At 71.8% G+C, this 115343-nt stretch carries 87 protein-coding genes, 4 pseudogenes and 2 riboswitches (1 of these 93 running past the window's edge); of the genes and pseudogenes, 50 read left to right on the top strand and 41 right to left on the bottom strand.

The features are described 5' to 3' along the window. The 4 genes from HC031_RS21685 to HC031_RS21670 all read left to right on the top strand — a co-directional run. Nucleotides 1–156, top strand: partial view of a carbohydrate ABC transporter permease gene (locus HC031_RS21685; protein WP_167927216.1) — the final stretch only. The gene continues 888 nt to the left of window position 1, outside the view; 156 of the gene's 1044 nt are visible here — the last part of the coding sequence; its start codon lies off the left edge, out of view; the stop codon is at nucleotides 154–156. A gap of 1 nt (nucleotide 157) precedes the next feature. Continuing rightward, entirely contained in the window at nucleotides 158–1033 is an 876-nt protein-coding gene (locus HC031_RS21680) for a carbohydrate ABC transporter permease (RefSeq protein WP_167927215.1), read from the top strand. Between the two features lie 5 nt (nucleotides 1034–1038). Then, the gene (locus HC031_RS21675) at nucleotides 1039–1227 is read left to right on the top strand and encodes a hypothetical protein (protein WP_167927214.1); all 189 of its coding nucleotides are present in this window, start codon (nucleotides 1039–1041) and stop codon (nucleotides 1225–1227) included. Nucleotides 1228–1360: 133 nt separating this feature from the next. Continuing rightward, nucleotides 1361–3469, top strand: a complete 2109-nt coding sequence (locus tag HC031_RS21670) for an MMPL family transporter (protein WP_167927213.1) — start codon at nucleotides 1361–1363, stop codon at nucleotides 3467–3469. Between the two features lie 61 nt (nucleotides 3470–3530). Here HC031_RS21670 and HC031_RS21665 read toward each other — a convergent pair whose 3' ends face one another. Continuing rightward, the gene (locus HC031_RS21665; protein WP_167927212.1) at nucleotides 3531–4412 is read right to left on the bottom strand and encodes a winged helix-turn-helix transcriptional regulator; all 882 of its coding nucleotides are present in this window, start codon (nucleotides 4410–4412) and stop codon (nucleotides 3531–3533) included. A gap of 88 nt (nucleotides 4413–4500) precedes the next feature. Between HC031_RS21665 and HC031_RS21660 the strand changes: the two genes are divergently transcribed. Next, complete coding sequence (locus tag HC031_RS21660) at nucleotides 4501–5832, top strand: MFS transporter (RefSeq protein WP_167927211.1); 1332 nt, start codon at nucleotides 4501–4503, stop codon at nucleotides 5830–5832. A 111-nt stretch (nucleotides 5833–5943) separates the two neighbouring features. Here HC031_RS21660 and HC031_RS21655 read toward each other — a convergent pair whose 3' ends face one another. Next, nucleotides 5944–6846, bottom strand: coding sequence for a manganese catalase family protein (locus HC031_RS21655; RefSeq protein WP_167927210.1), 903 nt, complete (start codon nucleotides 6844–6846; stop codon nucleotides 5944–5946). A gap of 289 nt (nucleotides 6847–7135) precedes the next feature. Here HC031_RS21655 and HC031_RS21650 point away from each other — a divergent pair, with 289 nt between their 5' ends. From HC031_RS21650 to HC031_RS21640, 3 genes are all read left to right on the top strand, one after another. Then, entirely contained in the window at nucleotides 7136–7648 is a 513-nt protein-coding gene (locus tag HC031_RS21650; protein WP_167927209.1) for a DUF421 domain-containing protein, read from the top strand. 121 nt (nucleotides 7649–7769) lie between these two features. After that, on the top strand, nucleotides 7770–8126 hold the full coding sequence (locus HC031_RS21645; RefSeq protein WP_167927208.1) for a hypothetical protein: 357 nt from the start codon (nucleotides 7770–7772) through the stop codon (nucleotides 8124–8126). 120 nt (nucleotides 8127–8246) lie between these two features. Continuing rightward, nucleotides 8247–8432, top strand: coding sequence for a hypothetical protein (locus HC031_RS21640; RefSeq protein ID WP_167927207.1), 186 nt, complete (start codon nucleotides 8247–8249; stop codon nucleotides 8430–8432). A gap of 336 nt (nucleotides 8433–8768) precedes the next feature. Here the strand turns inward: HC031_RS21640 and HC031_RS21635 are convergent, their stop codons facing one another. Continuing rightward, on the bottom strand, nucleotides 8769–10076 hold the full coding sequence (locus HC031_RS21635) for a hypothetical protein (protein ID WP_167927206.1): 1308 nt from the start codon (nucleotides 10074–10076) through the stop codon (nucleotides 8769–8771). Between the two features lie 595 nt (nucleotides 10077–10671). Here HC031_RS21635 and HC031_RS21630 point away from each other — a divergent pair. The 3 genes and pseudogenes from HC031_RS21630 to HC031_RS21620 form a co-directional block, all read left to right on the top strand. Then, complete coding sequence (locus HC031_RS21630) at nucleotides 10672–11289, top strand: hypothetical protein (protein ID WP_167927205.1); 618 nt, start codon at nucleotides 10672–10674, stop codon at nucleotides 11287–11289. A gap of 275 nt (nucleotides 11290–11564) precedes the next feature. Next, entirely contained in the window at nucleotides 11565–12713 is a 1149-nt protein-coding gene (locus HC031_RS21625; RefSeq protein ID WP_167927204.1) for an alcohol dehydrogenase catalytic domain-containing protein, read from the top strand. A 230-nt stretch (nucleotides 12714–12943) separates the two neighbouring features. Then, nucleotides 12944–13171 (top strand): annotated as a pseudogene (locus HC031_RS21620) (glycoside hydrolase family 15 protein); the annotation flags it as partial. An 8-nt stretch (nucleotides 13172–13179) separates the two neighbouring features. On the opposite strand, the gene HC031_RS21615 reads toward HC031_RS21620, so the two are convergent. Beyond that, nucleotides 13180–13551: a hypothetical protein gene (locus tag HC031_RS21615; protein WP_167927203.1), complete on the bottom strand. Its 372-nt coding sequence runs from the start codon at nucleotides 13549–13551 to the stop codon at nucleotides 13180–13182. Next, nucleotides 13548–14579 carry an SDR family oxidoreductase gene (locus HC031_RS21610; protein ID WP_167927202.1) on the bottom strand — a complete coding sequence of 344 codons (1032 nt, stop codon included), beginning with the start codon at nucleotides 14577–14579 and terminating at the stop codon, nucleotides 13548–13550. The genes HC031_RS21615 and HC031_RS21610 overlap by 4 nt, the downstream gene beginning before the upstream one ends. Before the next feature lie 238 nt (nucleotides 14580–14817). On the opposite strand from HC031_RS21610, the gene HC031_RS21605 reads away from it, so the two are divergent. Both HC031_RS21605 and HC031_RS21600 read left to right on the top strand, forming a co-directional pair. Next, the gene (locus tag HC031_RS21605; protein ID WP_167927201.1) at nucleotides 14818–15939 is read left to right on the top strand and encodes an enolase C-terminal domain-like protein; all 1122 of its coding nucleotides are present in this window, start codon (nucleotides 14818–14820) and stop codon (nucleotides 15937–15939) included. Between the two features lie 18 nt (nucleotides 15940–15957). Then, on the top strand, nucleotides 15958–17760 hold the full coding sequence (locus tag HC031_RS21600) for a thiamine pyrophosphate-requiring protein (RefSeq protein WP_167927200.1): 1803 nt from the start codon (nucleotides 15958–15960) through the stop codon (nucleotides 17758–17760). A gap of 227 nt (nucleotides 17761–17987) precedes the next feature. Here the strand turns inward: HC031_RS21600 and nrfD are convergent, their stop codons facing one another. From nrfD to HC031_RS21560, 7 genes and pseudogenes are all read right to left on the bottom strand, one after another. Beyond that, nucleotides 17988–18968, bottom strand: a complete 981-nt coding sequence (gene nrfD / locus HC031_RS21595; RefSeq protein WP_167927199.1) for an NrfD/PsrC family molybdoenzyme membrane anchor subunit — start codon at nucleotides 18966–18968, stop codon at nucleotides 17988–17990. Then, complete coding sequence (locus tag HC031_RS21590; protein WP_167927138.1) at nucleotides 18965–19894, bottom strand: 4Fe-4S dicluster domain-containing protein; 930 nt, start codon at nucleotides 19892–19894, stop codon at nucleotides 18965–18967. The genes nrfD and HC031_RS21590 overlap by 4 nt, the downstream gene beginning before the upstream one ends. Nucleotides 19895–19908: 14 nt before the next feature. After that, a pseudogene (fdh, locus tag HC031_RS21585) lies at nucleotides 19909–23202 on the bottom strand (formate dehydrogenase); the annotation flags it as partial. A gap of 158 nt (nucleotides 23203–23360) precedes the next feature. Continuing rightward, nucleotides 23361–23543 carry a hypothetical protein gene (locus HC031_RS21575; protein ID WP_167927197.1) on the bottom strand — a complete coding sequence of 61 codons (183 nt, stop codon included), beginning with the start codon at nucleotides 23541–23543 and terminating at the stop codon, nucleotides 23361–23363. A 2-nt stretch (nucleotides 23544–23545) separates the two neighbouring features. Continuing rightward, a complete protein-coding gene (locus HC031_RS21570; protein ID WP_167927196.1) occupies nucleotides 23546–23818 on the bottom strand; it encodes a PRC-barrel domain-containing protein in 273 nt (90 codons plus the stop codon). Nucleotides 23819–23829: 11 nt separating this feature from the next. Further along, the gene (locus HC031_RS21565; protein WP_167927195.1) at nucleotides 23830–24228 is read right to left on the bottom strand and encodes a hypothetical protein; all 399 of its coding nucleotides are present in this window, start codon (nucleotides 24226–24228) and stop codon (nucleotides 23830–23832) included. Continuing rightward, nucleotides 24225–25532, bottom strand: a complete 1308-nt coding sequence (locus tag HC031_RS21560) for an NRAMP family divalent metal transporter (RefSeq protein ID WP_167927194.1) — start codon at nucleotides 25530–25532, stop codon at nucleotides 24225–24227. Before HC031_RS21560 ends, HC031_RS21565 begins: the two co-directional genes overlap by 4 nt. A 172-nt stretch (nucleotides 25533–25704) precedes the next feature. On the opposite strand from HC031_RS21560, the gene HC031_RS21555 reads away from it, so the two are divergent. Together HC031_RS21555 and HC031_RS34000 are read left to right on the top strand one after the other, a co-directional pair. Then, a complete protein-coding gene (locus tag HC031_RS21555) occupies nucleotides 25705–26097 on the top strand; it encodes a hypothetical protein (protein WP_167927193.1) in 393 nt (130 codons plus the stop codon). A gap of 214 nt (nucleotides 26098–26311) precedes the next feature. Beyond that, nucleotides 26312–31354, top strand: coding sequence for a diguanylate cyclase domain-containing protein (locus tag HC031_RS34000; protein ID WP_205863054.1), 5043 nt, complete (start codon nucleotides 26312–26314; stop codon nucleotides 31352–31354). Between the two features lie 12 nt (nucleotides 31355–31366). Here the strand turns inward: HC031_RS34000 and HC031_RS34980 are convergent, their stop codons facing one another. Together HC031_RS34980 and HC031_RS21545 are read right to left on the bottom strand one after the other, a co-directional pair. Further along, entirely contained in the window at nucleotides 31367–31924 is a 558-nt protein-coding gene (locus HC031_RS34980; protein WP_476704274.1) for a copper chaperone PCu(A)C domain-containing protein, read from the bottom strand. Further along, nucleotides 31902–32498, bottom strand: coding sequence for a DUF2784 domain-containing protein (locus HC031_RS21545; protein ID WP_167927191.1), 597 nt, complete (start codon nucleotides 32496–32498; stop codon nucleotides 31902–31904). The genes HC031_RS34980 and HC031_RS21545 overlap by 23 nt, the downstream gene beginning before the upstream one ends. 90 nt (nucleotides 32499–32588) lie before the next feature. On the opposite strand from HC031_RS21545, the gene HC031_RS21540 reads away from it, so the two are divergent. Next, complete coding sequence (locus HC031_RS21540; RefSeq protein ID WP_167927190.1) at nucleotides 32589–33182, top strand: mycothiol-dependent nitroreductase Rv2466c family protein; 594 nt, start codon at nucleotides 32589–32591, stop codon at nucleotides 33180–33182. A gap of 18 nt (nucleotides 33183–33200) precedes the next feature. On the opposite strand, the gene HC031_RS21535 is transcribed toward HC031_RS21540, so the two are convergent. Genes HC031_RS21535 through HC031_RS21525 form a run of 3 tightly spaced genes read right to left on the bottom strand, consistent with a single transcriptional unit; the run spans nucleotide 33201 to nucleotide 36976 of the window. Continuing rightward, nucleotides 33201–34283: a hypothetical protein gene (locus HC031_RS21535; RefSeq protein ID WP_205863053.1), complete on the bottom strand. Its 1083-nt coding sequence runs from the start codon at nucleotides 34281–34283 to the stop codon at nucleotides 33201–33203. 50 nt (nucleotides 34284–34333) lie between these two features. Next, nucleotides 34334–36571 (bottom strand): N,N-dimethylformamidase beta subunit family domain-containing protein, encoded by a 2238-nt coding sequence (locus tag HC031_RS21530; RefSeq protein WP_167927189.1) that lies wholly within the window; start codon nucleotides 36569–36571, stop codon nucleotides 34334–34336. 45 nt (nucleotides 36572–36616) lie between these two features. Then, nucleotides 36617–36976, bottom strand: a complete 360-nt coding sequence (locus HC031_RS21525) for an adenylosuccinate synthetase (RefSeq protein WP_167927188.1) — start codon at nucleotides 36974–36976, stop codon at nucleotides 36617–36619. Between the two features lie 128 nt (nucleotides 36977–37104). After that, a riboswitch (SAM riboswitch) is annotated at nucleotides 37105–37222 on the top strand. An 86-nt stretch (nucleotides 37223–37308) separates the two neighbouring features. On the opposite strand from HC031_RS21525, the gene HC031_RS21520 reads away from it, so the two are divergent. After that, the gene (locus HC031_RS21520; protein WP_167927249.1) at nucleotides 37309–38520 is read left to right on the top strand and encodes an aminotransferase class V-fold PLP-dependent enzyme; all 1212 of its coding nucleotides are present in this window, start codon (nucleotides 37309–37311) and stop codon (nucleotides 38518–38520) included. Nucleotides 38521–38566: 46 nt separating this feature from the next. Here the strand turns inward: HC031_RS21520 and HC031_RS21515 are convergent, their stop codons facing one another. Genes HC031_RS21515 through HC031_RS21490 form a run of 6 tightly spaced genes read right to left on the bottom strand, consistent with a single transcriptional unit; the run spans nucleotide 38567 to nucleotide 43711 of the window. Then, the gene (locus tag HC031_RS21515) at nucleotides 38567–39142 is read right to left on the bottom strand and encodes an NADPH-dependent FMN reductase (protein WP_167927187.1); all 576 of its coding nucleotides are present in this window, start codon (nucleotides 39140–39142) and stop codon (nucleotides 38567–38569) included. After that, a complete protein-coding gene (locus HC031_RS21510) occupies nucleotides 39139–39678 on the bottom strand; it encodes a flavin reductase family protein (RefSeq protein WP_167927186.1) in 540 nt (179 codons plus the stop codon). Before HC031_RS21510 ends, HC031_RS21515 begins: the two co-directional genes overlap by 4 nt. Before the next feature lie 45 nt (nucleotides 39679–39723). Then, nucleotides 39724–41082: an LLM class flavin-dependent oxidoreductase gene (locus tag HC031_RS21505; protein WP_167927185.1), complete on the bottom strand. Its 1359-nt coding sequence runs from the start codon at nucleotides 41080–41082 to the stop codon at nucleotides 39724–39726. Further along, entirely contained in the window at nucleotides 41079–41825 is a 747-nt protein-coding gene (locus HC031_RS21500; protein ID WP_167927184.1) for an ABC transporter ATP-binding protein, read from the bottom strand. The genes HC031_RS21505 and HC031_RS21500 overlap by 4 nt, the downstream gene beginning before the upstream one ends. Next, entirely contained in the window at nucleotides 41801–42646 is an 846-nt protein-coding gene (locus HC031_RS21495; protein WP_240942785.1) for an ABC transporter permease, read from the bottom strand. The genes HC031_RS21500 and HC031_RS21495 overlap by 25 nt, the downstream gene beginning before the upstream one ends. 3 nt (nucleotides 42647–42649) lie before the next feature. Then, on the bottom strand, nucleotides 42650–43711 hold the full coding sequence (locus HC031_RS21490) for an ABC transporter substrate-binding protein (RefSeq protein WP_167927183.1): 1062 nt from the start codon (nucleotides 43709–43711) through the stop codon (nucleotides 42650–42652). Nucleotides 43712–44264: 553 nt separating this feature from the next. On the opposite strand from HC031_RS21490, the gene HC031_RS21485 reads away from it, so the two are divergent. The 5 genes and pseudogenes from HC031_RS21485 (at nucleotide 44265) to HC031_RS34850 (ending at nucleotide 49209) form a co-directional block, all read left to right on the top strand. Then, the gene (locus HC031_RS21485; RefSeq protein WP_167927182.1) at nucleotides 44265–45596 is read left to right on the top strand and encodes a helix-turn-helix domain-containing protein; all 1332 of its coding nucleotides are present in this window, start codon (nucleotides 44265–44267) and stop codon (nucleotides 45594–45596) included. Nucleotides 45597–45660: 64 nt separating this feature from the next. Beyond that, the gene (gene adh / locus HC031_RS21480) at nucleotides 45661–47184 is read left to right on the top strand and encodes an aldehyde dehydrogenase (RefSeq protein WP_167927181.1); all 1524 of its coding nucleotides are present in this window, start codon (nucleotides 45661–45663) and stop codon (nucleotides 47182–47184) included. A gap of 26 nt (nucleotides 47185–47210) precedes the next feature. Next, complete coding sequence (locus tag HC031_RS21475) at nucleotides 47211–47606, top strand: DUF779 domain-containing protein (RefSeq protein WP_167927180.1); 396 nt, start codon at nucleotides 47211–47213, stop codon at nucleotides 47604–47606. A 144-nt stretch (nucleotides 47607–47750) separates the two neighbouring features. After that, nucleotides 47751–48254, top strand: a pseudogene (locus tag HC031_RS34855) (DUF4158 domain-containing protein); the annotation flags it as partial. A gap of 265 nt (nucleotides 48255–48519) precedes the next feature. After that, nucleotides 48520–49209, top strand: a complete 690-nt coding sequence (locus tag HC031_RS34850; protein WP_420813661.1) for a Tn3 family transposase — start codon at nucleotides 48520–48522, stop codon at nucleotides 49207–49209. Between the two features lie 41 nt (nucleotides 49210–49250). On the opposite strand, the gene HC031_RS21465 is transcribed toward HC031_RS34850, so the two are convergent. Then, nucleotides 49251–49433 (bottom strand): hypothetical protein, encoded by a 183-nt coding sequence (locus HC031_RS21465; protein ID WP_167927179.1) that lies wholly within the window; start codon nucleotides 49431–49433, stop codon nucleotides 49251–49253. Between the two features lie 525 nt (nucleotides 49434–49958). Here HC031_RS21465 and HC031_RS21460 point away from each other — a divergent pair. From HC031_RS21460 to HC031_RS21440, 5 genes are all read left to right on the top strand, one after another. Continuing rightward, nucleotides 49959–50390, top strand: a complete 432-nt coding sequence (locus HC031_RS21460) for an Rrf2 family transcriptional regulator (protein ID WP_167927178.1) — start codon at nucleotides 49959–49961, stop codon at nucleotides 50388–50390. A gap of 93 nt (nucleotides 50391–50483) precedes the next feature. Beyond that, complete coding sequence (locus tag HC031_RS21455) at nucleotides 50484–51236, top strand: SDR family NAD(P)-dependent oxidoreductase (RefSeq protein WP_167927177.1); 753 nt, start codon at nucleotides 50484–50486, stop codon at nucleotides 51234–51236. Between the two features lie 105 nt (nucleotides 51237–51341). Continuing rightward, a complete protein-coding gene (locus tag HC031_RS21450) occupies nucleotides 51342–52340 on the top strand; it encodes an alcohol dehydrogenase catalytic domain-containing protein (RefSeq protein ID WP_167927176.1) in 999 nt (332 codons plus the stop codon). Between the two features lie 32 nt (nucleotides 52341–52372). Next, nucleotides 52373–52807: an NAD(P)-binding domain-containing protein gene (locus HC031_RS21445; protein WP_205863052.1), complete on the top strand. Its 435-nt coding sequence runs from the start codon at nucleotides 52373–52375 to the stop codon at nucleotides 52805–52807. A gap of 223 nt (nucleotides 52808–53030) precedes the next feature. Continuing rightward, nucleotides 53031–53447, top strand: a complete 417-nt coding sequence (locus HC031_RS21440; RefSeq protein WP_109383693.1) for a nuclear transport factor 2 family protein — start codon at nucleotides 53031–53033, stop codon at nucleotides 53445–53447. A 34-nt stretch (nucleotides 53448–53481) separates the two neighbouring features. On the opposite strand, the pseudogene HC031_RS34845 reads toward HC031_RS21440, so the two are convergent. Both HC031_RS34845 and HC031_RS34840 read right to left on the bottom strand, forming a co-directional pair. Further along, a pseudogene (locus HC031_RS34845) lies at nucleotides 53482–53637 on the bottom strand (IS982 family transposase); the annotation flags it as partial. After that, nucleotides 53625–54242, bottom strand: coding sequence for a site-specific integrase (locus HC031_RS34840; protein ID WP_205863064.1), 618 nt, complete (start codon nucleotides 54240–54242; stop codon nucleotides 53625–53627). The gene HC031_RS34840 and the pseudogene HC031_RS34845, both read right to left, overlap by 13 nt. Nucleotides 54243–54962: 720 nt before the next feature. Here HC031_RS34840 and HC031_RS21425 point away from each other — a divergent pair. The 3 genes from HC031_RS21425 to HC031_RS21415 are packed head-to-tail and all read left to right on the top strand — an operon-like array spanning nucleotide 54963 to nucleotide 58392. Next, entirely contained in the window at nucleotides 54963–55637 is a 675-nt protein-coding gene (locus HC031_RS21425; RefSeq protein WP_167927174.1) for an ATP-binding cassette domain-containing protein, read from the top strand. Next, nucleotides 55634–57784 carry a YhgE/Pip domain-containing protein gene (locus HC031_RS21420; protein WP_167927173.1) on the top strand — a complete coding sequence of 717 codons (2151 nt, stop codon included), beginning with the start codon at nucleotides 55634–55636 and terminating at the stop codon, nucleotides 57782–57784. Before HC031_RS21425 ends, HC031_RS21420 begins: the two co-directional genes overlap by 4 nt. Before the next feature lie 11 nt (nucleotides 57785–57795). After that, nucleotides 57796–58392: a TetR family transcriptional regulator gene (locus HC031_RS21415; protein WP_167927172.1), complete on the top strand. Its 597-nt coding sequence runs from the start codon at nucleotides 57796–57798 to the stop codon at nucleotides 58390–58392. Nucleotides 58393–58417: 25 nt separating this feature from the next. On the opposite strand, the gene HC031_RS21410 is transcribed toward HC031_RS21415, so the two are convergent. Both HC031_RS21410 and HC031_RS21405 read right to left on the bottom strand, forming a co-directional pair. Then, the gene (locus HC031_RS21410; protein WP_167927171.1) at nucleotides 58418–59833 is read right to left on the bottom strand and encodes an ATP-binding protein; all 1416 of its coding nucleotides are present in this window, start codon (nucleotides 59831–59833) and stop codon (nucleotides 58418–58420) included. Further along, the gene (locus tag HC031_RS21405) at nucleotides 59830–61488 is read right to left on the bottom strand and encodes an FAD-dependent oxidoreductase (protein ID WP_167927170.1); all 1659 of its coding nucleotides are present in this window, start codon (nucleotides 61486–61488) and stop codon (nucleotides 59830–59832) included. Before HC031_RS21405 ends, HC031_RS21410 begins: the two co-directional genes overlap by 4 nt. Before the next feature lie 248 nt (nucleotides 61489–61736). Here HC031_RS21405 and HC031_RS21400 point away from each other — a divergent pair, with 248 nt between their 5' ends. Beyond that, nucleotides 61737–62666 (top strand): NAD(P)H-binding protein, encoded by a 930-nt coding sequence (locus HC031_RS21400; protein WP_167927169.1) that lies wholly within the window; start codon nucleotides 61737–61739, stop codon nucleotides 62664–62666. Nucleotides 62667–62762: 96 nt separating this feature from the next. After that, on the top strand, nucleotides 62763–63620 hold the full coding sequence (locus HC031_RS21395) for an NAD-dependent epimerase/dehydratase family protein (protein ID WP_240942784.1): 858 nt from the start codon (nucleotides 62763–62765) through the stop codon (nucleotides 63618–63620). Nucleotides 63621–63632: 12 nt separating this feature from the next. On the opposite strand, the gene HC031_RS21390 is transcribed toward HC031_RS21395, so the two are convergent. Continuing rightward, nucleotides 63633–64832: an ROK family transcriptional regulator gene (locus HC031_RS21390; protein WP_167927167.1), complete on the bottom strand. Its 1200-nt coding sequence runs from the start codon at nucleotides 64830–64832 to the stop codon at nucleotides 63633–63635. Between the two features lie 259 nt (nucleotides 64833–65091). On the opposite strand from HC031_RS21390, the gene HC031_RS21385 reads away from it, so the two are divergent. The 5 genes from HC031_RS21385 to HC031_RS21365 all read left to right on the top strand — a co-directional run bounded on the left by HC031_RS21385 (nucleotide 65092) and on the right by HC031_RS21365 (nucleotide 71832). After that, nucleotides 65092–66402 carry a sugar ABC transporter substrate-binding protein gene (locus tag HC031_RS21385; protein ID WP_338090768.1) on the top strand — a complete coding sequence of 437 codons (1311 nt, stop codon included), beginning with the start codon at nucleotides 65092–65094 and terminating at the stop codon, nucleotides 66400–66402. Nucleotides 66403–66470: 68 nt separating this feature from the next. Next, nucleotides 66471–67463, top strand: coding sequence for a carbohydrate ABC transporter permease (locus HC031_RS21380; protein ID WP_167927165.1), 993 nt, complete (start codon nucleotides 66471–66473; stop codon nucleotides 67461–67463). Further along, a complete protein-coding gene (locus tag HC031_RS21375) occupies nucleotides 67456–68295 on the top strand; it encodes a carbohydrate ABC transporter permease (protein WP_167927164.1) in 840 nt (279 codons plus the stop codon). The genes HC031_RS21380 and HC031_RS21375 overlap by 8 nt, the downstream gene beginning before the upstream one ends. Nucleotides 68296–68322: 27 nt before the next feature. Further along, nucleotides 68323–69690, top strand: a complete 1368-nt coding sequence (locus HC031_RS21370) for a GH1 family beta-glucosidase (protein ID WP_167927163.1) — start codon at nucleotides 68323–68325, stop codon at nucleotides 69688–69690. 249 nt (nucleotides 69691–69939) lie between these two features. Further along, on the top strand, nucleotides 69940–71832 hold the full coding sequence (locus tag HC031_RS21365; protein ID WP_338090767.1) for a ricin-type beta-trefoil lectin domain protein: 1893 nt from the start codon (nucleotides 69940–69942) through the stop codon (nucleotides 71830–71832). A 47-nt stretch (nucleotides 71833–71879) separates the two neighbouring features. On the opposite strand, the gene HC031_RS21360 is transcribed toward HC031_RS21365, so the two are convergent. After that, complete coding sequence (locus tag HC031_RS21360; protein ID WP_167927162.1) at nucleotides 71880–73226, bottom strand: beta-1,3-glucanase family protein; 1347 nt, start codon at nucleotides 73224–73226, stop codon at nucleotides 71880–71882. A 619-nt stretch (nucleotides 73227–73845) separates the two neighbouring features. Between HC031_RS21360 and HC031_RS21355 the strand changes: the two genes are divergently transcribed. After that, nucleotides 73846–76017 carry a discoidin domain-containing protein gene (locus HC031_RS21355; protein ID WP_240942783.1) on the top strand — a complete coding sequence of 724 codons (2172 nt, stop codon included), beginning with the start codon at nucleotides 73846–73848 and terminating at the stop codon, nucleotides 76015–76017. Nucleotides 76018–76035: 18 nt separating this feature from the next. Further along, nucleotides 76036–79128 (top strand): discoidin domain-containing protein, encoded by a 3093-nt coding sequence (locus HC031_RS21350; protein ID WP_167927160.1) that lies wholly within the window; start codon nucleotides 76036–76038, stop codon nucleotides 79126–79128. Nucleotide 79129: 1 nt separating this feature from the next. On the opposite strand, the gene atzF is transcribed toward HC031_RS21350, so the two are convergent. The 8 genes from atzF to HC031_RS21310 form a co-directional block, all read right to left on the bottom strand. After that, a complete protein-coding gene (atzF, locus tag HC031_RS21345; protein ID WP_205863051.1) occupies nucleotides 79130–80779 on the bottom strand; it encodes an allophanate hydrolase in 1650 nt (549 codons plus the stop codon). Further along, entirely contained in the window at nucleotides 80776–82854 is a 2079-nt protein-coding gene (locus tag HC031_RS21340) for a 5-oxoprolinase/urea amidolyase family protein (protein ID WP_167927159.1), read from the bottom strand. The genes atzF and HC031_RS21340 overlap by 4 nt, the downstream gene beginning before the upstream one ends. Then, complete coding sequence (locus tag HC031_RS21335) at nucleotides 82851–83492, bottom strand: urea amidolyase associated protein UAAP2 (RefSeq protein WP_167927158.1); 642 nt, start codon at nucleotides 83490–83492, stop codon at nucleotides 82851–82853. The genes HC031_RS21340 and HC031_RS21335 overlap by 4 nt, the downstream gene beginning before the upstream one ends. Continuing rightward, nucleotides 83489–84181: a DUF1989 domain-containing protein gene (locus tag HC031_RS21330; RefSeq protein ID WP_167927157.1), complete on the bottom strand. Its 693-nt coding sequence runs from the start codon at nucleotides 84179–84181 to the stop codon at nucleotides 83489–83491. Before HC031_RS21330 ends, HC031_RS21335 begins: the two co-directional genes overlap by 4 nt. Next, nucleotides 84178–85710: an amino acid permease gene (locus HC031_RS21325; RefSeq protein ID WP_167927156.1), complete on the bottom strand. Its 1533-nt coding sequence runs from the start codon at nucleotides 85708–85710 to the stop codon at nucleotides 84178–84180. Before HC031_RS21325 ends, HC031_RS21330 begins: the two co-directional genes overlap by 4 nt. Before the next feature lie 52 nt (nucleotides 85711–85762). Next, nucleotides 85763–85879, bottom strand: a riboswitch (guanidine-I (ykkC/yxkD leader). A gap of 159 nt (nucleotides 85880–86038) precedes the next feature. Beyond that, nucleotides 86039–87754 (bottom strand): glycerol-3-phosphate dehydrogenase/oxidase, encoded by a 1716-nt coding sequence (locus HC031_RS21320; RefSeq protein WP_167927155.1) that lies wholly within the window; start codon nucleotides 87752–87754, stop codon nucleotides 86039–86041. A 79-nt stretch (nucleotides 87755–87833) separates the two neighbouring features. After that, the gene (glpK, locus tag HC031_RS21315; RefSeq protein WP_167927154.1) at nucleotides 87834–89351 is read right to left on the bottom strand and encodes a glycerol kinase GlpK; all 1518 of its coding nucleotides are present in this window, start codon (nucleotides 89349–89351) and stop codon (nucleotides 87834–87836) included. Nucleotides 89352–89413: 62 nt separating this feature from the next. After that, nucleotides 89414–90247, bottom strand: coding sequence for an MIP/aquaporin family protein (locus HC031_RS21310; protein ID WP_167927153.1), 834 nt, complete (start codon nucleotides 90245–90247; stop codon nucleotides 89414–89416). 130 nt (nucleotides 90248–90377) lie between these two features. Here HC031_RS21310 and HC031_RS21305 point away from each other — a divergent pair, with 130 nt between their 5' ends. Together HC031_RS21305 and glpK (HC031_RS21300) are read left to right on the top strand one after the other, a co-directional pair. Further along, entirely contained in the window at nucleotides 90378–91145 is a 768-nt protein-coding gene (locus HC031_RS21305) for an IclR family transcriptional regulator domain-containing protein (protein ID WP_167927152.1), read from the top strand. 33 nt (nucleotides 91146–91178) lie between these two features. Then, on the top strand, nucleotides 91179–92690 hold the full coding sequence (gene glpK, locus HC031_RS21300; RefSeq protein ID WP_167927151.1) for a glycerol kinase GlpK: 1512 nt from the start codon (nucleotides 91179–91181) through the stop codon (nucleotides 92688–92690). A gap of 86 nt (nucleotides 92691–92776) precedes the next feature. Here the strand turns inward: glpK (HC031_RS21300) and HC031_RS21295 are convergent, their stop codons facing one another. Further along, nucleotides 92777–94354, bottom strand: coding sequence for a glycosyltransferase family 2 protein (locus HC031_RS21295; protein ID WP_167927150.1), 1578 nt, complete (start codon nucleotides 94352–94354; stop codon nucleotides 92777–92779). Between the two features lie 608 nt (nucleotides 94355–94962). On the opposite strand from HC031_RS21295, the gene HC031_RS21290 reads away from it, so the two are divergent. The 3 genes from HC031_RS21290 (at nucleotide 94963) to HC031_RS21280 (ending at nucleotide 100832) form a co-directional block, all read left to right on the top strand. Next, nucleotides 94963–96078 carry a hypothetical protein gene (locus HC031_RS21290; RefSeq protein ID WP_167927149.1) on the top strand — a complete coding sequence of 372 codons (1116 nt, stop codon included), beginning with the start codon at nucleotides 94963–94965 and terminating at the stop codon, nucleotides 96076–96078. A 145-nt stretch (nucleotides 96079–96223) separates the two neighbouring features. Continuing rightward, nucleotides 96224–98527, top strand: coding sequence for a beta-glucosidase BglX (bglX, locus tag HC031_RS21285; RefSeq protein WP_167927148.1), 2304 nt, complete (start codon nucleotides 96224–96226; stop codon nucleotides 98525–98527). 16 nt (nucleotides 98528–98543) lie between these two features. Continuing rightward, entirely contained in the window at nucleotides 98544–100832 is a 2289-nt protein-coding gene (locus HC031_RS21280) for a glycoside hydrolase family 3 N-terminal domain-containing protein (RefSeq protein WP_167927147.1), read from the top strand. Between the two features lie 1474 nt (nucleotides 100833–102306). On the opposite strand, the gene HC031_RS21275 is transcribed toward HC031_RS21280, so the two are convergent. Beyond that, the gene (locus tag HC031_RS21275; protein WP_167927146.1) at nucleotides 102307–103794 is read right to left on the bottom strand and encodes a DHA2 family efflux MFS transporter permease subunit; all 1488 of its coding nucleotides are present in this window, start codon (nucleotides 103792–103794) and stop codon (nucleotides 102307–102309) included. Nucleotides 103795–103837: 43 nt separating this feature from the next. Continuing rightward, a complete protein-coding gene (locus tag HC031_RS21270; protein WP_167927145.1) occupies nucleotides 103838–105259 on the bottom strand; it encodes a dihydrolipoyl dehydrogenase family protein in 1422 nt (473 codons plus the stop codon). Between the two features lie 279 nt (nucleotides 105260–105538). Between HC031_RS21270 and HC031_RS21265 the strand changes: the two genes are divergently transcribed. The 6 genes from HC031_RS21265 to HC031_RS21240 all read left to right on the top strand — a co-directional run bounded on the left by HC031_RS21265 (nucleotide 105539) and on the right by HC031_RS21240 (nucleotide 115221). After that, nucleotides 105539–108682 carry an AfsR/SARP family transcriptional regulator gene (locus HC031_RS21265; RefSeq protein WP_167927144.1) on the top strand — a complete coding sequence of 1048 codons (3144 nt, stop codon included), beginning with the start codon at nucleotides 105539–105541 and terminating at the stop codon, nucleotides 108680–108682. Between the two features lie 122 nt (nucleotides 108683–108804). Beyond that, entirely contained in the window at nucleotides 108805–110220 is a 1416-nt protein-coding gene (locus HC031_RS21260) for a hypothetical protein (RefSeq protein ID WP_167927143.1), read from the top strand. A gap of 17 nt (nucleotides 110221–110237) precedes the next feature. Continuing rightward, nucleotides 110238–110774 carry a DUF3558 family protein gene (locus tag HC031_RS21255; RefSeq protein ID WP_167927142.1) on the top strand — a complete coding sequence of 179 codons (537 nt, stop codon included), beginning with the start codon at nucleotides 110238–110240 and terminating at the stop codon, nucleotides 110772–110774. A gap of 9 nt (nucleotides 110775–110783) precedes the next feature. Then, the gene (locus HC031_RS21250; protein ID WP_167927141.1) at nucleotides 110784–112625 is read left to right on the top strand and encodes a hypothetical protein; all 1842 of its coding nucleotides are present in this window, start codon (nucleotides 110784–110786) and stop codon (nucleotides 112623–112625) included. A 97-nt stretch (nucleotides 112626–112722) separates the two neighbouring features. Then, entirely contained in the window at nucleotides 112723–113292 is a 570-nt protein-coding gene (locus HC031_RS21245; RefSeq protein ID WP_338090766.1) for a LemA family protein, read from the top strand. 27 nt (nucleotides 113293–113319) lie between these two features. After that, a complete protein-coding gene (locus tag HC031_RS21240; protein ID WP_167927140.1) occupies nucleotides 113320–115221 on the top strand; it encodes a DUF2207 family protein in 1902 nt (633 codons plus the stop codon). Nucleotides 115222–115343: the final 122 nt, after the last annotated feature.

The raw sequence follows: 115343 nt of genomic DNA, 5'->3' as shown, positions 1-115343 counted from the left end.
CTCGTCGTCGACCAGATCCGGCAGGGCTTCAACCGGGCGGCTGCGCTGTCCACCTTGACCTTCCTTTTCATCTTCGCCGTCGCGTTCCTCTTCGTGAGGGTCCTTGGCGCCAACGCGGTGCGCACCCAGCAGCGGCAGCAGAAGGGGACGATCTGACATGGCCACGACCACTTCACTGCCGCGCCCGACCCGGCGCCGTCCCGTCCTGACGCGGTCGGCGGTGCGCGGGTACCTCGAGGTCGCCGCGATCGTCGTGTTCTGCCTCGCCCCCTTCTACTGGATGATCGTCACCGCCTTCCGCCAGGTCGGGTACACGTTCGACACCACGCCGTGGCCGACGCACGTCACGCTGGAGAACTTCCGGACGGCGTTCTCCACCAGCCTGGGCAACCACCTGGGCCGGGCGCTGGTCAACAGCATCATCATCGGCGTCTGCACGACGGTTCTGGCCGTCCTGGTCGGCACGTTCGCCGCGTACGCGCTGTCGCGGTTGAACTTCCGCGGCAAGGAGATCGTGCTGGGCGTGGTGCTGGGCGCCTCGATGTTCCCCGGCGTGGCGCTGCTGACCCCGCTGTTCCAGCTCTTCACGAACATCCACTGGATCGGCAGCTACCAGGCGCTGATCATCCCCGACATCTCGTTCGCGCTGCCGCTGACGGTCTACACCCTGAGCGCGTTCTTCTCCGAGATGCCGTGGGAGCTCGAGGACGCGGCGAAGGTGGACGGCTGCAGCCCGGGCCAGGCCTTCCGCCGGATCATCCTGCCGCTGGCGGCGCCGGGGCTGTTCACGACGGCCATCCTGGCGTTCATCTCGTCGTGGAACGAGTTCCTGCTGGCCAGTGAGCTGTCCAGTGACAAGACGCAGCCGATCACCGTCGCCATCGCGCAGTTCACCGGTAGCCAGCCGCATCAGGAGCCGTACACGGCGGTCATGGCGGCGGGCACCATCGTGACGGTGCCGCTGGTCATCCTGGTGCTCGTGCTGCAACGGCGGATCGTCGCGGGCCTGACGGCCGGTGGCGTGAAGGGCTGACGGGCGTGCCTCCGTCCACCCGGGTGCGTCGCCACCTCGACATCCTGGTCGGGATCCTCGGGTTCTTCACCGCTGTCGCGCTCGTCAACACGGTCGTGCTCGAGGTACGGGGCGAGCCCGCGCTGCGGGCGGCCCTGGTGCTGCTGGGCTTCGTCCTGGCGTTGGGGGCGGTCTGGCGCGTCCGTCGCCGCTGACGCAGCCAATCATGGGAACCCCCTAGGGGTCGGGGCACGAAGGCGGGTAGGTATCCCGGATGCTCAATTGGCGTACTGCCGTCACCATGGCGGTGCCCTAATTGATATTTCGTGTACCCGCTCGGGGGGAAGTATGGCGAAGGCGGCTGCCAGCCTCATCGCTCATCGCAGGTTGAAGTACGTCATCATCGTCTTCTGGTTGGTGGTCTTCGGCGTCGCCGGCGGACTGGCCGGCAAGTTGACCGGCGTGGAGAAGAACGACGCGCAGTCCTGGCTGCCCAGTGCGGCCGAGTCCACCAAGGTGCTGGCCATCCAGTCCAGCTTCACCTCGCCCGACACGGTCCCGGCCGTCGTGGTGTACGAGCGCCCGCAGGGCCTGACCGAGGCCGACCGGACCAAGATCGCCTCTGACGTCGCGTCGTTCGGCCGGTTGGGATCGCTCGACGGTACGGTCCGGCCGCTGCCGTCGGCCGACGGCAAGGCCGTGCAGGTGATCATCCCGCTCGACCTCGGCAAGGACGGCTGGGCCAAGGCCGGCGACATGGTGGCGTCCATCAAGAAGACCGCCGCCGGCGATCCCGGCCTGTCCGTGCACGTCACCGGCCCCGCCGGTAACGCGGCCGACTCCAGCAAGGCGTTCGCGGGTATCGACGGCACGTTGCTGTACGCCACGGTCGCCGTGGTCGTGGTGATCCTCCTGCTGACGTACCGCAGCCCGGTGCTGTGGCTGCTGCCGGTCATCTCCGCGGGCGTCGCGCTGACCACGGCCGAGGGCGTGGTCTACCTGCTGGCCAAGCACGCCGGGCTGACCGTGAACGCGCAGAGCGCCGGCATCCTCACCGTGCTCGTCTTCGGCGCCGGTACCGACTACGCGCTGCTGCTGGTCGCCCGGTACCGCGAGGAGCTGCGCAGGCACGCCGACCGGCACGAGGCGATGGCGGTGGCCCTGCACCGGGCCGGCCCGGCGATCATCGCGAGCGCCGCGACCGTCGTCATCGGCATGCTGTGCCTGCTCGTCGCGGAGACCAACTCCACCAAGGGGCTCGGACCGGTCGCCGCGGTCGGCATCCTGGTCGGACTCGGCGTGATGCTCACGCTGCTGCCCGCCCTGCTGGTGACGGTCGGCCGGTGGATCTTCTGGCCGGCCCGCCCGACGCTGGGCTCGCACGAGCCGACCGCCACGGGCGTGTGGGCCAAGGTCGGCGACCGCATCGCGCGCCGGCCGCGCTCCACCTGGATCACCACGACGCTCGTGCTGGCCGCGATGGCGCTGGGCCTGTCGCAGCTCGACGCGAACGGGCTGACCAACGCCGAGTCGTTCCGCGGTCATCCCGACTCGATCGTCGGCGAGCAGGTCCTGGCGCGGCATTTCCCGGCCGGGGCGGGCAGTCCGGTCGCGCTCGTCGCGGACGCCGGCGCGGCCGACGCGGTACGCGCCGCGTTCGCCTCCACCGGTGGCATCGACCCGTCGACCGTGACGCCGCCGGTGGTGAAGAACGGTCACGTGTACCTGCAGGGCACGCTCACCGCCGCGCCGGACAGCCAGGCCGCGTTCGACACGGTCGACCGGGTCCGCGCGAAGGTGCACGCGGTCGCGGGAGCGCACGCCCAGGTGGGCGGCAGCACCGCGATCAACCTGGACGTCCGCCGGGCCGCCACGCACGACCGCAACGTGATCATTCCGCTCGTGCTCGTGGTGGTGCTGGTGATCCTGGTGCTGCTCCTGCGCTCCCTCGTCGCGCCGCTGCTGCTGGTGGTCACCGTGGTGCTGTCGTTCGCGGCCGCACTGGGGGCCAGCGCGCTGGTGTTCCGGCACGGCTTCGGCTGGCAGAGCGCGGACACGTCGTTCCCGTTGTACGTGTTCGTGTTCCTGGTGGCGCTCGGGATCGACTACAACATCTTCCTGATGACCCGGGTACGTGAGGAGGCCCTGCGGCGTGACGCCCGCCGTGCCGCGCTGATCGGCCTGACCGCGACCGGCGGGGTGATCACGTCGGCGGGCGCGGTACTCGCGGGCACGTTCGCGGTGCTGGCCACGCTGCCGTTGACCGCCTTCGCCGAGATCGGCTTCGCGGTCGCGTTCGGCGTGCTGCTGGACACCATCGTGGTCCGTTCGGTGCTGGTCACCGCACTCAACATCGACACAGGCCGGTTCATGTGGTGGCCGAGCGCGCTGTACCGGCGTCGCGGCGCAGTGGCCGTCGAGCCGGCCGAACGGGAGGCCGATACGGTGACGACCTGACCGCCCTTGACGTGGCGACGGACGGCGCACGGGACATCTCCTGTGCGCCGTCCCGTTCGGCTCAGGCGGACGCCAGGCGGGTGAGGTGTCCGAGCATGTCGTCGACGGAGGCGGCGGGGTCGGTGACCGGGAACTGGACCGCGCGGATGACGGCGTCCGGGTCGACCAGCAGCGTCAGGCGTTTGAGCCGGTCGACGCCGGCGGCGCGGAACGTCGGTAGCCGTAGCCCGGCCGCGAGCTTGTTGTCCTGGTCGGACAGGAGCGGGAAGGGTAGCCGGACGTGCGCGACGAAGGCGGCGAGCTGGTCGGGGCGCTGTGTGCTGACACCGCGGACGTGGGCGCCGAGGGCGCGGAAGGCCGCATGGCGGGAGGCGTAGGTCATCGACTCCAGCGTGCACCCGGCGGCGCCGGGGATCTCGCTCCAACCGGGCGGGTAGCCCTGGGCGGCTGGCGCGTACGCCCCGGGAAAGCAGTACAGCACGGTCCAGGCCCCGAAACCGTCGAGCGCCGCCGGCTGCCCGTCGTGCTGCAGCACCGTGACCCGGGGCAGTCGCCGGCCGACGAGGCGGTGCACGCGTCGGGTCTCGGCTGAGGCATTGTCGGCGGTCGCCGTCAGGTGTCCGTCGCCCATCACGTGTCTGGTGCCCCAGTCCTGTAGGGCGATGAGCACCGGTAGGAGCCCCTCGCCCTTCGGCGTGAGCAGATAGTCGTACCGTGGCGGATGCTGCGAGTACGGCCGGCGCACGAGCACGCCGTGCTCGACGAGGTGGGTCAGACGTTCGGTGAGGGCGCGCCGGCTGATACCGAGTTGGCGCTGCAGCGCATCGAAGCGGGTGGTGCCGCCGGCGATGTCGCGCACGATCAGGAATGTCCACCCGTCGCCCAGCACGTCCAGCGCCTGTGTGATGCCGCAGTCGGCATCGACGAGGTCAGCGCGCTTCATGTTTAACCTTCTTCACCCTCCACCCCCTTACGACTATAGTCAGTTCCAATTTGGAACGTACTGCCGCCACGGGGGAGGAGCGGGCCACATGGGCGGTCCGGAGCGCGCCGATAGCCGCGCGCGAGGAAACACGGGAATCTTCTGGCGGTGGTGGTCGGCCGGCGCGACCAGTGGGGTGGGCTCGGCGGTCAGCGCGGTGGCGTTGCCGCTGACCGCGCTGACCGTGCTCCACGCCACCGCGTTCGAGATGGGGCTGATCGCCGCCGCGAGTTACGCCGCCTGGATCGTGATCGGCCTGCCGTCGGGCGTCCTCGTCCAGCGCCTGCCGCTGCGCGGCGTGCAGGTCGCCGCCGATCTGGCCCGCGCGGCGGCCCTCGGGTCGATCCCGCTGACCTGGTGGTGGGGCCACCTGACGGTCGCGCATCTCATCGCCGCCGCGCTCGTGGTCAGCTTCGCAAACGTGATCTTCGACGTCGCCAACTCCACCTTCCTGCCCGCCATCGTCGGCAAGGAACAGCTCGAGGCGCGTAACAGTCTTGCCTCGGCCACCCACGCCTGCACCCAGCTCGGCGGCCCACCACTCGGCGGGCTCTTCGTGCAGATTCTCGGCGCCGTGCCCACGATGCTCGTGGACACCGTCAGCTACCTCGTCTCGGCGCTGTTGCTGAGGTCCCTGCCCGCGCGCGGCGCCCAGGCGCCCGACCGCTGGCCACCGATGGGCGAGATGATCCGGCAGGGCTGGCGGTTCGTCACCCGCCACCCCCTCATGGGGCCGGGTATGTGGACCGCGACGGCGGTGAACTTCGTCTGCGGCGCACAGCTCGCGCTCTACCCGCTCTACCTGGTCCGCGACCTGCGCACCCCGGCCGGCCTGGTCGGCGTGCTGCTCGCCGCCGAAGGCGTCGGCTCGCTCGTCGGCGCGGCGCTGACCACCCGGATCACGGGCCGGCTCGGCTCCGCGCGCGCCCTGATCGTGGCGGGCTTCGCCGCTTTCGCCGGCGCCCTGCTCATCCCGTCGGGTACCGGCTGGCCGGCCTACGTGGCCTTCGCCGTCGGCAACATCGTCTTCGCCGGCGGCGTCGTGATTCTGAGCATCACGACCCGTACGTACCGGCAGCTCGCCAGCCCGCCCGAACTGCTGTCGCGGGTGATGGCGACGGTCCGGTTCGTCTCCTGGGGCGCGATCCCGTTCGGCGGCTTGACCGCCGGCGCCCTTGCCGGCGCGCTCGGAAGCCGGACCACCCTGGTGGTCTTCGCCGTCGTCACCGTCTGCGCGCCGCTCGCGCTCGTCGGATCGCCGATCCGTCACCTGCGCGACCTCACCGACTTCCCCGCCGACCGGAGTTCGTCGCCGGCACAGATCCGGACGGCGTCGGCGCGCGGCGCGGGTGAGGTGGCCGGACCGGGGAAGCGGAGGTGACCGGGCACGTCGAGCGGCACGACGCGGTTGGGGGCACCGGCGTGGAGCAGCCTGTCCTGGCGACCGCTGCGCGACGACCGGCGCTCCGGCCGCCGCGCAGGCGGCATCACCTCACCTGCGGGCGCCACCGGCAGGGACGTGGTCGGTGTGGACGAACGGCTTCGTACCCTGCACGGCGGGCTTGCCGCCGGGCGCCGTCTGCTGTCCCCGGTTGGCGTGTTCGGGTGACGGCAGCCACTGCTCGATCGGCCGCTCGACGTAGCGCCACTGCACCCCTTGCGGCCACGGCCCCTGCCCCTCGTTCCAGGGCCCGCGGAACGACTGGCCGTCGGACATGTTGAACGCGACGTTCTGGAACCGGTCGTCGCCGGGCAGCCGGCCCGGTGGGAAGTTCTCGGGCAGCTCGTTGAGCGCCGCTGTGAACTGCTGGAAGTGGGCGACCTCGCGGGTCATCAGGAACGTGAGCGTGTCCTGGATGCCGGGGTCGTCGGTGAACTGCTTGAGGTACTCGTAAACGATCTTCGCTCGGGATTCGGCCGCGAGGTTGCTGCGGAGGTCGACCGTCGGGTCGCCGTTGGCGTTGACGTAGGTGCCCATCCACGGCGTGCCGGCCGAGTTGACGACGTCCACGCAGCCGCCGGTTTCGGTGAGGAACAGCGGGTTCACGGCGACCTGATGGATCACCTGTTCACGGCCGTCCCGGGTGGTCACCAGCGGCATCCAGTTGCACAGCTCGTTGGCCTGCTTGAGGTCGTCGTTCAGCCCGTCGAGCAGCATTGTGATCATGGTGCCGACGATCTCGAGGTGCGTCAGCTCCTCGGTCGCGATGTCCATGAACAGGTCGTACAGCGCGGGGTTCTTCTTACGCAGCACGAAGGCCTGCGTGAAGTACTGCATCGCGGCCTTGAGCTCGCCGTTGGCGCCGCCGAACTGCTCCTGCAGCAGGGTGGCGAACCGGGGATCGGGCTTTTCGACGCGGACTTCGAACTGGAGATCCTTGACGTGGGTGAACAACTCGACTCCTCGCGGTGGGTATGGATCAGGAGCGGTCCGGTCCGGGTCAGGCCGGGCCGTGCCGCTACCCCCCGCGTGGGCGCCGAAACTGGCGCCGACCACCGGCGCGCGGTCTGTCCACGTTAGAAGATCTCAGGTCGGGGCCGGCGCAGCCCGGGTGAGATCGTCAGTCCTGCGGCCGGAGGGGACCCTTCGGTACGAGGGCCTCCGCGCGAGCCCTCTCGACGACGCCTCGAACGGGGGAGAACGCCGCATAAGGTGACCACGGGTCGGGTAACTCTCCGGCACCATGGACCTGCATAAGATTTTCGTACCGCAGACCCCGCCGCTCGAGGTCATGCTGCGCGGCAGCATCGTGTACCTTGCCCTGTACTTCCTGCTGCGGGTCGTCCTCAAACGCCAGAGCGGCACCACGGGCATCACCGACCTGCTCGTCATCGTGCTGATCGCTGACGCCGCACAGAACGCGATGTCCGCCCAGTACAACAGCGTCACCGATGGCCTGATCCTGGTCGCCACGATCATCGGCTGGTCGTTCCTGCTCGACCTGCTGGCCTACTGGTTCCCGCCGCTGCGCAACGTCATCCAGTCCCGGCCGCTATCGCTGGTGAAGGACGGGCAGATCGTCCGCCGCAACATGCGCCGCGAGCTCATCACCGAGGACGAACTCTGGTCGCAGCTGCGCCAGCAGGGCATCGAGGACCTGGCCAAGGTCCGGCGGGTGTACATGGAGCCGGACGGGCAGTTCAGCGTGGTGACCGGAAACCACCATCGGCCCACGTCGGAGAAGCAGGCCTTCTGATCGCCGCGGGGCGCCGTTTGGATCTGCTGTCGGCGGGTAGCGCCACCGGTTCGCAGAGGGGTCGTCCGGCCTTCGGCGGCCGGCCCGACGCCAGACCGCGACACGACGAGGAGCGTACGGGGTGACGACGACACAACGGCGGCGTACCGGGCGTGGCGAGCCGGCAGCGCAGGAGGACCGGGCGGCGCAGGCGGGCGGAGAGCGGCAACACGAGGCGGCCGGGGACGGCCGGCACCCGCGTTCGGCCGCGGAGCGTGCCGCGCGCCACAACAGCAGCCACGTGCGGCTGCCGGTGGTCGGTGAGATCGAGCTACCGCCCAAGGACGAGCTGGCCTTCATCGGCGGCCTGGCCGTGTTGGGGGTGTTGGGAACGGTCGAGTGGCCGGTGGTGGGGCTGCTCGCGATCGGCCACGCGCTCATCTCCAACCGGCGCAACAAAATCATGCGTGAGTTCGGCGAGGGGCTGGAACAAGCGTGACGCCCGTTCGGGCCCGCTGCCCGCGGCCTGCGTGGTTTCGAGGGTGGCGACCGGGGTACGCCGACGAGGACCCGCAACCCTGCGACGAGCACCGGTGACGGCGCCCCGGGTAGGTGAACCATGCCAGCGACCAAACAGCGGTTGATCTCCGTCGTCAGTGAGGTCGCCGGGGTGGCGGCCGACCCGAAGACCGGGCTCTCCAAAGCCAAGTCCAAGTTGATGTCCCCGCGGACGGCCCTCATCGGGATCTGCCTCCTGGCGGCCTACATCATCGGTCGGCGCGCGGCCAACCGCGACGAGGACTGACGCGGCCAACCGTGACGAGGACTGACGCGGTCGGTCGCGGCGAGGGCCGCCGCCACGCGGAGTTTCGTGGCTGACCCGGCGGGAAGCCGCGCTCACCGGATCGTTCCGGCGGTTGGGTCGCGCTGCTCGCCGGCTCCGCCTCCACCCAGCTTCGGAATCTGCCATGCGGGCAAAGTCGCGTCGCGGGACCCGAGGTACACCGTCGAGCCGCAGCGCGAACGGAGCCGGCTGTGAGCAAGAAGATCGTCGAGTACCTGCCTTTCGCCGGCATCATGCTGGCGACGTGTGTCGCCGCGTGGCTCGCGGGTCGTTCGGTCGACTGACCGGCAACACCGTCTACCGGTGCGGCTGCCCGCCCTGGTTCTGCTGTTGAGGCGGTTGTCCACCCTGTTGCGGTTGTCCACCCTGTTGCGGTTGGCCGCCGCCCTGTTGCGGTTGGCCGCCGCCCTGCTGCGGTGGCTGGCCTCCGGGGTTCGGTGGCTGGCCGCCCGGGTTCTGCGGCTGCGCCGGTCCGCCGGGTGGCGGTTGGGCTGGGCCGCCGGGTTGGCCAGGTTGCGGTTGGCCGGGTCCGCCGGGTTGGCCGGGCATGCCGGGTTGGCCAGGCTGTGGTTGGCCGGGGCCGGTGGGCATGCCGGGTGGTGGCTGGCCGGGTCCGCCGGGTCCGCCGGGTTGGCCGGGCATGCCGGGTTGGCCAGGCTGTGGTTGGCCGGGACCGGTGGGCATGCCGGGCGGTGGCTGGCCGGGGCCGGTGGGCATGGCGGGTGGTGTCTGGGCCGGTGTGCCTGGCGTGCCAGGTGTGCCGGGCGTGCCGGGCGTGCCGGGCGTGCCGGTTGTGCCCGGCGTGCTTGGCGTGCTCGGTGTACTGGGCGTACTCGGCACGCTCGGAGACCCGGGGGTCGTGGGTGCGCCTGGGCTGACGCTCCCGGACGGGCCAGCGGACGGCTGCTTCGAAACATTCGGCGTCCCCTGCGCTGCCGGTGGAAGGTTGTGCTGTATCCCCTGCACCGGGTCCAGGTCGTGCTTGTGCTGGTGCTTCTGTTGCTGTGGCGCGGGCGGTTTCGGCTGTTGCACCCATACGGTGATGTTCTTCTGAATGAGCTGCTGTTGCTGCACGGTGATGTTCTGGACCGGCGCGTTGTTGATGTTGACGCTCGGTGCGTTGACCGAAGTGGACGTTCCCTGTTGCCAGACGAATCCGAACTGCCCGCTCGGCGGTGGGGAGATTGGGTACACCGCGAAATCGCGGAAGTACCCGTACGCCGGAATGACGACCTGCCTGCCGGGGAACGTCGAGCAGTACGTCTCGGTCGGGTAGATGGTCTGTCCACTCAGCAGTCTGAGGTAGTCGACGCCGGTGCAGCTGAATGTCTGGGGAACGCCGGTCCGGTTCGTAATGACGACGAAGACGACGAACCTGTCGGCGGACACGACCCAGATCTGGTACAGCGTCACGATCCAGACGTCGCTGCGAAAGATCTCGTTGTTGATGGTGTAGATGCCGGGCGCGGCACCTTGAGCAGGCTGCTCGGGGACGGTCACGACGGACGCCGGGCGGAACGCGCCGGACAAGGCCGGCCGTGCCGCCGCCGCGGACATCGGGTGTCCGTGCCACGGCGGCCCGGACGCGGCGAGCGCGACGGCCATCGCGGTGACCGTTCCCGCCACCGCCGCCCGGAACTTGCGCGAGCGCGAGCAGCCGCGTGGCGCGGGCGGTTGTTGCGGGTTGGTGGTCGGCGACCGTGTCGGATGTCGCGACGACGATGGTTGAATTTTCATTGTCCTGTGCTTTCGACGCTAGCTGCCAGGACTGCGACACCAGCCACCGAGTGGGTGAACAAGCCGGTCGAACGGGGAGCTTGAAACCGACGCCCACCGGTCCGAGGACCGCCGCTACGTGCCGGGTATCGCAAGCGTCCTGGTAGGCGACCACCGACGTGCCGTCGTCGCGGTACGTCGTGATCTCTTCGGTTATCGTTCCACCCTTGTTGGCTCATCGGACGCTGGTTAGGGCCGAAGGTCCCGTCCCGGCAGCCGAGCTGACCCGGTGGCGTGGGGGATCCGGCCGCACGCGGTCGGGGCGGCCACCGTAGCGACCACCCGTAATGGCAGCGCCGGCACTTCCGCGCACACAGCACACAGCGCACCGGCCAGCATCGTGGCAGCCTGTGGTGGAGCGTCCGGGCCGCTGCGCACTGACGTGGAGGAGCAGCGGTCGTCGTGGGGACAGCCGCTTTCGGGGGTGTTACTGCCAACACGGGAGGAGCTGGTCGCTTCGGCGACCCGGGTGTTCCTGCGGCCGCTGGCCACGCCGTTGCCGCTGGGTTTCCTGGCCCTGATGTTGTCGACGACCACCTTCGCGGTGGTGGAGCTCGGCTGGGTCCCGGCCGCCCAGAACAAGGTGGCGGCGCTGGTCGCGGTGGTACTCACCGCGCCGCTGCAACTGCTGTCAGCGGTGCTGGGATTCCTGGCTCGGGACCCGGTTGCCGGGACCGGCGTGGCGGTCCTGAGCGGTACGTGGGCGGTGATCGGGGTGACGACGCTGCTGTCTCCGCCGGGGGCTCACAGCCCCGGGTTGGGTGTGCTGCTGGTGTGCGCCGGCGTGGCGCTGCTGGTGCCGGCTCGGTGGGGCTGCTGCTGGCCGTTGTCGCGCTGTATGCGGCGTTCGCGCTCGAGCTGGAGGGGCAGCGCCGTCGGACGGTCCTGCCGGTGGGCCGTACCCCCTCCACGGAGCGGGCGGTCCGCGGCGAGGGGGACATCCCGGTCTCCGAACTCGCCGCCGAACCGGGGGTTCGGCCCCGGCTGTGACCGGTCCTCGCCTGTCGGCCGGCTGTCCGTGCGTCTGCGCGTACCCGCGTAGCCGTACGGGGAGGTGGCTACCGGACCTGCGGGCGTCGCACCCGGCGTCTGGTGTGGTCGGTCACGTCCGTCGCATCGATTCATGGCACCCGGTGAGTTTGTCAGTCCCGTTTCGGGGCAATCGACCACTAATGACCGGTCGGACATGAAGGGATCGCGAGGCGGATCGCGAACGCGCTCGCGGTGGGGGCGTACGAGAGCGTCATGCGAACGCACGCGAGGCCGGATCGGGCCGCGCCCCCTGGCGCGGCCACTGCGAGACCAGAGGAGACAAACGTGAAAGCCGTCGTGTACCAGGGCCCGCGCCAGGTCAGCGTGGAGGAGGTGCCGGACCCGACGATCCAGGAGCCCACGGACGCCATCGTCCGGATCACCACCACGAACATCTGCGGATCGGACCTGCACATGTACGAGGGCCGCACCTCCGTGGAGCAGGGCAAGATCCTCGGGCACGAGAACATGGGCATCGTCGAGGCGGTCGGCGACGCGGTCACCCGGATCAAGGTCGGCGACCGGGTCTCGGTGCCGTTCAACATCGCCTGTGGCACCTGCCGCAACTGCGTGCACGGGTGGACCAGCTTCTGCCTGCGCACCAACCCGACGCCGGGGGTGGACGGAGCCGCGTACGGCTACGCCAACATGGGGCCGTACGCCGGCGGCCAGGCCGAGTATCTGCGGGTGCCCTTCGCGGACGTGAACCTGCTGGAGCTACCGCCGGGCACCGAGCACGAGAACGACTTCACCATGCTGTCGGACATCTTCCCGACCGGCTGGCACGGCACCGAGCTGGCCGGCATGCAGCCCGGCGATCGCGTCGCGATCTTCGGCGCCGGCCCGGTCGGCCTGATGGCCGCGCACAGTGCCATGATCCGCGGCGCTTCCGAGGTGTTCGTGGTCGACAAGGAGCCCGACCGGCTCCGCCTGGCCGGCAAGATCGGCGCCACCGCGATCGACTTCAGCCAGGGCGACCCGGTCGAGCAGATCCTCGACGCGACGGACGGGCGCGGCACGGACTGCGGCGTGGAGGCGGTCGGGTACCAGGCCCACGACCCGTCCGGCCAGGAGCATCCCGAGCTGGTCCTCGACAACCTCGTCAAGGTCGTACGCTCCACCGGCGGGATCGGCGTGGTCGGCGTCTACATGCCGCAGGACCCGGGCGCGGCCACCGAGGAGGCCAAGCAGGGCCGGGTCGGCTTCGAGTACGGCACCTTCTTCACCAAGGGTCAGCGGATGGGCACCGGCCAGTGCCCGGTGGCGCGCTACAACCGCCAACTGCGCGACCTCATCATCACCGGGCGGGCCACGCCGTCGTTCATCGTCTCCCACGAGCTGCCGCTGACCGAGGCGGGGGACGGGTACCGGCACTTCGACCAGCGCGACGACGGCTGGACCAAGGTCCTGCTGAGGTCGGGAGACGCCGCCTGACCGAACCCGCGACCGACCAGCGGCCCGCACCCGCCCGACGGGGCTGTCAGTCGGGCAGTTCGTGACGCGACAGCCGGCGCCGGACAGCAGCACGGCCGCGCCCAGAATCAGCACGAGATCCAGCGCCCCCACGGTGTTCTCCTCCGTACGTGTCCTGCGTACGGCTACCCCCAGGTGACACGGGTGAGACCGGTCGGGCCGGCCTGGCGGGCTGCTGTCACGGCTGGCCGTCGGAGGGGGCGTTCCTGCTGTGCGGGCTGCTCGCCGCGTTGTCGGCGCATCAGATGGGCGATCTGGTCAGCGCGCGGGTCTGGTTCGAACGCAATCGCGCCGCGTGTGGCCCGCCCGGGCTGTACGCCGAGGAGTACGACGTGCGGCAGCGCCAACTGCGCGGGAACCTGCCGCAGGCGTTCGTCCACGCGCTGTTCATGCAGGCCGGCGCGGCCCTGGCCGGCTGAGGAGCGGGTCAGTGCCGGGTGCCGCGGGTCCGGTTCCGCTCCCGTAGACCGAGCACCGCCCAGGTCGTCGCGGCCGTGGCGTCGGTTCGCGCCGCCCGCCGCCAGCGGCCGTCGGCGGCGGCCAGGGCGAGTGCCGTCGCCGCGTGCACCGCGTCGACCGCCGCGCCGAGGGCGAGCATCCGGTCGGTGGGACGCAGCCACGTGAGCGCCGCCTGGGCGAGATGCCGGGCGCCGAGCAGCCGGGTGATGCGACGGGCGGTGGCGTCCGGCCGGTCGCCGAGCGCGCGTAGCACGGGTGCCGGGGCCGTGGCCAGTGCCGCGCCCCAGGCGGCCCGCGCTGCGGCGACACGTCGGCGGCGCGCCACGTCAGGACCGGTCAACGCCGCTGTGACCAGATCACCCCGGCCGTCGCGGCGAGCCCCGCGCCGGCCGCGAGCCCCGCGCCGGCCGCAGCGAGCAGCCCGTGGTGGTGGGAGGCCCACAGCTGCCGGCTGTGGCCGTACGCCTTGCTGTCGAACGATCCGTGCGCGCCGAAATCCCGGCCGCTTCCGTCGTCGACCGGGTTCCACAGGTTGACCGGGTGGTCGGTGGCCGGCTCGCTGGTCATCTGCGACTGGTAGCCCTTGCGGGCCAGATACCGGTCGAGCAGGCCGGCGGCGAACTTGTTGGCGATCAGTGTGGCGACGGTCGAACCGCCCACCCAGTACTCACGGCGCTTCGGGTGGTCGGCCGCGTAGACCACCGCCCGCGCGGCGACCTCCGGCTGGTAGATCGGCGGCACCGGCTGGGGGTGGCGGGGCAGCCGGGACAGCGCCCAGTCGAACTGCGGGGTGTTCAGCGCCGGCATCTGGAGCATGGTCACGTGCACGTTGCTGCCCTGGTGCATCAGTTCGCAGCGGAGCGCTTCGTTGAAGCCCTGGATGGCGTGCTTGGCGCCGCTGTAGATGGTCTGCAGCGGGATGCCCCGGTACGCGATGGCCGAGCCGACCTGGACCACCGCGCCGCGGTCGCGGGGCAGCCTCCGGCGCAGCGCGGCCCGGGTGCCGTTGACGTAGCCGAGGTACACCACATCGGTGCCGCGCCGGTACTCCTCGGGCTTGATCTCCGTGAACGGCGCGAACACGGTGGCGAAGGCGGCGTTGACCCATACGTCGATCGGGCCGAGTTCGCGCTCGACCTCGTCGGCGGCCGACTCGAGCTCCTCGTGGTCGGCGACGTCGACCTCCCTCGTGAACGGCTGACCGCCGGCCTCCCGGACGTCGCTGGCCGCCGCCTGTAGTCCGGTGCCCCCGCGCGCGAGGATCGCGACCGCGTCGCCGCGCGTGGCGAACTCGCGCACGCAGGCCCGGCCCGCTCCGGCGCTGCCACCGGTGACCACGACGACCCTTCGCCCTTCTGCGGTTGCCATGAGGTCCCCTTCCTGCCGGTCGCTGCGGGTGGTTGCCGTGTCGATCGCGGTCTGCCCGGTGACAGGCGGCGGAAACGCGCGCTCCATCCGGGATCGGCGCGGTGCGACGGCCGTCGCGGGAGTTTCGCCGGTCCGGGGCCGGGTAAGCGCACCGGGAGCGTGACGTGCGGCCACCGCGGCCGGTGTCCGTGGAAGACGCGGTGGCGAGATCTGTACGCGCACCGCGAGGCGGTGACCGATGGGTGACCGACCAGTTGTCGAGAAGCTGGACGTGCACGCGTTCACCATCCCGACCGACGGCCCCAGCGGCGTCGCGCAGGACGCCACGGCGCAGTGGGAAGCCACGACGATGGTCCTGGCGCAGGCGCACGCGGATGGCGCCAGCGGGCTCGGCTACACCTACGGCGACGTCTCCGTCGCCACGTTCATCGAGTCCAAACTGGCGTCGACGGTCAGCGGCGCGGACGCGCTGGCGCCGCCCGCCGCCACGGAAGCGATGGGCGCGGCGATCCGCAACTCCGGGCGCCCGGGGGTCGGCGCGATGGCCGTGTCGGCCGTCGACGTGGCGCTGTGGGATCTGCGGGCACGGCTGGAGGGGCTGGCGTTGTTCCGCGCGCTGCCGTCGGTCCACGACCACGTGCCCGTCTACGGTAGCGGCGGGTTCACCAACTACCCGCTGGATCGGTTGGCCGGACAGCTGTCCGACTGGGTCGAGCAGGGGATCGGTCGGGTGAAGCTGAAGACCTCCCGGAACCCGGACCAGGACCCGCGGCGGCTGACGGCGGTCCGCGACGCGATCGGACCGGAACCGGCCCTGTTCACCGACGCCAACGGCGGTCTGACCGGGAAGCACGCGCTGGCCTGGGCGCACCGGTTACACGACGAGTGGGGAGTGTCCTGGCTGGAGGAACCGGTCAGCTCGGCCGACTTCACGGGACTGCGGATGGTGCGCGAGCAGGGGCCACCCGGATTGGACATCGCCGCCGGCGAGTACGGGTTCGTGCTGCGCGACTTCACCAACCTGCTCGCGCCGCAGGCGGTGGACTGCCTGCAGGCCGATGTCACGCGCTGCTGCGGGATCACCGGGGTGCTGCAGGTCGGCGGGCTCGCGGCCGGGCACAGCGTCGACCTGTCGGCGCACTGCGCTCCGGCCATCTCCGCCCACGCGTTCTGCGCAGTGGCGCGCCGGCGCCACCTCGAGTACTTCCACGACCACGTACGAATCGAGCACCTGGTCTTCGACGGCGCGCTGACGCCGCGCGACGGTGCGCTGTGGCCGGACCCGCAGCGGCCGGGGCTGGGGCTGGCGGTGCGGTGGGCCGATGCCGAGCGGTACCGCGTGTACGGGCGACGCCCCTGACAACGGATGGAGAGTCCGATGCAGAAGGTATCCGATTTCGTCCTCAGCCGTCTGCGGGAGTGGGGCGTGCACCGGGTGTTCGCCTACCCGGGTGACGGCATCAACGGCCTGCTGGGCGCGTTCGAGCGGGCCGGCAACAACCCGGAGTTCATCCAGCCCCGCCACGAGGAGATGGGCGCCTTCATGGCCTGCGCGCACGCCAAGTTCACCGGGCAGGTGGGCTGCTGCATGGCCACCTCCGGCCCGGGCGCGATCCATCTGCTCAACGGCCTGTACGACGCGAAGCTGGACCACCAGCCGGTGGTCGCGATCGTCGGACAGCAGAAGCGGATGTCGCTCGGCGTGCACTACCAGCAGGAGGTCGCGCTGGAGGTGCTGTTCGCCGACGTCTCGACGTACGTGCAGACCGTCATGATGCCGGCGCAGGCGCGCAGCGTGATCGACCGGGCGTTCAAGATGGCGCTGACCGAGCGCGGCGTGGCGACCGTCGTCATCCCCGAGGACGTGCAGGAGTCGCCGGCGGAGCCGACGCCGCCCAAGGAGCACGGCGCGGTCTTCAGCAGCGTGGGCTGGAGCAAGCCCCGGATCCTGCCCAACGAGGACGAACTGCGCAAGGCCGCCGGCATCCTCAACGAGGGGCAGCGGGTCGCCATGCTGATCGGCCAGGGTGCGGCGCGTGCCGGCGCCGAGGTCGTGGAGGCCGCGGAGCTGCTCGGCGCGGGCGTGGCCAAGGCGCTGCTGGGGCGCGACGCGCTGCCCGACACCCTGCCGTTCGTGACCGGGCCGATCGGGCTGCTGGGCTCCAAGGCCAGCGACGAGATGGTGATGAACTGCGACGTCCTTTTCATGATCGGCACGAGCTTCCCGTACGGGGAGTGGCTGCCCCCGGAGGGGCAGGCCAAGGGCGTCGAGATCAACATCGACGGCCGGTTGATCGGGATGCGCTATCCGATCCAGGCCAATCTGATCGGGGACTCGAAGGAGACGCTGCGGGCGCTGATTCCGATGTTGAAGCGCAAGTCCGACCGCAGCTGGCGGGAGAAGATCGAAAAGGACGTCCGGGAGTGGGACCGGATCCTCGCCGACCGGGCCAGCCAGCACTTCGACGGCCAGATCAACCCGCAGGCGGTCGCGCACGAACTGACGCCGCGGCTGCCCGACGGCTGCATCCTCACCGCCGACTCCGGCTCGTCGACGAACTGGTGGGCCCGCCACATCGCGCTGCGTGAGGGGATGCAGGCGTCGCTGTCCGGCACCCTCGCCACGATGGGTCCCGGCACGCCGTACGCCATCGCCGCCAAGTTCGCCTACCCGGACCGGCCGGTGATCGCGTTCGTCGGGGACGGCGCGTTCCAGATGAACGGCATGAACGAAATGATCACGTGCAAGCGGTACATCGACCGGCTCGGCGGCTCGCCGCCGCTGGTGTTCTGCGTCTTCAACAACCAGGACCTCAACCAGGTCACCTGGGAGCAGCGGGCGGAGGCCGGCGACCCCAGGTTCCCGCACTCGCAGTACATCCCGGACGTGCCGTACGCCCGCTACGCCGAACTGCTGGGCCTGCGCGGTATCTACTGCGACGAGCCGGGCAAGGTCGGGCAGTCCTGGGACGAGGCGCTGAACGGCCCCGGTCCGGTCGTACTGGAGTTCAAGGTGGACAGTGAGATTCCGCCGATCCCGCCGCACACCATGTACGACCAGGCGAAGAAGACCACCAAGGCGCTGTTGCAGGATCCGCAGCTGGCCGGCATCGCGGTGCGCGGGACCCGGCAGAAGCTCACCGAGTTCTACGAGGCGCTGCCCGGCCGCGGCCGGCGGTGACGCACGGCGCGCGAAGGCGCCGAGCGAGGGGGACACGATGGTGACGCTGACGCGCACGGACGTGCTGCAGGTACCGGTGAACACGGCCCCGCAGGTGGGCGGCCCGCCGCGCGGCCGGCGTCCGATCCCGGTGAACCGGCTCGAGCAGGCGCTCACCGCGGCCGTGCAGGGCGAGGCGTCCGCGGACTGCGGCATCGGAGCGACCCGGACGCACCGGGATCCAGGCGTCAGCCGGGGGCGTCGGTCGCGTCCCGGGCCCCGTTGTCCCGGGCCCCGTCATCCCGGGCGGCGCGCCGCGCGCGCTGCGGCACGATCACGTCGCGCGGGTCGGCCGCGGACGCGCGACCGGCCTCGAAGATCCCGAACCGGGTGGCCGCCGAGCCGGCCAGCAGGGCCAGGCCCGACACGGCCGCGAGAGTCCGGCTCCGGCGGCAGGTCAGCGCGCCGGCGATCCCGGCGGCGGACAGCAGCCGGGCCGCCCGCATCAAGCGCCCGGCCTTTCCCGTCTTGTACTTCTCGCCGGCGCCGCCCAGGCGCCGCTCCATGACCGTACTCGCGGCAAGCTCGACGGCGGCGCCGAGCGCACCGAGCCGGGCCGCCGGCCGGTTCTCGGCGACCGGGGCGCCGAGCAGGCCGAGCCCGCCGGCGGCCGCCGCGGAGCTACCGGCGAACACCACGGGCAGCTCCCGGTGGGCGTCGTGCCAGGCGGGTATCGCGGTGTCGGCGATCAGCGCGGCGGTGTACGTGGTCATGGGCCCGCCGAAGGCGGCCGCGCCGATCCCGGCCGCCCGACCGAGCACGGGGAGGACTCCGGTGACCTCCGAGGCGACGGCCGCGGTGGCGAGCCCGGAGAAGGGCGAGAGGATCCAGGTGCCCACCGACAGGGGAGAGGTCACCTTCACCACGCGCATCATGGTGAGAAACCGCGACGGCCGGCCCAGATCCTTGATGAGCAGCCCGACCCCGGCCAGGGCCCCGGCGGAGGCGCCGAACCGGGCCGCGCGCGCCAGCCCCGGCCGGCCGGTCGCGGCCGCGAACTCGGCCAGCAGCGCCGACGCCCCGGCGAGCCCGCCGCTGAAGAAGTACGTGGGGATCTCGGGGCTCTTCCAGGTCGGCTGCTTGAGGATCGGTCGGCCGTAGTAGGACTCGAAGTCCGGCGCGCTCCGCACCTCGGCGGACGGCACCATGGCCCGCTCGCGTCGGCTCATCGCCGCCCTCCTATCGCACAGGCCGCGACCGCGGCGACCAGTCCGGCCGCGGCGAACGCGGCCCGGCGCCAGATGCTCGGCAGATCCCGGGTGGTGACGACCGGGTCCGGGGGTAGCCCGTAGACCTCGGGCTCGTCCAGGAGCAGGAAGAAGGCGCCGTCCCCGCCGACGCCGTTGGCCGGGTCGGCGCCGTACAGCCGGGCCTCCGTCGCGCCCTGCGCGCGCAGCGCGTCGACCCGCGCGGCCGCCCGCTCGCGGAGCTCGTCGAGCGGGCCGAACTGGATCGACTTCGTCGGGCAGGCCTTGGCGCAGGCCGGCTCCTGGCCGGCGCCGAGCCGGTCGTAGCAGAGCGTGCACTTCCACGCCCGCCCGTCGCCGGGCCGGATGTCGATGACGCCGTACAGGCAGGCCGGCACGCAGTACCCGCAGCCGTTGCAGACGTCGGACTGCACCACCACGGTGCCGAACTCGGTGCGGAAAAGCGCACCGGTCGGGCACACGTCGAGGCAGGCGGCGTGGGTGCAGTGCTTGCACACGTCCGAGGACATCAGCCACCGCACCTCGCGGTCGTCCTCGTTCGCTGCCTGCGGCACCGACGGCGCCGGGCGGACCGTCGGCATGCCGAGGTCGACCGGCTTCGCCCGCCCGCCGTCGCGCGGCCTGACCTGCTCGACGAACGCCACGTGCCGCCACGTGGACGCGCCGAGCCCGCCGGTGTTGTCGTACGACATGCCGGTGAAGGTCAGCCCGTCTTCGGGTACGGCGTTCCACTCTTTGCACGCCACCTCGCAGGCCTTGCAGCCGATGCAGACCGAGGTGTCGGTGAAGAAGCCCATCCGCGCGGGGTGCGCGTCGTAGCCCGCTTCCCCGGCGACATCGTGCAGCGGGGCGGCCAGTCGTTCGCCGAGGGTGAACTCCTGGGTCACTTTTTCTTCCCTCCGGTGACGGCCTCGGTACCGGTCTCCGCGGTGATCCCGGCGCGCCGCTGGTAGTCGGCGACCAGCGGGGCGGCCGCCGGTGCGCGCGGTCGCCGGCCGGGCCGGATGTCGCATACGGACGCCTTGGTCGGCTGGATGTGCACGTTCGGGTCGAGCGCGATCGCCAGCAGTTCGTTCGCGGAATCGCCGGTGGACAGCCCGTTGCCGCCCCAGTGGTAGGGCAGGCCGATCTGGTGGAGGGTCCGCCCGCCCACGCGCAGCGGGCGCATCCGCTCGGTCACCAGTACCCGGGCCTCGATCACCGCGCGCGGATTGACGATCGTCGCCCAGCCCAGGTGCTCCAGGCCTCGCTCGGCCGCGAGCTGCGGCGACACCTCGCAGAAGAACTCGGGTTGCAGCTCCGACAGGTAGGGCAGCCACCGGCTCATCCCGCCCGCGGTGTGGTGCTCGGTGAGCCGGTAGGTGGTGAACACGTACGGGAACACCTCCGCCCCCGGGTCATCGCCGCTGGGCGCGTACCGGTTGAGCCGGTGCGGATACACCTGCCGCGCCGGGTTCTGCTGCTGGCCGTACAGCTGGTTGGGCACCGGCGACTCGTGCGGCTCGTAGTGCGCCGGCAGCGGCCCGTCAGCCAGTCCGGCCGGCACGTACAGCCAGCCGCGGCCGTCGGCCTGCATGATGAACGGCTCCGTGCCGGCGATGGCGTCCTCGCGCTCGGCGTCCTCCGGCGGGCGGTAGTCCGGCGACTTGTCCGGCTGGAAGTCCGGCACGTCGTGGCCGGTCCACTTCTTCTGCTCCGGGTCCCACCAGAGGTACGCCTTGCGCTCGCTCCACGGCCGGCCCTCCGGATCGGCCGACGCACGGTTGTACAGGATGCGGCGGTTGGCCGGCCACGCCCAGCCCCACTCCGGCGCGACCCAGGACTGCTCAGACCCCGGCTTGCGGCGGGCCGGCTCGTTGACGCCGTCTTTGAAGCATCCGCAGTAGATCCAGCATCCGCAGCGGGTGGATCCGTCGGCCTTGAGCTCGGTGTACGACGACAGCGGCTTTCCGTCCGGGCCGAAGCCGTTGATCTCGGCGAGCACCGCCTCGGCATCCGGGTCGCCCGCCTCGCCCTTGGTCGGGTAGTCCCAGGTCAGGTCGAGGATCGGCCGGTCCGCACGCGCGGTCGAGCCGGCGAGCTTCGCCCGGATGATCCGGCCGAGGTGGAAGTAGAACCACAGGTCGCTGCGCTGATCACCCGTGGGTTCGACGGCCTTGTGGTGCCACTGCAGCATCCGCTGCGTGTTGGTGAAGCTGCCGTCCTTCTCGGTGTGCGCGGCGGCCGGCAGGAAGAAGACCTCGGTGCCGATCTCCTCGGGCGCGAGCTCCCCGGTCTCGATCTCGGGGCCGTCCTTCCAGAACGTGGCCGACTCGATCAGCTGAAAGTCGCGGACGACCAGCCATTTCAGGTTGGCCAGGCCCAGGCGGTTCATCTTGCCGTTCGCCGTGCCGACCGCCGGGTTCTCGCCGATCAGGAAGTAGCCCTCGCTCTCGCCGGCGAGCTGCTTCATGACCGTGTCGTAGTTGGAGTGCTTGTCGGTCAGCCGGGGCAGGTAGTCGAAGCAGTAGTCGTTGTCGGCCGTGGCCGCGTCACCCCACCATGCCTTGAGCAGGCTGACGGCGTACGCGTCCATGTTGCCCCAGTAGCCCTTTGAACCCGCGTCGGCCGAGATGTAGGTCGCCAGGTCCTCGTGGTCGTGTGCGTGCGGCATCGGCAGGTAGCCGGGCAGGATGTTGAACAGGGTCGGGATGTCGGTGGAGCCCTGGATGGAGGCGTGGCCGCGCAGGGCCATGATGCCGCCGCCGGGCCGGCCGATGTTGCCGAGCAGCAGCTGCAGGATCGCCGCGGTGCGGATGTACTGGACGCCCACGGTGTGGTGGGTCCAGCCGACGGCATAGACGAACGCGCTGGTGCGTTCCCGGCCGGAGTTGGCGGTCAGGGCCTCGGCCACTCGCAGGAACTGCGCCTCGCTGACGCCGCAGATCTCGGCCACCTTCTCCGGCGTGTACCGGGAGAAGTGCCGCTTGAGCACCTGGAACACGCAGCGCGGGTGCTGGAGGGTGTCGTCGCGCTCGGGCCTGCCGTGGAACGTGCCGCCGCCGGCGCCGGAGGTCGAGACCCGGGCCGTCGCGGCGCCGCGCCGGGCGTGCTCGGACCGGCTGTCCGACGACGAGCCCTTCTCGTTGGACTCCATGTCCGACCACTGGTCACGCTGACCGGCCGCGGCTGCCACGTCGGCGCCCTCGTACTGCCACGTCGACGGGTCGTAGTGCCGGGTGTCTTCCTGGAAGCCGGAGAACAGGCCGTCGAGATCCTCGGTGTCGCGGAAGTCCTCGCGCAGGATCATCGGCGCGTTCGTGTAGGCCACCACGTACTCACGGAACCACTTGTCGTTTTCGAGCACGTACCGGATGAGGCCGCCGAGGAACGCGATGTCACTGCCGGCGCGCAGCGGGACGTGGATGTCGGCGACCGCGCTGGTCCGGGTGAACCGCGGATCGACGTGGATGATCGTCGCGCCGCGCTGCTTGGCCTCCATCACCCACTGGAACCCGACCGGATGGCACTCGGCCATGTTCGAGCCCTGGATGACGATGCAGTCGGAGTTCTGCAGGTCCTGCTGGAAGGTCGTGGCGCCGCCGCGGCCGAAGCTGGTTCCCAGACTGGGAACGGTGGAGGAGTGTCAAATGCGGGCCTGATTCTCGATCTCTACCGCGCCGAGGGCGGTGTAGAGCTTCTTCATCAGGTAGTTCTCTTCGTTGTCCAGGGTCGCGCCGCCGAGGCTCGCGAACCCGAGGGTCCGGCGCAGCGCCCGACCGTTGGAGTCAGTCTCCTGCCAGGTCCGCCGGCGGGTCTCGATGACCCGATCGGCGATCATGTCCATGGCGGTGGCCAGGTCGAGGTCTTCCCATTCGGTGCCGTACGGGCGCCGGTAGCGCACCTTCGTCTGCCGGGTCGACGAGGTGACCAGCTGCTTGCTCGCCGAGCCCTTCGGGCAGAGCCGTCCACGCGAGACGGGGGAGTCCGGGTCGCCCTCGATCTGCGTGACCTCGCCGTCGCGCACGTAGACCTGCTGGCCGCAGCCGACGGCACAGTACGGGCAGACGGACTTGACCACCTTGTCGGCAGTCTCGGTCCGGGCCAGCAGGTTCCGGCTCTGCCGAGACTTCGCGGCCGCACCCCGGCCCAGGGGATCGTGCGAGGTCAGCTGGCGATACACCGGCCACCCCTCGAGCCACGTCCGAACACCCATGGCGCGCTCCCGCCGTTACCTGGTACCTCGATCGTCCAGCGATCGACGTACCCACAACGATTGCGGTTACGCACGCGACATACGCCGAATTCGATCGACGCGCCTGCTACATCTCGGACCGGTCACCCGGACGCCAGAGACAATGTGAGCGGCGTCGGTCACGGCGGGGGTGGATCGGGCGGGTTCAGCTCCTGGACGTCGAGCGCCTTGCCGGTACGGCTGTAGACGGTGACCAGGGGGCGCCGGCCGACCGGAAGGCGGCGCAGGCTGACCAGCGCCCATACGAACGTGGCCAGGGTGGCGACGGTGAGTGCGGCGGCGAGGGCGCACAGCACGGCCATGGCTATCCTCGCCGGAGATCGTCGCGACGGGTACGCAGCCGGATGTGTTCGTCGTCGAGGTCGGCGACCTCGCTCCAGCCCACGACGACCGGGTGCAGGTTCCACCGGTCGCGGCCGATCCGTTGGATCAGCGCCCGCCGGCCGACGAGCAGCCCGGTGACCCGGATCGTGCGGTCGTCGGGCGACCGCGCGATCAGGTCGACGACCCGGCCGACCGGGCGGTTGTCGCGGTCGACGACGCGCCGGCCGACGATCTGGTGGTAGGTCAGGTGCATGGGCTCTCCGGTCAGGCTCCCGGTAGGTGGGCGAACAGGCGGTCCCGCACGGTGTCGGACACGGCGTTGACGTCGCACTCGGCGCGGCTGAGGTCGAGGCGGACCATGACGTCGACCTGCCGTACGCGGCTCCAGGGCACCTCGACCGGGTGCGGATCGCGGATCCCGAGCAGCCGGTAGATCCCGCGCGCCAGGGCGGTGCCCACCCGGCCGAGGGTGCGCGCGTACGCGAGCGGGCCGGTCACCAGGGCGACGAGCTCAGGCGGGCGGCCGGGGTCGGCGTCGGACAGGTCGAGGACGAGGTCGTCGACCTTGCCGCAGCGCAGGTCGTCGCGGTCGAGGAGGCTCTTGTCCACCAGATGCTTGCCCAGCTCGATCCGGCCGTACCGCTCAGGGCTGACGGCTTTCACGATTCACCCCCGGTGACGATCAGCAACGGGACGGCGGCGACAGCGACGACGATCAGCAGCGCGAGGATGATGCCGGCGACGGCGTTGATCGCTCGGGTGTTGGTCTGTTCGCCGACGTAGTCGCGGTCGTTGGCGACGATGAGCAGCGGGATGAACGTGAAGGGCAGCGCCACCGCGGCTAGGGCCATGGTCAGGATGGTCAGCGCGATGGGGTCGACTCCGGTCAGGGCGATCCCGGCCGCGAGGACGAACATGACCAGGTAGAGCAGGTGGAACAGCGGTACCTGGTGGGGGCGGGGTTGCTTGCCCCAGTCCCAGCCGAAGTACTGGCACACCGAGTAGGTGCCCGACAGCGCGGTCTCGAGGCCGGCGCCGGCGGACACCGCGAAGGTGCCCAGCCCGAACAGCACCAGGCCGACCTCGCCGAACGCGGTCGCGACCGGTTTCGCCGCGTCGGCCAGGCTCCGAACCTGCGCGTGCGCGGGGTGGAGCACCTGGGCGGCCGCGACCATCAGCCCGATCGTGATGACACCACCGAAGATCGTCCCGACGATCGCGCTGCTGCGGTTGGTGACGAGGTCGTCGCCGGTCCAGGACTGCTCGAGCGCGCCGGAGGAGTAGAACTCGAACTGGTAAGGCGTCATGTACGCGCCCAGCAGGGAGACCACGGAGAACAGGTACAGCCCGGCGGGGTGCGTCTCGCCGGGGGAGGGGTGGAACAGCGACCGGCCCACCTGCCCCCACTCGGGGTGCAGCCGGACCGCGGCCACCACGGTGATCAGGATGACCAGGCCGCACAGGGCGGCGGCGTTGTCCAGCGCCTCGAAGCCGGCCCGCCACAGCACGAGGACGAGGGCCAGGGCGGCCAGCGGTACCCACACCAGGTAGGACACCCGGGTCAGCAACTGCACGGCGAGGGCCATGCCGCAGATCTCCACCACCAGGGTCAGCACGTTGACCAGCGACAGGGCGGCCAGCGGGAGGAGCGACAGCCGGGCGCCCAGACGGTCGCGGATGAGGTCGAACGTGGCGCGCCCCGAGGCGATCACCACCCGCCCGGACATCTCCGCGTAGATCGCGAACCCGGCGATGCCGGGGATGACCGTCCAGAGCAGCGCGTACCGGAACTGCGCGCCGGCCTGGCTGGAGGTGATCACCCCGCCCATGTCGACGAACCCGCCCACCCCGGCCAGCACGCCGAGGGCCAGTCCGGCGAGTCGCCGCAGCCCGCGCCCACGTCCGGTCGGCTGGTCGTCGTGCCGGGTGGGGAGCGCCGTGGACGAGGTGCGGGCGGCGTCACTCATGTACGGGTTTCGCGGATCAACGAACGGGCTCGGCGGGTCGATGCCCCACCGATGGAGTGCTACCCCGATCAGGCGGCGTTCAAGCATGATCGACCCGTACCTGGCGTAGCGCCGACCGAGCTGGGTAGGCGCGACGTTTCGAGCCGCTGGTGCGTACAGGCGGGAGGCGGCCATGGTGATGCCACGCTCGGCGGAGCGGGGCCTGGTGGTCACGCTGTGGCGGGTGGAGATCGACCTTCCCCGTTCGCTCGGCTACTTCGGCGGTCTGTGGCTGGCGGTGACGCTCGGGCTGGTCGAGCCGCCGTTGGCGCTCTTCATCGCCGCCGTGCCGGTGCTGAGGATGCTCGGCAAGGCGAATCTGTCCCTGCCGTGGCGGTTCGTCTCCGGCGTGGTCAGCGGCGCGGCCCAGCCGATCGGTGGCGCCGAAGCGGAGCGGACCGTGCGGTTGCGCGACCCGGAAGAGGAGGCGGCCCGGGCCGTCGAGATGGCGCGGGCCACCGAACGGGGCCAGCGCATCAGGGCCGCGCGGTCGGCCGGCCGACCGCGCCCCGCGGGTACGTCGTGATGCCGGCACCCTCTTTGCGGCGCAGCGCGCCCCGTATTACGTATTTGCCGCTTTCTGTCCGCTCGGCTGACGACAGTCGGTCCGCTTGACCTTGATTGTGCGGCTTTTCCTTAGCTTCACTGACTGTTGGCCGAATAGGTCAGGGCGTGGGCGGCCAGGTGACCGTTCGGCTGCGCGTGGTGGACACCGATCGATACCGTACTGCCCCTGGCGCATGGAGCGAGGAGAGGTGGTGGCGATGGGTACGTCCTCCGGGGCGTGGTCCGGCTCGACGCTACCGACCTCCGCGGACGACCAGCCGGTTGTCCTCTACGAGAGCGACCGCACCCGGGTCAGCAGGGTGCGCCTTCCGCAGGGCGCCGGGACAGTCACGGCCATCCGCAAAGAGGCCCTCGGAGCGAGCGCGGCGGCGCGCACCCGGCACGAGATCGGGATCCTGGCGCGGCTCGCCGCGGTGCCCGGCGTGGTCCGGCCGGTGGCCGGGGCATCCGCAGACGGGCACTCGATCATGCTCGAGGACGTGGCCGGCCGGTCGCTGACCGAGATCCTGCGATCGGAGCGCCCGGATCCGGCCGGCCTGCCGCGGTTGGCGCTGGCGCTCGCTCGGATCCTCGCAGCCGTCCATCGGGCCGGCGTCGTGCACCGGGACGTGAACCCCGGCAACATCCTGCTGTCCGGTGCCGGGTCGACGCCGCGGCTCATCGACTTCGACCTGGCCACGACCTTCGCCGAGGTACGGCCGGGCTTCGCCCACCACCGGGAGATCGCCGGGAGGCTGCCCTACCTGGCGCCGGAGCAGACCGGCCGCACCGGCCTGCCGGTGGACCTGCGCGCGGACCTGTACGCGCTCGGCGCGACGCTGTACGAGGTCGCCGCCGGGCACCCGCCGTTCGGCGACGGTGATCCGCTCCAGTTGATGCGCGACATCCTCGCCCGGGAGCCGCAACCGCTGGCCCAGTTCGTACCCGGCATCCCGCAGGGTCTGTCGGACGTCGTCGCGCGGCTGCTGGAGAAGGAGCCCGAGCGCCGCTACCAGAGCGCCGAGGGGCTCGCGCACGACCTGTCCCTGCTGTGCGAGAACCCGGCGATGTCGTTGCGGCTGGGCGAGCGTGACTTCCCCACCCGGTTGTCGCCACCGTCCGGACTGGTCGGACGGCACACCGAGCTCGACACGATGCGCGCGGCCCTGGACAGCGCGCTGCACAGCCGGTCGCGAGGGTTACTGGTGACCGGCGCGCCCGGCGTGGGCAAGTCGGCGCTCATCACGCAGCTGCGGCCGACGGTGACGGCCCGCGGCGGCTGGTTCGTGGCGGGCAAGGCCGATCAGTACCGGCACGACACGGCGTCCGGGGTGGTCGTCCAGGCGCTGCGGGAGCTGGGTCGGCTGCTCCTGGCCGAGCCGGACGCGGCGCTGGCCCAGCAGCGCGACCGGATCCTGGACGCGCTCGGCGCCAACGCCGGACTCATCACCGCCGCGGCTCCCGAGTTCGTGACGCTGCTGGGCGCCGACCACCGGGTCACCGGCGGTGACCCGGTCGAGGTGGAGGCGCGGCTGCGGCAGGCGGCGCTGGACCTGCTCGGCGTGGTCGCCTCGCCGGACCGGCCGGTCGTGCTGTTCCTCGACGATCTGCAGTGGGCGAGCTCGTCCGCGATCGGGATCATGGACGCGATCCAGACCGACGAGGACCTGCGCGGCCTCCTGCTGGTCGGCGCGTACCGGGATCAGGACGTCGACGCCGCCCACCCGCTGACGGCCATCTTCGAGCGCTGGGAACGGCTGGGCGCCGCGCCGCAGGTGCTGCGGCTCGGCAACCTGGCCGCGGCGGACCTGGGCGTCCTCGTAGGACAGATGCTCCGCCTGCCCACCCCCGCGGCCGCGCCGCTCGCCGCCGTGCTGGGTGAGCGCACCGGGGGCAACCCGTACGACACCGTCGAACTCGTCAACGCGCTGCGCCGCGACGGCGCGCTCGTGCTCGGCGACGACGGCTGGCGCTGGGACGATGCGTCGATCCGCCGGTACGTCGGGCAGGGTGACGTCGTCGACCTGCTCAAGGACCGCATCGAGCGGCTGCCCGGCGAGGGTCGCGCGCTGCTGGAGATCATGGCGTGTCTCGGCGGCAAGGTACGCCTCGACCTGCTGGCCGCCGCGAGCGGTCGCTCCCCGGCGGCGGTGCCGGACCTGCTCGCCGCCGCGCTGGAGGACGGGCTGGTCGACATGGACGCCGCCGACGGTGCGGGCCCGGCCGCCGGGGCGGGCACCGTACGGTTCCGCCATGACCGGGTACAGCAGGCCGCCCGGGCCGGCCTCGACCCGGCCGCCAGGGGCGCGCTGCACCTGGCCATCGCCCGCCGGCTCGCCGCTGGTGCCGAGTTCCGGGCCGAGGCCGCGGAGCAGTACCTGGTCACGGTGGATGCGCTGAGCGACGGCGCCGAGCAGCGCATGGTGGCGGAGCTGTTCGCCGACGCCGCCGCGGGCGTGACCCGGGTCAGCAACCACGCGATCGCCGAGCGGTACCTGGCCGCGGCGGGTCGCCTGTGGCTGGCGGTCGGCGTCGGCCCCGACGACCCGTCGCTGATCGGCCTGGAGACCGCGTGGCATTCCGCGCTGTACAGCCTGGGCCGCCTCGACGAGGCCGACGAGGTGTACCGGTCGATCGAACGCCGGTGCGCCGACCCGATCGACCTGGTCGACGCGGCCAGCCTCCAGGTCTGCAGCCTGACCAACCGGCTGCGGCCGGCCGACGCGGTGACGTTCGGGTTCGCCCTGCTCGACCGGCTGGGCTTCGCGGTGCCCGGCGACAACGTCCAGGACGAGATCCGCAACCGCACCGCCGCCATGAACGAGTGGATCGAGCGCGTGACCGTCGCCGAGGACCTGCGCCGACCGGAGCTCACCGACCGCCGCGCGCTCGCCGCCAGCCGACTGATCTCGCGGATGAGCACGTCCGCGTTCTTCGCCTTCTTCGCCGACCAGACGGCCCTGCCGTGGCTCGTCACGGAGGCCCAGCGGCTGTGGGACGAGTACGGGCCGTGCGCCCCGCTGGTGAACACCGTCGCCACCGCGTGCTTCAGCACCATCATGGTCAGCGACGATCACGCCACCGGCGCCCGGGTCGCCCGGCACGCCATCGCCGTGGGCCAGGCGCGTGGCTTCGGGACCCCGGTGGCCGAGGCGCGCTACCTGTACGCCGTCAGCAGTTGCCACTGGTTCGAACCGGTCGAGGAGGCGATCCGGCAGGGCCGGGCGGCCAGGGAGGCGCTGCTGCGCGGCGGTGACCTGCAGTCGACGTGTCTGGCGTTCTGGCCGTCGATCTTCTCGCTGCTCGACTGCGGGCCGACCCTCGACGACCTGCGCAGCGAGGTCGACGCCGCCGTGGCGTTCGCCGAACGTACCGGCAACGACGCCGCCGCGGTGATCCAGCGCGGCACGTACCGGCAGTTCGTGCGGGCCATGTCCGGCGAGACCGTCGCGCCCGGCAGCTTCACCGACGACACGTTCGACGAGGACGCCGACGTCGAGACGAATCCGCGACTGGCGGCGCACTTCCACATCTACCGCGCGCTGTCGGCCGCGCTGTTCGGCGACGCCGAGGGGCTGGCCCGGCACACCGCGGCCGCGATGCGGCTGAACCCACTCGTCAAGAACCTGTACCCGAGCGCGGTGGCGCATCTGCTCCAGGCCCTCGCGTTGGCGCACCGGATCCGGACCGCCCCGGACACGCGCCCGGCCCTGCTCGCCGACCTCGACGGCTGCCGGGACTGGCTGGCGCGGCGCGCCCAGGACGCGCCCGAGAACTTCGGGCATCTGCTGCGGCTGATCGAGGCCGAGCGCGCCTGGGCGATCGACGAGTTCCGCGCGGCCGCCGTCGCGTTCGACGCCGGTCTGCGCGAGGCGGAGCTTCGGCAACGCCCCTGGCACCGGGCGCTGATCGCCGAACGGGCCGCGCTGTTCCACCTCGAGCACGGCCTCGAACGGACCGGACGTGAGCTGCTCGCCGAGGCCCGCCGGCGGTACGAGGAGTGGGGGGCGACCGGAAAGGTCCGTGAGCTGGACCGGACGTACCCCTTCCTGCGGCGGGCGGGTGCGACCGCGGAGGACACCCGGCCGCGCGCGGACCGGCTCGGCAGCAGCAGCGTCTCGTCAGACAACATCGACATGCTGGCCATCCTGCGGGCCTCGCAGGCGCTGAGCTCGGAGACGGGGCTGGACCGCCTGTACGCCAGCATCACCGAGCAGATGCGCACGATCACCGGCGCGACCGGCGTGCGGCTGCTTCTCTTCGACGAGGACGCCGGGGACTGGGTCATGCAGGTGCCCGGACCCGACGGTGACGGGCCGATCCCGGCGCAGGAAGCGGGCGCGCGCGGTCTGCTGCCGCTGACCGCGTTCCGGTACGCGGAGCGCACCCGGGAACCGTTGCTGGTCGAGAACGCCCTCCGCGACGACCGCTTCGCCCGCGACTCCTACTTCGTCGGGGTCGACCGTTGTTCGCTGCTCGTGGTTCCCATCCAGAAGCAGGGCGCCATGCGGGGCGTGCTCCTGCTGGAGAACCGGCTGAGCAGCGGCGCCTTCTCCGCCGACCGCCTCGACGCGGTGCTGCTCATCGCCGGTCAGCTCGCCGTCTCGCTCGACAACGCGCTGCTCTACCGGCGCCTGGAGGACAAGGTCGCCGAGCGCACCAGGGCGCTGCGCGCCGCCAACGAGCAGTTGGAAGCCCTCAGCCTGACCGATTCGCTCACCGGGCTGGCCAACCGGCGCCGGTTCGACGACGTGCTGCAGACCGCCTGGCACCGCGCTGCGGTCACGGGCGCGACGATCGGCATCGCCATGATCGATATTGACCACTTCAAGCGGTACAACGACGAGTACGGACATCCCGCGGGCGACGAGTGCCTGCGGGCGATCGCCGGCGCGCTGGCCGGCAGCGTCCGGCAGGAGACCGATCTCGTCTGCCGGTACGGCGGGGAAGAGTTCGCCATCATCTTCCCGGGTACCGATGCCGCTCGGGCGGCCGAGGTCGCGGAGCGCGCCCGGACCGCCGTGGCCGCGCTCGCGCGGCCGCATCCGAGCGCGGAGCTCGGTTTCGTCACTCTCAGCGCCGGGGTGGCGGCCATGACGGCCGACGTCGGGTACACCGCCGACGCGCTCGTCAAGGCCGCGGACACTGCCCTGTACCAGGCGAAACTGCGTGGCCGCAACCGGGTGTGGACGGCCGCCGATCCGGGCGACGGGGCGATCGGCCCGCATCCGGCGTAGCCGTCGGCGGAGTCAGAGCTGTCCCGCTGTCACGGACGGCACGGCCGACACCCGTGGGGCCGGCGACAGCGGGAGGCCGAACGGCACCGCAATCGTCAACGGCTGCTCGCCGTCGAAGCTGAACGTCACGTACGCCCTCGAACCCGGCCGGAGTGGCTGCGTCACCTGCATGATGGCGAGGTAGGCCCCGTGACCGGCGGCCAGCCGCGCGTGCCCGTTCGGCGGGATGGTGAGGCTGGCGGGCGCACCGGCCGCCGAGGGGCTCTCAGGTGCCTCGGCAGGGGCCGACTCCTCGGCCGGGACGGACGGCTCGGCGGGGCCGGTCCCGATGTCCGGTGCGCCGCCCAGGAGCACCACGGCGCCCAGGGGAGCGCCGGTCTTCGTACCGGCCGTGACGTCCCGCAGCACCAGCGGCTGCGCCTGGCTGTTGTTGGCGATGTACAGCGACAGCGGCACGGTCGCCCCCGCCGGGTAGCCCTCCGGGCTGTTGTACCTGATCTGAACGTTGCGCAGCGCCGCCTGGCCGTGAGGCCTCGAGTTGGCCTCGTTACCGGGGACCGCGGCGACCATCCCGGCGGTCTGCGCCTGCTGGCCGGCGCCACAGCCCGACAGCAGGCAGAGGGCCACCGCGGGCGCGGCGAGCAGGGCGGCGAGGCGCGACCTGCGGCACCGTCGCGGCGTACCGGCGGTCGAGCGCGCCATCGCGGACCTCCTCGGGAGCAACCCGACGTGCGAGCCACACGTCAGCCTGGCTGTCTCTCCGTACGGTCCCGGTCCAAACCACCCGGTGCGTCCGCCCGTGCCGGCGGAGCGCGGTGCCGGTCCAGGAGACTCCGACGGTGACGGCGGCGAGCAGCCGTACGAGGCCGGAGTACCGCTCGGGATACACGACTCCGGCCAGGTAGTGGTCGATGAAGCCGTTGGTCAGCCCCGGCTCGCCGGCCTGCCGGCGCGCCCGGTCCTCCAGGGCGGTCAGCGGGCAGTCGAGGTGCAGCGCCACGGTGGCCAGGCCCCAGCCGGCGAGGGCCAGGTGCGGCCAGATCGCCCGCGGCCGACGCCAGGCCAGGAACCCGCCGGTCACCACGTACGCGAGGTAGGCGAAGTGCGCCGTCATGGTCGCGTCGGCGAGGACGCGGTAGCCCATGAGTGCCAGTCTTGTCCCATCGCGGGCCAGGCGGTAGCGGCGGGGAATCCTCGAATCCGGTCGACCTCCGGCGCGTGGTTGACTCGTCACATGGACGAAGACGTCACCCTCTGGTTCGATCCCTCCTGCCCGTTCACCTGGCGTACCTCGCGCTGGCTGGTCGCCGTCACCCGGCCCCGCGGACACCGGATCGGCTGGCGGCTGATGAGCCTGGGCATCCTCAACGAGGGCAAAGAGATACCGGAGCAGTACCGCGAGACCGCCGCCCGCGCCGTGCGCGGCCGCCGGCTGCTGCAGGCCGCCGGCGACCGGTACGGGCAGGAGGCGCTCGCCCGGCTGTACACCGAGATCGGTGAGCGGGTGCACGAGCAGCACCGCCCGATGGACACCGACGTGTTCGTGGAGTCGATCGCGGCGGCCGGGCTGCCCGCGGAGTTGATCGAGGCGGTCGACGACGACTCGCTGGAGGCGGCGATCCGGGAGAGCCACGACGCCGGACAGGCCCGGGTCGGTACCCCGTCGGGCAGCCCGATCGTGGCGATCGGCGACAGGCCCGGGTTCTTCGGCCCGGTGGTGGTGCCGGTACCCGAGGGCGAGTCGGCGGAGAAGCTGTACGACGCGCTCCGGCTGCTCTCGGCGGTACCGGAGTTCAGCGAGGTGAAGCGGGCCCGCGCGGCGTTCTGACCGGGGCCGGCCGGTCCCTCACGGCCGGTCGGGGTGGCGGTGGGGCGGACGGTTCGGCGGCAGCTCGTCGGTGGTCCAGTCCCGCGGGCCGCTCCACCGTGCCGGTACCGCGTCGACGCGCCGGGCGAGCGCGTACGCGATCTGTTCGTAGTTCACCCGCCAGCCCCGGAAGTGCGGCCACGCCTCTTCCGGGGTGACCTCCGCCTGGAATCCGGCGTTCTCCGCCCACTTGACGCCTTCGAGGAACTGTTCGTATCGCAGCGTGATCGGTGCGTCGGGGCGCGGGTCGGGGTCGTACGGGATGCCGACGACGTCGGCGATGTCGCGCAGCGCGCTGAACCCGGCGCGGACCGCCAGCCTGGCCTCGGGCGGGGCGGTCTTCGGGGCCAGCGACAGGTGCAGCGCGGCCCCGTCCATCACCGCGAGCATCGCGATGAGCCAGTGCTGGTAGGGGCGCGGCGAGCGGAACGCGAGCAGGACGGGGTAGTTGGCGTGGCTCTCGCCGACGTCGGCCGACAGCCGTTCCCAGCTCTGGTACAGATGCGGCAGCTGACCGACCGTGTCCACCAGGCCCTGCCTCGCGAGCAGCTCAGGTCCCCACGAGGGTTCGCCGGCCCGGGTGCCCAGCAGCGTGACCTCGGTCTCGCGGCGGTTGTACGCCGCGTACAGCGTCGGCAGGTACGCGATCTGCAGGGCGATGACGATCGGGCCGGACGCGGCGGCGACGAAATCGATGAGCGACAGGTGCAGCCGCGCCGTCGACGCGTACCCGAGGGTGAACAGGCTGGAGCCGGCCTCGCGGACCGCGGCCCGCCACCCCAGTCCCGAGGTGGCCTTCAGAAGCAGCCCGTACCCGACCAGGAGGGTCGCCAGCCACAGGGCGAGCTGGCTGAGCAGCGTCAGCGGCGCCAGCCAGGCGAGGGTGCGGTCGCGCGTTTCATACCGGTCGGACCAGCGCACGGAGGTGCGCAGGAGCCCGCGCCAGACGCGCAAGAGCGAGGTGGCCAGCCGGGACCCGGTACCGCGGGGCAGGATCAGCGTGCGGACGATGTTGGCGAACGTCCCCACGAGGAGGATCGCCCCGAGCGCGCCCGCGATCACCCATTCAGCCTAGTGGGACCGCAGTCCCCGCGGTCGATCGCGGCGCGCGGTCAGGACGAGAGGAACCGGTTCAGGACGTTCGCCGTCACCCGCGAGACGTTGTTGTCGTAGTCGTTGTGCGAGAGGCTCCCGGACCAGGCGATGGACGAGGTCGAGAAGACCGCCCCGCCGCCGGGGGACTCGTAGTACGTCAGGTCGGCGCGGACGTCGCGGTGCTCGGTGCCGCCGAGACCCCGGTACATGAAGGCGATGTCCTCGACGACGAGCAGGTACGAGTCGTCGTGGCGCTCCGAGCTGGCCAGCAGGTACGTCCCGGGCGGGGTGCCGAGGCCGAGGTCGGCCCGGTCCAGCTCCTGTCCCGCCGCGCCGCCCCCGACCAGCCCGAAGTCGCCGATCAGCTCGTCCGCCCCGACCCCGTCGAAGATCCATGACACCCGGTCGTCGCGGCTGTCGGGCATCCGGCGGTAGGGGGAGGAGGCGTTGAAGCCCTCCGCGGTGAAGCCGGTGCCGACGAGCTTCTGCGGCGCCCGCCCCCGGTTGCGCCACAGGCCGCCCTTCTCGCCCGTCGTGCTGTGCAGCGTCTCGCCGGGGGCGGCCTGCCAGGCCCGGGAGCCCGCCTCGCCCTTGCGGACCTCCATGACGTACGGCAACTCCGCGTGGAAGGAGACCACCCAGTAGAACCCGTTGGCGCCCAGGTACATCACTCTGCCGCCGCGGCCGATGTAATCCTCGTAGGCGTCCAGCATCGGCTCGCTCGCGTACTCCGGATGGGTTCCCGTCAGCACCACCCGGTACGGACGCAGGGCGTCGTGACCGTGCTTGTGCACCTCCTCGTCGGTCAGCACGTCGTACCCGTAACCCATGTGCTCCAGCCAGTCCACGATGTACAGGTCGGCGGGAAGCTGCCAGGTCCCCAGATAGCTGAACCGGTGCCTGGGCCGCATGTTGAGGATCGGACGGCGCCGCGAGGTGAGTGCGACGCCGCTGCCATCGACGTGCAGGTCGTAGGTGGACCGCCCGAACTCGGGATGTTCCATCAGGAGCAGGTCCAGCGGCTGCAGCGTCAGCGTGTGGCCGCAGACGGCCTGCGCCACCGCCGATCCGGTGGCCAGGTGTTCGTTGGCGTACGCCAGGTAGCTCGCACTGGGCAGCACCAGGGCGATGTCGCTTTCCCGGCCGGGGACGGCGCGCACCGCGAACGGGACGTGGTCTTCGTATCCGCCGGCCCGCAGCCTGAGGGCGTACAGGCCGGAGCGGAGGTCGGGCGGCACCGTGAGCGCGCAGGTCTCCGCCCACCCCGTGTCCTCCACGTCGTCGGCGTGGAAATGCACGGCGCCGTACAGCTCGGGGGTGTGCCGCCAGTTGTACGAGGATCCGTCCCAGTTGTGCGCGGTGACCGCGCGGACCGGCAGGTTGACCAGTCGACCCGGCGGGGCGTTGCCACCGCCCACCACCGCGGTGGTCTCGATGCCCTCGCTCAGATCCCACCACGCGCGAAGGCCCTCGGTCACCGACGGCGTGCTGGCGCTCGCCGCCAGCCGTTCGTGGTCGTGCTCGTCGAGCGCCCGGTCGTAGACGGCGGGCAACGAGATCTTGCCGTTGAAGGTGCCGCGGACCACGCGGCCGTCGCTCGCGTCGACGGCGCCGAGGAGCAGGTCGACGGTCGGCAGCGGCCCCCAGGGCGGCACGGCGCCCGCCGCGTGGGCCGACGGGGCCGCCACCAGCCGGCCGACCTGGCTGTTGTACGGGTTGACGACCGGGGTGGCGTCGACGCGGGCACGACCGGAGCCGGCGTCCCAGCCGGCGCTCAGGGCGTACCAGATGCCGGCGCGCAGCCGCTCCGCCTCGATTCGGTGGGTCGTGCCGGCGGCGGTGAGCCACAGCGCTGGGCGAAGCCCCGGCTCCAGCACGAGCGCGACGCCGGCATCGATGGCGGCGTCCCAGGCCGAGATGACCGGCGCGACACCGAGGTCGGCGGTGGGCTGAACGAACGCGAACAGGCCGAAGGAGGAGCCGGCCGCGGGCATGATGGCACCGGCGCCGGGCACCCGGGCGTGGGAACCGTGCTGTGCCGGCTGGTCGACCAGCGGATAGACGCCGTCGACGTCCGAGTCCACCTCGATCTCCCGGAAGCCCGGCCCACCGGGATGGGTGTCGCCATGGATGAGGCGGACCAGTTTCGCTTCCACCGTGTCGGCCCCGTGACCGCTGACGTGGAACGCCAGCCGCTCGCCGGGCGCCACGCTGAACTCGTCGGAGTAACCGAGGACCCACGTCGGGAAGCGCACGCTCTGCTCCATTTCGTCTCACCGCCGGCGCGGCCCACGAGGCGGTCAACCGGTCGCCACTCCGAAGATCTCGTGCAGGCGCTGGCGGAAGACCGCGTCGATCGCCGCCGCCTCGGTGGGGAAGGGGCCCGCCACGCGCGCGGCGCGCAGGCCTGCGTCGTCGACCAGCCGGCAGACGAACCAGTTCTCGTCGCCGCCGTACTCGCAGATCAGCTTGCCCGGGACGGGGAAGCGCCCGAGGTAGTTGAGAACCCGCTGCAGTGCGTCGCTGTGCTGCCCGAACGGTTGCCGCGCGTGTTCGGAGATCAGTTCCGGGGTCAACAGCGGGCGCAGCGATTCGCGCATCCGCTCGTGGTGGCGGGCGTCGACGACGTCATCGAGCGCTTCCGGCGAGAAGATCGGCATGAGGCCACTCCTCATGGTGCGGGTCGCGCCGGCCCGGGAGCGTACCGGGGCCGCGACGAACGTCACGCTACCCACATATGCCCCGGGTACGCGGTGCCGCCGCCCGTACGTTGTAAGATCACTTCACAGGTCACGAGCGCCAGCGTCAAGCCCCGGCTTGCTGGCCGGCAACCCTCGTAGTTCGCGGTGGGGTGCCCCGGGTGAGGACCAGGCCCGCGCGCGTCCGCGCCCGGGCAAGCGCGGACCCCCTGCGGGGTCCCTACCGGAGGGATTCCACGGTGACTGTCACATACGCATGCCCCGACGTACACGGAGCGCGGACCGTCCCGGTCGTGCTGGGCGACGCGTTGCCGGTCACGCTCGCCGACGGCCGTACCGTCGACCACGTCAACCTCGACTACGCCGCGACCGCGCCGTGCCTGGCGTCGGCGGCGGGCGCGGTCAACGAGCTGCTGCCGTGGTACGCCAGCGTGCACCGGGGCGCCGGCGCGGCCTCCCAGCGCTGCACCCTGGCCTACGAGCGGGCCCGCCAGACCATCGCCGACTTCGTCGGCGCCCGCGCGGACGACCACGTGGTATTCACCCGCAACACCACCGACGCGCTGAACCTGCTGGCCGGTTGCCTGCCGGCCGGCACCACCGTGGTCGGCTGGGCCGGCGAGCACCACGCCAACCTGCTGCCCTGGCCGCGCGCGGTCCGGCTGCCGGTACCGGACTCGCCGGGCGCCGCCATCCGGGCGCTGGCCGCGGCCCTCGGCCAGCTCGACGGGCCGGTCCTGGTGACGGTCACCGGGGCGTCGAACGTGACCGGCGAGGTGTGGCCGGTCGCGGAGCTGGCCGCGCTGGCGCACCGGTTCGGTGCCCGGATCGCGGTGGATGCCGCGCAGCTCGCCCCGCACCGGCCGGTGTCGCTCGCCGAGTCGGGTGTGGACTACCTGGCGCTGTCCGGGCACAAGCTGTACGCCCCGTTCGGCGCCGGGGTGCTCGTGGGGCGGGCCGACTGGCTCGACGCCGCGCCGCCGTACCTGGCCGGCGGCGGGGCGACCGCACGTGTCGGGGACGCCACGAATGACGTGGACTGGCACGTCGGGCCGGCCCGGCACGAGGCCGGCACCCCGAACCTGCTGGGAGCGGTCGCGCTCGCCGCGGTCTGCGCGGACCTCGCCGCCGCCGACCGCGACGCCCTCGCGGCGCACGAGAACGCGCTGCTGGCGCGGCTGCGCGCGGGGCTGGCCAGCCTGCCGCACGTCGCCGAGCTGCGGACCTTCGCCGCCGACCACGACCGGGTCGGCATCGTCAGCTTCGCCGTCGCCGACGTGGCCGCCGCCGACGTCTCGACCCATCTCGCCCGCAGGTACGGCATCGGCGTGCGCGACGGCCTGTTCTGCGCGCACCCGCTGACCCGCCGGCTGCTCGACGAGGCCTCGGCCCGGCTGGGCCGGCCGCTGACCGGCGGGGCGGTACGCGCGAGCATCGGCATCGGCAGCACCGCCGAGCACATCGACCGGCTGCTCGCAGGGCTGCGCGACCTGGCGGTGTCGTAGGGACGTCGGGCCGTGCCGGCGCATCTTCGGCGCGGCCCGACCTCCGTCAGATCGCGGCTGTGGCGCGTACCGTCTCGCGGCCCAGCAGCAGGTCGGTGACCTCACCGGCGTGCCAGGCGGCCCACTCGGCGGCCACCTCGGTGGGCGCGGTGAGCCGCGACTCCAGTACGGCCGGCGGATGGGCCGGCACGTCAGCACCCAGCTCGACCAGCAGGTCACGCAGGGCCGTCGTCACCGCCGCCAGGTGGGCGGGGGACGCGGCCACCGCGACCGGCACCGCCACCGCGCCGGCCAGGTCGCCCGGCCCGAACTGGTCCAGGAAGACCTTCAACAAGCCGGTGTACGAACCCTTGTACGTGGGCGTCGCGACGACCAGCAGTCGGGCCTCGCGTACCGGCGCGAACGGGTCGTCCAGCGGGGCGACGGCCCGGGCAGGTCGGGGCCCGAACGTGACCGCGGCGATCTCGGCCAGCTCCAGCACCCTGGGTCGGCCCGACGGGCTGCCGGCCCGCGCGAGGCGGCCCGTCAGCTCGGCGGTGACGGCGTCGGCGAACGCGCGGGTACGGGAGCCCGCGCGCGGGTTGCCGATCAGCTCGACGACCTCGACGGTCGGTGTGCTCATGGACGGTCCTTTCCGGAAACGGGGCGGGTGGCGGGTCCGGGGCGGCCCGCGGCGGGCAGCGCGGTCAGGTAGCGGCCCATGTGGTACAGCAGCGGCGCGCTGTCGTCGGTGAGGTGCTCGCCGTCGACCGGCTCGGCGAGCACGATCGCGTGGTCACCGGCCTCGATCCGCTCCACGACGCGGCAGACCAGTACGGCCAGCGCCCCGTCGAGGACCGGCAGGCCGTGCTGGCCGGTGCGCCACCGGGTCGGCGCGGCGAACCGGTCGATGCCGCTGGCGGCGAAGGTGCGGGCCACCTGCTCCTGGCCGTCGGTGAGGACATGGACGGCGACGTGGTCGGCGACCGACACCGCCGGCCAGCTGGACGACCCGCGGTGCAGGCAGAACGAGACCAGCGGCGGTTGCAGCGACACCGACGTGAACGACGTCGCGGTGAAGCCGACAGGGGTGTCTCCCGTCGTGGTGATCACGACGACACCGGCGGCGTGGCGGCGCAGCAGAGAGCGGAACAGGTCGGGTTGGATCGCCAGGGTCATCGGCACTCTCCTGGGCTCAGGGTCGGCGCGGCCGGCGCGGAACGGTCATCTGTCCGCTCCCGCCAGGACCGGGGCGTGGGCGACGGTCGCGTACCGGCTGGCCGGGCGCGCGAGCCCGTAGTGTTCGCGCAGCGTGCGACCGGAGTACTCGGTGCGGAACAGTCCGCGCCGCTGCAGGATCGGCACCACGTGGTCGACGAAGTCCTCCAGGCCGCGCGGCAGCACCGGCGGCATGATGTTGAAGCCGTCGGCCGCGCCCGAGCGGAACCACTGCTCGATCGCGTCGGCCACCTGCTCCGGCGTGCCGGCGAACGTGCGGTGTCCGCGCCCGCCGCCGAGGCGGCCGATGAGCTGGCGGACGGTGAGCCGCTCCCGTCGGGCGAGGGTCACGATCAGCGTGTACCGGCTCTTGGCGCCCTCGATCTCGTCCTCGTCCGGCAGGTCGGCGGGCAGCTCGCGGTCCAGGTCGAGGTCGTCGGGCGACAGCCGCAGCGTCTCGGCGAGCTGGCGCATGGCGTACTCGGGTCGGATCAGCCGGTCCAGCTCCGCTTCCAGGGCCAGCGCCTCGGCCTCGCTTGAGCCGATCGCCGGCACGATGCCGGGCAGGATCTTGATGGTGTCGGGGTCCCGGCCGGCGGCCGCGGTACGAGCCTTGAGGTCGGCGTAGAACGCCTGCGCGTCGGCGAGGGTCTGGTGGGCGGTGAACACCGCCTCGGCGTAGCGGGCGGCGAACTCCTTACCGTCCTCGCTGGACCCGGCCTGTACCAGCAGCGGCCGGCCCTGCGGTGAGCGGGACACGTCGAGCGCGCCGGCGACCCGGTAGAACTCGCCGGCATGCGCGGCGGGGTGGACGCGCGCGTCGTCGCCCCACACGCCGGCCTCCTTGTCGGCGACGATCGCGTCGTCGTCCCAGCTGTCCCACAGCTTGATCGCCACGTCCAGGAACTCCGCGGCGCGCGCGTACCGCTCCCGGTGCGCGGGCAGCTCGTTGAGGTTGAAGTTGCGCGCGGCGTCCAGGCCGGCGGTGGTGACGATGTTCCAGCCGGCCCGGCCGCCGCTGATGTGGTCGAGGGAGGCGAACCGGCGGGCCAGGTTGTACGGCTCGTTGTACGTCGTCGACGCGGTCGCGATCAGTCCGATGTGCTCGGTGACGCCGGCGAGCGCGGTGAGCAGTACGGTCGGCTCGAGGGTGGCCGCGGGCCGCCGGCCGATCCGCCCGTGCCACAGCACGGGGGAGTCGGCGAGGAACAGCGAGTCCAGCTTCCCGCGCTCGGCGACGCGGGCGAGGTGCTGGAAATGCGTGACGCTGGTGGCGGCGTACGGGTCGCTCTCCGGCAGTCGCCAGGCGGCCTCGTGGTGGCCGGTCTCCATCAGGAACGCGTTGAGGTGCAGTCTCCGGGTCATGCGGCGGTCTCCTCCTCCACCCCGAGGGCGGTCAAGAGTTGGAATCGGTACTCCAGGAAGCGCGGGTCCCGGTGGGACCTCGGCTGCGGCAGGTGGATCGGCTGGTCGACCGCGATGCGCCCGGCGTCGAGGACCAGCACCCGGTCGGCGAGGACGATCGCCTCGTCGACGTCGTGGGTCACCAGCAGCACGGCCGGCCCGTGCCGCCGGCACAGCTCGCGGAGCAGGCCGTGCATGCGGATGCGGGTGAGCGCGTCGAGCGCGCCGAAGGGCTCGTCGGCGAGCAGCAGTTCGGGCTCGCGGACCAGGGAACGGGCCAGCGCGGCCCGCTGCTGCTCGCCGCCGGACAGCTCGACCGGCCAGGCCCGTTCCCGCCCGGCCAGCCCGACCTCGGCCAGCGCGGCCCGGCCGCCCGCGACGACCTCGCGGCCGTCGAGGCCGAGCAGCACGTTGTCGAGTACGCGCCGCCAGGGAAGCAGCCGGGAGTCCTGGAACACCACCGAGACCCGGCCGGGGACCTCGATCGAGCCGGAGCCGGCCACGTCGTAGTCCAGCCCCGCGAGGGCGCGCAGCAGGGTGCTCTTGCCGGAGCCGCTGCGGCCCAGCAGCGCCACGAACTCGCCCGGCGCGATGGACAGGTCGAGATGGTCGAGGACCGTGCGGCCGGGGCGCTCCCCGAAGCGCCGCACCAGGCCGGAGACCCGTACCGCCGCCTCCGTCAGCCGCTCAGTGTCCGTCGCCACGACAGGACCCTCCTCTCGGCGAGGCGCAGGGCCGCGTCGGACAGGAAGCCGAACAGGCCGTAGATGATGAGGCCGACGACGATCACGTCGGTCTGGGCGTAGTTCTGGGCCTGGAACATGAGGTAGCCGATGCCGCTGGTGGCATTGATCTGTTCGAGGACGACCAGCGAGATCCAGGAGGAGGTGACGGCGAGGCGCAGGCCGATGAAGAGCCCGGGCAGCGCGCCGGGCAGCACCACCGCGCGGATGAAGCGCAGCCGGTTCAGACCGATGGTCTCGGCCAGTTCGACGTACCGGTTGTCGATCGAGGTCAGCCCGGCGTGCGTCTGGATGTAGAGCGTGATGGCGACGACGAGGGCGATGATGACGACCTTGAACGCCTCGCCGATGCCGAGCCAGAGGATCATCAGCGGAATCAGGCCGAGCGTCGGCACCGCGCGCTGTACCTGCATCCAGCCGTCGACGACCGCCTCACCGAGGCGGCTCAGCCCGGCGACGAGCGCCAGCGCGACGCCCACCACCGCGCCGATCGCGAAGCCGAGCGCGGCGCGGCGCAGCGACACGAGGAGGCTGTCCTGCAGCGTGCCGGCCTCGATGAGGCGGCGGACGGTGCCCACGACCGTCCATGGCGCCGGCAGTACGCGGGGATCCAGCAGGCCGGCGGCGGACGCGGCGGACCACGCGGCGAGGAGCACGACCGGGCCGAGCACCCGGCCGTACGGGATCGGCCGGCCGAGGCCCAGGCGGCGGCGCCGGCCCGGCGCGGCGGTGGCGGGCGTCCGGCGTAACGTCGGCGGCGCGATCATCTGTACCGTGGCCATGGCCTACTCCCGGTAGCTCGCGGGGGCGGCGTCGGCGGCCACCGTCTCAAAGCGACGGTCGAACAGGTCGGCCGCCTTCACTTTGGGGATGAAGCCGCCCGCGGCGAGCAGGTCGGCGGTCTCCTGCTCCCAGGCGATGGCCTTGTCCCAGCTGCGCGGGTCGGTCGGCCGAGGCGTGCTCGCGGCTGCCCGCTGCGCGTCGGCCGGGCTGAGCTGCTGGTCCTTGACGAAGTACAGGTCGGTCCAGGCGGCCCGGTTCTCCCAGGCCCACACGGTGCCCCGCACCCAGAACGGGATGAACGCCCGTACCGCCGCAGCCTTGGCCGGGTCGCGCAGCACCTCGACCGGTGACCAGAGGATGGTCAGGTAGTCCACCGCGTGCATGGCGATCGCGCGCGCGCCGTCGCCGGCGAACTGGTTGAGGTACTTGGTGAGGTTCGGTTCCCACAGCGGTGCGGCGTCGACCTGCCGGCTCTGCAGCGCGGTGAAGAACTGGTTGCTGGTGAGGGGTACGAGCGTCACGTCATGGTTTTTCAGGCCGAGTTCGGCGAGCGTGCGCAGCACCACGACGCCCTGCGCCTGCCCCTGGGAGAAGGCGATCTTCTTGCCCTTCAGGTCGGACAGCGAGGAGATCGACGAACCGGGTGCCGTGGCGAACGTGTACGTGGGCGTCGGCACCGTCTGCACCGCGACGATCTTCGCGTCGTAGTTGATGGCGCGGGCCTGGATGGGTGGCACGCCGGCGTTGCTCGACAGGTCGATGGAGTGGGCCCGGAACCCCTGGATGATGTCGGGACCGGCGCTGAGGTTCGGCCAGTCTTTGACCCGGAACGGCAACTTGTCGAGCAGGCCGGCGCCTTCGAGCTGCTTCTGGCTGATGTGGATGGAGATGGACAACGCGGTGTTCGCGTCGACCCCGGTGGGCAGGGGAGCGGCGGCCGCGAGGCGGGTGGTCGGTTCGTCCCGGCTGCAGCCGCCGAGCCCGGCGGCGACAGCGGTGCCGGTCAGGGCGCCGAGGAATGTTCTTCGAGTGAGTACCGGGGTGGAGTGAAGCGGTAAGGGCACGACTGTCTCCTGTCGCGTCGAGTCGGGGCGCGCGGGTGCGCGATCCCGGCGTGGAGGAACCACGGACCGACGGTCACGGCGGTGGCGGGGCCGGCGACTGTTCACCGCCGCGCAGTGAACTGTCGCCGCGCAGTGGTCGGTGGTGGAGGAGAGTGTGGAGACACCGGCTCGAGCCGTGTCTGCGGTTGCGGGTCAGGGTCGGCTGATCGGCGATCGTCGACGTGTCCCGCGGGCGGTCGGGCGGTGGAGGCCCAGGATCCGCTCTGCGTCAACAGGCGCTGCTGCACACCCGCTGGTAGTCGACGAAGCGGCGCTGAATGAGGCGCTGGCTTCGATGCATGTCATCAATCTAGCCGCGTCATCGGGCCTGAGGTAGAGCCGTGTGGGCTCTGTCACCTATTATTCCTATAGGCTTAATGGGTTAATGGTCGGCCGTGATCTCCCCGGCCGGTTCGCCGGTCTCCCCGGCCGGTCCACTACGCCGTGCGGGCGATCGATCCTCGTCTCCCCAGCGCTCTTGCGTGGCCGGGTGGCCGCGGGCATGCTGCCACGTATGGCAGGTGCGGTGCCGCCGGCCTCGACCAATCCCTGGCTGGCGCTGCAGGCGGGCGTCGACCCGGCGGAACGCGTCGGGGTGGTGCGGCGCGCCCACGAGGCGTTCGTGCGGTCCGGCGCGGTGGGCGGGCCGGTCCGCGGCGTCGTCACCGAGTCCTGGCGGCGCTCGGCCCGGGCGGGGGTGGACCCGGACACCGTCGGGGCCCCGGTCGACCTGACGGACGCGGATCTGGAGGAGTACCGGGCGGCGCACCCGCTGTCGGCGGTCGTGCCCGTGCTGCGGGAGGTGCTCGGCGGCGCCTACGCCGCCGGTGACCAGATCATGGCGGTCAGCGACGCGGCCGGCCGACTGCTGTGGGTGGAGGGACACCTGGGCGCCCTGCGCCGCGCGGAGATGATGAACTTCGTCGCCGGCGCCTGGTGGGACGAGCCGCATATCGGCACGAACGCGCCCGGAACCGCGCTGGCGGTCGACCACGCCGTCCAGATCTTCGCCAGCGAACACTTCAGCCGGGCCGCGCAGGCGTGGACCTGCTCGGCCGCGCCGATCCACGACCCGGCGACCGGTCGGCTGCTCGGCGCGGTCGACATCACCGGCGGCGACCAGGTCGCAAACCCCCACAGCCTCGCGCTGGTCCGGGCGGCGGCGCGGCTGGCCGAGACGTACCTCGCCCAGTACCCGCCCGCCGCCGGGCCGGCCGTCAACCTCACGGCGCTCGGGCGTGACGAGGCGACCGTCACCGGGAACGGGCGGCGGTTGGTGCTCTCCCGCCGGCACAGCGAGATCGTCGCGCTGCTGGCCTGCCACCCCGACGGCCTCACGGGCGACCAGTTGGGCCTCGAACTGTACGGCGACGAGCTGAATCCGGTGACGCTGCGCGCCGAACTGTCGCGGCTGCGCGCCATCCTCGGGCCGCACGTCCTCGGGTCCCGACCGTACCGGCTGCGGGTGGCCGTCGACACCGACTTCGGCACCGTCAGCAGGCTGTTGGCGGCGGGCGCGCTCCGCGAGGCGCTGGCGGCCTACCGTGGTCCGCTCCTGCCGGGTTCCCAAGCGCCCGGCGTCGCCGCGGTCCGTTCCCGCCTGGAGCACGAGCTGCGCGCCAGCGTGCTCGCCGCCGGGGACGTGTCCATCCTGGACGCGTGGGCGCGTACGCCGTCCGGCAGTGACGACCTGGTGGTGTGGGAGGCCCTGGCCGACCGGCTGCCCGCCGGGTCGCCCCGCCGCGCCCTGGCGTCCGCGCGGGTGCGCGACCTCATGGTCGACTACGGACTCCTCGGCGGACCCGGTCACCTGCACGCAACGTCGTTGCAACGTCGCCGTCGCTAGCGTCCGGGCGTACAGCCGCCCCACCGCGCGGGTGGGGCCGCAACCCGTCCGGGAGGTAGCACCAATGGCCCGATACGCGGCGCCGGGAACAGACGGCGCGACGATGGCCTACGAGCCCCGCTACGACCACTGGATCGGCGGCGAGTACGTCAAGCCGCAGCGGGGGCAGTACTTCGAGAACCCGACCCCGGTGACCGGTCAGACCTTCACCGAGGTCGCCCGGGGCACGGCAGAGGACGTCGAGCGGGCGCTCGACGCCGCGCACGGCGCGGCACCGGCCTGGGGCCGTACGCCGGCCGCCGAGCGGGCGAACATCCTCAACCGGATCGCCGACCGGATGCAGGAGCACCTCGAGGAGCTTGCCGTCGCCGAGACCTGGGAGAACGGCAAGCCGATCCGGGAGACCCTGGCCGCCGACATCCCGCTGGCGATCGACCACTTCCGGTACTTCGCGGGCGTGATCCGGGCGCATGAGGGCGCACTGTCGGAGATCGATGACGATACCGTCGCGTACCACTTCCACGAGCCGCTCGGGGTCGTCGGGCAGATCATTCCGTGGAACTTCCCGATCCTGATGGCGACCTGGAAGTTGGCGCCCGCGCTGGCTGCGGGTAACGCCGTGGTGCTCAAGCCGGCCGAGCAGACACCCGCCTCGATCCACTTCTGGATGAGCCTGGTCGCCGACCTCCTCCCGCCGGGCGTGGTCAACATCGTCAACGGGTTCGGCGTCGAGGCCGGCAAGCCGCTCGCGTCCAGCCCCCGCGTCGCGAAGGTCGCCTTCACCGGCGAGACCACCACCGGGCGGCTGATCATGCAGTACGCCAGCGAGAACATCAAGCCGGTCACCCTCGAACTGGGCGGCAAGAGCCCGAACATCTTCTTCGCCGACGTCTCCGCCCACGACGACGACTTCTACGACAAGGCCCTCGAGGGCTTCACCATGTTCGCCCTCAACCAGGGTGAGGTGTGCACCTGCCCGTCCCGCGCGCTGATCCAGCAGGATCACTACCAGACCTTCCTGGAGGCGGCCGTCGATCGTACGAACAAGGTGGTCCAGGGTCACCCGCTCGACACCGACACGATGGTCGGCGCGCAGGCGTCCAACGACCAGCTGGAGAAGATCCTCTCCTACCTCGACATCGGGGTTGCCGAAGGTGCGAAGGTGCTGACCGGCGGGCGCCGGGCCGACCTGGGCGGCGAGCTGGCGGGCGGGTACTACGTGCAGCCGACCATCTTCGAGGGCGGCAACCACATGCGGATCTTCCAGGAGGAGATCTTCGGCCCGGTCGTGTCGGTCACGTCGTTCACCGACTTCGCCGACGCGATCAAGATTGCCAACGACACCCTGTACGGTCTGGGCGCCGGCGTCTGGACCCGCGACGTCAACACCGCCTACCGCGCGGGGCGGGCCATCCAGGCTGGTCGCGTGTGGACCAACTGCTACCACGCCTACCCGGCGCACGCCGCGTTCGGCGGGTACAAGCAGTCGGGGATCGGCCGCGAGAATCACCGCATGATGCTCGAGCACTACCAGCAGACCAAGAACCTGCTGGTGAGCTACTCGCCCAGGAAGCTCGGCTTCTTCTAGGCAGTGCCGGTCGAAGGAGAAGTGCCATGCCGGACGAGGTTTCGCGGGTGGACATCACCCCGGCCGCCGCCGAAATGGTGCGCTGGCTCTACCGCGCGCACGGTCCGCTGATGTTCCACCAGTCCGGCGGCTGCTGCGACGGCAGCTCGCCGATGTGCTATCCGGACGGCGAGTTCCGGACCGGCGCGTCGGACGTGTTGCTCGCGCGGCTGCGCGTGGACGGGGTCGACCGCCCGGTGCCGTTCTGGATGTCGGCCAGCCAGTACGAGCTGTGGCGGCACACCCATCTGACCGTCGACCTGGTTGCCGGCCGGGGGAGCGGCTTCTCGCTGGAGGCGCCGGAGGGCTTCCGCTTCCTGATCCGGTCCCGGCTGCTGACGGAGGAGGAGTCCGCCGCGCTGCCGGACGCGCCGGCCGGATGACGGCGCCGCCGGCCGGATGAGGGGGTTGAGGAACATCCATGCCAGATCGTGCGCTAAGGGCGGACCGGTCTCGGGAGGCCGTTGACCTGGGCTGATCACGGGCCCGAACCTTCGCGGGTCGATGTTTTCGATCTTCGGAGGCCCGTGGTGGCGGTCGAGTTTCTGACGGATGAGCAGGCAGCCCGGTACGGGGCGTTCTACGGGGCGCCCACGCAGATGGAGCTGGAGCGATTCTTCTTCCTGGACGACGCGGACCGGGAGAAGGTGCAGGCGAAGCGGCGGGCGCACAACCGGCTGGGCTTCGCGGTGCAGCTGACGACGGTGCGGTTCCTGGGCCGGTTCATGCCGGACCCTCGGCAGGTGCCGGCGGAGGTGTCGGAGTACCTGGCCGAGCAGCTGGGAATCGGGGACGCCGCGGTGCTGGCGGAGTACGGCGAGCGCGACGGGACGGCCCGCTCGCACGCCGGGGAAATCCAGCAGGACGGTGGCTGGCGGGACTTCGCCGAGGTCCGGGACGAGCTGGTGGGGTGGCTGGACGCGCGGGCCTGGACGACCGGGGACGGGCCGAAGGCATTGTTCGACGCGGCGGTGGGGTGGCTGTGCGAGCGGCGGGTGCTGCTGCCAGGGGTGAGCCGGTTCGCCCGGTTGGTGGCGTCGGTGCGGGAGGCGGCGAACCAGCGGCTGTGGGAGGCCCTGCACGGGTTGCTGAGCGCCGGTCAGCGGGCGGTGCTGGACGAGCTGCTGGCGGTGCCGTCCGGGGCGCGGGTGTCGGAGCTGGACCGGCTGCGGCGCGGGCCGGTGCGGGTGTCGGGGCCGCAGATGAAGTGGGCGCTGGAGCGGGCTCAGGAGATCGCCGGGCTGGGCATGGGCGAGCTAGACGTGTCCGGGGTCCCGCCGCGGAGGCTGGCGCGACATCGTGTTCGGCATGCTCACCCTGGCCGGGTTCACCTTCGCGCCGCAGCTGGCGGACCTGCCCGACCAGAAGATGTGGCGCATCGACCGCACCGCCGACTACGGCCCCTTCCAGGACGCGGCCCGCGGGCGGATCGACCTGGAGCGCATCGAGCGGAACTGGGAGGACGTGCTGCGGATCATCGGCTCGATCCACACCGGCGCCGTGCGGGCCTACGACGTGATCCGCATGCTCTCCCGGGACGGCCGCCCGACCGTGCTGGGCGACGCCATCGCGCACTACGGCCGGATCGCCAAGACCCTGCACATCCTGCGCCTGGCCGACGAGCCGTCCTACCGGCGCCAGATCAAGTCCCAGGCCAACCTGCAGGAGGGCCGCCACGCGCTCGCCCGGAAGATCTTCCACGGCCGCGCCGGACAGCTCTACCAGCACTACCAGGAAGGCATGGAGGACCAGATCGGCGCGCTCGGCCTGGTCCTCAACGCTCTGGTGCTGTTCAACACCCGCTACATGGACGCTGCCGTGGTCCAACTCCGCGCCGAGGGCTTCGATGTCCGCGAGCAGGACATCGCCCGCCTCTCCCCGTTCGTGCGCCACCACGTCAACATGCTCGGCCGGTACTCGTTTCTACTCCCCGAGATGCCCGGCGGCCTGCGTCCGCTGCGCGATCCGTACCGGGCCGAAACATGACCTGACCGTCACCCGACGCCCGGCCCGCGGTGGCGTGCAGGTCAGCCCAGATTGCCCTTCTTGAAGCTGAAGGCGGTCTCGTTGTCAGGGGCGTTGAGAACCATGCCGACCGTAATCTTGCACTGGGTTCCGGGCTTGTCGACAATCCACATCAGCCCACCGCCGGGGTGCTTGATGCGGTAGGTGTTCTCGGCCCCCTCCACGGGCTCCAGCACCCAGGACACCCGCTCCTCCTGTACGTGCTTCTGGAAAGCGGCCAGTTCCCCCCGTCGCGATGCCGCTCGGGTACCTTCCGGCCGACAGCTGGTAGCCCGGCCCCTCGGGGATGACCTGCCAGAGGAAGCCGTCGACGTCCGTCTTGGTGTAGATGCGCGGGATGTCCTCGAAGTCGTCCGGGTGCCCGCTCAAGGTGCCGACGACGTCATCACCATTCGTGATCTTGTACTCGCCGGGCTCCAGCGTCACTCCTGTGGTGTGGGGGTGAAGGTGCTGGCGGCCTGGCGTCAGGGGCCGGGAATGCGGCGGCCAGCAGCTCGCCGCCGCTGCGGGCGGCGCCCGCAGCGGCGTGCTCGACGGCATGGGGCAGGAATGCGGGCCGGGAGCCCGTCCCGCCGTGGGTGAAGAAGGCCAGGTACACGCGCCAGGCGGGCTGACGAGGCCGGTCCGGCCAGCCCCGCAGGCTTGCCGTATGCAGTTGTAACAACTATCGTTACGACTAGAACCGAGGGACGAGGGAGGTGGAGTCCGACGTGAGTGCCAACAGCAGACTGACCATCGCGGCGCACGCCCTGACATGGATCGGGCTGTATCAGCGGCGTGGCCACGAGGTCGCCACCTCCGAGCAGATCGCGACGAGCGTCAACACCAACCCGGTGGTGATCCGCCGCCTGCTGGCCAAGCTGAGCAAGGCCGGCCTGGCCGATTCACGGCGGGGGGCGGGGGCGGGCTGGATGCTCGCGCGGGACCTGGCGGCGATCACCCTGCTCGACGTCTACCAGGCGATCGAACCGGGACCGGTCTTCGCCCTGCATCCCGCGACACCGGACCCCGAGTGCGTCGTGGGCCACGGCATCGGGCCGGCAATGACCGCCGTGTACGACCAGGTGGAGGCCGCCCTGCGCAGGGAGCTGGCCAAGACCACGCTGGAGGACGTGCTGCGGGACGTCTTGAAAGCCGCCTGACCTCGGACCGTCGACTTCCCCTGATCGAGGGGGATCGCATCCCGCACTCACCGATGTAACCAAGATGGTTACATCAAGAAATTGGAGAGTCTCATGGGACAGCTGGACGACAAGACCGCCCTCGTCACCGGCGCCTCCAGCGGCATCGGCCTGGCGATCGCCCGCCGTTTCGCCGCCGAGGGCGCGACCGTCTACCTGACCGGCCGCCGCAAGGCCGCGCTGGACGCCGCCGTCGCGCAGGTCGGCGCCCGAGGCATCGCCATCCAGGGCGATGCCTCGGACCTCGGCGACCTCGACCGGCTCTTCGCCGAGATCGCGAACCGCAGCGGCCGCCTGGACATTGTGGTGGCCAACGCCGGGGTCGGGGACTACGGCCCGCTCGGCGCGATCACCGAGGAGGAGTACGACCGCACTACCTCGATCAATCTCAAGGGCACGGTCTTCACTGTCCAAAAGGCGCTGCCGCTGCTGACGGCCGGCTCCTCGGTGATGCTGCTTTCCTCCAGCTCGGCCCTGCGGGCCACCCCGGGCCTGGGCATCTACGCCGCCACCAAGGCCGCGATCCGCAGCCTCGCCCGCACCTGGGCCGCGGAACTGGCCGACCGCGGAATCCGCGTCAACACCCTCACCCCCGGCCCTGTCGAGACCCCGGGCCTGGACGAGCTCCTCGCCGCTTTCCCGCACGGCGATCGGCCCACCGCGGCCGAGCCCGCCCCACCGACCCCGCTCGGCCGCGCCGGCCATCCCGACGAGGTCGCCGCCACCGCCCTCTACCTGGCCGGCGACCAAAGCACTTTCACCACCGGCGCGGAACTGTTCGTCGACGGTGGCGCCACACAGCTCTAGGCGCCAAATCGGCGACGCGGGACGCATTCGACGCTCCAGGGCGTCTGAGCCGTGTACTTGCGACCGTCGTCAGGGCAACGGCTTCGACACAACAAGGAGTGAGTCATGAAGAGCGTGGTCCACTACCAGGCGGGCGATGCGGCAGCCGTCGCACACATCGAGGACCGACCGGAGGCGCCCGCCCCTCGGGCCGGCGAAATCCAAGTGCGTGTCAGCGTCTCCCCGGTCCACCGCGTCGATCTGGTCGCGACGGAGACCGGCCTGCCGGACGGATCCGCGGGGCGCAGGCTGGGCACCGAGGCGGCGGGCGTGGTGACTGCGGTGGGTCCATCGGTGTCGGCGCTCCATGCTGGCGATCGGGTAGCGGTCTTTCCGGCCCCGGGCGCATGGTCCGAGCACATCACCGTGCCGGCCGAGGCCGCCGTAGCCGTCCCGGACTCCCTCAGCGACGAAACGGCGAGCGTCCTGCTCGTCAACACCATCGCCTCTCGTGACGTGCTCCGTGCGGTCGATGAGCTGAGGGCTGCCGCGGCAGCGCCGAGCGATTCTCCACTCCTCGTGTCGGGGGCCGCGTCCGCGGTCGGCAAGCTCATCGTTCAGCAGGCCCGCGACCGTGGCTGGCCCGTTGTCGCCGTCGTCCGCAGTGACCGTTCTGCGTCAACGGTCCGCACAAACTGGCCGGACGTGCCCGTCGTGGTCTCCGGAAGCGGCGGCTGGCAGCGCGAGCTGGAGGGGGCGGTCGGCGGGAGGCCGGTGCCGGTTATCGCCGATGCGCACGGCGGTCCCTTCGTGCGGGAGATCCTGCCCTTTCTCGACGATGGCGGGACGCTGGTCGTCTGGGGCGATCTAGCCGCGCAGCCGTGGACGCTCTCGACGTTGGAGCTGCTCATGCGAGAACTGAAGGTCCGCGCGGTGAGCATCACGCGCTGGGCGACCCGCCCTGGGGATATCCGGGCCGCCGATCGGCGAGCCGCCCTCCAGATCGCCGCGCAGCATCCACACCTTCTCGCCGTTCATGCCGCCTACTCGCTCGCCGAGCTGCCGAGTGCCATCTCGGCGGCGCGGACCAGCGGCACCGGCACCGTATTGCTCAAGCTGAACTGACCAAACCTGGACCGCAGGGGAGCAGTGACCTCATGGAATTCAAGACCATCGGCACTATCGGTGCGGGAGCACCAGCACAAGCCGTGGCCGCCCACGCGGCACGCGCCGGGCACCCGGTGCTGGTCAGCAACAGCCGCGGCCCCAGCACACTCGGCGACGCCGTCGCCGCCATCGGGCCCGGCGCCTCGGCGGCCACGTTCGAAGAAGCGGCGGCGGCCGACCTGGTCCTGCTCGCCGTCCCGTTCGGCGCGGTCCCCGCGGTCGGGCGGCGGCTCGGGGACTGGACGGGCCGAGTGGTGGTCGACATGACCAACCAGTTCGCCCGGTCCGACCCCTACCGCGGCTTCGCCGACGTCTCGCCGCTGACCGGCAGCGAGTGGGTCGCCCAACAACTGCCCGGCGTCACGCTGATCAAGGCATTCAACGCCATGTTCGCCACCTATATGGCTCCCGATCCCCGGCACTAGGACGGCAACCAGGTCGTCTTCCTCGCCGGTGACGACGAGAGCGCCAAGGCCCCCTTCACACGGCTGCTGACCGAATTCGGGTACGCGCCGGTCGACCTTGGCGCGCTGCGCGAAGGCGGGGCGCTCATGCAGCTCGGCGGGCCGCTGAGCGGCAAGCACTTCCTGTTCCAGGGCTGAGGCCCGACCGACACCTCAAGAGACGAAGAGACAAAGGACAAGGACGATGGCAACAGATACTCAGACCTCGCGGACCGTGGCCGAGAAGTTCCTGGAGCGCCTCGGCAGGCAGGACCCCGACGGCATCCAGGAACTGTTCTCCGAGGAGATCGACTGGCACGTCCCCGGCAGTGACGCACTGCCCTGGACCGGGCGCCGTACCCGCCAGGAGGAGGTCGCGCCGTACTTCACCACCATGTGGCCGCACTTCGCGCACGGCCAGAGCAAGGTCGTGCTGGAGCGCTTCATCGTCGACGGTGGTGACGTGGTGCTGCTGGCGGTCTTCACGCACACCGCCGTGACCAGCGGCAAGGAGTTCACCACACCGGTGGCCATGCACCTGGCGGTCGAGGACGGCCGAATCGTTCGCATGCACCTGTACGAGGACACACTGACCGTCGCCGAGGCGTTCAACGTCGGCTGAGTGGAGAGTGCTCAGGGCCCCGTGGCCCGGGGCACATGGCGGCCAGGACCTCGCGTTCGCCGAGTTTCGGGCTGGCCAGCGCCCACAGGATCGGCATCCCGGAGGGGCAGACCAGATACAGAGCCCAGTGCCGTGCGGCACCGCCGTATCGGCGACGGACAGCACGGCCGGCGGAGTTCAGCGCCGGGCGTCACCAGGTGCGAGGAGGCTGGTCACCTCTGCGATGGCCTCCGGCGAGGGCTTGAAGTAGCGGCGGACGTTCTCGGCCTTCTTGTGCCGGGACTTGGCCATCAGCATCAGCTCGGAGGCACCCTGCTCGCCGAGGTGGGTGAGGCCGGAGTGCCGGTACTCGTGTAGGTCCCAGCCGGTCCCCGGGCCAGCGAGGGCGGTGTGCTGGTCGAGCAGGGCGCGGGCCTGGCCGTAGGAGAGGCGGGCCAGGCCGGTGTCCGGGCAGACGTCCCGGGCCGAGAGCATCTTGCCCGGGCCGGGGCGGCGGTGGGTGACGAACACCGGCCCGCGGGTGCGGCCCGTGAGCAAGCGGGGCAGCAGCCGGGCGGCGCCGGCGTCCCAGAAAACCGTCTCCAGCACGTAGTCGGCGCGGACGGCGCCGCGGCGGCGCACCTTCGGCTGGGCGCCCTTGGACTTCACCGGGCAGCGGCGGCCGGCCAGGTCCAGGTCCTCGATGTTGACGTCCAGGATCTCCTCGGAGCGGGCGCACGTCTCGTAGAGCATCCGCCACAGCGTCTTCTCCCGCAGGTGGACCTCTCGGCGGGCGATCAGCCGGTCGATCGCCATCTTCGAGCGCACCGGGGTGTCGGAATCCGGCGGCGGCAGCCGCTTTGCCCAGGCCGGGACCGCCGGCCCGTCGTACCCGCGCTCGGTGCACCAGCTCGTCCAGGACAGCACCGCGCCGCGGCGGGCGTTCCAGGTGTTCACCGCCGAGCTGCCCCACAGCAGCTCCAGAGCCTCGCCTATCTCGTCGTCCGCCACCGAGGCGAGCGGCCGGCCCTCGCCGACCCGGTCGGCGGTCTTCCCGACGGCGATGCCGTAGTTCCGGACGGTGTTCGGGTTGGCGAGCGAGTCGAGGAAGGCGTCGGCCGCCGTCCGGACCGTTAGCGCCTTCCCCGTCGGCAGCAGCAGGACCGCGGGCACCGTCTCTCCCTTGCCGCAGATAACAGGGCCGCTCCACGCAACGTGCGAAGAACGTTCGCGCAGGTCGCGCTCAGTGATGCCGCAGATAATAGGGCGCTATCTGTGGGAAGACTTCGAAGCTCGACCGGCGCCGTGCGTCCGCCGTCCGCTCACCAGGAGCGACGGAGGCTTAGCGCACGATCTGACACGGATGTTCCTCAACCCCCGATGACGGCGCCGCCGGCCGGTCACCTCGATGGTGGCCGGCCGGCAGTGGGGCGCGCTCCACCGTGACGTCGGGCACGTTCCATCGACCCGTATGGTTTTCCGGCGCGGGCCGCCGCTACTTTTTGAACTGACTGGTCAGTTCAAGGAGTAGGTGCCATGGTCGACGACGATACGATCACCGACCGTCGCGGATCGGCCGACGGCCGCCCGGCGGCGGTCGAGCAGGCGGCCCCCGTGGTCCGCGCCCGGGGGATCGGCGCGCGCAGCCGACGGGGCTGGGTCTTCCGCGACGTCGAACTCGACATCCACGCCGGCGAGCTGATCGCGCTGACCGGCCCGGCCGGGAGCGGACGCACCTCGCTGCTGCTCGCGCTGGCCGGACGGTTCGTCATCAACCACGGCGCCATCGAGCGCACCCAGCGCGCCGCGCTCGGCTACGTGCCCGGCGTGTCCGAACCGGAGCCGGGGCTCACCGTCGCCGAGCACGTCGAGGAGCGGCTGCTGCTGCTCGGCCGGGCGCGCTGGCGGCGCCGGTGGCGCCGGCAGCTCGTCGCCGCGGCGCTGACGAGCTACCCGGGCGACCCGGATCGGCTCGTCCGCACGCTGGACACGTACCACCTGCACCTGCTGGGGCTGGTGCTCGCCCGGGTGGAGCGACCGGGGCTGATCGTCGTCGACGATGCCGACGCCGACCTGTCCGCGACGGAGCGCGCCGAGCTGTGGGCCCGCCTGCGCGCCCTGAGCCGCGACGGAACCGCCGTCGTCGCAGCCTGCCGGGAGATCGATCCCGGTGTACCGGACCGCGTCGTCACTCTGGAGAGCCACCGATGAAACTCGCCCTGTTCGAGCTGCGCCGGTTCCGGCGAGCCCTGCTGTCGCGCGTCGCGCTGGTCGTGCTGACGCTCATCCCGCTGCTGTACGGGGCGCTCTACCTGTGGGCGTTCTGGGATCCGTACGGCAACCTCAAGCGGATCCCGGTCGCCCTGGTCAACGAGGATCGGCCGGCGAAGGCGCCGGACGGGTCGACCATCCACGCGGGGCAGGACCTCACCGACGAGCTGATCAACCGGAACGTTTTCGCGTGGCACGCCGCGTCCCTCAAGGACGCCGACAAGGGGCTGGCGAACGGCTCGTACCATCTGATCTTCCACATCCCGGCGGACTTCTCCTCGTCGCTGGCCAGCCCGCTGGACAAGGCCCGCGACCCGGAGCGGGGCAAGCTCGTCGTGGTCAACGACGACGCGACGAACTACCTGTCCGGCCTGCTCGCCCGCAGCGCGTTCACGGAGGTACGGGCGGCGGCGGCGAAGAGCACCGCCCAGCGGTACTTCAACAAGATGCTCATCGGGTTCACCGACCTGAAGGCGGAGACCGAGAAGGCGGCGAACGGCGCCGGCCAGCTGGCCGACGGTACGCAGCGGGCGCACGGCGGCGCGAACCAGGTGGCCGACGGGGCCGACCGGGCGGCGGGCGGGGCCGGACAGCTCGCCAGCGGCCTCGCGGCGGCGAACAAGGGCGCCAGCGACCTGGCGACCGGCCTGGCGGCGCTGGACGCCGGATCGGCCCAGCTCGCCGACGGCAGTGCCCAGGTCGCGGGCGGTACGCAGCTACTCGCGAGCAAGGTGGACGCGCTCGACGACCAGGCCGGGCCGATCCTGCGGCGCGACGCCCCGCTGATCCAGCGGGCGGCGCAGCTCATCGCCGCGGGCGCCAACACCGCCGCGGACAACGCCGACCAGCTTCCCGGACTGTCGGAGAAGGCGCTGCAGTCGGCCAAGGCCGCGCAAGCCATCGTCAACCAGTTCGTCAGCTCCCCGGCCGGTCAGCAACTGCCACCGGAGCAGCGGGACAAGCTCACCAACGGCGCCGCCCAGGCGGTCACCGACACGCAGACCCTCTACGACGCGGTCCACCGGGTGGACGTGCCGACGCTGCGCAACAACCTCAAGGAGCTGGCCGGCATCGCGCAGCAGATCGCGGACGCCGCGCCGCACCTGGCCGACGACCTGGGGGGCGCCCGTCGGCAGGTCGACCAGCTCAACGCCGGCGCGCAGGCGGTCGCGGTCGGGGCGGACCGCCTGCATCAGGGCGCCGCTCAGGCCTCCGGCGGTGCGAAGACGCTCAACGGCGGGCTGTACCGGCTGTCCACGGGCGCCCGGCAGCTCGACAGCGGCCTGGCCGCACTCTCCGACGGCACGCACCAGCTGGCGAACGGACTGTCCACCTTGGAGAGCGGCGCCGGCCAGCTGGCGGACGGCCTTGCCGGCGGGGCGCAGAAGATCCCCGGGTACGACCCGGACGAGCGGGTCAAGCGGTCCGGCGTGCTCGGCGATCCGGTGGAGCTCAACCGGCAGGCCCGGCACGCCGCCGCCACGTATGGAGTGGGCTTCGCGCCGTACTTCCTGGCGCTGGCGCTCTGGGTCGGCGCGATGATCACGTACATGCTGCTGCGGCCGGTGACCCGGCGGTATCTCGTGTCGGCCGCACCCGCGGTCCGGGTCGCCCTCGCCGGCTGGCTGCCGGCCGTGGTGATCGGCCTGGTTCAGGCGTCGGTGCTGCTGCTCGTCCTGTGGTCCGCGCTCGGTCTCACGCCGGTGCACCCGATCGGGACGCTCGGGTTCCTGTTCCTGGTCGCGGTCGCGTTCACCGCGATCCTGCAGTGGCTCGGCGCGCAGCTCGGCCCCGCCGGCCGGCTGGTCGCGCTCGCCCTGCTGATGCTGCAGCTCACCTCGTCGGGCGGCACCTACCCGGTCCAGACCACGCCGGCGTTCTTCCAGCACATCCACCCGTTCCTACCGATGACGTACGTGGTCGACAGCCTCCGCCATCTCATCGACGGCGGACCGGCCGGTACCGTGATCAAGGGCTCGCTCGTGCTCGCCGGATTCGCGGCCGCCGCGTTCGGTCTGACCACCCTCGCCGCGTGGCGGGGCCGGCGGCTGAGCCCCAGCAAGCTGCACCCGGACCTGGTCATGTGAGGAGCGACGTGGTGGCGGACGGTCGCAACCGGCGCCGGGCGAACACCCGGCAGCGGCTCTACGAGTCGGCGGTCGAGCTGATCGCCGAGCAGGGCTTCACCGCCACCACGGTCGACGACATCGCCGAGCGCGCCGGCGTGGCGAAGGGGACGGTCTACTACAACTTCCCGTCGAAGACGGCGCTCTTCGAGGAGCTTCTGCGGCACGGGGTCGGCCTGCTCACCGCCGACTTCCGCGCCGCCGTGGCCGGGCGCGCGCCGCGCGAGGCGGTCGCCGCGCTCGTCCGCGCGCAGCTGGAGTACATCCAGCGGTACCGGTCGTTCGCCCAGCTGCTGCTGTCGGAGATGTGGCGGACGAACCGCGAGTGGCAGCAGACGCTGCGGCTGTTGCGGGCAGAGGCGATCGACGTGATCGCCGCGGCGCTGCAGGCCGGCGTCGACAGCGGGGACTTCGCAGCCGACCTCGACGTGCGGCTCGCCGCGTCGGCGCTGTTCGGGGTCGGGCTCGTCGTCGCGCTGGACTGGCTGATGTTCCAACCCGACCGGGACATCGACGACGTGGAGCGGGCGCTGCTGACGATCGTCCGGGCGCGGGTCGCGATCGATTGACGCGGTAAGGCGGGCGCCGCCGCGGTCAGCGGGCGGCCGGTTCGCTCAGCGGGAGCCTCACCTGGAAGCGGGTGTCGCCGGGCTTCGAGTCCACGCTGATGTCGCCGCCGTGGCGGTTGACCACGATCCGGTACGCGATGTCGAGGCCCAACCCGGTGCCCTCGCCGACCGGCTTCGTGGTGAAGAACGGCTCGAAGACCCGTCGGCGCAGCTCCGGTGGGATACCGGGGCCGGTGTCGCCGACCTCGACGAGGACCCGGTCACCGTCCCGGCCGGTACGCACCGTGAGGGTGCCGGAGCCCTGCATGGCCTGTACCGCGTTGTCGACGAGGTTGGTCCACACCTGGTTCAGCTCGCCCGGATGGGCCGGGATCCGCGGCAGCGTACGGTCGAACTCCTTGACCACCCGGATCCCGTCACCGATCTTGTGGGTGAGCATGACGAGAGTGCTGGCCAGCCCGTCGTGGACGTCGATCCGCTGGTACGAGGCCCGGTCGAGCTGGGAGTACTGCTTCGCTGCGGCGACCAGCGAGGAGATCCGGTTGCCGGCGTCCTCGATGTCCGTCATGAGCTGCTCGGTCTCCAGGGCGTACCCGATCCAGCGCAGCGACTGGGCCAGCAGTTCCGGCGCCACACTGCGGGCGATCTCGTCCAGGCATTCGACGTCGAGGCCGCCCGCGGCCAGTACGGGCGCCAGGTCCCAGCCGGCCTCGACGCCCCGCGCGTCCATCCAGTCGCCGAGGGCGTCCTCGCGGTCGCCGGCCTCCAGCGGGCTCAGCTCGGGCGCCTTCGCGGCGTGCTCGATGATCGGCTCCACCAGCTGCGTCAACGCGCGCAGCTGTTCGGGCGGGATGCGGCCGTCGGCGAGCATGCCCAGCTTGTGCCGCATGCCCGCGACCCGATCGCGCAGCGCCGCGGTCGCCCGGACCGTCGCGGTCGCCGGGTTGTTGAGCTCGTGCATCAGCCCGGAGGTGAGCGAGCCGAGCGCGGCCAGCCGCTGGCGCGCGTCGATCGGGGCCTGGTTGGCGCGCATCCCGAAGAAGAGCCCTTCGAGCAGGTGCATCGCCATCGGGAACCACTCGCGGAGCATCGTCCCGAAGTCCTCGGCGGGCAGGAGGAAGAACTCGCAGTCGGTGACGGTCCGCATCGCGGCGGGGTAGGCGTCGCCTCCCGGCTGGTGGCGCAGGTACGGGCGCACCGCACCCATGTAGGCGCCGCGCTGGTCGGTGCGCACGGTCTCCACGTCGTCGGCCTGCACCCGCCGGTACAGGCTGAACGTGCCGGACAGCAGCACGAAGAAGTACTCGGCCGGCCCGCCCTCGGTGAACACCGTGACGCCTGCGGGGTAGGCGCGCTCGCTGCCGTGCGCGGCGAGCCAGTCGAGCTGCTCGTCGGTCAGGGCCTCGAACAGGAACAGCGTCTTCAGCTCGGCGGGGGTCATCGCGCCTCCAGGTACCTGTGCACCAGGGTCACCGCCATCGCGCCCTCGCCAACGGCCGACGCCACCCGCTTGACGGAGTTGGCCCGCACGTCGCCGGCGGCGAAGACGCCGGGCACACTGGACTCCAGGTAGAACGGGTCGCGGTCGCGGTCCCAGGTGGCCGGCCGTTCGCCGTCGACCAGCAGGTCCGGTCCGGTGCAGACGAAGCCCCGCCGGTCGCGGCGCACGGTGCCGTCGAGCCACTCGGTACGCGGCTCGGCGCCGATGAACACGAACAGGTGGCCACAGGGCAGGGTGGCGCTCGTGCCGTCCTTGCTGTCGCGAACCGTGATGGCCTCGAGGTGTTCGTCGCCGTGCGCCTCGATGACCTCGCAGCGGGCACGCACCGAGATGTTGTCCACGCCGGCGATCTGCTGCGACAGGTAGTACGACATCGACCGCTCCAGCGAGTCGCCGCGGACCAGCAGCGTGACGCTGCGGGCGTACCGGGAGAAGAAGATCGCCGCCTGACCGGCCGAGTTCGCCCCGCCCACGATGTACACGTCGGTGGCCGCGCACGACGGCCCTTCGGTGGCGGCGGAGCCGTAGTACACGCCGCGCCCGACCAGCGGGGCCACACCCGGTGCGGCGAGCGGCCGGTAGGACACCCCGGTCGCGAGGATCACGGTGTGCGCCGACACCTCGTCCCCGTCGCTGAAGCGCACCACCCGGGCCGAGCCACGGGCCGCCAGCCCGACCGCCTCGCGGGTGGTGAGCACCTCGGCGGCGAACCTGCCGGCCTGCAGGCGTGCCCGTTCGGTGAGCTGCGCGCCGGAGACGCCGTCGGGGAAGCCCAGGTAGTTTTCGATGCGGGAGCTCTGCCCGGCCTGCCCGCCGACGGCCCGGCGCTCCACCAGTACCGTGCGCAGGCCCTCCGAGGCGCCGTAGACCGCGGCGCCGAGCCCGGCCGGACCGCCGCCGACGATGACCAGATCGTAGAAGTCACGTACTGGCGCGGTCGGCAGCCCGACGACGGCAGCCACGTCGGTGGTGGTGGGTGCGGGCAGCGCCTGCCCGTCCGGGGTGACGACGAGCGGGATGGCCTCCGGGCCGGCCTCCGCGGCGTCGAGCAGTCGGCGCCCCTCGGGCTCGTCGGCGGTGAACCAGCGGTACGGGACCAGGTTGCTGGCCAGAAAGTCGCGGATCTTGTATGACGGCGCGCTCCAGCGATGTCCGACGACCTTGACCTCGTCGACCTCCCGGTCACCGGCCGCCTGCCACGCCTCCAGCAGGGCGTCCACCACCGGGTAGAGCTTCTCCTCGGGCGGGTCCCACGGCTTGAGCAGATAGTGGTCGACGTCGACGACGTTGATGGCCTGGATCGCCGCGTCGGTGTCGGCGTACGCGGTCAGCAGCGCCCGCCGGGCGTGCGGGAACAGGTCCATCGCCTGTTCCAGGAACTCGATGCCGTTCATCTGCGGCATCCGGTAGTCGGCGAGCATGGCCGCGACCCGCCCGCCGCGTAGTTTGAGCTCGCGGAGCGCGTCGAGGGCCTCGGCGCCCGAGGAGGCCCGGATGATCTGGTAGGTGGGCCCGTAGCGACGGCGCAGGTCACGGGCGACGGCCCGGGCCACCGCCTGGTCGTCGTCGACGGTGAGCAGCGCAGGACGGCTCACGCGATCACCTCGCTTCGCTCGGTTATGCGTTCGCCGGCACTGAGCCTCTGGTTCGCTCGCTCCGCTCGCTCACGCTATCGCCTCGCCTCGCGTATGCCGTACCAGCAATTATCCGCTCCGCTCCGGCGCCGGCCCAGCGCGCAGCCGCGATTGGCGCGGGGCGGGCGGGGAAGGGCCATGATGGAGTTCATCGGCGCACCCACCCTGGTCGCGGCCGGATAATCGCGCCGTCGCGTGAGGAGAAGTCGATGCCCGCCGCGCCGCTGATCCTGGTGACCGGCGCCGCCGGGAGCGTCGGCGCGGTCGGGCGTACCGTGGTCGATCTTCTGCGGCAGCACGACCTACCCGTGCGTGCGCTGGTCCGTCGCGAGGACGACCGGGCCGAGGCGCTGCGGGCGACCGGCGCCGAGGTCGTGGTCGGTGATCTCACGCGCGGCCCCGACGTCGTCCGAGCGCTTGCCGGCTGCCGCCGCGTGTACTTCGGCATGGGCGTGTCCGCGTCGTACCTGCAGGCGACGGCCACCGTGGCGGCCGCCGCGCGCGAGCGGGGAGACCTGGACGTGCTCGTCAACATCTCGCAGCTGACGGTCTCCCAGATGAGCTTGACGAGCACGACCGAGTCGGCGCAGCAGCGGCTGCACTGGCTCGCCGAACAGGTCCTCGACTGGTCCGGCCTACCCGTTGTGCAGGTGCGGCCGACCGTCTTCCTGGAGAACCCGCTCTTCATGGTGTTCGCCGTCGCCTCGATCGGGAAGAACGGCACGATCCGGCTGCCGTTCGGCTCGGGGCGTACCTCGCCGGTCGCGGCCCGCGACGTCGCCGACGTGATCGCGACGGTCCTCGCCGACCCTGCTCCGCACGTCGGGAAGGTCTACGAACTGACCGGGCCGCGCGCCGAGGACCTGACGGCCATGGCGGCGGAGTTCGCCGACGCGCTCGGCCGGCCCGTCACGTACGTCGATGTGCCGTATCGGCGATGGGTGGACCGGGAGCTGGGCGCGCTGGGCCTGCCCGACCACGTCTTCGAGCACCTCGCCACCATGGCGCGCCTGCACGCGGAGGGGCGCTACGACCGCGTGACGCGTGACGTCGAGAAGGTCACTGGGAGGCCGGCGTCGGGCGTACGGAATTTCGTCGCGGCCAACCCCGCGCTCTTCGACGCTGGAAGCGACTCCTAGCCGCGTGGAGTGGCTGTTCTCGTTGATCATCACGTCAGCCTGCGCGTATCGTCCACAGACAGGCGTCAGTGCGAGCCGGACACGCGGAGGATGAGGTTGGAGACGACGAGCGGGCAGGTGGCGGGGAATCCCGTACGCCGGCTACTCATCACCGGCGCGGCCGGAAACATGGGACGCCTTCTGCGTCCGCTCCTGCGCCGCGACGGCCGGGTGCTGCGGCTCGCCGACGTGGTCGAACTTGATCACCTGGTCAGCGGCGAGGAGCGCGTCGTCGCGGACGTGCGGGACCCGGTGGCCGTGGGCACGGCGTGCCAGGGCGTGGACGCGGTGCTGCACCTGGGCGGCCTCAGTTCGGATGCGCCGTTCGACGACATCCTGGCCGTCAACGTGGCCGGTACCCACAACGTGTTGCGGGCTGCCGTCGACGCCGGGGTGTCGCGGGTGATCCTCGCGTCCTCCAACCACGCGGTCGGGTTCTACCGCCGGTCGACCGACCTGCCACCGGGCGCCGGCGAGTTGCCGGACGGCCTGTCACCGCGGCCCGACACGTTCTACGGCTGGTCCAAGGCGGCTATGGAGTCGCTGGGGTCGCTGTACCACGACCGGTACGGGCTGGACGTGATCGCGCTGCGGATCGGGACCTGTTTCGCCGAGCCGGTCGGCTCGCGCGGCCTGGCCACGTGGCTGGCGCCGACGGACGCCGCGAACCTCATCGAGGCGTGCCTGGCGGCGCCGCGCCCCGGCTTCCGGGTGGTCTGGGCGGTCTCCGACAACACCCGCCGCTGGTGGTCGCTGGAGGCCGCCCGCGCGCTCGGGTACGTGTCGACCGACGACGCCGAGCGGTTCGCGGCCGCCCGGATCGCCGAGTTCGGCGAACCCGACCCGGCCGACCCGGTCCACGATCTGGTGGGGGGTTCGTTCTGCAGCGCACCGCTGGGCCAGCCGATCCGCTAGCTCAGGGCGTACCTACGCGGGGGAACGCACCCCGGGGTCGGTGAGCAGGTCTGCGACCGGCAGCGTGGCGGCGCCCAGGGCCACCGCGTCGGGACCGAGCCGGCACAGCTCGATCGAGGTCTGCTCGTACGGGTGGCGTAGCGCGCGCCGCGCCGTCTCCTCGCGCACACGCGGCAGCAGGCGGGCACCCAGGGTGAGACCGGCCCAGCCGCCGAGCACGATGCGCTCGGGGTTGAACAGGTTGACCAGGTTGGCGATCCCGGCTCCCAGGTAGCCGGCGGTCTCTTCGAGCACCCGGGCGGCCACCGGCGAGGAGTCGGCGGAGGCGACCAGTTCCGTGATAGCCGACTCCTCGTCGTCGCCGGGCGCGGGGCTTCCGGCGGCCTCCCGGTACCGGTCGAGCACCGCCTCGGCCCCCACGTACGCCTCGAGGCAGCCGGACGAGCCGCACCGGCAGGGGCGCCCGTCGTACACCAGCGTGGTGTGCCCCCACTCGCCGGCGCTGCTCGTGGCGCCCCGGTACGTGGAGCCGTTCGTGATGACCGCCGCGCCGACGCCGGAGCCGATCAGGGCGATCACCGCGTGCCTGGTGCCCCGCCCGGCGCCGAACCACATCTCGGCCTGCCCCAGCGTCTTCGCGCCGTTGTCGATGAACAGCGGCAGGTCAGTGCCCTCCCGCAGCATCCGTTCCAGCGGGACCGCGTCCCAGCCCAGCGTCTGGGCATGGACCCGGGCCGGCGGTCCCTGCTCGACGGTGCCCGAGACGCCGATGCCCACGCCGACGACGGGTCCCGTGCCGGCCTGTTCGGTGACCTCCCGCAGGCCGGCGAGGATCTGCGCCGCGACCGGCTCGGGGCGCGGCTGCGGGGAGTCGAGCGGGTAGTCGACGGTGGCGAGCGGGGCCATCGTCAGGTCGAAGCTCTCCACGCGGACCCGGGTCTCGCCCACGTCCACCCCGACCACCCGGCCGTACCCGGGGTTGACCCGCAACAGCACCCGTGGCCGGCCGCCGTCGGAGTCGACCGAGCCGGCCTCGACGACCAGCCCCTCGGCGATCAGTTCGCCCGCGACGTTGCTGACCGTGCCCGGGCTCAGTCCCGTCCGCTGGCTCAGCTCCTGTCGGCTGAGCGGCTCGTGGAAGTACAGCTCGGACAGGAGCACGGAGCGGTTGCGCCGCCGCACGTCACGTACCGTCGTCCGCCTTGCGTCCATGTGCTCCCACCGTTCCATTGGTCACCAAGAATGATCCATCGATGCCGGTCTTGACGTGGCCATCCTGTGCGCGTTAAATGCTATCAATATTTCAGAGCTTGAAAAAAGCAGTGACAGAAGAGTGGGTGGGCGGGCCCTCCGGAAGCCGGCGCCCACCGCGGCGCCGATGGGCGTCCATCCGTCGGCGCCGCGCTCCCGGCACCGGTTCGGCCGGCGCCGCCATTCCCGAGCACGCGTATCCCTTACGAGAGGGCAGAACGTGACCACACGCAGATTCGCCCTGTTCGCGGTCGCGTTGGCGCTGACGACGCCGACGGTGGCCGCCTGCGGTGACGACCAGGGCGGTTCCTCCGGCAGCGGCACCACCCTGACGTACTGGGCCAGCAACCAGGGCACCAGCCTCGACAACGACCGCCAGATCCTGCGGCCCGAACTGGACAAGTTCACCCGGCAGACCGGTATCAAGGTCAACCTGGAGGTGATCGGCTGGCCGGACCTGCTCAACCGGATCCTGGCCGCCACCACCTCCGGCAAGGGGCCGGACGTCCTCAACATCGGCAACACCTGGTCGGCGTCCCTGCAGGCGACCGGCGCGCTGCTGCCGTTCGACGGCACGACGATGAGCGCGATCGGTGGCAAGGACCGCTTCCTGGCCGGCAGCCTCGCCGCCACCGGCGCGCCGGGGAAGGACCCGGCCGCGGTGCCGCTGTACTCACTGGCCTACGGCCTGTACTACAACAAGAAGCTGTTCGCGGCGGCCGGCATCGCCGAGCCCCCGAAGACCTGGGACGAGCTGGTCGCCGACGGCAGGAAGCTGACCCACGACGGCCAGTGGGGCCTCGTGGTGGAGGGCGGCAACGTGAGCGAGAACGCCCACCACGCGTTCACGTTCGCCCAGCAGTACGGCGCCGACTTCTTCACCTCCGGCGGCAAGGCGCAGTTCGACTCGGCGGGCGCCGTCGCCGGCGTCAAGCGGTACATCGACTTCATGGCGACCGACAAGATCGTGAACCCGAGCGCGGCGGAGTACGCCAACAACCAGTCGCTGGCCGACTTCGCCAGCGGCAAGGCCGCCATGCTGCTGTGGCAGGCCGCCGACACCACGCTCAAGGCGCACGGCATGAGCCCGGACGACTACGGCGTGGCCCCGGTGCCGTTCGAGGCGCCGACCCCGCCCGGCGGCCGGCACGTCGACAGCATGGTCGCCGGGATCAACCTGGCGGTCTTCGGCAACACGAAGCACCGGGACGCCGCGCTGGCGTTCGTGAAGTTCATGACCGGCGACGACGAGCAGAAGGCGCTGAACTCCACGTACGGCTCGATGCCGACGGTCAAGGCCGCGTACGCCGACCCGGCGTTCCAGACGCCGCAGATCAAGGTGTTCCAGGACACTCTGGCCGGCAGCGCCGCGCCGCTGCCGGCCGTGCCGGAGGAGAGCCAGTTCGAGACCCTGGTCGGCACTGCCATGAAGAACCTCTTCGCCGACGCGGCCAGCGGCAAGCCGATCACCGACGACTACGTCAAGGGCAAGCTCACCGCCGCCAACCAGCAGGTCCACGCCGGCGGCTGAGCCCTGTCGCCGTGGCCGGGTCCCGCGCCGGGAAGTGCGCGGGACCCCGCCACGCAACCGGAGGAGACATGGCCACACTGACCACCCCGGCCGGCGGGGCGGCCACGACCGACCGGTCCGGCCGCTCCGCCGGCCGCCACGCCGGGCGCCGGCGGGCCCGGCTCGACCGGCGACGCCTTGTGCCGTACCTGATGCTGCTGCCGGCGCTCGCGCTGGAGCTGCTGGTCCACCTCGTGCCGATGCTCTACGGCTGCTGGATGAGCCTGCTGCGACTCACCCAGTTCTACATCCGCAACTGGTCGGCGGCGCCCTTCGCGGGGCTCGGCAACTACCGGGCGTCGATCGACGTCAACGGCGCCATCGGCGGAGACCTGCTGCACTCGTTCGGGGTGACGCTCGCGTTCACCGTGCTGTCGGTGGGCCTGTCCTGGCTGCTCGGGACGACCGCCGCGGTGCTCACCCAGCACCCGTTCCGCGGCCGCGGCGCGCTGCGGACGCTGTTTCTCACCCCGTACGCCCTGCCAGTCTACGCCGCGGTGATCACCTGGAGCTTCCTCCTCCAGCGCGACACCGGAATGGTCAACCATGTCCTGGTCGACCAGCTCCACCTCGCCGGGGACCGGCCGTTCTGGCTGATCGGCGGGAACAGCTTCGGCGCGCTGCTGGCCGTCTCGGTCTGGCGGTCGTGGCCGTTCGCGTTCCTGTGCCTGACAGCCGGGCTGCAGAACGTGCCGGGTGAGCTGTACGAGGCGGCGGCCGTCGACGGCGCCGGCTTCGGTCGCCAGCTGCGCGGCATCACGCTGCCCATGCTGCGCCCGGTCAACCAGGTGCTGGTGCTCGTGCTGTTCCTGTGGACGTTCAACGACTTCAACACGCCGTACGTGCTGTTCGGCAAGGCGGCCCCGCGCAGCGCCGACCTGATCTCCATCCACATCTACCAGAGCTCGTTCGTGACCTGGAACTTCGGCCTCGGCTCGGCGATGAGCGTGCTGCTGCTGCTGTTCCTGCTGGTGGTCACCGGGGCCTATCTGCTCGTGACGTCGAGGAGGGGCGATGCGTGAACCGGCCTGGCTGCCCTGGGCGCGCCGGATCGTGCTGAGCCTGCTGGCGCTGTTCACGCTGGCGCCGGTCTACGTGATGGTCACCTCGGCGCTCAAGCCGCTGAACGACGTGCAGGGGCCTTTCCACTGGATCCCGTCCCGGCTCACGGTCCGGCCGTTCGTGGACATCTGGCACACCGTCCCCCTTGGACGCTACTTCCTCAACAGCGTCGTGGTGGCGGGTACGGCGACGGTCTGCTCGGTCGTCGTGGCCGTCTTCGCCGCGTACGCGGTCAGCCGGTACCGCTTCGCCGGCCGGCGCGCCTTCACCGTGACCGTCCTGTCCACCCAGATGTTCCCCGGCATCCTGTTCCTGCTGCCGCTGTTCGTCATCTACGTCAACATCGGCAACCTCACCGGCGTCGAGCTGTACGCCAGCCGCACCGGACTGGTCATCACGTACCTGACCTTCTCGCTGCCGTTCTCGATCTGGATGCTCGTCGGCTACTTCGACGGCATCCCGCGCGGGCTCGACGAGTCGGCCGCCGTCGACGGCGCGGGCCCGCTGCGGACGCTGTTGCGGGTGGTGCTGCCGGCAGCGCTGCCGGGCGTGGTGGCGGTCGCCGTGTACGCGTTCATGACCGCCTGGGGAGAGGTGCTGTTCGCCTCGGTGATGACCGACGACACCAGCCGCACGCTGCCGATCGGCCTGCAGCAGTACTCGACCGAGCACGACGTGTACTGGAACCAGCTGATGGCGGCCTCGCTCGTCGTCAGCGTCCCGGTGGTCGCCGGGTTCCTCGCGCTCCAGCGGCACTTCGTCGCCGGGCTGACGGCCGGCGCCGTCAAGTGACATCCGTTCCGTACGTGGGGAGAGAGCATGGATCAGCTACGTGACCTCGGGCCGGACTTCGTGTGGGGGGTCGCGACGTCGGCGTACCAGATCGAGGGGGCGGTGGCCGAGGACGGCCGCGCCCCGTCCATCTGGGACACCTTCTGCCGGGTACCCGGCGCCGTGGACAACGGCGACACCGGTGACGTGGCGTGCGACCACTACCACCGCTGGCCCGAGGACGTCGCGCTGATGCGGACGCTGGGCGTGCCGGCGTACCGGTTCTCCATCGCCTGGCCGCGGGTGCTCCCCGACGGCGCGGGCCGGGTCAACGCCGCCGGCCTGGACTTCTACGACCGGCTGGTGGACGGCCTGCTGGCCGCGGGGATCCGGCCGTTCGCCACGCTCTACCACTGGGACCTGCCGCAGGTGCTGCAGGACCGGGGTGGCTGGCCGGCCCGCGCCACCGCCGAGGCGCTGGGTGAGCTGGGGGGTGTGGTGGCCGGCCGGCTCGGCGACCGGGTGGCCGACTGGTTCACGGTGAACGAGCCGCTGTGCTGCGCCTGGATCGGGCATCTGGAGGGCAGGATGGCGCCGGGGGAGCGCGACCTCGCCCGCGCCGTGTCCGCCTCGCATCACCTGCTGCTCGGGCACGGGCTCGCGGCGCACGCGCTGCGCGCCGCCGCGTCCGCGCCGGTACGGGTGGGCGCGGTGCTCAACCTCAGCCCCTGCGAGCCGGCGACCGCCGATCCCCGGGATCTGGCCGCGGCCCGGCGGGCCGACGGGCACACCAACCGCTGGTGGCTGGATCCGCTGCACGGCCGGGGCTACCCGGAGGACATGGTGGAGGTGTACAGGGTGCAACCGCCGGTGCGCGACGGCGACCTGGAGCTGATCGCCACCCCCACCGACCACCTCGGCGTCAACTACTACTTCCGCGAGGTCCTGGCCGACGACCCGGACGGGCCGGTGCCGCACGCCCGGGCGGTGCCGGTGTCCGGCGCCACCCGTACCGCGATGGGCTGGGAGGTGCACCCCGGCGGCTTGGAGCAGCTGCTGCGGCGGGTGCACCGCGAGTACGGCGCCGTGCGAGTGTACGTCACCGAGAACGGCTCGGCGTGGCCGGACGAGCGCGGTGACGACGGGCGCATCGAGGACACCGGCCGTATGTCCTATCTGGAGGATCATCTAGTGGCCGCGGCCCGGGCGGCGGCCTCCGGGGTGCCGCTGGCCGGGTACTTCGTCTGGTCGCTGCTGGACAACTTCGAGTGGGCGTACGGCTACGACAAGCGGTTCGGTCTGGTGCACGTCGACTACGCCACGCAGGCGCGCACCATCAAGGCCAGCGGCCACCGGTACGCCGAGATCATCCGGGCCCACCGGGCGGTCGCCGCGGTGCCCGATCACGCTGCCTGAGCACTGCTCCGGCAGCATCTATTGATAAGGATCAATAGTTTTGTGAGACTAAAAATTAAGTCCCGAATTTCGTAGCCGCCCACCCGACGAGGCGCATCGAGGCTCCGAAGCAGGGGGTGTGCGGCGACACCGCCGACGTCCGGTCGCGCGCCGAGCGCGACCGCGCACCGGCGGTCACCGGCGCGTCCGCGTGGTCGCGTGGTCGCGTCCGCAGACCACCACACCCCGCTGCCCGAACGGAGTCCGACCGTGTTCGCACGAAGATGTCCCGCCCGCCCCGGGTGGCACCGCCGCCGGGCCGTCCACCTCGCCGTCGCCGCCGTCGCCGCCGTCGTGGCGGCCGGTGGCGGGGTCGCGGTGGCGAAGGCCCCCGCCGCGCTCGCCGCCGGTGAGCCGGTCAGCATCTGGCTCACCACCACCGACGACAGCGGCGGCCGGCACGTGACCCGCGGCCTGCAACCGCAGGCGCCCGTCACCTTCGCCGGCAGTAGCGCCGCGGCCGACCAGACCGTCACCGTCGACGAGAACACCACGTACCAGCAGTTCGAAGGTGCCGGCGCGTCGTTCACCGACACCGCGGCCTGGCTGATGCACGGCAGCGGCGCGCTGTCGGCGAGTACCCAGAACGACGTCATGCGAAAGCTGTTCGACCCGGTCAACGGCATCGGACTGAGCTTCCTGCGTAACCCGATGGGCGCGTCCGACCTGGCCCGGTACAGCTACTCGTACGACGACACCTGCTGCGACCTCAGCGACTTCTCGCTCAGCCACGACAGCGACGTGATGGCGCTGACCGCGCAGGCGAAGACCCTTGATCCGGCGCTGACGGTGCTGGCGTCGCCGTGGAGCGCGCCGGCCTGGATGAAGGACAACAACAGCTTCGACCAGGGGTGGCTGCAGGCCCGGTACTACGCCATGTACGCCCAGTATTTCGTCAGGTACATCCAGGGGTACGCCGCGAACGGGGTGCACATCGACTACGTGACACCGCAGAACGAGCCCACCTGCTGCCCCGGGTACCCGTCGATGCAGTGGAACACGTCGGGGCTGGACTACTTCGTCGGCACCGACCTGCTGCCCGCGCTCCACAGTGCCGGCCTGACCACCAAGGTGCTCGTACACGACTGGAACTGGGACGGCTACGACACCTGGGCCGCGCCGCTGCTGAACGACCCCGCGATCCGCAACGACCCGAACTTCGGCGGCATCGCCTGGCACGGGTACAGCGGTGACGTCACCGAGCAGACGACGGTGCACAACGCCTTCCCGGGCGTCGGCGCCTACGACACCGAGCACTCCGGCGGCACCTGGATCGCCAACCAGCAGGACGAGGACATGCGTAACCTGATCGACTACACCCGCAACTGGGGGCGTAGCTGGACCAAGTGGAGCCTCGCCGTGGACCAGAGCATGGGCCCGCACAACGGCGGCTGCGGCACCTGTACGGGTCTGATCACCGTGCACAACGGCGACAGCCGCAGCGGCCAGGTCGACTACACCGTCGAGTACTACACGATGGGGCACCTGACGAAGTTCGTGCGGCCGGGCGCGGTACGCATCGCCTCCACCGCCAACGCCACGGCGCCGAACGTCGCGTGGAAGAACCCGGACGGCTCCAAGGCGCTCATCGCCTACAACGGCGGCGGCGGCAGCCGGTCGCTCAAGGTCAACTGGGGCGGGCAGTCGTTCACGTACACCTTGCCGGGCAAGACGTCGGCGACGTTCGCCTGGAGCGGCGCCCAGGGTGGCGGCGGCACCCACACCGGAGCGATCGTCGGGTACGGCGGCAAGTGCGTCGACGTCGCCGGGGCCAACCCGGCCAACGGCACCCAGGTCCAGCTCTACACCTGCAACGGCACCGGCGCCCAGAGCTGGACCGTCGGCAACTCCGACGGTGGCATCCGGGCCCTCGGCAAGTGCCTCGACGTGGTCGCCGCCGGCACGGCCGACGGGACGAAGGTCCAGCTGTACGACTGCAACGGCACCGGCGCCCAGCGGTGGACCGGCTCCAACGGCTCGCTGGTCAACACCGGTTCGGGCAAGTGCCTGGACGCCACCGGGGTCAGCTCAGCCGTCGGCACTCCGCTGCAGATCTGGACCTGCACCGGCGGCGCCAACCAGAAGTGGACGCTGCCGGGTTGACCGGTGACGCGTCGGGGCGGCCCGGTCACCGGGCCGCCCCACGGGTGTCACCAGCCAACGGCGACCAGCAGGTACCGCGGGTTCGCGTGGGAGATGAACGACGACTGGCCGGCCACGTCGTCGTACGGGAAGCCGTACGCGAGGTGGTTGATGGCGCGGTCGTGCCAGAACCGCGCGTAGTAGTTCGCCGGCGGCGCCAGGTAGAAGTTGCCTGGAGTCTGCTGCTGCGCGGTCGGTAGCTGCGCGGTGTGCCGGTTCAGGGCGGCGCAGAGGTTCGGGTTGCCGGCCAGCGAACCGGCGCAGCCGAAGATGTTGGAGGTCGACTCGTTGACCCCGACCGACGCGGCGTAGCTGGTGTAGTAGTTCTGGTTCACGCCGCCGGCCCGAAACGACGGGTCGCTGCCGGGTGCGATGATCCGGTACGGCGCCTGGGTCTGCGCGAGCACCTTGAACTCGGCCGGCACCTCAGTGACGAACCTCTGGAAGGTCACCGACCGGTCCTCGGCGAAGGTGGCCTGGTCCTCACCGACCTGCACGTCATACCCGTCGTGGGCGTGCAGCCGCATCGCGAGCTTCAGGCCGAACGCGTCGACCCGGGTGGTGTTGCCGTTGAACACCGAGGGTCCCACGGTGAACTCGATGAAGTCGTAGTACTGGCTGGTCGGCGAGCCCAGGTAGAAGTACATCCGGCCGGCCGAGTTGGCCGGCATGTCGAGGTACGGCTGCTCGGCGATCGAGTGGGTCTGCCCGTTGAAGCTCCAGTACACCTGGTTGTCGGGGTAGTGCCCGTTCGTGCGGTTCAGCACCTTGACCGTCAGCACGTTCTGCGCGGCCGGGATTTCGCTGGTGTCACCCCAGAACGAGCCGGGATCCGGTCCGGGTGCGGCGACGCCGTAGACCTGGAACTCCCAGAGCGAGTAACCGTACGGCGTTGCGCGGGCGGTGCCGTACATGCGCACGTAGCGGCCGGTGCCGGTGACGGCGAGGGTCTCGGTGCCGCCGGCCCCGGTGGTGGTGGAGTAGACCGTGGTCCAGGTGGTGGCGTCGGTGGAGGTCTGGATGGCGTACGCCCTGGCGTAGGCGGCCTCCCATCGGAGAACGACCCGGGAAACGGTGGCGGTCGCGCCCAGGTCGACCTGAATCCATTGTGGATCGGAGAACTGGCTCGACCAGCGGGTACCGGGGTCGCCGTCGACCGCCGCCGACGCCGGGGTCCCGGCATTCTCGGTGGACGAGGCGATGGCGGGCCGGCCCTGGGAGAGCGGGGTGTCGGCGGCGGTGGCGCCCGGGGTGGTCGCCGCGGCGTAGAGGGCGATGACGGTGACGATCAGTGTGACGGCGGCGACGGCGCGCCGGCGTGAAGCGGAGCGTGTGGCGAGGGTGGGGACGGCCATGGCTCCTCCTAGGGTGCCGGGACATCCGCAGCGGCCCGGCTGGCGGGGAGGTTTCCGACAGGTGTCGGAGAGCGCTTTCCAAGCAGGGTGAGGGCCGGCCAACCTTCTGTCAAGGCATTTACAAGTTTCTATCTACGTCCTCACTTTCGCAGGTGGCGTAATTTTTCTAAAGCATCGACTAAGACTTAAATTAAGAGTGAATGTCGCTTCTGTGGAATGGCGTACATGATCGCGCCCCGCACTGTGTGCTACCTCTGGCAACAAACTCCCTGGCCAGGGTGCATATCACCGGTTCCGGGCTGTTCCGGGAGATCTTCCGTCACCTCGCCGGTGATCCATTCGGGCCCTTGACAGTTGTGGCGGGCCGGGCGGACCTTTCTGAAACCCGCTCGTCATAACGATGAATCTCGATGTAAACCGCCGGGTTCCGCACGCCTCCTCGGGGGGCCGCCGTCTCGCCGCACCGGTTTGGCGCGTCCCGCCCGCCCACGCCCGCACCGCAGCCCACCCCACGCCCGCACCGCCGTCCCGCCCACGCACGCGCACGCTTGAGGGAGATCTCATGCAGGCTGTCACCCGTCACCGAGCCCGCCATGGCAGACCGGGTTACCTACTCGCAATGATCGTCACGGCGACGGCGCTGCTGGTCGCACTCGTCGTGGTCGTCGTGACCGTTCCGGCCCGCGCGGCCTCGACCCTGCTGTCGCCGGGTGCGGCGCCCGCTTCGGGTGGCTGCGGCGCGACCGACGCCGCCCTGAACCAACCGGCTACGGCGTCGTCGACCGAGTCCGGCGCGTTCCCGGCGTCGGCGGCGGTCGACGGCAACCCCGGCACCCGGTGGTCCAGCCAGTTCTCCGATCCGCAGTGGCTCCAGGTGGACCTGGGCCGCACCCAGCAGGTCTGCCAGGTCGTCCTCACCTGGGAGGCCGCGTACGCCACCGCGTTCCAGGTCCAGGTGTCGAGCGACGCCGTGACGTGGACACCGGTGTACTCGACCACCACCGGCACCGGCGGCACCCAGACCCTCGACGTCTCCGGCAGCGGCCGTTACCTGCGCGTGTACGGCACGGCGCGCGCCACCCCGTACGGATACTCGCTGTGGGAACTCGTGGTGCACACGACGGGCGGATCCACGCCGTTACCCGGCGGCGGCTCCCTGGGCCCCAACGTGATCGTCTTCGACCCGTCGATGTCCGGCACGGCCATCCAGGCCCAGCTCGACACCGTGTTCAGGCAGCAGGAGCGCAACCAGTTCGGCACGCAGCGGTACGCGCTGCTGTTCAAGCCCGGCACCTACAGCGGGATCAACGCCCAGATCGGCTTCTACACCTCCATCGCCGGCCTCGGCCGCAACCCCGACGACGTGCGGATCAACGGCGACGTGACCGTCGACGCGGGCTGGGCCGGCGGCAACGCCACCCAGAACTTCTGGCGGTCGGCGGAGAACCTGTCCGTCTACCCGTCCGCCGGATTCACCCGGTGGGCAGTGTCCCAGGCCGCGCCGTTCCGCCGGATGGACATCCACGGCGACCTGAACCTGGCGCCCGCCGGGTACGGCTGGGCCAGCGGCGGCTACATCGCCGACTCCCGGGTCAGCGGCACCGTCGGCCCGTACTCACAGCAGCAGTGGTTCACCCGTGACAGCCAGATCGGCGGGTGGCTCAACGGGGTCTGGAACATGACGTTCTCCGGCGTCCTCGGCGCGCCCGCGCAGAGCTTCCCCAACCCGCCCTACACGGTGCTCGCCCGCAGCCCCGTCACCCGGGAGAAGCCCTACCTGTACGTCGACGCAGCCGGCGCCTACCAGGTGTTCGTTCCAAGTCTGCGGACCGACTCCCAGGGCACCACGTGGGCGGGCGGCGCCACACCCGGCAGCGCGATCCCGCTCACCCGGTTCTACGTGGCCCGGCCCGGCGACTCCGCCGCCACCCTCAACGCCGCGCTCAGCCAGGGCCTGAACCTGCTGTTCACCCCCGGCATCTACCACCTCGACCAGACGGTGACCGTGACCCGCCCCGACACCGTCGTGCTCGGCCTCGGGTACCCGACGCTGGTGCCCGACAACGGCGTGACCGCGATGAGCGTCGCCGACGTCGACGGGGTCAAGCTCGCCGGGCTGCTGTTCGACGCCGGCCCGGTGAACTCCCCGGTCCTGTTGCGGATCGGCCCGAACGGCGCCGCGGCCGGCCACGCCGGCAACCCCACCTCCGTCCAGGACGTGTTCTTCCGCATCGGGGGCGCCGGTGCCGGATCCGCGACCACCAGTCTGGTCGTCAACAGCGCGAACACCATCATCGACCACATCTGGGCCTGGCGCGCCGACCACGGCAGCGGCGTCGGCTGGACCGTCAACACCGCCGACACGGGGCTCGTCGTCAACGGCCCCAACGTGACCGCGTACGCGCTGTTCGTCGAGCACTACCAGAAGGACGAAGTCATCTGGAACAGCAACGGCGGTCGGACCGTCTTCCTGCAGAACGAGATGCCCTACGACCCGCCCAGCCGGGCCGCCTGGCGCGCCGGCGCCAACGGGTACGCGGCCTACAAGGTCGCGGACACGGTCAGCAGCCATGAGGCCTGGGGGTTGGGCAGCTACTGCTACTTCAACGTCGATTCCGGCATCCACGCCGACCACGGCTTCGAAGCTCCCACCACGTCCGGCGTGCGGTTTCACGACCTGCTCACCGTCTCCCTCGGCGGCAACGGAACCATCGACCACGTCATCAACGACGCCGGTGCCGCGGCGACGGGCGCCGCCACCGTACCGGTGAACCTGGTCAGCTACCCGTGACCGGCCTGAGGAGATGACATGAGACTCCGGCTCAGCCCCACCCTCCGCCGACGCCGGCCCGTGGTCGCCGTCGCGGTCGCCGCCGCCCTCGTCACGGGCGTCGCCGTCGTCGTCCCGAAACCGGCGGCCGCCGTCGCTCCGCCGGTGACCGTGGCCGGCACGACGCTGCTATCCCGGAACAAGCCGGCGACCGCCTCGTCCACCGAGTCCGGGGCGTTCCCGGCCGCGGCCGCGGTGGACGGCGACCCCGGTACCCGCTGGTCGAGCCAGTTCTCCGATCCGCAGTGGCTACAGGTGGATCTGGGTGCGACCGCGGACGTCAGCCAGGTCGTGCTCGACTGGGAGACGGCGTACGCCGCCGCGTTCCAGGTCCAGGTGTCGGCCGACGCCACCACGTGGACCACCATCTACTCCACCACCGGCACGGGCGGGACCCAGACCCTCGACGTCACCGGCGCCGGCCGGTACGTGCGGATGTACGGCACGGCCCGCGCCACCGGCTACGGGTACTCCCTGTGGGAGTTCCAGGTCTACGGCACAAGCGGTGGCTCGGCGCCGGTCATCTCGCAGTTCCAGCCGGTCCAGGCGTCGTCGTACGTGGGCGGCAACGCGCCCGCGGCGGCGTTCGACGGCCGGACCACCACCCGGTGGGAGAGCGCAGCCGGCGATCCACAGTGGATATCCGTGGACCTGGGCGGTCCCGCCACGATCACCGGCGTGGTGCTCACCTGGGAGGCCGCCTACGCCACCGCCTACCACGTCGACGTCTCCGACGACGCGGCAACCTGGTCGACGGTCTACTCCACCACCACCGGGAAGGGCGGCACCGAGACACTGAACCTCACCGCCACCGGCCGGTACGTCCGCCTGTACGGCACGGCCCGGGCCACCGGCTACGGGTACTCGCTGTGGGAGTTCGAGGTCCATGGCAGCGTCGACACCTCGTCGGCCACCCCGCCGATGCTGTCCGGGCCCACCCGGCCACCGGCGACGACCGGGCAGTTCGCCCTCTCCGCACCCGCCGACGGTGCCATGGTCACCGACACCCGACGGCCCACCCTCGCCTGGACGGCCGTCGGCGGCGCCGCGCGCTACCAGGTCTGGATCAACATCAGCCGGACCGACTACGACTTCACCGCCTCCGGCAACCTGATCGACCTGTACACCAAGGTGGCCGAGCAGACCGGCACCAGCTACACGCCGACCTGGGACCTGCCCGACCGCTGGACGTACAAGTGGTACGTCGCGGCGGTGAGCGGGTCGGGCGCGACCACGACGTCGGCCATCCGCACGTTCAGCCTGTACCTGCCCACCGTCAGTACCGTCGCCGACGGGGTGCCGGTCATCAGCGGTATGCGGGACCTCAACAAGGACGGCGTCATCGAGCCGTACGAAGACTGGCGCCAGCCGATCGACACCCGCGTTAACGACCTGCTCGGCCGGATGACGGCGCAGGAGAAGGCCTACCAGATGTTCTACAACGCCCAGACGTACCCGCGGGCGGGTTGGCATTTCGGGCCGGCGCAGCCGCAGGATCTCAACGGCTACCTGCTCGCCGCCGCCGGCACCCGGCTGGGCATTCCGTTCATCTCGGCGGGCGACACCATCCACGGCTACCAGACCACCTACCCGACACAGAGCGCGCTGGCCGCCGGCAGGGACTACGCACTCGACTACAAGCTGGGCGACATGCAGCGCAAGGAGGAGTTGGAGGTCGGCACCCGCGGCGTGCTCGGGCCGCTCGCCGAGGTCGGCACCAAGGTGCTCTACCCCCGCATCCAGGAGGGCAACGGCGAGAACGCCGACGTCGCCGCCGCGCAGGTGCGCGCGCTGGTGTCCGGGCTGCAGGGCGGCCCGGAGCTGAATCCGCACTCGGTACTGGCGACCGTGAAGCACTGGCCGGGCGAGGGCGCCGGCGGCGAGGCCGGCATCACGTACGACGCGGTGACCATCAAGTACCACATGATCCCGTTCCGCGCCGCCATGGAGGCTGGCGCCGTCAACATCATGCCCGGCTACGCCGGCAGTTCGTACCTCGACCCGGGTGGCCCCGGCGCCGGCGACAGCGCCAAGATCCTCGCCTACCTGCGGCAGAACCTGGGCTACACCGGCCTCATCACCACCGACTGGCTGCCGTCCGGCCAGCCGTGGATCGACGCCGCGAACGCCGGCTCCGACGTGATGGGCGGGGCCGATCCGGGCGCGGCGGGCTTCTCACTGACCACGTTCCTCGCACACGTGCCGGCCAGCCGCATCGACGACGCGGTCCGCCGGGTGCTGCGGCTGAAGTTCGCCCTCGGCCTGTTCGAGAACCCGTACGGCGACCCGGTCAACGGCCCGTACCGGTGGCACCAGCCGTCGTATACCGCGCTGGCCAACCAGGCCGAGCGGGAGTCGCTGACGCTGCTGAAGAACGACGGCATCCTCCCGCTCAAGCTCACGGCCGGGGACAACATCGTGGTGGCCGGCCCGCGCGCCACCGACCCCAACTCGTGCTGCGTCTGGACCAGCTACTTCCACTCGGAGTACGGCTCCCTGGACCTCCTCGACGCGATCAGGGCGAGGGCGGCCACCGCCGGCGTGAACGTCTACTCCGGCTCCGGCCCGTCACCCAAGCTCGCCGTCGTGGCCGTGGGGGAGTCCTCCTACACCCACGCCACCAACTGGACCAAGGAACAGCCCTACCTGCCGCCCGATCAGCTCACGACCATCCAGAGCTTCAAGAACCAGGGGATTCCCGTGGTGGTGATCCTGGTCCTGCCGCGCCCGTACGTCATCACCGAGTGGAACGGCCTGGCCGACGCCGTCGTGGTCACCTACCGCGGCGGTGAGGAGATGGGGCCGGCGGCGGCCAGCCTGCTCTTCGGCGACTACGCCCCGCACGGCACGCTGCCCTGGCAACTGCCCCGCAGCCTGGACCAGATCCTCCGGCCGGGCGGCGCCGACGTGCCGGGCGACGCGGTCGAGCACTGGGACCTGCCGTACGACCTGGGCGCCAGCGACGTCGAGCGCGCCGACATCCGGGCGCACATCGACGCCGGCCAGCCGGTGCCGACGACATACGGAAACCCGCTGTACCCGTACGGTGCGGGTCTCCAGGGCTGGCCTTAGCTCAGCCGTACCGGCCGGGGTAGTGACGCCAGCCGCCGTACGCGGTGATGTCGGCGCCGGCGTCCACCCCGGTCGGGTCGGTGAGGAAACCGGGCACGACGCCGCCGTCGTCCAGGTCGACCGCGCCGAGCGCGAGCGGCGGGGCGACGGTGGCCAGCAGCTCACCGACGCCGGCGGCCGGCAGGTCCCAGATCTCGACCTCCAGGCCGGTCGCCGGCCCGCTGGCGGCGCGGACGAGGCCGGGGCGGGGGACCGGCCCCTCGACGCGGTACATCCGGTACCCGCCGGCGGTACGCGCGCGGGCATGCAGCCGACCGCCGAGCGCGACCAGCTGGTCGTTGAGCGGCTCGCCGGTGAGGTGGGCGCCGGCGACGGCGAGCAGGCTGCGCACGGCCGGCGGCCGCACCGGTTCGCCGAGCCAGCGGGCCGCCAGGTCGAGCAGCGGACCGTCGGCGAACGCGGGGGCGATCAGCTGGACACCGAACGGCAGGCCGTCGTCGCGGTGCCCGGCGGGGACCGCCACGGCGCAGAGGTCGAGGAGGTTGACCATGTTGGTGTACGTGCCGAGGCGGGCGTTCACCCCGATCGGATCCGCCGCGACCTCCGCCAGCGTCGGGTGGCCGGGGGTGACCGGCAGCATCAGCGCGTCCGCGCCCACGAACACCCGCAGCGCGGCGGCGCGCAGCTCGGCGAGCCGCTGCTGGCCACGGAAGACGTCCGCGCCGGTGACGGTGGCGGCCCCGTGGACGATGCGCCGTACGACCGCATCGAGATGCGGCCCGTCCGGTTCGAGCAGCCGCCCGAAGGCAGCGAGCCGCTCGGCGACGAACGGACCGTACAGCAGCCGCGCCGCCTCGAGGAACGCCGACACGTCGACGGGCACGAGCCGCGCGACGGACGCCGCGAACGCCTGGGCCGCCTGCCAGGCCGCGGCGTGCGGCGGGTCGAGGTCGAGCGGCCCGTCCGGTACGGCGATGACGCGCATCGTGCGGGCGACCCCCGGCGGTGGTAGCGCGGGCATCGCCCGGGACCAGGGGTCGTCCGCGTCCGGGCCGGCCAGCGCCGCGAACGCGGTGCGTGCCAGCGCGACGGTGCGGGTGAGCGTCGTGACGCAGTCCAGCGACGGGCAGGCCGGCAGCACGCCGCGGGTCGGTACCAGGCCGCGGGTCGGCTTCACACCCACCAGGCCGTTGAACGCGGCCGGTACCCGACCGCTGCCCGCGGTGTCGGTGCCGAGCGCCAGCGGGACGACGCCGGCGGCGACCGCCACCGCGCTGCCGGAGCTGCTGCCGCCGCTGACGTGGTCGGCGGAGAAGACGCTGGAGCAGGCGCCGTACGGGGACCGGGTGCCGACCAGGCCGGTGGCGAACTGGTCGAGGTTGGTCTTGCCGATCGGGGCGGCGCCGGCGTCGAGCAGGCGCCGCACGGCCGCCGATGAGCGCGCGGCCGGCGCGGTGAGGGCAGGGCACGCGGCTGTGGTCGGTACGCCGGCGACGTCGATGTTGTCCTTGACCGCGAACGGCACTCCCGCCAGCGGCCCGTCGGCGGCCGGCCGCAGCGCGTCGATCTCCTGTGGACTCAGGTGTCGGATGAAGGCGGGCTGGTGGAGATCGGCGGCGGCATCCAGCACCGCGGACAGATGGAGTTTCATCGGGTGCTCCAACGCGTGCGTTCGGCCTCGAAGGCGGCGCGGCGCCGGCTCCGGAGGGCGGCGATCTCGCCGGCGTTCGCGGCTTCCAGCGCGCGGATCTCGGCGAGGGAGAACGTGGCCGGTCGCACGTCGAGGTCGGCCGTGCCGGCTTTGATGGCGGCCCGCCGCTCGGCCAGCTCGTGCGCGGAGACCGGGACGAAGCGCAGCCGGTCGAACTGGCGCAGCAGCCACGGCGGCTCGGCCGACGCGGGGACGTGCCGCCAGACCGGTACGGTCCGTCCGACCAGTTGGTAGCCGCCGGGGCCTTCCATGCCGTAGACGCACAGGTACACGCCGCCGATGCCGACGGCGTTCTGTGGTGTCCAGGTCCGTGCGGGGTCGTACTTGGTGGTCACGAGGCGGTGGCGGGGATCGATGGGTACGGCGACCGGCGCGCCCAGGTACACGTCACCGAGGCCGACGACCAGGTAGGTCGCCGAGGTGACGATGTCGAACACCTCCTCCCGCCGGTCGAGGTCGTTGACGCGCCGGATGAACTCGACGTTGTCCGGGCACCACGGCGCGTCGGGGCGCACCGATCGGGCATAGCGGGCCATCGCCTCGTGCGTGGCGGGGTGGTCGAACGCGAGGGGGAGGGTCACCTCCCGGACGTCGAGGGTGACGCTCTCGGGGTCGGGAAGCCGCGTGGCCAGGCCGGCGAGGAGGCGGGCCAGCGTCGGCAGCGGCAGCGCGCGCTCGTCGACCTGGACCAGCATCGACCGGACCCCCTCGACCAGTTCACGCACCGCGGGTAGCCGCAGCGCGCGCAGGCGCTCGGCGAGCAGGTGCACCCACACCCGTACGCGCAGGTCGAGCTCGCACGCGCCGGCCTCGACGAGCACGTGGTGGTCGCCGGCCCGGCGGATGACCAGGCGCGGCCGCGGACCGTCGCCGGGCAGCTCGGCCAGCGCCGGGACCGCCGTCGCGCCTGGCGGCGGAGAAGAGCCGGGTGGCGCAGCGGCGGCGGGCGGCGGAGAAGAGCCGGGTGGCGCAGCGGCGGCCGGCGGTACGTCGCCCAGCGCGGCGGCGAACGCGCGGGCGACCGCGGTCGCGGGATCCGTGAGCAGCGCTGTCCGTTCGGCGTTCGCCCGGTCCGCCGTGTCGGGGCCGACGGGCCGCAGGCGGACGGTGTCACCCGGTCGCAGTTGGGCGAGCATCCACCGGTCGGCCCGGATCACGACGCCCGGGACGACGAACCCACCGAGGCTCGGCCCGTCCGGCCCGACGATGACCGGGGTGTCGCCGGAGAGCATGATGCCGCCGACCGGGTAGGCGCTGTCGTGGATGTTGGACGGGTGCAGGCCGGCCTCGCCGCCGTCGGTGCGCGCCCACTCGGGAGCGGGACCGACCAGCCGGATGCCGGTACGGTCGGCCCGGTGGTCGACCGTCCAGGCCGTGCCGAACAGCGCCGCCGCACCGTCCGCGGTGAGGTACTCGGGCTCGCCGTGCGGGCCGGGCAGGACCCGCAGCGTCCACGCCCGGGTCAGCGCCGGCAGCAGCGGCGCGACGTCCAGCGGCGCGTCGAGGTTCTCGATCCGGCCGAGCGGTAGCGTGTCGCCGGCGGTGAGCGCGCGGCCGTGCAGGCCGCCGAAGCCGCCGAGCAGGAACGTCGAACGGCTGCCGAGCACGGCGGGGACGGTGACGCCACCGGCGACGGCGAGGTACCCCCGCATCCCCGGCGCTCCGCAGGCGCCCATGTCGAGCACGCTGTCGGCCGGGGCGACGGTCACCACGCCGGCGCGGACCGGCCGGCCGTCGAGCGTCGCCGCGCCGACCGCGCCGGCCAGGCAGATCAGGGTCCGCCGGCCGAAGCGCAGCGCGGGGCCGGTCAGCACCGCTTCCAGCCCGGCGGCGTCGCGCGGGTTGCCGACGGCCCGGTTGGCCAGCGCGAAGGACAGGTCGTCCCAGGCCCCGGACGGCGGCACGCCGACGTCCCACCGGCCGCCGCGGCCCGCCAGGTCCTGGACGCTCGTCTGCAGGCCGGGGCTGAGGATCTCGACGGTACCGGTCCGGACGGCGCCATCGACCGCGCTCACGCCGACCACCAGCCCAGCAGCCGGACCGGGGTCGGGTCCCAGCCGTTGCACGGGTTGTTCACCTGTGGACAGTTGCTGATGAGGACGACGACGTCGCGCTCGGCGCGGACCTCCACGTACGCGCCGGGTGCCGACACCCCATTGGCGAAGGTGAGGCCGCCGTCGGGCGTGAGCGGGACGTTCATGAAGAAGTTGACGTTGTGGCCCAGGTCGCGGGCGCCGATGCCCACCTCGGCTCCGTACCGCAGGAACGTCTCCCGGCAGGCGTGCTGGTGTCGGGTGTGCATCCCGTACCGGACGACGTTCGACTCCTGCGCGCAGGCCCCGCCCAGCGTGTCGTGGCGGCCGCAGGTGTCGGCGGTGATCGTGACCAGGGGGTCGAGGTCGACCGAGAGCAGCCGGGACCCGGTGGTCAGGTAGGCCGAGCCCTGCTCCCGGATGGTGTCGAAAGCGCTGTACCGGTTGGCGAGGTTGCCCGCGTCGTAGAACAGCGTGTCGACGGCCTGGTTGCCGTGCAGGTCGACGATGCGCAGCGACCCGCCGGCGGGGATCCGCCCGACGTAGCCGTCCCCGGCTGCGACGGTGCGGTCGAGGACGGCGGCCGGTGGCCGCAGCGGGCTCTCGATGAGGACCGTCACGTCGTCACCGCCTTCGCCGCGGCGAGCGCGCGGGCGCTCTCGGGACGGAAGGTGACCGACGGATCGTCGGGTCCGTACCGCGTGCCGACGTGGACCTCGGCGCGGACCGCGCCGGGTGCCCAGGTCGGGCTCATCGGGTGCGGCGCCGTGGAGCAGACGAACAGGAGCTCCTGCTCGGCCCGTAGCGTGACCCAGTCACCGGCGGTCGCGTGCCGGGGGTCGTACGCGAGCCGCCCGTCGTCGCCGATCGCCACCTTTGCGAAGAAGTTGACGCAGCCGTGCAGGTCCGTCGGGCCGCGGCCGTGCTTGCGTAGTTCGCTCAGCAACCCGTACCGCGCAGACCGGCGCCAGTCGTTGCGGTCGGTCGCGTTCGACGATCGCCCGGCCGCCTCGGCGTGCCCGTCGAGCGAGTGGCCGGTGAGGCAGTCGTGCCAGTCGAGCGACGATCCGGTGACCGAGCACAGGGCGGTGCCCCGATCGGACATCAGGACCATCGGCGGCCGGATCCGCGCGCTCAGCTGCGCCTTGAGCGTGTCCGGGACGTTCAGGCGGTCCACCGGATCGGACGCGGCGAAGATCAGGGCCGAGCAGACGGCGCCGTCGTCGAGCGCGGTAAGGCGCAGCAGCCGTCCGGTACGCAGCCGCACCGACCAGTACGACGCGGCGGGGATGTCATGGCTGAGGATCACTCCGTCACCTCCACGGCAAGCGCGCCGAACGGAGCGCCCTGCCGCCCGGCGGCGCCCCCGCGTACCTCCGACCGCCGCGTCGCGTAGGCGACCGCGCCCACGCCCACCGCGCCGGCCAGGACGAGCTCCGGGAAGAACCGGAGGTACCAGTCGGCCCCGAACACCTTCGCCCGCGGCCAGGCGAGGTTGACCGCCATCCCGATTCCCCACACCACCGCCACCGCGTTGACCGGCAGCCCCCACCGGCCGAGGCAGAACAGGCCGTGGGTACGCGACCAGCGGCCCCGCAGGCGCGCGAGCAGCAGCGGCGCGGTCACCATGAGGTAGGCCAGGTAGAGCAGCATGATGCAGACGCTCGACAGCGCCAGGAAGACAGCGGCGTTGCCGACGTTGAGCACGAGCAGGCCGACGGCGAGCACGCCGACGACGACGGCCGGCAGGATCGGCGTCCGGGTCCGGGGGTTGACCCGGGACAGCGCCGTCGAGAACGGCAGCACCCGGTCCCGGGCCATCGAGAACATCATCCTGGTCGTGGCGGTCTGGATGGCCAGCGTGCAGACGGTGACCGCGATGGCGACGTCCACCAGGAAGACCCGGCCCAGCGTGCCGCCGAGCCGGCTGGTCAGCACGTACGGCAGACCGCGGGCCGGGTCGCCGAGCGCGCCGTCGGTCACGCTCGGGGCCGCCATCAGGGTGGCCAGGAGCATCAGCGCGCCGCCGATGCCGGAGACGACCAGCGCCCGCAGGATCGTACGCGGCGCCGTCCGCCGCGGGCTCTTCGTCTCCTCCGACAGCTCACCGGCGCTGTCGAAGCCGACCAGGACGTAAGCGGCCATCAGCCCGGAGATGGCGAACGACCAGAGGTAGGTGGTGCCGTGCCCGGCTCCGGGACCGGGATGCAGCACCACACCCGGGCCGCGCTCGGCGTGCCCGAACAGCGCGACGCAGAGCAGCACGACGCCGGCGAGCTCGCAGGTGACGCCGACGCTGTTTATCACCGACATGGTCCGCACGCCGACCGCGTTGATCAGCGTGGTGGCGATCAGCAGGGCGCTGCCGAGGAGGACGGCGTTCGCGGTGGGGTCGGCCACGAGCTGGAAACCGTCCCAGATGGACGGTAGGACGACCTGCATGGCGATCGCCGCGGCGGCGACGGTCACGACCTGGGCGACGAGCATCAGCCAGCCCGCCGTCCAGCCCCACAGGGCGCCGCCGAGCCGGGTGGACCACTGGTAGATGCAGCCGGAGATGGGCAGCTTCGCGGCCAGTTCGGCGAAGCACAGCGCGACGAGGAGCTGGCCGCCGAAGACCAGGGGCCAGGTCCAGAAGAACGCCGGCCCGCCGAACCCGAAACCGAAGCTGAAGAGCTGGAAGACCGTGGTCAGGATCGACACGAAGGAGAATCCGGCCGCGAACGACCCGTAGGTGCCGATGCTGCGCTGCAGTTGTGGCCGGTAGCCGAACCTCTGAAGGTCGCTGGCGTCAGCGACGTCCGGGGCGGTGTGGGGTGGATCCGCGAGCGCCGTCATGTCTGGCCCTTCCGTGCGGGGCCCGGACACCGCACGGCCCGGGCCGCTGTTGGCCTCCCGGGCTTTTCTCCCGCCGTGGGACGGGGACGGCCGACGACAGCCGGTCCCCGCCTGCGTCTCTCGGACCAGACCCGCCGAAACCGGCGGCGGAACCCTAGACGCGCCCCGCAGAACCTGCTGCGGGTCGTCTGAAAGTCAACGGCACCGGAGTGTCACGACGAGGTCGGTTCAATGACGAGCTTGTGTCCGCTCACCTGAGCGTGTTGCGTCGGGGTAACGCCAATGGATGTGCACCCGCGCCGACGGCGGGTGCACATCGGCGTATCGGCTACCCGCCCAGCGGTGCCAGCTCCGGGCCGGTCAGCCGGGCCGCGTCGGCGGCCTCGTCGTCGTCCTGCTCCTGCGAGGCCCGCTCGGCCCGCACCCGCTGCAGGTAGTGCTCGACCTCGTGGTCGATCCGGTCGTCTCCCCACCCGATGACAGCGGCCATGAGCTCCGCGGCGGGCCGGGCCGCGGCCGCGCCCCGGTCGGGCGTCTCGATGGAGATCCGGGTGCGCCGGGTGAGGACGTCCTCGAGGTGCCGGGCGTCCTCGTGCGACGCCGCGTACGCCACCTCCGCCCGGAGGTAGTCCTCGGCGCCGTCGAGCGGCTCGCCCATACCGGGCTCCTTACGGACGAGCGCGAGCACCTCCTCGGTGAGGGTGCCGTACCGGTGCAGCAGGTGCTCCACCCGCGCCACGTGCAGGCCGCTGTCGGCCGCGAGGGTGCGGCGCCGGTTCCACAGCGCGGTGAACCCCTCGGCGCCCAGCAGCGGTATGACGTCGGTGCACGAGGCCGGCACCGCCCGGTCGAGGCCCTTGGCGGCGGCGTCGACCGCGTCGCGCGCCATGACCCGGTACGTGGTGTACTTGCCGCCCGCGACCACCACCAGTCCCGGTGCCGGGCTGGCGACGGTGTGCTCGCGGGACAGCTTGGAGGTCAGCTCCGACTCACCGGACAGCAGCGGGCGCAGGCCGACGTACACGCCCTGCACGTCGTCCCGGGTCAACGGCGTGACGAGCACCTGGTTGACCTGCTCGAGCAGGTAGTCGATGTCGGTACTGGACGCGGCCGGATGCCGCTTGTCCAGCCGCCAGTCGGTGTCCGTGGTGCCGATGATCCAGTGCCGGTCCCACGGGATGACGAAGAGCACGCTGCTGGCGGTACGGGTGATCAGGCCCGTCGACGACTGGATGCGGTCCCGCGGTACCAGCAGGTGCACGCCCTTCGACGCGCGTACGTTGAACCGGCCCCGCTCGCCGAGCAGCGCCTGGGTGTCGTCGGTCCACACGCCGGTGGCGTTGATGACCTGGCGGGCCCGTACCTCGAACTCCCGGTCGTGTTCCAGGTCGTGGACCCGCACGCCGGTCACCCGGTCGCCCTCGCGGAGGAAGCCGACGACGGGGGTCCGGGACGCCGCGTGCGCGCCGTACGCCATCGCCGAGCGGACCAGGAAGGTGACGAAGCGGGCGTCGTCCACCTGGGCGTCGTAGTACTGCACGGCGCCGACCAGGGCGTCGCCGCGCAGTGCCGGGCAGGCCTCCAGCGCGCCCCGGCGGGTCAGGTGCCGGTGCCAGGGCAGACCGCGGGAGTGGCCGCTGGAGACGCCCATCGTGTCGTACAGGAGCACGCCGGCGCCGGCGTAGAGCCGTTCCCAGCCGCGGTGGCGCAGCGGGTACAGGAACGGCACCGGGTGTACCAGGTGCGGTGCGATGCGCTGCAGCAGCAGGCCCCGCTCCCGCAGGGCCTCCCGGACCAGCCCGAAGTCGAGCATCTCCAGGTACCGCAGCCCGCCGTGGATCAGCTTGCTGGAGCGGCTGGACGTGCCGCTCGCCCAGTCGGCGGCCTCGACCAGGCCGACGGAGAGTCCTCGGGTGGCGGCGTCGAGCGCGGCGCCCGCGCCGACGACGCCGCCACCGACGACCACGACGTCGAGCTCCGGGCCGCCGGACATGGCGGCCAGGGCCCGCTCGCGGGCCAGGGGGGACATTGTCGCGGAGTGCATTGCTGTTTCTCTCCTTTTCGGGACGGGCGGCCGATGGATGCCCACCGGCCGCCCTGGTGAGGCGTCGGGACGCCTGGCGTCAGCCGACGTCGACCCAGTCGAGGGTGCGCCCGACCGCCTTCTTCCACTTGGCGTACCCGTCTTCGCGGCGCTCCGGTGACCACGTGGGGCTCCAGCGCTGGTGTTCGTTCCAGTTCTCGCGCAGCTCGTCGGTGTTCTTCCAGAAGCCGACGGCGAGGCCGGCGGCGTAGGCGGCGCCCAGCGCGGTGGTCTCGGCGACGACCGGGCGGCTGACCGGGACGCCGAGGATGTCGGCCTGCAGCTGCATGCACAGGCTGTTGGCGGTGACGCCGCCGTCCACCTTGAGCACGTCCAGGGAGACGCCCGAGTCCTGGGCCATCGCCTCGGCGACGTCGCGGGTCTGGTAGCAGATCGATTCCAGGGTGGCGCGGGCGAGGTGGGCGTTGGTGTTGTAGCGGGACAGGCCGACGATGGCGCCGCGAGCGTCGGAGCGCCAGTAGGGGGCGAACAGCCCGGAGAAGGCGGGTACGAAGTAGACGCCGCCGTTGTCCTCGACCTGGCGGGCCAGGGCCTCGCTCTGGGCGGCGCCGCTGATGATGCCGAGCTGGTCGCGCAGCCACTGCACCGCCGACCCGGTGACCGCGATCGAGCCTTCGAGGGCGTACACCGGCGCCTCGTCGCCGAACCGGTACGCGACGGTGGTGAGCAGTCCGTGCTTGGAGCGTACGATGTCGGTGCCGGTGTTGAGCAGCATGAAGTTGCCGGTGCCGTACGTGTTCTTGGCTTCGCCGGGCGTGAAGCAGACCTGGCCGACGGTGGCGGCCTGCTGGTCGCCGAGGTCGGCGGTGAGCGGCACCTCGCCGCCGAGCGGGCCACCGGCGAGGGTCACGCCGTAGCGGGTGGGGTCCGACGACGGCCGGATCTCGGGCAGCATGGCCCGTGGGATGTTGAAGAGCGACAGCAGTTCGTCGTCCCAGTCCAGTGTCTCCAGGTCCATCAGCATGGTCCGGCTGGCGTTGGTGACGTCGGTGACGTGCACGCCGCCGTCGGGTCCACCGGTGAGGTTCCACAGCAGCCAGGTGTCGGTGTTGCCGAAGATCGCGTCACCGTTCTCGGCGGCCGCGCGGACCCCGTCGACGTTCTCCAGGATCCACTGGATCTTTCCGCCGGAGAAGTAGGTGGCCGGTGGCAGGCCCGCCTTGCGGCGGATGATGTCGCCGCGGCCGTCCCGGTCCAGGGCGGAGGCGATCCGGTCGGTACGGGTGTCCTGCCAGACGATCGCGTTGTAGTAGGGCCGGCCGGTGCGCCGGTTCCACACCACGGTGGTCTCGCGCTGGTTGGTGATGCCGAGCGCGGCCAGGTCGGACGCGTCCAGGCCGAGGGAGTTCATCGCGGTACGGATGACCGCCGAGGTGCGCTCCCAGATCTCGACCGGGTTGTGCTCCACCCAGCCGGCCTGCGGCAGGATCTGCTCGTGTTCGAGCTGGTGGCGGCCGACCTCGTTACCGTTGTGGTCGAAAATCATGAATCGGGTGCTGGTCGTTCCCTGGTCCACCGCGCCGACGAAGTCAGCCATGCGATTCCTCCAAGTCCTTTCGGGGGATGGTCGTTGGGGGGTCGGTCGATGTGTGTGGCGGGTCAGATGGCTTCGGCCGGAACCCGTCCGGGTTCGGCGGGTTCGGCCGGGACGTTCGCCGCTTCGTCCTTGGGCAGGAAGCGGCCGACGAGCGCCTCGTAGGCGCCCGCGCCGAGGAGGCCGCCGACGATCGGGCCGGCGATCGGCACCCAGAAGTAGAGCCCTCCGTACTGGTCGTGGAAGGCGGAGTGGTAACCGGTCACGAATGAGGCCAGGCGCGGGCCGAAGTCACGGGCCGGGTTGATCGCGTACCCGGCGTCGGTACCCCAGGCCATGCCGATCGCGACCACGATCAGCCCGACGACGATCGGGGCCAGGTTGGCGGCGGGCGCGGTGTTGCGCAGGTCGGTGACGGCGATGACGACGAACAGCAGGATCGCGGTACCGATGATCTGGTCTCTTAACGCGCCCCATTGCCCGACCGGCAGGGTCCCGTTGCCCGGCAGCGTGGAGAACACGCCCTGCGTCTTGACCGTGTGACCTGGGTCCAGTTTGGACAGCACCTCGCTGTAGTTCCAGCGCACCAGCAGCGCGGCGACGAACGCGCCCGCGGTCTGCGCCAGGGAGTAGGGGAGCACCTTGCGCCAGGAGAAGCCTTTGAAGGCGGCCAGCGCGATCGTGACCGCGGGGTTGAGGTGCGCCCCGCTGATCCGGCCGGCGACGTAGACCGCGAGCGCGACGCCGAGCCCCCAGCCCCAGCTGATGCTGTCGTGGTTGCCGAGGCCGCCGGCGACGACCTGCGCCACGACGCCGACGCCGAACAGAATCAAGATCATTGTGCCGGCGAACTCGGCCGCCAGTTCGCCGAGGAGCCCCCGACTCTTGAGCCACGCCATTTTTCCTCCTCGATGTGATGTCCATCAGTGGGTGCCGACGGTAGGGAGCGCGCGGGAGGCGGGTCAACGAACCGGGGTCGGCATTGTCGAACACTGTTGCGAGCAATCGAACGTTGTTAACATCCGGCGCGTGCCAGGTCTGGTTCAGTCCATCGAGCGGGCAGCCGCGATCCTGCGGCTGCTCGCCAGCAGCGCCGGTCGGCTCGGCGTCGGGGAGATCGCGCGCTCGCTCGACCTGCCGAAGGGCACGGCGCACGGGATCCTGCGCACGCTGCAGGCGGTCGGCTTCGTCGAACAGGACAAGACGTCGGGCAAGTACCAGCTCGGCGCGGCGCTGCTGCACCTGGGCACCAGCTACCTCGACGTCAACGAACTGCGATCACGCTCGATCAACTGGGCCGACCCGCTCGCCGCCCGCAGCGGGGAGGCGGTACGGATCGGCACGCTGCTGGAAGGCAAGGTGCTCGTCGTGCACCACGTGTTCCGGCCCGACGACAGCCTGCAGACCCTCGACGTCGGAGCACTGCTGCCGCTGCACGCGACGGCGCTGGGAAAGGTGCTGCTCGCCTACGACGCGAGCACCGCGGCGACCGTCCTGCGGGGCGAACTGGAGCCCTACAGCCGCCGTACCCTCGTCAACCCCCGCGCGCTCGCCCGCGCGCTCGCCGCCGTCCGGGACGCCGGCTGGGGTGCCGAGGTCGAGGAGATGACCGTCGGTGAGGCCGGCATCGCCGCGCCGATCCGGGGGTACGGCGGGCTCGTGGTCGGCGCCATCGGCGTGTCCGGCGCCGTGGAGCGCATCTGCGACACCAAAGGCCAGCCCAACCCGACCCTCGTCGCGTACGTCCGCGACGCCGCGCGCGCGGTCTCCCGGGACCTGGGAGCCGCGCGATGGTGACCTCCACCCCTCCGGCTCGAAGTGAGAACAGCCATGCCCGAGCGCTACGTCGTCTCCATTGACCAGGGCACCACCTCCACCCGGTGCATCGTCTTCGACCGCCGCGGCCAACTGGTCTCCGTGGTCCAGCGCGAACATCAGCAGTACTTTCCGAAACCCGGCTGGGTCGAGCACGACGCGACCGAGATCTGGCGCAACGTGGAGCGGATCGTGCCGCGCGCGGTCGCGCAGGCGGGCGCCGGCCCCGAGCAGATCGCCGCCATCGGCATCGCCAACCAGCGGGAGACCACCGTGCTCTGGGACCGGCGGACCGGCGTGCCGTACGGCAACGCGATCGTGTGGCAGGACACCCGGACCGACTCGCTGGTCGACGAGCTTGCCCGCGTCCCGGGCGTCGAGGCCGTGTCGCAACGGTCCGGGCTGCCGCTCGCCACGTACTTCTCCGGCCCGCGCATCCGGTGGATGCTCGACAACACACCCGGTCTGCGAGAACGGGCCGAGCGCGGCGATGTCCTTTTCGGCACCATGGAGACCTGGCTGGTGTGGAACCTCACCGGAGGCCCGGAGGGGGGCATCCACATCACCGACGTCACCAACGCCAGCCGCACGATGCTGATGGACATCACGACCCTCGAATGGGACCCCTATCTGCTGTCGTTCTTCGGGATCCCGGCGTCGATGCTGCCCGAGATCCGGTCGTCGGCGCAGGTGTACGGCACGTCCCGCACCGTGCTGCCCGGCGTGGAGATCGCCGCCGCGCTCGGCGACCAGCAGGCGGCGCTCTTCGGGCAGACCTGCTTCGCCCCCGGCGAGGCGAAGTGCACGTACGGCACCGGCGGCTTCCTGCTCCTCAACACCGGCCGCGAGCTCGTACGCTCCACCCACGGCCTGTTGAGCACGGTGGGCTACCGGATCGACGGCGAGGCGCCGGTGTACGCCCTCGAAGGGCCGATCGCCATCGCCGGCTCCCTCGTCCAGTGGTTCCGCGACCGGCTGGAGCTCATCAGCACCGCACCGGAGATCGAGACCCTCGCCCGCAGCGTGGACAACAACGGCGGGTGCTATATCGTGCCCGCCTTCTCCGGGCTGTTCGCGCCGCACTGGCGCAGCGAGGCCCGCGGTGTCATCGTCGGCCTCACCTCGTACATCACCAAGGGCCACCTGGCGCGCGCCGTGCTGGAGGCGACCGGCTGGCAGACCCGCGAGGTGGTCGACGCGATGAACGCCGACTCCGGGTTGGCGCTGCGTACGCTCAAGGTCGACGGTGGGATGACCTCGGACAACCTGCTCATGCAGTTCATCGCCGATGTCCTCGACGTGCCGGTCGTACGGCCGATGGTCGCCGAGACGGTCTCCCTCGGTGCGGCGTACGCCGCCGGCCTGGCCGTGGGCTACTGGCCGGATCTGGAGGGGCTGCGCCAGAACTGGCACCGCGCCGGCCAGTGGCTGCCGGCCATGGACCCGCAGCGGCGCGCGCAGGAGTACGACAACTGGCAGCGCGCCGTGGAGCGCGCGTTCGGCTGGATCAAACAACCGCTGGCGTGATCTTCAGCGCTGGCTGGATGACTCGCGAACCGCCCGGCCTACCCATGGTCGGCCGGGCGGCAGCCAGTCGAGATCAGCAGCGCGGCCTATTCGGCCCCGACACCCACCGGTTCCTCGATCGCCACGCGATCGACAGGGGCGGGCGTGTGGGTGAGCGGAGGCAGCGGTCCGCCCGAAGCGGGCGTGGCGTTGTGCATGAGCGCCAGGTAGAAGCAGAACACCGACGGGACCGCCAGCAGCAGCACCGGCAACACGCTGTCGGTGAGCGCCAGCGCGGTCGCGGCGAGACCGACCCCGAACACCATCTCGCCCCGGTTGATCCGCAGGGCCTCGCGGAGGCTGGTGCGGTGGTCCTCCTTGGGCGTGACGATGAAGGTCGACTTGCCGAACGCCGACGATATCGACGAGCGCAGGCTGATGAAGTACATGGATCCGTAGAGCAGGATCGTGTGCGCGAGGTACGACAGCAGGGCGGTCTTGCGCATCCGCCGGAAATGGAAGATCGCATCGTTGAGCATGGGTGCGAGCAGGAACGCGACGGTCGGCGCGAGCATCCAGAGCGGATAGATCACCGAGTAGTGCAGCGCCGGCAGGATGACCACGTGGATCGCCACGTACAGCGAGAAGAGCGCGGTCAGCGGAAGGCTGTAGGTGAACAGGTAGATGTCGAGCTTTTCGAACCAGGTCATGGCCGAGCGCTGAATGGTCCAGGTGTATTTCTTGATGAACTCCATGTTGCCCTGGGTCCATTTCGAGTGGCGCTTCTTGAAGGCGAGGTAGTTGACCGGGTACTCCTCCTCGCATTCGATGTCCGGTGCGAAGACGGTGTAATATCCGGCATTGCGCGCCGCGATGGAGAAGCAAAGGTCCTCCGCGACCACGTGCGGGAATCCGCCGGCCGCCCGGTAGCATTCACGACTGACCATTGCGCCGTGCCCGAGTAGGGAGAGGAACCCGTGCTGGTTCTTGACGCTCTGGTAGGCGATCCAATGAGAGTCTACCCCGATGGAGAACACGCGCATGAACCGGTTGCGGTTGCGGGTGGCGACATGATTTGCCTGTACGATGCCGGCGTTGCCGTAATGCGCGAAGTAGTCCAGGCTGCGGTCGATGTAGTCGGGGGGAATTATCTCGTCGCTGTCCAGGATCACGAAGTAGTCGAAATCGGCGGTGCGCAGGAAGTTGTTGAGGTTGCCGGCCTTGAAGCCGGACCGGTCCGCGCGACGGACCACCCGGATCCCGTGCTCGGCGGCGAACCGGTCGATCTCGGCCAGGTACCGCGGGTCCCGCGAGTCGTCCAGGATCACGGTCTCGTAGTTCGGATACCGCTGGCGCATGCTGACCCGCAGGCTCTCGGCGGAGAAGTCGTTGCAGGTGCAGTAGACCAGCACGACGCGCGGCGGGTCGGCCGCTGCGCCCCGCCGTGGGACGTCAGCGGTCCGGCGCCGATAGATCAGGTGGTAGTACAGGGTGTACACGATGTCCTTGACGCCGTTGAGCCAGAAGTAGGCGATGAAGAGCCCGCTGGCGGCGGTCAGCGCGCCGAGGTACCAGTGGCGGTGCATGGCCAGCTCCACCTGCTCGACGACGGCCGGCACGGCGAGCGAAATGGTCACCGCCCACAATCCCAGGATGAGCACGTAGACGCGGGATGACTTCTTCACGCCAATCCTTTCGGAGCTGGTGCGGGTATCGGTCTTCCACGGTTTCTGTTGGCCGGTGAGGGCATTGGTACGCGTTTCTTCGCATGCGGATACCTGCTTTCTGGTCGTTGGCTGAGGACGTGCTTGCTCGGCACCCGACTCTTTTGATCGGAGTTGGTGGGCGAATAGCGGTGCGCTACGGGCGGACGGTCACTATGGCCGCCCCACGGATTTGCTCCACGACGTGGTCGCGACGCCGAGACTATCGGGCCGGCTGCTCCGGATAAACCGGTGTGGCATAGCTCACCACCAATGCCGAAGCGTTTGGTGTGCAGTCGGAAAACAAAAGGCAACAGACGTATTCCGCGCGTTCGGCATTACGACAGGTCGACCCGCCGTGACAGGCCTTGCGTGCCGGATGATTGAACGGCCGGTTGCCCGCCCGTAAAGCGTTCAGGGGGGTATCGAATATGCTCGAATGTGCAAGCGACCGGGCCGCCGGGGAGGCTGGCCGCCACGATTTCGGCATTCGTTTCGCCGGCCGTCACCGCCGTGCCGGCGCCGGCGGTCGGCGGCTAGGGTGGAACCGGCCGTCGGCGGCATGGATGCCGGGCGGGGGGAGGGGCGAGGTGGGTCGTGGCCCGGTCGCACCGCTGCGCGCCTCGGCGCTCCTGCTCGCCGTGGTGCTGGAGGCGATCGCGGTCGTGACGCTTCCGGGTGGCGACGCGCGGCCGGTGCCCGGTCCGGCCTGCCGCACCGACGGGTGCGCGGGTGGCGTCCTGACGCCGTACCCGGACCCGCGCCCGGCGAGCCGGTTCATCCAGGGCGCGGCGCTCGACCTGCGGCTGGTGCCGGACGCGGGCGTCGGGCTCGGCCGCGACCTGCAAACCATGCGGGACCGGTACCACGTCAACACCGTCAGCCTGTACGGGTTGGAGGACTTCGACCCCGACGGCGGACAGGCGCGCAAGGATCTGCTCTTCGCGCACCTGCGGCGGCTCGGCATGTCGGCCGTCGTGCGCGTCGAGGGTTACGACACAGCCACCTTCGCGTTCCGGCCCGGCGATGCCGAGGCCGTCGTGGGCGCCTACCGCCGGCTCCTGGCGTACGTGTCGGCGCCGGGCCGGCGCGAGAGTATCGCGTACGTCATGCTCAACATGCCCGTGGACGACCCCGTGGTGCAGGGTCGCGTCGACGGCGTCAACTCCACGGTGTCGAAGCGGCGGCAGTCCGAGTACGCGCGGACGCTCGTCGCGGGGGTCCGGGCGGTGCTCGCCGGTAACGGCTTTCCGGCCGCCCGGGTGTTTCTGGGCGTCTTCTACGGCTGGGATGCCAGCTACGACCTGCCGTCGTACGCGCCCGCCCACCCCGACGGCTACGTCCTGACCAACTACAGCTACCCCGCCGGGCCGGTGCCCGACGCGCGCTCGCCCGACGCGGTCCTCATCAACCGTGCGGGGTTGCGGCGGATCGTCGACCGGTTCCGTGGCCAGTACGGTGCCGCGCCGGTCGTGGTCGAGTACGGATTCCACACGGCGGTGTCGGGTCAGGCGGCCGGGCTGGTGCGCGACCGCGCGGCGAAGCTCCGGGCGCTCCTGGCGACGACCCGGTTCTACCGGTCCTGCCGCCCGCGCCCGCGCGGAACCGTCTACTTCGGATACAACATCGTGAAGGTGGAGGGTTCCCCCGCCGGCGAGGTCGATTTCGCGCTGGACCCGGAGGCGGGACTCAAAACCGGACGGTAATTGTTCGGTGACGCTCTGGCAACGCTGAACCGGTCAGATTCGGTCCTTTTTAGCAACCATTAATGTAAATCAATCAGTGTGTTGTCCGGCCACGCGGACCTGCCTAACGTCGTGCTCTCATTGGTGAGCCCGAGGGGATCCTGGCATGGCTGACCTCACGCGGCGAAGTGTTCTCAAGACTCTGGGCGCGACGGTGGTCGCCGGCGCAACGGCCGGCGCGGTCGTGGATCCGGCCGGCGCAGCGGCCGGCGCGGTCGCGGATCCCGCCGTGGCCGGCGCCGCACCCCGGCCCGACCTCACGCGCCCGACCTCCGACCCGGCGCTCGACGCGCGCCTCGCCCGGCTGCTGCGGCGGATGACCGTGGACGAGAAGCTGGGCCAACTGCAACAGTCGCTCGGAAACTCCGCCGACGCGGCGGCCGCGGCGCGCGCCGGGCTGCTGGGTGGGGTGCTCGGCCTGGACGCCGCCGCCGCCATCAACGCGTTGCAGCGGGTCGCGGTGGAGGAGTCCCGGCTGGGCATCCCCCTGCTGTTCGGGTTCGACGTGATCCACGGCTTCCTGACGACGTTCCCGATCCCGCTGGCCCAGGCCGCGAGCTTCGACCCGGAGGTCGCCGCGACCGACGCCGCGGTGGCGGCGCGGGAGGCGGGCTCGGCCGGGCTGCGGTGGACCTTCGCCCCGATGATCGACGTCAGTCACGAGCCGCGGTGGGGACGGGTCGCCGAGGGGTACGGCGAGGATCCGTACCTCGCCTCGGCGTTCGCGGTCGCCAAGACCCGCGGGTACCAGGGCGGCGACTACTCGGCCCCGGACCGACTGGCCGCCTGCGCCAAGCACTACGTCGCGTACGGCGGCGTCGAGGGCGGCCGCGACTACAACACCGTGGACGTCTCCGAGCAGCGCCTGCGCAACCTGTACCTGCCACCGTTCCGGGCCGCCGTGCGGGCCGGCGCCGCCACCCTGATGGCCGCCTTCAACACGATCAACGGAGTGCCGGCCCACGGCAACCGGCACACGCTCACCGACGTGCTGCGGGGGGAGTGGGGCTTCGACGGCTTCGTGGTCAGCGACTACACCGGCGTGGCGGAGCTGATCACTCACGGGGCGGCGGCCGACGGCGCCGACGCCGCCCGGCTGGCGCTCACCGCCGGGGTGGACATGGAGATGGTCAGCACCGAGTTCGTCACCCATGGCAAGCGGCTGCTGGCCGAAGGGAGGCTGTCGATGCGCCGGCTCGACGACGCGGTGCTGCGCATCCTGCGGGTGAAGGCGCGCGCCGGGCTGTTCGACCGGCCGTACGTCGACGAGTCGCGGGAGATCACGGCGCCGGCACCCGCCGACCGGGCCGCGGCCCGCCGCATCGCCGCCCGCTGCATGGTGCTGCTGAAGAACACCGGCGCGCTGCTGCCGCTGTCGACCGGAGTCGGTTCGATCGCCGTGGTCGGCCCGCTCGGCGACAACGCTCCCGACCTCGCCGGCACCTGGGCGGCCAAGGGCGCACGGCTGTTTCCGCCGGTCACCATCCTCGAAGGGATCCGGGCCACGGCGCCCGCCGCCCGCGTCACCTACGCCGCCGGCTGTGCGGTCACCGGTACCGACGAAAGCGGCATCCCGGCGGCGGTGGCGGCGGCCAGGGCCGCCGACGTGACCGTCGTCGCGGTCGGCGAATCCGCCGACCTCACCGGCGAGGGCGGCTCCCGCAGCGACATCGGGCTGCCCGGCGTGCAGGCGACGCTGGTGTCGGCGATCGCGGCCACCGGCCGACCGTTCGTCGTCGTGCTCGTCAACGGCCGGCCACTGACCCTCGCCGGGGTCGACGCCGCCGCGCCCGCGATCCTCGAGGCGTGGCACCCGGGCGTCGAGGGCGGCAACGCCGTGGCTGACGTACTGTTCGGTGCCGTGAACCCGGGCGGCAGGCTCCCCGCCTCCTTCCCGCGCGACGTTGGCCAGGTTCCGATCTACTACAACCACGAGAACACCGGTAGGCCAGCCGACCCGAACAACCGCGACACCTCGAAGTACCTCGACCTGCCCGACGGGCCGCTCTACCCGTTCGGGTACGGCCTCAGTTACACCACCTTCGCCATCTCGGACCTGGCGGTACGCCCGGCCCGGATCGCGGTGGCCCGGCTGCGCGCCGGCGCCCAGGTCGAGGTCGGGGTGCGGGTCCGCAACACCGGCCCGCGCGCCGGCGACGAGGTGGTACAGCTGTACCTGCGCCACCGGGCGGCGAGCGTCGTCCAGCCGGTGCGCCGGCTGCGTGGCTTCCGGCGGGTGACGCTCGACCCGGGGCAGCAGATCGCCATCACGTTCCGTCTCGCCGCGGACGACGTCGGCTTCTACGGCAACTCGGGCACCGGGGAGCTGCTCGTCGAGCCCGGCGTCATCGACATCTTCGTCGGCGGCAGCTCGACCGCCGACCTCACCCAGTCGCTCGTGCTGACCTGAGGATCCGGTGGTACCGATGTCGGTTTTCAATCACCGAGCCGTGGCCGCTGCCGCGACCGCCGTGCTGTTGCTCGCACCGGGCGGCGGCGCCGCGGTCGCCGCCGCCCGGCCCCGTTACCTGGACCCGACCGCCGCGCCGCAGGCGCGCGCCGCCGATCTGGTCCGGCGGATGACCCTGGACGAGAAGGTCGGCCAGCTGGTGCAGATCGAGGTCGGCCACGTGCTGCGGGAGTGTCCGAACGGGATAGACGACGGGTGCGCCCGCCCCATCGTCGGCACCTACGGTGTCGGCTCGATCCTGTCGGGTGCCGGTAGCGCCCCGTTCGGCAGCGGGCAGGCGAACACGCCGCGCCACTGGGCCGAGCAGATCAACGCGCTGGTGCACGCGTCGATCAACGACACCCGCCTGCACATTCCGATCATGTACGGCGCGGACGTGGTGCACGGCCACGGCAACGTGCTCGGCGACACCCTGTTCCCGCACAACCTCGGCCTGGGCGCGAGCTACGACCCGGCCCTCGTCCGCGACCTCCAGCGGGCGGCCGCCGCCGACGCCGTAGCGACCAATGTGCGGTGGGCGTTCGCCCCCGACGTCGACCTCGCGGTGGACACGATCTGGGGCCGCTACTACGAGTCCTTCGGCGAGGACCCCACCCTGGTCGCGACCCTCGGCGCCGCCTCGGTGCGGGGGTTGGAAAGCAACCCGCTGCTCGCCTCGTCGGTCAAGCACTTCATCGGCTCCGGCCGCTCCGGCCCGGGCCTGGACCGCGCCGACGCGGACGTGTCCTGGCGGGCACTCGCCGACCGGCTGATCCCCGCGTACCGGGCCGCGATCGCCGCGGGCGCGGACACCGTGATGGCCTACGACGGCACCGTCGACTCGGTACCGGTCACCGGCTCCAGGTACCTCCTCACCGACGTCCTGCGCGGGCAGTTGCGGTTCTCCGGCGTGGTTATCAGCGATTACGGCGCCGTACGCGGCCTGCTGAACAACTTCCACATGGCCGCCGACTACGAGCACGCCGCGGCGATCGCGATCAACGCGGGGATCGACATGACCATGGAACCCGACGACGCCGCCGCGTTCACCGGCGCGGTCAAGGCGGCCGTCGCGCACCGGCTCATCCCGATGACCCGCATCGACCAGGCGGTCGCGCGCATTCTCACGCTGAAGTTCGCCAATGGCATTTTCGATCGGCCGTACGTCGACGCGGCGCAGGCCGACCGTACCCTCGGCGCGCACGCCGAACTGGCGCGCCGCGCGGCCGCCGAGTCCACGGTGGTCCTGCGCAACGCCGGTTCGCTGTTGCCGCTCGCGGGCGACGCCCGGCTGACGGTGACCGGGCCGGGTGCGGACAGCGTGCGCGACACCCTCGGCGGCTGGAGCATCGGCTGGCAGGGCGTACCGGCGGACAGCGCGGTACGGGCGGTCACGGTGCGCGCGGGTCTCGCGAACGCCGACCCCCACGTGCGGTACGCGCCCGGCCAGGACGAAGCGGTGGCCGCCGCCGGGGACACCGACGCGTACGTCGCTGTCGTCGGCGACCCGCCGGGCGCGGAAGGCCCCAACGACTCGCGCGATCCGACCCTGCCCGCTGACCAGCAGGCCCTCGTCCGGGCGCTGCTGGCGACCGGGAAGCCGGTGGTGCTCGTCGTCCTCGACGACCGCCCCCTCGCGCTCGGGTCCCTGGTCGACCCGACGACCGGGGCCGTCGGGCCGCAGGCGGTGGTGATGGCGTGGCGGCCGGGCACCGAAGGCGGCAACGGGGTCGCCGACGTCCTGTTCGGCGCGGTGAACCCGAGCGCGCGCCTACCGGTCTCCTGGCCGTTGCGCGGCGCCGACCACCGCAGCGGCTACCTCGACCTCACCCTGCCGACCACGAGCGGCACCCCCGGCGGTACCTACCAGCCGCTGTTCCCGTTCGGCGCCGGGCTGTCCTACACCGACTACACCATCGGCCCGGTGGCGGCCGCCGCGACACCGGGCGGGGTCACGGTGACCGTGCCGGTCGCCAATACCGGCACCCGCGCCGGGGACCTGGTCGTACCGGTCTACGTCTCGCAACCGGTCAGCGCGGTCGCCGTGCCACGAAAGCGCCTCGTCGGCTTCACCCGTACGACGTTGGCCGCCGGGGAGTCGCGCCGCGTCTCCATCGCCGTGCCGTGGTCCCGGCTCGCCGTCGTCACCGGTGACGTCGACGGCGACCGGCACGCCGGCGTCGAGCCCGGGGCGTACGTCTTCGCCAGCGGGCCCCTGACCGCCGAGCCGCCCCCGGTCGGCGGCCCCGGGACCGTTCGCCGGTAGCGACGAGTAGTCCAGCGTCCAGTCCAGCAGGGCCGGCGGGTTGCCCTCCTCAGTGAGCAGGTTGTAGGCGAAGTACGAGGTGCCCCGCAGGCCGGCCATGGTGTCCCGGTAGAACCGGGTGGTGGCCGGCAGCGCCCGCTGCTTGGCCCGGATCGTCGCCACCAGGCCGGCGGTCTGGTCGGGCGGCGTGCCGCCGTTGAACTCGACCGTGTGGAACCCGTACTCGACGACGACCGGCGCCGCCCCGTACTGGTCGGTGAAGCGCCGCACCGCGATCCGCAGCCGGTCCACATTGATCAGTTGGGCGTCCGGCGCGTTCTCGTCCGGGATGGTGGCGCCGGGGTAGCTGTAGTTGGTCAGGAAGTACCCGTCCGACCCGGCGGGTGCGTACGAGGGCAGGTCGTAGGAGCTGTCCCAGCCGTAGAAGACGCTCAGGTACACCCGCGGTGTGCCCGCGGAGCCGTCGCGGTACAGCGTGGTGCGCAGCCGTTCCACGAACGCCTGGGCGTACTGCTGCTGGCGCTGGCGCGACAGCGCCGAGTTGATGCCGCCCAGCCGCTGCTGCACGGCCGGGTCGTCGACCGGCATGTTGAGCGCGAAGTACGCCACCCGGTCGCCGCGCCCGGCGGTGGAAAGGTACCGCAGCAGCGGGTCGTAGCAGGCGAAGACGTAGTCGAGATCGGTGACGGCGAAGGCGAACCGGGTGGTGTCGTACCGCTCGAGCCTGACGATCATTTTCAGGCGCAGGTTGGTGAGCGCGGCGAGGAGCGCGTCCTTGCGGGCGTCGTCCCAGCCATCCAGGGCGTACACGTTGATCGTGTTGACGTGGTCGCTGTCGCGCATGGTCCGCAGGCGCGCGGCGAGCTCCGCGGCGGTGCCGGATGCCCGATCGAGGTCGAACACGGCCGCCTGGATGACGTCGCTCGCCGCCGGCGTGTCGTAGGGCGTCATGTTTCCTCGGTACCGCATCGGGGCCACGGCCATCCGCTCCGCGCGTGCCGGGGCGCCGGCGGCCGGCGCCCCGATCGACGTGCCGACGAGCGTGAGGAGTGCTGTCACGGCGACCAGAAATGCCGTACGCTCGAACTTCATGGCGGCGCCCCTTTCGCCGCGGGAGAATCCCGGCGTAGGGCGAGCGAAGTCCGCCGCCCGGCAGGCAGGACCTCGCCATGGCCGGACGACGCGCCAAGAGTCGATCCACCGGACGTGTGGACTGGCGGTTCGCGCGAAGGGGACACTGATCGCTGGTGTGGGTGCCGGGATTCGCCTCGCTTCCGCGTGGTGGATGGTGCGGAGTGCGAACGGGATCCCGCGCTTGTCGCCGCACCGTGGCTTGGTGAAGGCCACACCCGCCGGGCGCGGCGAGGACCCGAGGTGGAGACGCCGAGGTCGCCGGTCGACTCGCGATTTCCCGCAGTTTAAATAGCCAAGACCCTTGCGTAAACATATTGGTCGTCGTATGTGCGCGGGGCGGCTACTGGAGTGGGGTGGCGTCGAGCCCGCAGTGGAACCTGCGGCGCCCGGGCTCCGCTTCCCGGACAGCCGGGGACGGCGGTGCGGGCACCGCCGGTCGTTCGGCGCGGCCGATCGTCACCGCCGCGAGCAGGCCACCGAGCACGCAGACGGCGGCCGCGAGGTAACAGGCCGTGCGGAACCCGGTGGCGAACGCCGCCGGGTGGAGGTACGTCAGCTCGCCGATACCCGCGGCAGCCGGCAGAATCGCGACCGCGACGAGCCCGGCCGCGCGGGCGATGGCGTTGTTGACCGCCGACGCCACACCGGACCGCTCCGGCGGCGCCGACCTGAGCGCCGTCGCGGTCAGCGGCGCGACCGTGGTCGCCAGCCCGAGACCGAACACGCCGACGGCCGGCAGCACCTCGGTCACGTAGCTCCCACCCGGCCCGATACGGCCCAGCAGCACGATGCCGGCGCCGACCACGACCGGGCCGACAGCCAGCTGCGGCCGTGGCCCGATCCGGCCGGCAAGTGCCCCGGACCGCGCCGACAGCAGCAGCATGATGAGCGTGACCGGCAGCAGCGCGGTACCGGCGGCGAGCGGGCTGTACCCGCTGACCTGCTGCAGCTGGATCGGAAGCAGGAACAGCACGGCGCCGAGCGCCCCGTACACGACGAAGGTGACCGCGTTGGTGGCGCTGAACCGTCGGCTGGCGAACAGTGCGAGCGGCAGCAGCGGGTGCGCGGCGCGGCGCTGCCGCGCGACGAACCCGACGAACAGCACCGCCCCGACGACCAGCGCCCCCACGACCGCCGGTGAGGTCCAGCCCAGGTGGGCCCCCTCGGTCAGGCCGAAGCACAGGCCGACGAGCGAGACCGTGACGAGCAGTCCGCCGGCCACGTCGATGCGGCCGGTCGCCGTCGCGTCCCGCGTCTCGGGCACGTGCCGCAGGCAGATCCAGGTGACCGCGACGGCGAGCGGCATGTTGATCAGGAAGATGTACCGCCAGGAGACGCTGCTGACCAGCCAGCCGCCGAGGAGCGGTCCGGTCGCGACCGCCAGACCTCCCAGCCCGGACCAGGCGCCGATGGCCCGGTCCCGGTCCGCCGGTACGTACGTCGCCTCGATGATGGCCAGGCTGCTCGGCGTGAGCAGCGCCGCGCCGCACCCCTGCAGCGCCCGGGCGGCGATGAGGATCTCCGCGTCGGGCGCCAGGCCGCACAGCAGGGAGGCGAGGGCGAACCAGAGCACACCGGTCACGAAGACCCGGCGCCGCCCGTACCGGTCGCCCAACGCGCCGCCCACCAGCAGCAGACCGGCGAGGGTGAGGGTGTATCCCGTGACGATCCACTGCAGGCTGGTCAGGCCGACACGGAAATCGCGCCCGATGGCCGGCAGCGCGATGCCCACCACGGTCGCGTCGATGGCGGCGAGCCCCGAGCCCAGCACGGTCGCCAGGAGCACCCACCTGCCGCGTGGGCTGGCGTAGGCCACGCCGCCGGCCATCAGCGCGAGCGGGCCGCTGGTGCGGTCGGTGGCGGCGTGACCGTCACAGACCGTACGCCTCCAGGAGTCGCAGCCAGACCTCGCTCACGGTCGGGAACGGTGCGACGGCGTGCCAGAGCTGGTCGAGGGCGACCTCCGCGTTGACCGCGACGGTGGCCGAGTGCAACAGGTTGTCGATGTCAGGCGCGACGAAGGTGGCGCCGAGGAGGACACGGCGGTCCTCGTCGACGATGATCTTCGCCCGGCCGGTGTACCCGACACCGCGCACTTCGGCGCCGGAGACCGCGCCGATGTCGTACTCCACGGTCCGCACGGTGAAGCCGTCGGCGCGGGCCCGGGCCTCGGTGCGCCCGACCATGCAGACCTGCGGTTCGGTGAAGACGACCTGCGGAGCGCCCCGCTCGTCGGCGGTGTCGCGCATGCCCGGCCGGTCGTCCGGTTCGCCCTTGGCGCGGGCGGCGATCACGTCGCCGCAGACGCGGGCCTGGTATTTGCCCATGTGGGTGAGCAGGTTGCGGCCGTTGACGTCGCCCACCGCGTACAGCCAGCCGTCGGGTACGTCCACGGCCCGCATGCTGTCGTCGACCTCGATCGGCCCCTTTGCCTGCAGGCCGACGGTGTCCAGGCCGAGGTCGTCGACCGCCGGCCGGCGGCCGGTGCCGAGGAGGATCTCGTCGGCGTCGACCCGGGCGCCGTCGTCGGTGTGTACGGTCACCGGGCCGCCCGGTGCCGGCCGCTCCACCCTGGTGGCGGAGCGGCCGAACCGTACGTCGATGCCGGACCGCTGGAACGACTGCGCGACCATCTCCCCGGCGAACGGCTCCGCCCGCTCGAGCAGATGGTCGCGACGCACGAGCATGGTCGTCGCCGCCGACCCGAGGGAGTGCAGCGCCTGGGCCATCTCGCAGGCCACCGGCCCGCCGCCGATCGTCACCAGCCGCTCGGGCACCTGATGAGTGCTGGTCGCTTCCCGGTTGGTCCACGGGCGGGCGTCCCGCAGCCCGGGTATGTCCGGGATCGCGGGGTCGCTGCCGGTGGCGACGACGACGGCGTGCCGGGCCCGCAGTGCCCGGGCGCCGTCCGGGGTGGTCACCTCGGCCCGCAGGGGCCCGGCGAGGCGTCCGTGACCCCGCACGAACGTGGCGGGGAGGTTGTCGACCCAGGTCACGTTGTGGCGGTCGTCGAGGTGGGAGACGGTCTCGTCGCGGTGGGCCAGCACGGCGGGGGCGTCGATGGGGCCGCGTAACGCCAGCCCCGGCATCCGGTCCACCTCGGCCGCCAGCTCCATCGGCCAGAGCAGCGCCTTGCTCGGTATGCAGGCGTAGAACTCGCACTCGCCGCCGGCCAGGCGTTCCTCGACGACGACGGCGGTGAGGCCGCCCCGTACGGCGCGTGCGGCGGCGTTCAACCCGACGGGTCCGGCACCGATCACGATCACGTCGAAGATCTCGTCCTGGTCCGGCATGACATCCCTCCGGCGCTGACGGTCAGGTCACCGGGTGACCTCCCCAACGAGGCGGCGATTGAACCGGTGATTTCGGCCGGGCGGCCGCACCTAGGGCGACCAGGGCCGATCCCCGAACAGCATCGAGAATGACCTCTACACTGTGCACAAGCAGATCGGCGAGGCCCCGAGCCTCATTGAGCAGGAACGCAGGAGACGCCTCGCATGGATCGCTCAGCGCCGCGAACCGTGCCAAATGGCGGAATTTCGCCCACGGCCGGCAGGGCCGACGCTGCCGCGATGCCGGACGCGCCGGCCCGGATGGGCGGCTCCGACCGGCCGGGTACGCCCGAACAGCGGTCGGACGCCGGCCCGCGGTGCGCACCGGTGAACCTGGTGCGGCCGAGGCTTCTCCGGCGGCTGGACCTGCTCACCCGTCGGGGACTGACGAGCGTCGTCGCGGGGCCCGGCGCCGGGAAGACCGTGCTGCTGCGCGAGTGGGCCGCGCGACGGTTGACCGCCTGGCACACCGCGGGCCCGCAGGACCGCGACCCGACCGTACTGTTCGACGCGTTCGCGGGCGCGCTGCGCACGCTCGGCGTCGACGTACCCGAGCCGGCCGGCGTCGCGGCGCCGGCCGTACTGGGCGCCGCGCTGGCCGACGCGCTTCGGGCCGCCGCTGTCGGGCCGGTCACGTTCGTCGTCGACGACGCGCACCTGCTCGGCTCCGACGGCAGCAGCACGTTGCTGGACGCGCTCGTTCGGGCGCTGCCCGAGGCAGCCGCACTGGTCACCGCCGGGCGAGTGCCGCTTCCGTCCCCACCCGACCAGCCCCAGGCCGCCGGCCGGCCCGCCGACCTCGGGCCGGCCGAGCTGGCCTTCACACCGGCCGAGGCGCAGCGGGTGCTGCGTTCCGCCGGCGTCGCCGCCGATCAGTCCACGGTCCACGGCATCGTCGCGCACTGCGGGGGGTGGCCCAGCGTCGTCACGGCCGCGACGTTCCTCGCGGTTGCGTCGGCCGGGGGCCGATCCGATCCGGTCGGGCCGGCGGACCGGCCCCACGACATCGAGCCGCTGTGCGGCGACCACCGGCAGGCCGAGCTCGCGTCGACCCTGGACGACGGCGATCTGGCGGCGATGCGGGCGCTGTCGGCGGTACGGCACGTCGATCCGGCACTGCGTACGGAGCTCGAACCGGTGCGGGACTGGGCGTTGCGGCGACTGACCGGTGCGCGGCGGCCGGCCGGCGACGAACGCGGGCCGCTGCGGGTGGCCAGGATGGTGCTGGGTGGACCGGTCGGGGTACCCGATGCCGATCTGGCGCTGGCGGAGTCGGCCCTGCGCGACGGGCAGCACGACGAAGCGCTGCGCTACGTCGCGGCGATCCCGCCGGCGGCGCCGCTGCCCGCGGCGCTGGCTTGGCAGCTCGGCGTGCTGCTGCATCAACGCGGCGAGTTCGACGCGGCGGAGTCGCTCTACGAACGGTCGGCTCCCGATGTCGGCGGTGGTGCCGCCGACGGCCCGGCGGACCGGCTGCAATCGCCGTCCGCGCTGCGCGACCGGGCCCGGGTGTTGGCCGGATGGGCCGCCGTGCGATGGGCACGGGGCGACCAGGCCCGCGCCCGCCAGCTCGCCGACGAGGCGGTGCGCGCCGCGGAGGACAGCCGGGACGACGCGGCGATCGCGGCCGCCTATCTCGCGCAGGCGCTGGCAGCGTTCAGCGAGGGCGACCGGGCCGCCAACGAGTACGCCTACACCCGGGCGCTCGCGGCGGCGCAACGGGCCGGTGACGTCGACCAGCAGCTGCGTATCCGCGCCAACGTCGGCTCTCGCCTGGTCGAGGAGGGGCGCTACCGGGCGGCGGTGGACGAGCTCACCGAGGCGATCCGGCTCGGCGCGCTGACCGAGCAGCCGACGCTGCTGGCGTTGGCGCTGCACAACCGCGCCGAGGCGTGGTTGGGGCTGGGCGAGCTGGCGGGGGCGCGGGCCGACGCCGACGAGGCGGTCACCCTCTGGCAGCGGCACGGCTCTCCGCTGGCCGCCTTCGGGCTGCTGATGACCGCCCGGGTGCACCAGGCCGTCGGTTCCGCCCGGCAGGCGACCGCCGCCTACCGGCAGGCGCTGGTGATGGCCGAGCCGGACGGCAACACCCAGGTTCTGGTACCGGCCTGGGCCGGGCTGGCGCGGACCAGCTTCGCCGATGACCCGGCCGAGGCACGAGCGTACGCGCGCCGGGCCCTGACGCTGCCCAGCGCCGCCGGCCCCGTCGCCGCGGAGCTTGCGGCCGGCTGGGTCGCGCTCTGTTCCGGCGACGCCGCAGCGGCCGGTCGGCACGCGGTGGAAGCCCGGTCGGAGGCCGGTCGCCGGCGCGATCCGGTAGGCCTGGCCGAGGCGATCGAGCTGGCGGCGCTGGCCGCCTACGGAGCGGAACCCGGGGGCGGTCCCGGTCGGGACGCCAACCGTCGTGCGGTCGGCCTGGCCGAGGCGGCGGCGATCTGGGCTGACGCCGGCAACGAGGTGGCGCTCGCCGTCAACGCGCTCCTACGGGCGCGCTGCGGAGGCGATCCGGTGGCGGAGGACATGGCGCGCGAGCGGCTGCACCGGCTCGGGGTACGCGACGACGCCTGGCACATCGCCGGCCCGCTGGCAGCGATCGGTCCGCGCCCGGTCCCCGAGGTGGCGGTCCAGACCCTGGGACACTTCGTCGTCCGGCTGGCCGGTACGCCGGTATCCCCGGCGAGCTGGCAGTCCCGTAAGGCGCGTGAACTGGTCAAGGTGCTGGCCGGCCAGCTCGGCAGGCCGATCGGCCGGGAGGCGCTCGCCGCTCTGCTGTGGCCGGAGGCGCGCGCGGAGGTCGCCAACCGCCGCCTGTCGGTCCTGATCTCGACCGTACGGGCGGTGCTGGACCCGGACCGGCGTCAACCCGCCGACCACTACCTGGCTTCCGACCCCGCCACCGTACGTCTCAATACGGAGCATGTCGTCCTCGATACGCTCCGGTTCCACGACGCGGCGCGCGCGGCCGTCGCCGCGGACGCCGCGGCCGGCACGGACGGTCGCGATCCGGTGGCCGGCGCCGAGATCGCCGGGCTGTATACCGGGGACTTCTGCGCCGATGACGAGGGCACGGGGGAGTGGAGCGACCGGCCCCGCGCCACCTTGGCCGAGCTGCACCGGGACGTGATCCGCCGGCTCGCGCGACGGTTCCTGCGGCTGGGCCGCCCCGAGGACGCCGCGGGGTGGTACCTCCGACTGACGATCGAGGACGGCTACGACGAGCCGGCCCACCTCGGGCTGATCAGCGCGCTGTCGGCGGCCGGGCGGCATGGCGAGGCCGGCCGGCGTTACCGCGAGTACGTCGAGCGGATGCGCGAGATCGATGTCGAGCCCGCCGGGTTCCCCGCGGCCGGTACGGAGCCGACGGCGGCCTGGTCGGCCACCTGAACAATTCCTGAACAGCCCCCGAACAGCGCCGCCGATGATGTGTCGCGGGCGGCACCGGGCCGCTGCCTGGCGTCGGGGGAACGGATCGGTACATGAGGATGAGGCGACCATGCGCGCTGGTCGTGGCTGTTCTCCTCGTCATCAGTACGGTGGGGTGCGGTGACGGGCGCGGGGGGACCACAGCTGTCCCGGCGACGAAGGCAGCGCTGACGTACGGGAACGGACCCGCGCGCGACCGGTCGATCACCTATCAGCCGGACGTCGTCTTCGTCGAGGGTGGGCCGGACGTGATCCGGTCGGCGACCGGCAACGGCCTGACCTGGACGATCGCGGGCAACGCGCGGGGCGCCGACGGCGTCAGGGTCGGCAAGGTGGTGTACGTCACCAGCCGCGCCGTGGGACGGGCGGTCGAGGTGCGGCGCGTCGGCGCGGACCTGGCCGTCACGCTCGCGCCGGTGACCCTCACCGAGGTCTTCCGCGACGCGCACTTCACCGTCGACCGGGACATCGACCAGGGCGCGCTGGTCTACCAGGAGATCCCCGATTTCCCCGGCGCGGTGACCGTCCCGACGGAGCCGCCGGCGAGCGCGGCGCCGACGGTGACGACGACGACCGCGCTGCGCAGCGGTGCCGTGACGAGTAACGCGGTGCTGCACCCGATGGGGCCCGCCCGGACGGACGGTGGTGTCCTGCCGCCGGCCCGGGAGGGCAACGTCACCGTGTCGATCGCCGGCTGGGACGCCCAGCCGTACCGCAATCCCGGTGTGCTCGGCCTGAAGTTCGGCCGCAAGGCCGACGACGCGCTCAAGGTCTTCGTCGACTTCTCGGCGAAGGTCAGCAACCTGCGCCTACGGCTGGACGTGCGGATCACGAACGGCGTCCTGGACCCCCTCTCGACCGTCGCCCTCGAGGGCCTCAAGAGCGTCGGCATCAGCATCGCCGCCGGCGCCGCGAACGGCGCGGACGACAACCGGAAGATCCGGTTCGAGGTACCGGTCGAAGCGTCCATCCCGGTGGCCGGCACGCCGTTCGTCTTCAGCACCAGCTGGAAGATCATCGTGGCCACCGCGTTGAGCGGCCGAAACACCACGGTCAAGGCCGACGGCGAATGGCGCGTCGACGGTACGGTCGGCGTCGTCGAGGGCCGGATCGTGACGCCGAGCTTCGCCGTGAGCAGGAGCCTCCTGGACTCGATCACGGGGCTCTCCGTCGGGGTCAGCGGGGTGGCCGTCGCGATCGAGTTCAAGGTCCAGCTCGGCATCGGCGTGCCGGTCGCCAGCGCCGGCCCGTACATCAAGCTCGTCGTCGATGTCGGCGTGACCAACGGCTCGGCGCTCGGTGCCCCGCTGGCCCGGTGCACCGGCGCGACCCTCGACGGCAAGGTTGGCGGCGGGTTCGGCCTGTCGTTGTCGTCGGCCGTCACCGATGCGCTGGAAAAGCTGCTGCGCAAGGCGAAGTTCGAGCTTGAGAAGGAGATCCTGACCCCGTTCGTCCACAAGCAACAGACGCAACCGGACGTGCCGCTGTGCCGAGGCTGACAGAGGAGACTGCCCCGATGACCCCCACCCGTACCGCGCTTGTCTGCATGGCGGTATTGACGACCGGCGTGCTCGCCGGGTGCGGCAAGGACGCCGGGGGGAGTCCGCCCGCACGGTCGGACGCCCGGCCTGCCGCCACCGCCACCGCCGCCGCCGACTCGGCGGCGGCGACGGCACCGGCGACCGCGGCCGCGGTCGACCCGTGCGCCCTCGTGTCACAGCAGGACGCGCAGCAGCTGGCCGGCACGCCGCTCGACCCCGCGAAGCGGGTCCGGGAGACCTGCACGTACAGCGGTCCGGTGTCCGGGCCGACCGCGCAGGTGGAGGTGTACGTCGGCGACGGGGCGAAGAAGCAACTCGACATCGACCGAACCCTCGGCCACGAGATCCGCCAGCTGTCCGGCGTCGGCGACGAGGCGTACGCCGAGGACGGCGCGGCTTTCGTCCGCAAGGCCGGCACCTGGGTCTCGATCCGGCTGGTACGCCTCAACGACCCGGCGGAGAACCGCCAGCCGCTCGAGAACCTGGCGCGCACGGTGGCTGGCCGGCTCTGAGGGGGGAACGTGATGCTCGACAACGTCGCGGCAGCACGGCGTCCCCGATGGGCTTCGCTCGTGTCGTTCCTGCTCGTCGTCACCGTCGGACTGGCCGGTTGCACCGGTGGCGGCGCGCCGGCCGGCAAGCCGGGACCCACCCGCGCGGCGTCCATCGGCGTCAACGGCGCGATCGACGCGCTGGCCGCCGCCGGCGTCGGCGTCTACGACGGACCCACCGCGACGGCGCCCATCCGTACGCCCAAGGCCGCCAGCCCGCTGCGGCTGCTGCGTTCCCAGGTGGAGAACCTCGCCAAGGACGCGGACGGCGGTGGCGGCATCGGCGCGGACGCGATCGACGACATGCTGCCGATGCCGCCGGAGTCCGTACCGTTCTCGTTCGTGCTCGCCGGCTATGTCGCCGCGGCGAAGACACCGGGCGCCGAACGGTCCCGGACGTTGATGGCGGGCCAGGATCTCGAGCAGCCCCGCTCCCTGCTGTTCCCGACGATCGTGCTCACGCTGTTCGTCGCAGAGGCGACGGCGACGGCGCCGGCGGCGACCGGGCAACCGACCGCGGTGGCGACGGCCGCCCTCGACCGGCCCGCGGGTGCCCCTGCCCGGCCCGCCGCGCTGCCCATCCCACGTCTGGCCGCCGGTCCGTGCGGCGACTTCAGCGCGTTCTTCACCACCACCCTGCAGAAGATCGCGGCGGCGATCGTCGGGGTCCTGCCGGACATCCCGTTCCTGAAGGCGGCGATCTCCTGGGCCCTGACCAAGGGGTTGGCGCTCGGCCTCGGCGCGGCGAAGGACCTCATCGAGCGGATCCCGTTCATCCAGGCCCTGCGCTCGGCGATCGGCACCCTCGCCCTGGCCGTCACGGTCGTCGCGGCGCTGCGCCAGTGGACCGTTTCGGTGGCCACGCAGCCGGCGACCGCCCATTACCGGGTGGGCGCCGAGATCAGCGGCGTGAAGGCGATCGGGACCGTCGACGACCGCGGCGGGGACGTCTTCTCACCCGAGGTCCGCGAGTGCGCCACGCTGCTGGGCATCGACCTGCCGCGGGGCGGCGCGGCCGGTTCGGCGGCGGCGTGGCAGGTGGTGGCCGGAGGCAGGCACGCCAGTCCGGCCTACAACCAGGACACGAAGGTGGACGCGGGCAAGCGCACGACATTCAGCCTGGTCATGGCGAGCGAGTCGGAGGACGTCCACCGCGGCAGGCGCATCGCGAACGATCAGGTCGTGCTGCGGGTGACCGTCAAGCGGCAGGACGTCGACAAGGTTCGCGCGTTCATCGAGGGTGCGATCACGAAGCAGCTGCCCTCGGGGGTCTACGCAGCCCTGACCGGCGTGTTCGGCGATCCGCTCGCGAAGATCGCGGCGATGACCGACTTCACCGGCCAGGGCCGCCTGGTCGCCGAGTACCACCTCGCGGACGAGCCGCCGGCGTCGGCCACACCGGGGCCGTCGCCCTCCGGCGGTCGGGCGGTACGGGTCTCCTTCGACCGGCCGGAGACCAGGACAGAGTCGGGAGAGACGGTGGCCCTGGCCGGCCGGATCGTCGACCTGGTCGCGTGCGACGGGCCGTACGGGACCTGGAAGGGCACGTTCCGGGTCGGGGGGATCCAGTCGGCCTTCCCGGTGCCGTGGAAGGAGGTCCCGGTCAGCTTCTCGATGGGTGGCGGGAGCGGCACCAGGACCGTGCACATCAAGCCCGACGAGGTGGTGGTCCTTCCGCCGAACATCACCAGCGACACCGAGGCGGACGTCAGCGTCGACGGCAAGACCATGACCCTGACGGGACGCGTGGACGGCGACATCGGCTCGGTCTCGATGCCCATCCGCCCGGCGCCGGACGCCAGCTGTCCCTGACGACGACCGCTCAGCCCGGCGGCTGCTGGAGCGTGATTGACGATGTGTGCCTACCGCGACGACCGCGCCGGTAGGTGTGGAAGGAAAGGTGACTGCGGTGGGATCCGGAATAGTGGTCATGGCGGCGCTGGTGCTGCTCGTTGTGGTGGTGCTCGGCTGGGCGGTCGCCGCCTACAACCGGCTGGTTCGACTGCGTACCCAGGTGCAGGCGTCCTGGGCCCAGGTCGACGTACAGCTCAAGCGGCGGCACTCGCTGATCCCCAACCTGGTGGAGACGGTCAAGGGGTATGCGGCGCACGAGCGCGGCACGTTGGAGGCGGTCACCGCGGCCCGGACCGCGGCGGCGGCCGCTGCCGGCCAGGGCGCGCAGGAGCAGGCCGGCGCGGAGAGCGTGCTGACCCAGGCGCTGGGGCGGCTGTTCGCCCTCGCCGAGGCGTATCCGCAGCTGAAGGCGAACGAGAACTTCCTGGCTCTGCAGGCCGAGCTGTCCGGCACCGAGGACAAGATCGCCTACGCCCGGCAGTTCTACAACAGCGCCGTTCAGTCGCTCAATACCGCCATCCAGACGGTGCCGACCACCATCATCGCGGGTATCTGCGGCTTCCACCCCGAGCCGTACTTCGAGGCCGCGGGCGACGAGCGCGCGGACGTGTCGGTCCGGTTCTGACGCCGACCACGGGGATCGGGTGACGCCATGATCAATTTGCTGATCGAGCTCGGACTGCCGGCGGTGAGCCTCGCGGTGTGGCTGGCCGCGTACGCCGGAGCGCGGGTGCTGACCCGTCCCGCCGGAGTGGCCGCCGGTCCCGCCACGATGGACCTGCCCGGCACGGAGCCGCCAGCGGTGGTGAGCCTGCTCGCCAACCGGTGGCAGGTGACCGTCGACGCGGCGGAGTCCACGCTGTTGGATCTGGTCGCGCGTGGCTGCCTCGAGCTACGCCAGGCCGGTCCGGATCCCCGGCACACCACCGTGCACGTCACCGGGGAACCCCCGGTGCAGCTGACCGCGTACGAGCGGCAGGTCTACGACCGCGTCGTCGAGCGCGCGGTCGGCGGCGTCGTCCCGCTGACCGCGCTCGGGTTCGACGACGCCAAACGCGCCGCCGCCTGGGCCCGCCGGTTCCGGGTCGCCGTCATCGCCGACGCGCGCCGGCTGAAGCTTTCCCAGCGGCGACTGTCCCCGACCGTGGTGACCGCGCTGTCGGTACTCGCCGCTTTCACCGCGGCCGGCGTCACCGCCGGGGCGGCGCACTACATGCGTCGTGACGACGGTGACTACAGCGCCGTACCCGGGTTGTTCCTGGTCGTCACCGCGGCCCTGTGCGGCGTCGCCGCAAAGGTGGGTGGCGAGCGCGACACCGCGGCCGGGCGGGCGGTCGCGGCCCGCTGGCTGGGCGTCCGCGACTGGCTGGCCGGGCACGAGTCGTTCGCCGACCTACCGCCCGCGGCGGTGACGGTCTGGGACCGGTACCTGCCGTACGGCGCCGCGCTCGGCGTCACCCGGGTCGCCAGCAAGGTCATCGACCTCGGGTTGGCCGACCGCAAGCGGATCTGGTCGTCCTACACCGGCGGGTGGCGGCGGGTCACCGTGACCTACCCACGCCTGTTGCCCCGTTACGGGCAGCGGCCGGGCTGGATCCTGTTCCGGGCGGCCATCGCCGCCGTCATCGGCTGGAACTTCGCCCCGCCCAGGGATCTGTGGCACGGGCTGTTCGAGTCCGACCCGGTCGGTGTCGTGTTCACCCTGGTCGGGTCCGCGCTGCTCGGATACGCGGGCTACACCGCGGTGCGGGTCCTGCTCGACGCCGTCGCGCCGGTCACGGTTACCGGCGAGGTGCTGTGGCATCAGGTCTGGCGGACCCGCCAGGTCGGTAGCGACAACCGCCGCCGGAGTATCCCGAGCCTGTACTACCTGGTCGTCGACGACGGACGTGCCGACCGCACCCGGGCGTGGATCCTGCCGGCGGAGATAGCCGACCGCTGCCGGACCGGCGACGTGGTCACCGCCCGGATCCGGCCCTGGACGCGGCGGGTCGTCGACGTCGCCCTGCAGCGGCTCGGGCCGGGCTGGTCGCAACCGGCGGAGGTGACCAGCGCCGGCGAGGAGGAGCTGATCGCCGCGGCGTCGAGCCCCGCGGGTGGCGCTCCCGGTGTGACGCCGGACTCCGCCGGAGGCACCCCGGTCGCGCCGGCGTCACACCGGGCCACCGGACAATCGCTGCGTACCGCCGATCTGCTCACCGCCGAGGAGGTGGCCGGTGTCCTCGGCCGGGCGGTCACGCCCGATCGGGTACCGATGTCCGACGCCGATCTGGTGCAGGCGGCGTGCTTCAACGACAGCGACGGCCGTACCGCCCTCACCATCGAAGTCAGTCGGGGGGAGCGCGGTGCCGGCGTCCTGGCCGCTCGGCGGACCGCCGGTGGTCCGTTGCCACGGGTGGCCGACGAGGCGTATATCGGGAAGGACCGGGTTACGGCCCGACTCGGCGACCTGGTTGTCGAGCTCGCGGTAGGTACCGGTGCGGGCGGTGCGGGCCTGTTCCGCGTGCTGCCGCTGCTCGGCATCGCGCTCAAGCGGCTGGCGTCCGACGGCTGACGAGCCGTCCGCCGGCCGCCGCCTGAGCGCGATGCCGGCCGTCACCAGTCGTGGACGGTTCCGTCCTTGAGGCGGTTGAACGGCAGGTAGGCGGCCACGTAGGGGAACCGGGCGGCGGCCTC

The organism is Planosporangium thailandense, from assembly GCF_011947195.1.
Classification (GTDB): Bacteria; Actinomycetota; Actinomycetes; order Mycobacteriales; family Micromonosporaceae; genus Planosporangium; species Planosporangium thailandense.
The sequence above is the reverse complement of the archived record's forward strand: the minus strand, read 5'-3'. Positions and strand labels throughout refer to the sequence as shown.

Excerpts from the sequence above, each read along its gene's own strand:
- HC031_RS21485 (WP_167927182.1), top strand. The coding sequence starts at position 44,265 with ATGGCAGGTGCGGTGCCGCCGGCCTCGACCAATCCCTGGCTGGCGCTG.
- HC031_RS21635 (WP_167927206.1), bottom strand. The coding sequence starts at position 10,076 with ATGGCCGTCGCGCTCGCCGCGTCCGGGCCGCCGTGGCACGGACACCCG.
- atzF (WP_205863051.1), bottom strand. The coding sequence starts at position 80,779 with ATGAAACTCCATCTGTCCGCGGTGCTGGATGCCGCCGCCGATCTCCAC.
- HC031_RS21425 (WP_167927174.1), top strand. The coding sequence starts at position 54,963 with ATGGTCGACGACGATACGATCACCGACCGTCGCGGATCGGCCGACGGC.
- HC031_RS21355 (WP_240942783.1), top strand. The coding sequence starts at position 73,846 with ATGATCGTCACGGCGACGGCGCTGCTGGTCGCACTCGTCGTGGTCGTC.
- HC031_RS21610 (WP_167927202.1), bottom strand. The coding sequence starts at position 14,579 with ATGGCAACCGCAGAAGGGCGAAGGGTCGTCGTGGTCACCGGTGGCAGC.
- HC031_RS21510 (WP_167927186.1), bottom strand. The coding sequence starts at position 39,678 with ATGACCCTGGCGATCCAACCCGACCTGTTCCGCTCTCTGCTGCGCCGC.
- HC031_RS21445 (WP_205863052.1), top strand. The coding sequence starts at position 52,373 with ATGGAATTCAAGACCATCGGCACTATCGGTGCGGGAGCACCAGCACAA.
- HC031_RS34980 (WP_476704274.1), bottom strand. The coding sequence starts at position 31,924 with ATGGTCGCCGCGGTCCCCGGTAACGAGGCCAACTCGAGGCCTCACGGC.
- HC031_RS21650 (WP_167927209.1), top strand. The coding sequence starts at position 7,136 with ATGGACCTGCATAAGATTTTCGTACCGCAGACCCCGCCGCTCGAGGTC.
- HC031_RS21325 (WP_167927156.1), bottom strand. The coding sequence starts at position 85,710 with ATGACGGCGCTCGCGGATCCACCCCACACCGCCCCGGACGTCGCTGAC.
- HC031_RS21660 (WP_167927211.1), top strand. The coding sequence starts at position 4,501 with ATGGGCGGTCCGGAGCGCGCCGATAGCCGCGCGCGAGGAAACACGGGA.
- HC031_RS21240 (WP_167927140.1), top strand. The coding sequence starts at position 113,320 with ATGATCAATTTGCTGATCGAGCTCGGACTGCCGGCGGTGAGCCTCGCG.
- glpK (WP_167927154.1), bottom strand. The coding sequence starts at position 89,351 with ATGGCTGACTTCGTCGGCGCGGTGGACCAGGGAACGACCAGCACCCGA.
- HC031_RS34000 (WP_205863054.1), top strand. The coding sequence starts at position 26,312 with ATGGAGCGAGGAGAGGTGGTGGCGATGGGTACGTCCTCCGGGGCGTGG.
- HC031_RS21455 (WP_167927177.1), top strand. The coding sequence starts at position 50,484 with ATGGGACAGCTGGACGACAAGACCGCCCTCGTCACCGGCGCCTCCAGC.
- HC031_RS21545 (WP_167927191.1), bottom strand. The coding sequence starts at position 32,498 with ATGGGCTACCGCGTCCTCGCCGACGCGACCATGACGGCGCACTTCGCC.
- HC031_RS21390 (WP_167927167.1), bottom strand. The coding sequence starts at position 64,832 with ATGGACGCAAGGCGGACGACGGTACGTGACGTGCGGCGGCGCAACCGC.
- nrfD (WP_167927199.1), bottom strand. The coding sequence starts at position 18,968 with ATGAGCCGACGCGAGCGGGCCATGGTGCCGTCCGCCGAGGTGCGGAGC.
- HC031_RS21475 (WP_167927180.1), top strand. The coding sequence starts at position 47,211 with ATGCCGGACGAGGTTTCGCGGGTGGACATCACCCCGGCCGCCGCCGAA.
- HC031_RS21320 (WP_167927155.1), bottom strand. The coding sequence starts at position 87,754 with ATGCACTCCGCGACAATGTCCCCCCTGGCCCGCGAGCGGGCCCTGGCC.
- HC031_RS21600 (WP_167927200.1), top strand. The coding sequence starts at position 15,958 with ATGCAGAAGGTATCCGATTTCGTCCTCAGCCGTCTGCGGGAGTGGGGC.
- HC031_RS21525 (WP_167927188.1), bottom strand. The coding sequence starts at position 36,976 with ATGCCGATCTTCTCGCCGGAAGCGCTCGATGACGTCGTCGACGCCCGC.
- HC031_RS21310 (WP_167927153.1), bottom strand. The coding sequence starts at position 90,247 with ATGGCGTGGCTCAAGAGTCGGGGGCTCCTCGGCGAACTGGCGGCCGAG.
- HC031_RS21450 (WP_167927176.1), top strand. The coding sequence starts at position 51,342 with ATGAAGAGCGTGGTCCACTACCAGGCGGGCGATGCGGCAGCCGTCGCA.
- HC031_RS21670 (WP_167927213.1), top strand. The coding sequence starts at position 1,361 with ATGGCGAAGGCGGCTGCCAGCCTCATCGCTCATCGCAGGTTGAAGTAC.
- HC031_RS21575 (WP_167927197.1), bottom strand. The coding sequence starts at position 23,543 with ATGGCCGTGCTGTGCGCCCTCGCCGCCGCACTCACCGTCGCCACCCTG.
- HC031_RS21360 (WP_167927162.1), bottom strand. The coding sequence starts at position 73,226 with ATGGCCGTCCCCACCCTCGCCACACGCTCCGCTTCACGCCGGCGCGCC.
- HC031_RS21605 (WP_167927201.1), top strand. The coding sequence starts at position 14,818 with ATGGGTGACCGACCAGTTGTCGAGAAGCTGGACGTGCACGCGTTCACC.
- HC031_RS21665 (WP_167927212.1), bottom strand. The coding sequence starts at position 4,412 with ATGAAGCGCGCTGACCTCGTCGATGCCGACTGCGGCATCACACAGGCG.
- HC031_RS21555 (WP_167927193.1), top strand. The coding sequence starts at position 25,705 with ATGGTGATGCCACGCTCGGCGGAGCGGGGCCTGGTGGTCACGCTGTGG.
- HC031_RS21280 (WP_167927147.1), top strand. The coding sequence starts at position 98,544 with ATGTCGGTTTTCAATCACCGAGCCGTGGCCGCTGCCGCGACCGCCGTG.
- HC031_RS21440 (WP_109383693.1), top strand. The coding sequence starts at position 53,031 with ATGGCAACAGATACTCAGACCTCGCGGACCGTGGCCGAGAAGTTCCTG.
- HC031_RS21540 (WP_167927190.1), top strand. The coding sequence starts at position 32,589 with ATGGACGAAGACGTCACCCTCTGGTTCGATCCCTCCTGCCCGTTCACC.
- HC031_RS21350 (WP_167927160.1), top strand. The coding sequence starts at position 76,036 with ATGAGACTCCGGCTCAGCCCCACCCTCCGCCGACGCCGGCCCGTGGTC.
- HC031_RS21640 (WP_167927207.1), top strand. The coding sequence starts at position 8,247 with ATGCCAGCGACCAAACAGCGGTTGATCTCCGTCGTCAGTGAGGTCGCC.
- HC031_RS21420 (WP_167927173.1), top strand. The coding sequence starts at position 55,634 with ATGAAACTCGCCCTGTTCGAGCTGCGCCGGTTCCGGCGAGCCCTGCTG.
- HC031_RS21275 (WP_167927146.1), bottom strand. The coding sequence starts at position 103,794 with ATGGCCGGCGGCGTGGCCTACGCCAGCCCACGCGGCAGGTGGGTGCTC.
- HC031_RS34840 (WP_205863064.1), bottom strand. The coding sequence starts at position 54,242 with ATGGCGATCGACCGGCTGATCGCCCGCCGAGAGGTCCACCTGCGGGAG.
- HC031_RS21680 (WP_167927215.1), top strand. The coding sequence starts at position 158 with ATGGCCACGACCACTTCACTGCCGCGCCCGACCCGGCGCCGTCCCGTC.
- HC031_RS21505 (WP_167927185.1), bottom strand. The coding sequence starts at position 41,082 with ATGACCCGGAGACTGCACCTCAACGCGTTCCTGATGGAGACCGGCCAC.
- glpK (WP_167927151.1), top strand. The coding sequence starts at position 91,179 with ATGCCCGAGCGCTACGTCGTCTCCATTGACCAGGGCACCACCTCCACC.
- HC031_RS21560 (WP_167927194.1), bottom strand. The coding sequence starts at position 25,532 with ATGAGTGACGCCGCCCGCACCTCGTCCACGGCGCTCCCCACCCGGCAC.
- HC031_RS21410 (WP_167927171.1), bottom strand. The coding sequence starts at position 59,833 with ATGACCCCCGCCGAGCTGAAGACGCTGTTCCTGTTCGAGGCCCTGACC.
- HC031_RS21270 (WP_167927145.1), bottom strand. The coding sequence starts at position 105,259 with ATGCCGGACCAGGACGAGATCTTCGACGTGATCGTGATCGGTGCCGGA.
- HC031_RS21380 (WP_167927165.1), top strand. The coding sequence starts at position 66,471 with ATGGCCACACTGACCACCCCGGCCGGCGGGGCGGCCACGACCGACCGG.
- HC031_RS21515 (WP_167927187.1), bottom strand. The coding sequence starts at position 39,142 with ATGAGCACACCGACCGTCGAGGTCGTCGAGCTGATCGGCAACCCGCGC.
- adh (WP_167927181.1), top strand. The coding sequence starts at position 45,661 with ATGGCCCGATACGCGGCGCCGGGAACAGACGGCGCGACGATGGCCTAC.
- HC031_RS21400 (WP_167927169.1), top strand. The coding sequence starts at position 61,737 with ATGCCCGCCGCGCCGCTGATCCTGGTGACCGGCGCCGCCGGGAGCGTC.
- bglX (WP_167927148.1), top strand. The coding sequence starts at position 96,224 with ATGGCTGACCTCACGCGGCGAAGTGTTCTCAAGACTCTGGGCGCGACG.
- HC031_RS21375 (WP_167927164.1), top strand. The coding sequence starts at position 67,456 with ATGCGTGAACCGGCCTGGCTGCCCTGGGCGCGCCGGATCGTGCTGAGC.
- HC031_RS21495 (WP_240942785.1), bottom strand. The coding sequence starts at position 42,646 with ATGGCCACGGTACAGATGATCGCGCCGCCGACGTTACGCCGGACGCCC.
- HC031_RS21570 (WP_167927196.1), bottom strand. The coding sequence starts at position 23,818 with ATGCACCTGACCTACCACCAGATCGTCGGCCGGCGCGTCGTCGACCGC.
- HC031_RS21370 (WP_167927163.1), top strand. The coding sequence starts at position 68,323 with ATGGATCAGCTACGTGACCTCGGGCCGGACTTCGTGTGGGGGGTCGCG.
- HC031_RS21255 (WP_167927142.1), top strand. The coding sequence starts at position 110,238 with ATGACCCCCACCCGTACCGCGCTTGTCTGCATGGCGGTATTGACGACC.
- HC031_RS21265 (WP_167927144.1), top strand. The coding sequence starts at position 105,539 with ATGCCGGACGCGCCGGCCCGGATGGGCGGCTCCGACCGGCCGGGTACG.